The sequence below is a fragment of the Aeromonas sp. 600948 genome (assembly GCF_049174875.1).
GTDB lineage: Bacteria > Pseudomonadota > Gammaproteobacteria > Enterobacterales > Aeromonadaceae > Aeromonas > Aeromonas veronii_A.
In genome coordinates, this window is record NZ_JAAKTY010000007.1 from 1 (window position 1) to 113816 (window position 113816).

Here is a 113816-nt window from a genome sequence, read left to right on the forward strand (position 1 = left end):
GCTACTACCAGGATCGCGCCGTCCATCTGGGCAGCACCGGTGATCATGTTTTTAACGTAGTCGGCGTGACCCGGGCAATCTACGTGGGCGTAGTGACGGGTAGCGGTGTCGTATTCTACGTGGGAGGTGTTGATGGTGATACCACGCTCACGCTCTTCCGGTGCCTTGTCGATCTGGTCGAAGGCGAAAGCTTTACCACCGAAGTGCTTGGCCAGCACGTTGGTGATAGCTGCAGTCAGGGTGGTTTTACCGTGGTCAACGTGGCCGATGGTACCCACGTTAACGTGCGGTTTATTACGCTCAAATTTTTCTTTAGACATGATCGTCCCTCTAAACTAACGCTGAGTACGCGGTGGCAAGCTAACCACAGAACAGTTTATATGATGGATTTGAATCTGGTGGGAAAGAGAGAGGTACTGATGGCTGGTTCGCTTGCCGAACTCACCCTAGGGTGCGGCTCTGCTAACGCCTGAGCCATATCAGCATCTTGGAGCGGGCAGCGGGAATCGAACCCGCATCATCAGCTTGGAAGGCTGAGGTAATAGCCATTATACGATGCCCGCATTTCTCTAACCCAAAGAACTCAAACCGCAGAGAAATATGGTGGAGGGAGAAGGATTCGAACCTTCGAAGGCAGAGCCGTCAGATTTACAGTCTGATCCCTTTGGCCGCTCGGGAACCCCTCCAGACGCCAGATTGTCACAACGGTAATTCTGCTTGCACCCGTTGTGTTTATCGCTTTTGCACCGCAAATAGACGACAGACAGTCAAGCGTCGCGCATTTTATTGTAAGGTTTTGGGGGATGCAACCATTGAACCCGGCAAAATATGCTTTATTGCTGGGAAGTTTGCAAAAAAGCGGGGGCAAACAAGCCAATCCTGCTGCGTCCCTTGTCGCTCCCCCACCCTTGGTGTATGGTCGCCGTGCCCAAGAAACAGTGATGACACCATGACGACAGAGCATAACCCCTATCTGCAATTCACCCGCGAACAATGGGCGTTATTGCGCGATTCGGTCCCCCTGACCCTGACCGAACACGATCTGCAGACCCTGCGCGGGATCAACGAGAAGGTGTCATTGCGGGAAGTGGAAGAGATCTATCTGCCTCTCTCCCGCCTGCTCAATCTCTATGTCAAAGCCAAACAGCGTCGCAGCCGGGTGCTGGAGCAGTTTCTCGGCCAGTCCCGCGGCAAGGGCACTTATATTATCAGCATTGCCGGCAGCGTGGCGGGGGGCAAAAGCACCACGGCCCGTATTCTGCAGGCCCTGTTGGAGCGCTGGCCGGAACATCCACGGGTGGAGCTGGTCACCACCGACGGCTTCCTCTATCCCAACAAGGTACTGGAAGAGCGCGGCCTGATGCGCCGCAAGGGGTTCCCGGAATCCTACGACATCCGCCATCTGGTGGAGTTTGTCGCCAACATCCGCGCTGGTCACGAGAAGGTCGAAGCGCCGGTTTACTCCCACCTTATCTACGACATCATTCCCGATGAGAAGAAGGTGGTGGAGCAGCCGGACATCCTGATCCTGGAAGGGCTCAATGTGCTGCAAAGCGGCATGGATTACCCTCAGGAGCCCCATCGGGTCTTCGTGTCGGACTTCGTCGACTTCTCCATCTATGTGGATGCCGATGCCGAACTGCTGCGCACCTGGTATATCGAACGCTTCCTGAAATTCCGCAGCGGCGCCTTCTCGGATCCCGACTCCTACTTCCATAACTACGCCAAGCTGGCGGAGAGTGAGGCGACCCAGATCGCCAGCAACATCTGGCAAGATATCAACTATCTGAATTTGCAAGAAAATATCTTGCCAACGCGTGAGCGAGCCAACCTGATCATGACCAAGGGCCATGAGCACGCCATCGAGCAGATCAAACTGCGCAAATGATGACGGCGGTTGCCGGATAACGAAGAGGGGGCCCGCGGGCCCCCTCTTCTTGTTTGGCATCATGAGCGGCCTTGCTGACCCTCAGTCGCCCCGGCGCAGGGAGAGCTCGCCCCCCAGATAGTATTTGATCCCTTCACCTGTCTCCAGTCGCAGGGCGCCGCGATCGTCGATGCCACGAGCGATGCCGCGGATCTCCTGATCCCCCATCAGCAGGCGCACAGGGCGACCGGCAAAGTGATCGAGCCGGTTCCACTCATCGACAAAGCTTGCCAGCCCCTGCTGCTCAAAGGTGTGCAGCGCCCGCTGCAGATGGACGATCATCCGGGCCGCCAACTGATTGCGATCCACCAGTTCCGGATTGATGTGACGCAGCTCAGCCCAGGCCTGATCAATCTTCTCACCTTCGCGGGCAGGCATCGCCAGATTGAGACCAATGCCGATCACCAGATGACAACTGGCCCCGGCGCTACCGCTCATCTCCACCAGTATTCCCGCCAGCTTGCGGCCCTGATAGTAGAGGTCGTTCGGCCACTTGAGCTCGACGCCTTGATAGCCAAGGGACTCCAGCGCTTCAACCACTGCCACGCCGACCGCCAGACTCAGCCCCATGGCCGCCGCCATGCCTTGTTCGAGTCGCCAGTACATGCTGAGGATCAGCTGGCAACCAAACGGCGAAATCCAGGGTTTGCCACGACGACCGCGCCCGGCTGTCTGACACTCGGCCAGACAGCTCTCGCCAGAGCGCAGCTCATTGACCCGATCCAGCAGGTGTTGATTGGTCGAGCCAATGACCGGAAAACAGTGCACCGGTGCCATCGGGGCCAGTGCCTGCAAGGTAGCCTGATCATAGAGCGCCATCGGCACCGCCAACCGGTAGCCCTTGCCGGTCAGGCTAAAGAGATCCAACCCCAGCTCCTTGAGCGCCGCCATGTGTTTGCTCACCGCCGCCCGGCTGATGCCGAGCTGCTCACCCAGCTGTTCGCCGGAGTGAAACTGGCCGTCGCTAAGCAGGGTGATCAGGGTCTGTCTGATGGGAGTCAACGTCATGAGAGCACCTCGTCGAGCCAGGTTTCACCATGCGCCCCCATAAAGCGCACCTCGTGCTCCAACACCACGCCAAACGTCTGCTCCACGCTGTCGCGGACATGAGCCGCCAGCGCGATCAGCTCCATGGCACTGGCGCCCCCTAGATTGACCAGTACCAGCGCCTGCTCCTGATGGACGGCGGCGCGGCCGATGGCGAAACCTTTCAGACCGCACTGATCGATGAGCCAGCCCGCAGCCAGCTTGGCCTGCCCTTCTCCGGCCGGATAGCAGGGCATCTGCGGGTAGCGCACCTTGAGCGACTCCGCCAGCGCGGCAGGCACCACCGGATTTTTGAAGAAGCTACCGGCATTGCCGAGCACGGCGGGATCCGGCAGTTTGGCCATGCGGGTGGCACAGACGGTATCGAAGATGACCTGCGCCGAAGGCGCGTCACCGAGCGCCGCCAGTGGGCCATAGCCCAGCACCGGTTGCCACCCCTTGGGCAGTTTGAGCCCGACGGCAGTGATCAGGTGGGAATCCTGATACTCGTGTTTGAAGATACTGTCGCGATAACCGAAGCGGCACTCTGCCGCCGCGATCCGTTCTATCTCGCCACTCTGCCAGTTGAACGCCTCGACATAGGCGCAGAAGTCGGCCAGCTCAACGCCATAGGCACCGATATTCTGCACCGGCGCTGCACCGACTGTGCCGGGAATGAGCGCCAGATTCTCCAGCCCGAACCAGCCCTGTTGCAAGGTATGGCGCACCAGCTGATGCCAATCTTCACCGGCCGCAACATGGAGCAACCAGTGATCGCCACCATCTTCAGCGGTAATCCCCTTGAGCCGGTTGAGCACCACCAGACCGAGAAAATCGGTGGTGAAGAGCATGTTGCTGCCGCCGCCCAGATTGAGGCGCGGCAGCTGGTTGAACTGCGGATCGGCACGCAGGGTCGCCAGATCGGCAACCTGCTCCACCTCGGCCAGCCAGAGGCAATACGCATCGAGGGCAAGGGTGTTGAGCTTCAACAAGGAGGCGTTGGCATTCAGTTTCATCGGTCTATCCCGGCTTGGTGCAAGGGCGCAGTCTACCTCAAGTTGCCCCATGACGAAAAACCCGAGCCCTTTTCGGGGGAATAGCAGTGGTTTAGAGTAGGCGACTTCAACTGCTGAGGAATAACTCATGAACAACCAGTTTGCCGTCATCGGCCTGGGCCTGTTTGGCAGCGCGCTGTGCGAAGAGCTGCAACGGCAAGATGCCGAAGTACTGGCCATCGATATCGACGAGAGCAAGACCCGGCAAATCGCCGCCCTCTGCAATCACGTTATCGTGGCCGACGCCACCGATGAGGCCACCGTGGCCGAGCTGGGACTGGCCAATTTCGATATCGTCTTCGTTGCCATCGGTGACAACCTGGAGACCAGCATCCTCACCACCCTCGTCTTGAAAGAGGCGGGCGTGAAGAAGGTGTGGGTCAAGGCGCGCGACAAGTTCCACGCCAAGATCCTGCAGAAAGTGGGCGCCGACAAGGTGATCAACCCGGAGTGGGACATGGGCCGCCGGGTCGCCCAGAGCATGCTGGACAACCGGCTGTTCGACTATCTGGAGCTGGGCCACGACATGGTGCTGACCGAGTTCGTGATTGGCCTACAACAGAACGGCCGGGAACTAGGCGACTTCCATCTGCTGCAACAGAGCGATTTCCAGCTGCTCGCCATCAAGCGTGGTGATGTGCTGCACAACGTGCTGACCGGCAAGATGGAGCTGCAACTGGGCGACATCCTGATCCTGGCGGGCAACAAGCACGCCATCGACCACTGGCTCGAAACCCTATGATCAACTGGCGCAGCAGCTACGCCTTCGCCCTCCATCGGGAGCAGGACTCTCGCTGGAGCGAAGCCCGGCTGATCCTCGGCAGCTTTCTGATCATTCTGCTGATTGGCACCATCTTTCTGGTGCAACCCTCCAGCCACAATGGCGAGGTCACCTTCGTCAACGCCCTGTTTACCGCCACCTCGGCCATCAGCGTGACAGGTCTTGGCGTGGTGGATACCGGCACCGCCTTTACCCTGCAGGGGCAGATTTTCCTGCTGATGCTGATGGAGATCGGCGGTCTGGGCCAGATGACCATGACCCTGCTGCTGATCGCCATCTTCAGCAAACGGGTCGGCCTACGCCAGCAGGTACTGGCCAAGGAGGCGCTGGGACAGGAAGGCTCGGTCAACATCATTCAGCTGGTCAAACGGATCGTGCTGTTCGCCTTTATCGCCCAATTGATCGGTACCGGCATCATGGCGATCCGCTGGGTGCCCGAGATGGGTTGGGTGCACGGCCTCTATGTCAGCTTCTTCCACGCAGTATCGGCCTTCAACAACGCCGGGTTTTCGCTGTTTGCCAACAACCTGATGGACTATAGGGACGACCCCATCATCAGCCTGACCATCGCCGGTCTGCTGATCCTGGGGGGGATCGGCTTTACCGTCATCGTCGATCTGGTGCGCAACCGCCGCTGGCGCAAGCTGAAGCTGCACAGCAAGCTGATGCTGCTGATGACCCCGGCGCTGCTGCTGGCCGGTACCCTGATGTTCTGGCTGCTGGAACACAACAACCCGGGCACCCTCGGCAAGGCCGGTATCGGTGGCCAGCTGCTGGCTGCCTTCTTCCAGTCTGCCAGCGCCCGTACCGCCGGTTTCAATACCATAGATATCGGGCTGATGACCCCAGCGGCGTTGCTGTTCCTGATGATGCTGATGTTTATCGGTGCCGGTGCCACCTCCACCGGTGGCGGTATCAAAGTCACCACCTTCGCGGTCGTGCTGCTGGCGACCAAGGCGTTTCTGACCAAGCGGCCCCATGTCACCGCTTTTGGCCGCACCCTGTCGCCCCAGATCGTGACCCGCTCGCTGGCCATCATCATCGTCAGCACCATGGTGCTGATGCTGGCGATGTTCCTGCTGATGGTGACCGAGGATCTGCCGTTCGACAAAATCATGTTCGAGACCATCTCGGCATTTGCCACCGTCGGCCTCTCCACCGGCATCACCGCCTCCCTGAGCGAGCCGGGCAAGCTGATCCTGGTGCTGGTGATGATCTGCGGCCGTCTCGGCCCCCTGACCCTGGCCTTTATGCTGGCCCGCCCGGTCGAGACCCGCATCCGTTATCCGGAAGAGAACGTCTATACCGGCTGACCAGCCATGAACACGGGGCAGCCACTGGCTGCCCCGTTTTTTTATTCGGCTTGTTGCTGCGCCTTGAGCCAGCGCCCCGGGCTCACCCCCAGCTCCCGCTCGAATGCCCGACCAAAGGCAACACTGCTGCTGTATCCCGCACCCAGCGCCACCTGCACCATGGGCTCCCCCGCCAGCAGTTGCTGGCAGGCGCACGCCATGCGCCAGCGGGTCAGATAACCAAGCGGCGCTTGACCGACCCGCTCCTGAAACCTCGCGGCAAAGCGGGCCCGCGACATGCCGGCCTCCCGCGCCAGCGTGGCCACCGTCCAGGGTTCATCCCCACGCTGATGCATCACCGAGATCGCCTTGGCCAACTGGGGATCGGAAATACCTGCCAGCATCCCCTGCTGACACACCCCTTGCTCGACCAGATGACGCAGCAGCAGGATCAACAGTACCTCCAGCAAGCGGGAGATCAGCGGATCCTGCCCGTAGCGGGGGTGAAACGCCTCGTCAAACAGCTGACTCAGCACCGGCGTCAGGACAGGCAACTCACGTAGCGGCAGCACCAGCGAGCCCGGTAATGCCAGTTGCAACGGCGATGATCCCCCCTTGCCGAATACGACATTGGCGCACACCAAATCACAACCCCCCAGAGTTCTGGGTTCAAGCTTGTGAGGACGTCCCCGAGGGAACAGGATCAGAGTCGGCTCCTCGAGCAGCAAGCTGGCTCCCCCCTCTTCACGCAGCATGACGGCACCGCTGCGCAGCAGATGAAGATGTCCGCCACTCGGGTAATCATCACTGGAGGAGTTCTGGCACAGGTTGCCGGCGAAGAAGATCTTGGCTTCGGGGGAGGCATGAACCAACAGGGCAGAGAGCGGATCCATATTTGAGACTAATAGTATTTATTTGCAGACGATGAGTGATAAACCGTATCACGAATGACGGCACACTGTCTCCCGTACCTTCACTACCACAGGAGAAGATCATGAGCCGTATCCAACCCGTATCCCAACCGCAACCCGCAGCTGCCCAGACCCTGGCCACCCTGCAACGCAATCTGGGTATGGTGCCCAACCTCTACGCTACCCTGGCCCACTCGCCAGCCCTGCTCAATGGCTTCCTGGCCTTTGCCGAGGCGCTTGGCAAGGGGCGTCTCACTGCCCCACAACGGGAGTTGCTGGCACTGGCCATAGGTCAAGCCAACGCCTGCCAATACTGTTTGTCTGCCCACACACTGCTCGCGGGCAAGGCCGGATTCTCGGCCCAGGAGATCCGGGCTGCCCGGCTCGGCCAGGCCTCGGCTCCCCTTGATCACGCCCTGCTGCAACTGGCAACAGCGCTGGTCAGTCAGCGCGGGGTGATCAGTGACGAGCAGCTTGCTAGCGCCCGTGCCGCAGGCGTAGATGACGAGCTGCTGCTGGAGGTGCTCGGCCAGGTGGTGGTCAATACCCTGACCAACTATGGCAACCACCTGGCGGCGACCGAGATCGACTTCCCGCCCGTCACTCTGACCCCTTAAACAAGGAGCCCCCATGCAGCAACATGACAAAGGCTTTCTGGTCGCTCTGGCGGGCGTGGTATTGACCCTGCTCTGGATCGGCGTCTTCAAGTTTACCCCGACAGAGGCAGCCGCCATCAAACCACTGGTAGCCAGCCACCCCTTGATGAGCTGGCTCTATGGCCCCCTGTCGGAACAGAGCGTATCGAACCTGATCGGGGTGGTCGAGATAGTGATCGCCATCGGGCTGGTCGTGGGTCTGTGGCAACCTCGCATCGGTTACTGGTGCAGCATGGGGGCTATCGTCACCTTCCTGGCGACGCTGAGCTTCCTGCTGACTCTGACAGGTGTCTGGAAGATGGTTGACGGCGTGCCAGTCACCGAGTTCTTCCTGTTCAAGGACCTGGTGTTTCTCGGTGTGGTTCTGCACTACCAGCACAGGATCCGTGCCAGCTTGTCCACTCAGGCAGCCTGACAACAATGCCTTTGGCGCCCAGGATGGGCGCCTTTTTTCGTTATGCAGCACTGGTCTGGCGCTTGCTGGTCGTCTTGCGCGGTCGGGGCCCGCCAGTCTTGCGCTTGGTAAAACGCCGCTTGCCGGCCCTCGGTGCCTCCTTGGGCAGGGCGCTGAAGCTGGCGCCGGAGTCCTGCCGCGCCCCCTCGATCAGACCGTTGAGCTGCTCGGTGAGCGGCCCCATAAACTGCTGATAGCTGCCGTGGCGCTCGGCGATCTGGCCGAGGCTCTGCTCCCACAGCGCCGTCATATCCGGCGTGGTGGCCGTCGCAGGCAGCGCCTGTACCAGCGCCCGCCCGGTCGGGGTCGCCTTGATGCTCTTGCCCTGACGCACCAGAAAGCGACGCTTGAACAGCAGGTCGATGATACCCGCCCGGGTCGCTTCTGTGCCGAGGCCATCGGTGTCGCGCAGGGTCTTGCGGATCTCGGGATCCTGCACATAACGAGCGATGCCGGTCATAGCCGCCAGCAGGGTGGCATCGGTGAACGACTTGGGCGGCTGGGTCATCTTCTCCTGCAGTTCGCCCCGCTCGCACAGCAGTTGCTCTCCCTCTTTCAGGGCAGGCAGCGTGCCCGCCTTCTCTTCGTCGTCATCCTCCTCCACTCCGAGCAGCGCCTTCCAGCCCGCCTTGAGGATTCGCCGCGCCTTGGCCTGAAACAGGCCACCGGCGATGCGCAGCAGCACCTTGCTGTCGTTGTATTCGAACGGGGGATAGAACTGTAGCAGATACTGGCGGGCAATCAGGCCATAGAGCTTCGCCTCGTCGGCCCCCAGTGTGGCGGGGTTGCCCTGCTTCTCGGTGGGGATGATGGCGTGGTGGGCATCCACCTTGCTATCGTTCCACGCCTTACTGCGGATCTTGCCATCAGCCTCGCTCACCGCCTTGGCCAGTGCAGGCGCTGTAGCGGCGATGGCACCGCGCACCTGCTCGGCCCGCTTGAAGTGGTCGGTCGGCAGATAGCGGCTGTCGGAACGCGGATAGGTGATGAGCTTGTGACGCTCGTAGAGGCTCTGGCAGATATCGAGCACCCGCTTGGCATCCATACCGAACCGTTTGGCGGCATCGATCTGCAGGCTGGAGAGGTTGTAGGGCAGCGGCGCCGCCTGCTTGCGGGCATGCTCCTCCACCGATTCGACCTGTGCCGGTTGGCCGTTAATCCGACTCACCACCTTGTCGGCCAGCGCCCGGTTGAGCACCCGCCCCTCCTCATCTTGCCACGGCAGGCAGGCTTCCGATGGCAGCCACTTGGCGGTGAAGCGCTCGTTGCTATCGGTCAGCAGATGGGCCAGCACCTCGTAGAAGGGTTTGGGGACGAAGGCCTCGATCTCGAGATCCCGCCGCACCACCAGCCCCAGCAGCGGGGTCTGCACCCGACCGACCGAGAGCAGCTCGCTACAACCGGCCTTGCGGCCGAGCAGGGTATAGACGCGGGTCATGTTGATGCCGTAGAGCCAGTCGGCCCGACTGCGGGCCAGCGCCGAGACCGCCAGCGGTACGAATTCCTTGTTGTCCCTCAGCTTCTCGAGAGCGCGGCGCACCGCTGGCGGGTTGAGATCGCTGATGAGGCAACGCTGCACCGGCTTGGTTTTCGGGTAGCCGAGAAAGTCGATCACCTCGTCCACCAGCAACTGCCCTTCCCGGTCCGGGTCACCGGCATTAACCACGCAGTCCGCCTGCTTGATCAGTCGCTTGATGACGGTGAGCTGGGCTTTGGTCTTGGGCTTGGCCACCAGCTGCCACTGGGCGGGGATGATGGGGAGATGCTCCATCCGCCACTGCTTGAAGGCGGCGTCATAGGCATCGGGCTCGGCCTGCTCCAGCAGATGGCCGATACACCAGGTGACCACATCACCCTGGGCGGTTTCGATAAAACCGTCGCCCTTCTTGTGGGGCTTGGGCAGGGCATCGGCAATGGCACGGCCCAGCGTGGGCTTCTCGGCGATAAAGAGTCGCATCGGTGGCTACCTGCAATACTGTATATGCAGACAGTATACAACTGCCACCGCGAAAGCCCAACTGCCCCTACTCGTCGAACGGGTGATCGTGGATGGCGGCAAACAGCCGCGCCTGATTGAGCAGCGGCGCATAGTGGAAGGCATTTTCGCCATCTTCCGCCAGCAGGTAGTCGGTCAGCTGTTCGCGCACCGCCTCTTGCAGGGTCTCCAGCTTCCACGGTTTGGCAAGGTAGTAGTGCAAACCGCCGCGGTTGACCGCATCGACGGTGGCCTCCAGCCCCGCTTGTCCGGTCAGCAGCAATTTGCGGCTGGCCCGGGTGGAGGCTCGCCGGTTCAGCTCCACCAGAAAATCGACTCCCAGGGTTCCCGGCATGATGTGGTCACAGAGGATCAGCGCCAGCTTGTTGCCGTCGTGCTCCCACTCCTCCACCACCGCTCGCGCCTCATCGACGCTCTCGGCGGCTTCCAGTTCGAAGTGGGAGCGGAACGGGGCGAGATCGTGGATCACCGCATCCAGCACCTCCCGCTCATCGTCCACACACAGGATCAGATAGTGTTTGTTCATTGCTCCTCCTTGGCGACATGGTTTGGCACGCCGCGCGATTGATGCTGGCGACGGCTCAGGCCGCATGCTCCTTGTTGTGATGAGGTTCGCCCCCGTAACCGGCCTGCCCCATGCCGTCCAGCGGTAGACAGACCCGCATCCGGGTGTAACGGCCCGGTTCGGAGGCCACCTCGATCCGGCCGTGGTGCTGCTGAACTATCTGCAACGAGACACTCAGACCAATCCCGAGGCCGAAATGGCCCTCCCGCTTGGTGGTGAAGTTGAGATCGAAGATCCGCTGCCACAGCTCGGGCTCGATGCCGCAACCACTATCCTCTATCTCCACCATGACCCACTCGGGATCCAGCAACCCGGTGCGAATGGTGAGTCGCCCCGGGCCGCTCATGGCATCCAGACTGTTGGCGATCAGGTTGGTCCACACCTGCTGCAGGGCGATGGGGTGACAGCGCACCAGCGGCAGCGGCTGGTACTCCTTGCAGAGATCATGATGCTTGAGGCGGTTTTCGATAATCATCAAGGTATCTTCCAGCCCCTCGTGCAGGTCCACCAGCGAGGGTTCATCCCTGTCCTGCCGGGCATACTGCTTGAGGCTCTTGACCAGATCGCCGATGCGACGGGCGCACACCTCGATATTGCGCAGGAAGCTGCCGGTCTGCTGGAACAGCTCCAGCCGGGAGAGCAGCGCCTCCCGCTCGTCGGCAGTGCGGCTGGCAAACCAGCGTTGCCAGTTCAGCTCGTCATCCAGATTCATCTGCACCGCCAGCCGCGCCTGCTGGCGATCGCCAAAGCGCCCTTCAGCCTGCCGGGTCTTGTCACGGATCTCGCTGGTCGAGACCGGCTGGGAAGAGAGCGCCTGACAGAGGGTCTGGTTGCCCAGCCCCTTGATGGGTGCTGGCAGCTCGAGATTGACCAGATCGGGGATGGCGGCCCGCAGAGTCTCGCTGCCACGAATAATGGCCGCCACCGGGTTGTTCAGCTCGTGGGCAACACCAGCCACCAGCTGGCCTAGCATCGCCATCTTTTCGCTCTCCACCAGCTGGGCGTAGGCGGCATCGAGGGAGTTGAGGGTCTGTTGCAACCGCATCTCGGTACGGATGCTGTTTTGCAGACGGCGGTTGAAGTGGCGCAGCAGCAGGTTGGTAAAGGAGGGGAGCAGTTCGCTGCGCGCCTGCATCACCCGGGAGAATTGCAGCTTGTCGAGCTTGATCACCTCGGCACCGGTCAGGGTCACGCCGGTGGTGAAGGCGGGTTCGCCGGTGACGAAGGACATGCCCCCCACCAGCGAGCCGGTACGGTAGTGCACCACCTCCTGATCGATCCCCTGCTCGTCCCGCTTGCGCAGCACCACCTCCCCCTTGGCGATAAACCAGAGGAAGCTGTTGGGCTCCCCCTCGCGGGTCAGCACATGGCCCGGGCTGTAGTGGCGGCAGACCCGCTCCTCGTCATTGCCCTCGAAAAACTGGTAGAGGCCGTCGATCACCACCCGGGAGAGTTCTTCATCGCTGCAGTGGGTGTAATCCATAAAGCCCTGCCGATAGGCTGCCAACTGGCGATCGACGTGGGCTCGCAGCAGCTTCTGGTTGTCGAGCACGGCGGCATAGCTCAGCAGATCCGCCTCGGGACGCTGCAATACAAAGTGGCTCGCCTGCTCGATCACCGCCCGGCGCAGGCTGCCATCGCGCCAGGGGCGTTGCAGGTAGTAGTCGAGACGACCGAGGTTCACCGCCTCGATGATCGATTTCATCTCGGGCTGGCTGCCCAGCAGGATCTTGCGGCACGCCTCATGACGGCTGCCGAGGCGGATCAGAAAATCGGCCCCTCGCCCATCCCCCAGCTCGCTGTCACACACCACTACGGCGGGTGGCTGCCCCTTGCGATCCAGCTCGTCCAAGGCCAGCTCAGCCGACCCCTGACCGACTACCACCACCAGCGCGAAATGGCCGAGCAGCGGAGCCAACTCCTGTTCGAATTCGGCCAGCAGTTGCACGTTGGCGGCGACACACAGCAGTGAGAAAGGGCTCATCAGCGACACTCCGTTGAGGCTCACTGCTCACTATATCAGCGAATCTTGTGGGGTTTTGCGAGGGGGCTAACAGCTGTCGCGGAAAGTGCACAAATAGATAAAACAGAAAACAACTGAATTTAATTCGATAAATGTGTCAATGGCGAAATAAAAGGCAAAATGTGACAACAATCAAAAATATAAACCATGATGAAGGTCAACGCCTTATCCCTATCATTACTACTACTATTGGACTAGTACTATGTAGGTAATTATTGACCGTAGGAAAACGCCGCCATGATTGGAAAACTGATAAGAAAAACCTGGTTCTGGCTCCTGCTGCTCGGGGCCCTGCTGGGTGTCGCGGCACTGGGTGTCACCGTGACCGTGCTGCACAAGACCAGCTCCACCGAATTCTGCGTCTCCTGCCACTCCATGCAGACTCCGCTCGCCGAATATCAGGGCAGTGTCCACTTCCAGAACACCAAGGGGATCCGCGCCGAGTGCGCCGACTGCCACATCCCGGGCGACCCCACCTCCTACCTGTGGACCAAGATCCGCGCCGTGAAGGATATCTATCACGAGGCGATCGGCACGCTGGATACCCCGGAAAAGTATGAAGCCCACAAGCTGCGGATGGCCCAATCCGTCTGGGACGAGCTGAAAGCCAACGACTCCGCCACCTGCCGCAGCTGCCACAGCTACGAGGCGATGGACATTCTGGCCCAGCGCCCCAATGCCCGTGCCGAGCACCCGGTCGCCATCAAGGAGGGTCAGACCTGTATCGACTGCCACCGCGGTGTCGCCCACATCATGCCTGACATGAGCGGCCTGGCTGCCGCCGGTGCCAGCGAGCTGGCGCAGGCTGCGGCCCAGACCCCGGCCAACGTCACCACCCGTTACGCCATCGCCACCACCCCGCTGTTCCTTGATGCTGCAGCCAAGACCGACGAAGGTACCCTGATGCCCTCCACCAAGGTGGAAGTGCTGGCCAACGAAAACGGCCGCGCCAAGGTGCAGATCGAAGGCTGGCAACAGGATGGTGTGAGCGAAGTGTTCTACGCCGCACCGGGCAAACGGATCCTCAGCGTACTGGTCGGCGATGCCGCCAAGAAAGCGCTGGTCACCGGCCAGAGTGAAACCGACAGCGCCACCAACCTCACCTGGCATCAGGTCAAGCTGACCGCCTGGGTCGACCAGAGTCAGCTTATCGGCGATCAGGGTAAGCTGTGGCAATACGCCTCCACCCTGATGTCCAACAACTGTACCGGCTGCCACGGCCTCACCGCGCTGGATCACTTCAATGCCAACCAGTGGATCGGCGTCATCAAGGGGATGGAATCTCGCACCTCCCTGACCCCGGAACAGGCTCGCATGTTGACCCAGTATGTCCAGAAACACGCCAGTGACATGAGCGCGGCCCACTAAGGCTGGCACAGAGGAAAACCGTTATGACTTTTTTCAATGACAAGAAGACCAATCTGTCCCGCCGCAACCTGCTCAAGGGGCTCGGCGCCTGCGCAGCCCTGCCCCTGCTCGGCGGCATTTTTCCCAAGAGTGCGCTGGCGCAAGCCATCAGCACCGCATTGAGTCAGTTCCCGACCCTGGTGCCCGCCCAGAAGGGCATTCTAACCGGCGCCCACTGGGGTGCCTTCGAGGCGATAGTCGAGGATGGCCGCATGGTGCGCGTCCAGCCGGTGGCCGATGATCCGGCGCCGAACGACCTTATCGACATGGCGCCGTTCCAGGTGCACGCCAAGAACCGCATCAAATACCCCATGGTGCGCAAAAGCTGGCTGGAGCATGGCCCGGGCGCCAAGCCGGAGCTGCGCGGTGCCGACGAATGGGTACGAGTGAGCTGGGACAAGGCGATCGAACTGGTGGCCGGCGAGATCCAGCGGGTTCAGAGTGACTTCGGCCCGCAGGCGATCCACGCCGGTTCCTACGGCTGGAAGAGTGTCGGCATGTTCCACAACAGCCGCACCCTGCTGCACCGCCTGATGAACCTCTCCGGCGGCTTCACCGGTTATGCCGGTGACTACTCCACCGGCGCGGCTCAGGTGATCATGTCCCACGTGATGGGCTCCATCGAGGTGTACGAACAGCAGACCGCCTGGCCCAACGTGGTGGAGAACGCCGAACTGGTGGTGCTGTGGGGGGTCAATGCTCAGGTCACCCTGAAGAACAGCTGGAACATGCCGGATCATGAAGGTCAGGCCGGCTTCAAGGCGCTGAAAGAGAAAGGCACCCGCGTCATCAGCATCGATCCGGTCTACAACGAGACCGCCAAGCTGGTCGGCGCCGAGTGGATTGCCCCGAACGCCTACACCGATGTGGCCATGATGCTGGGGGTGGCTCACACCCTCTATAGCGAGAAGAAGCACGATCAGGCCTTCCTCGATCGCTACACCGTCGGCTTCGACAAGTTCCTGAACTACCTGCTCGGCAAGGATGACGGTCAGCCGAAGAGCGCCGAGTGGGCGAGCACTGTCTGCGGCGTCGATGCCAAGGTGATCCGCCAGCTGGCCCTCGATATGGCCGCCAAGCGCACCATGATCATGGCCGGTTGGGGTATGCAGCGTCAGCAGCACGGTGAACAGCCGAACTGGATGCTGGTCACTCTGGCCTCCATGTTGGGCCAGATCGGCCTGCCGGGCGGCGGCTACGGCTTCAGCTACCACTACTCCTCCGGTGGCAGCCCCACCGCCAAAGGCGGCATTCTGGCGGGGATCTCCGCCGGCAACGCACCGAAGAACAGCCCGGCCCCGATCCCGGTGGCCCGCATCGCCGACTGCCTCGCCAATCCGAGCAAGACCATCGACTTCAACGGCCGCAAGGTGACCTATCCGGACATCAAGCTGGTCTACGTGGCGGGCGGCAACCCCTTCCACCACCATCAGGACACCAACAACCTGCTGCAGGCGTGGCGCAAGCCGCAGACCGTGATCGTCCACGAGCCCTACTGGACGGCGACTGCCAAGCACGCCGATATCGTGCTGCCGGTCACCACCAGCTACGAGCGCAACGATCTGGAGATGGGTGGCGACTACTCCCAGCGCTATGTGTTCCCGATGCACCAGTGCGTGCCGCCCCAGCACGAGTCCCGCAACGACTTCGATATCTTCAGCGCCATCGCCGCCAAGCTGGGCGTGCAGGAGCAGTACACCGAAGGGAAGGACGAGATGCTGTGGCTCAAGCAGATGTACGACGGCATGGCGGCGCAGGCCCGCGGTGCCCGCGTGGCGCTGCCGCCGTTCAACATGTTCTGGGAGTCCAACAACTACATCCGCTTCCCGATCCCCGAGGCCAACCGCCAGTGGATCCGTCACGCCGATTTTCGCGAGAATCCGCTGCTCAACCCGCTCGGCACCCCGTCCGGCAAGATCGAGATCTTCTCCAACACGGTGGCGGGGATGGGTTACGCCGACTGCGCCGGCCATCCCAAGTGGTATGAGCCCAAGGAGTGGGTGAAGAGCGAGGTGGCGGCGCGCTATCCGCTGTCGCTCAACACCTCCCACCCGACCCAGCGGCTGCACTCCCAGCTCGACAACACTCCGCTGCGGGACAAGTTCGCCATCGCAGACCGCGAAGCGATCATGATCCATCCCGCCGACGCCAAGGTTCGTGGTATCGCCCAGGGGGATCTGGTGCGCGCCTTCAACGAGCGCGGCCAGATCCTGGTGGGCGCCCTGCTCTCCGAAGATGTGCGCCAAGGGGTGGTGCGGATCTGTGAAGGGGCCTGGTACGACCCGGCCAAGCCGGGCGAAGCGGGTAGCATCTGCAAGAACGGCAACGTCAACTGCCTCACCTTTGACGAAGGCTCGTCCAGTCTGGCGCAGGGCAACTGCGGCCACATGGCCCAGCTGCAGATCGAGAAGTACACAGGCCCGGTACTGGCCAACACCGCCCACGCGGTACCGGCCAACGGCTAAGGCGATTGCCACCCAATAAAAACGGCGCCATCAAGGCGCCGTTTCTTTATCTGTCTGCCAAAGAGCACACATAGTCCGGACGGATTTAAAAATCCCCCTCTTCCATATACTCCTGCGCGCACTCCACCAGCTGCGGCCACAGCTCTTCCGGCACCCAGGCGTCCGGGTCATCTTCATCCCCGTCGTACTGGCTCCAGAAATAGCGGCGCAGGCCGGAGGCAAACTCGTCGCTGATCTCGGCCAGCTCCGAGAGCGGCCCCAACCAGGCGATGCGGCGCAGCCCAGAGGCGAGATCGTTGATGGCATCCATCAGGGTGCGATCGTCGAAGCTCTGCTCCACCAGCAGGGTGAAGCGCTCGCGCGCCTGCTCGGTCTGCTCCTCGTCCAGTTCGCCCACATCGGCCAGCAGGTCGACAAAATCTTCCAGCAGATAGGCAATCAGGCCATCCCGATCTTCAAACCACTGGATCTGGGCGCCCTTGACCCCCAGTACAGAGGCATCGAATGAATCGTCAAGATGGCACAGGGCCCACGGATCGTCGGTCATGGTTCTCTTCCTCAGGCTAAAACAAATGCCATATCTTATGCCTAGCTCTCGACCCTTGCCACCTTGGGCAACGAGAGGGAGGCGGCCAGCCCGCCCAGTTCGGCGCGGCCCATAATAAAGCTGCCGCGATAGGCTTCCGCCAGATCGGAGACGATGTTGAGACCGAGACCGGAACCCGGCACCTTCTCGTCGAGCCGCACCCCGCGCAGCACCGCCTTGGCGATCTGATCCTCGCTCATGCCGGGGCCGTCATCCTCGATACGCAGGGTGATCCAGCCCCCCAGCTCGGCGCTGGAGATACGCAGCTCGCTGGCGGACCATTTGAAGGCGTTCTCCAGCAAATTGCCCACCATCTCGTCGAAGTCCTGCTCCTCCACCCCGACCGCCAGATTGGCGGGCACTTGCAGATCCACCGTCTTGCCCGGATAGAGGCGGGAGAAGGCGCGGCAGATATACTCCACCCGCGCCCGCACCGGGGTCGACACCCCGAGGATCTTGGCGGCGCCGGTCACCCGCGCCTTACCGAGGTGATAGTCGATATGGCGCTGGATCTGGTCGAGCTGCTCGCCGATGGCGGCCTGATCCTCCGGCGGCAACTGGGCAACCTGATTGCGCATGATGCTGAGCGGCGTCTTGAGGGCGTGAGCCAGATTGCCGGTGTGGGCACGGGCACGCTGCAGCAGCTCGCCGTAGTGGTGCAGCAGCCGGTTGATATCCTCAACCAGCGGCTGGATCTCCAGCGGATAGCGCAGCCGGAATCCCTCCTGATGACCCTCGTGAACCCGCCCCAGTTCACGGCGCAGCAGATGCAGCGGCCGCAAACCATAGACGATCTGGAACATGAAGCCGAGCACCAGACCGGCGGCGGCAAAGCCGAGACCGAGGAACAGGCTGATGCGAGTTTTCTTCAGGGTCTGGATCAGGGTGCTGCTGTCCTTGGCCATCACCAGGGTAAAGACCCGATCCGAACCGGGCAACAGCACGGTGCGGGTCATGATCAGCAGCGGCTCCTTGTTGGGGCCCTTGCCAAAAAAGAGGTCAGGATCGCCAAAGGCAGACTTGAGGCCACGGCTCACCAGATGGGTGTCCCACAGGGATCGGGAGCGGCCCACCACATTTTCCCCCAGTTCCAACTGCCAGTAGTAGCCGGAGTAAGGTTGGCTGAAACGGGGATCGGCCATCGGTTCGATCACCACAGGCAGACCACTCTTCTCCACCTCCAGCCGGGAGAGCAGATCGTAGAGTTGCAGGCGCAAGCCGTCAGCCTCTGCCTCCTGCCAGTAGTTGCGCATCATGGTCTGCAGGCTGAAGCCGGTGGCGAACAGGAACAGCCCGCACCACACCAGCGCAATGGCAAGCAGCCGCCCCCGCAGGGTTCGGACCAGCCTCATTCGTTGATCCGGTATCCGAGACCACGCACTGTCTCAATCAAGTCGGGATGGGTCTTCTTGCGGATCCGGCCGATGAACACCTCTACTGTGTTGGAGTCACGGTCGAAATCCTGAGCGTAGATGTGATCGATCAGCTCGCTGCGCGACACCACCTTGCCCCGATGCTGCATCAGGTAACCCAGCACCCGGAACTCGTGGGCGGTCAGCTTGATGGGGGTCCCTTCGTACCACACCTGGGAAGCCGCCATATCGAGCCGTACCCCGCCAATCTCCAGAACGGAGCTGGCGTTGCCTGCCGCCCGGCGCACCAGCGCATGCACCCGCGCCACCAGCTCGGCCACCTGGAACGGCTTGGTGAGGTAGTCATCGGCACCGGCATTGAGCCCCTCGATCTTCTCGTGCAGTTGGCCACGGGCGGTCAGTACCAGCACCGGGGTATCGATTCCCTTGCTGCGCCACTCCTTCAACACGCTCAGGCCATCGCGCCCAGGCAAGCCGAGGTCGAGAATGATGGCATCGTAAGGTTCGGTCTCTCCGAGAAAACCGGCCTCGTTGCCATCATGGCAGAGGTCGGTGACAAAGCCGGAGAGGCGCAGCTGTTCAGCCAGCTGGCCAGCCAGAATTTTTTCGTCTTCAACAATCAGAATTCGCATGAACAGGCTTCCACACAGGGGTTATTCATCATCCTCGACCGGGGGCTTTGGCGGCTCGAACAGCCGCTCCAGATGGTGGCCCTTGGCCCACACCAGCTCAAGGTTGTCGGCCCGATAGGCTACCTTGATCACGCTGTTTTCCCGATCGATGACTCGCAGTTCATAGAGCCAGATACCATCCTCTTCCCCCAGATCCACCCGCAACACCCGCACCGGCAATCTGGCCGCCACCTCCATCATTTCATGGAAGGGCCGAACCCGTCCCTCATGGACAGCTTGCTGCAGCTGGGCTTCATCAGGCATGACCGCCTGTGCCAGCACCGGCAGCAATAACCCGAGCAGAGGGAGCGCTCTATTCATGGATGATTTATCTCCAAAAACCTAACATAATGGCGTTTATAGTCTGCCAGCCATGAATCCGGAATGAATATGATCCCGCGCAGTTTCCTGCTTATCCTTTGCCTGTTGAGTGCCACAAGCTGGGCGGCCCAGAGCCGTCTCGACATGGCCGGTCTGGTCAAACTGTTGCTGGCGCAAGGGTATCACGACATTCGGGAAGTGGAGCTGGAAGGGGACAAATTCGAGGTCAAAACCCTCAATCGCCAGGATCAGAAGGTGCATCTCATCGTCGATGCCTACACCGGCGAGATCAAACAACGAGAGGCCGATTAGGCCTCTTTTGCATTCCAGCGTCCCCGCATGGGGCGCAGCAGCTTCTCCCGTCTCGGCCAGAGCAGGGCGCAGGCCAGCAGCAGGTAGATGAGAGGCTCCCCCCAACCGCTCTTGAGCGACCACCAGTAGTGCACCGGCACCAGCAGGGCGATGGCATAGACCCAGTTGTGCAGCTTCTGCCATGCAGCGCCCATGCTGCGCTGCAATGCGGGCAGCGAAGTGATGCTGAGGGCGGCCAGCAGCAGCAGGGCCACCATCCCCACCACTATGTAGCTGCGCTTGACCAGCTCGCCGCCAATCAGCCCCCAGTCAAACTGCAGATCCAGCCCCAGCCACGCCATGAAGTGGAGCAGCGCCCAGGCAAAACACCAGAGCCCGAGGGGGCGGCGCAGCTTGATGAGCTGCCCCTGCCGCCAGCGCTTGGCCAGCGGCGACACCAGCAGGGTGAGCAGCAGCAGGTTGAGCGCCCCCTTGCCGAGGTAGTGGATAAGCTCTGGCACCGGATCGCCCCCCAGCAGACCTGCCGGAATGGCAAACCACAGCCAGAGCAGGAAGCCGAGAGCGCCCAGATGCACCAGTGCCCGCAAGCCGTTGATATGGGCCGGTTTCAATCTCAGTACCATTGGCGCAGATCCATCCCCTGATAGAGCGAGGCGACTTCGTCACCATAGCCGTTGAACATCAGGGTCGGCTGACGCTTGGCGCCAAACACCCCGCCCTCGCCGACAAAGCGCTCGCTGGCCTGACTCCAGCGCGGATGATCCACCTGCGGATTGACGTTGGCGTAGAAGCCATATTCGTTGGGAGCCAGCAGATTCCAGGTGGTCGGCGGCATCTCCTCCACCAGCCGGATCGAGACGATGCTCTTGATGCTCTTGAAGCCGTACTTCCACGGCACTACCAAGCGGATCGGCGCGCCATTCTGGGCGGGCAGGGTCTTGCCGTAGAGCCCCATCGCAAGGAAAGAGAGAGGGTGCATCGCCTCGTCGATACGCAGCCCTTCGACGTAGGGATACTCGATGCCGCCCCCCAACCTGGAGGCCTGCCCCGGCAGCTGTTTCGGATCAAACAGGGTTTCGAAGGCAACAAACTTGGCGCGACTGGTGGGCTCGGCACGGCGGATAATCTCCGCCAGCGAGATGCCGTTCCAGGGCAGTACCATGGACCAGGCTTCGACACAGCGCAGTCGGTAGATCCGCTCCTCCAACTCGCTCTTGTTGATGAGGTCCCACACATCGAGGGTAAAGGGCTTGGCCACCTCCCCCTCCACCTTGAGGGTCCAGGGTTCGGGCTTGAGGTAATGGCCGTTGCGAGCCGGGTCGGACTTGTCGGTGCCGAGCTCATAGAAGTTGTTGTAACTGGTTGCCTTCTCTTCCGGTGTCAGCACCATATTGGCCGGGCGCTCGGCAGGCTTGCTGTTGAGCGGCCTGGTGGCTAACAGGGGAGCATCCTCTTTGCCGCGCAGCAGGTCGAGCACTCCGGCCTGAGTGGGAAACGCCAGGGTGGCCGCGCCCAGACCCAGCCCCTTGAGAATAAGGCGGCGGTCCTGATAAACAGCTTCCGGGGTGACATCCTGTTCGGTGAGGGGGTGGGCGGTACGACGCTTGATCAACATGAAAAACTCCCGGGGCTGAGTGAGGCACTACGGATAAGACCCGCCCCGGCAGATTTTTATTTCACACAAATTTACATCATGTGGTGCAGGGGCAGTGCCTTGGCCATGGTGCCGACCAGAAACAGGACTACGAACACCAGCAGGGGAACGATCACATTTGGCGCCATCAGACTCACTCCATGAGCAGGACAGGGCCTCTAACTATGGCCGACTGTCAGGCCGGTCACCAATGAATTTTTTTCGCGAGCGCAAGCGTATTCCTGAGTTGAAAAGGGTGATGAAGATCACACACAATTCTGCCCCCGCTTGCCGCCCCGATTGCCGGGGGTAGGCTGCCCATTTTGCGAAGCCAACTGAAGAGTCGCCCCATGAGCCCACTGATCGCCATCGCCATCACTACTGGAATTCTCTCCGCCGTCTGGGGCTGGGTTGCCGTCGCGTTCGGCCTTATCTCCTGGGTCGGCTTTCTCGGCTGCACCAGCTATTTCGCGTCAAGCGGCGGCTACAAGGCGCTGCTGCAGACCATCTTCTGCAACACCAGCGGCATGCTGTGGGCACTGCTGCTGATCCATGGCGACAGTCTGTGGGGAGCGGGTGTGGCGGGTTATGTGATGACGGGGGTGGTCGCCACCCTGATGTGCGTACAGGCCAAGCAGCAGTGGCTCGGCTACATTCCCGGCACCTTTGCCGGTTGCTGTGCCACCTTCGGGGCGGCTGGCGAGTGGCGGCTGATCCTGCCCTCCCTCATCATTGGCGCCTTGTTCGGTTACCTGATGAAGGCGAGCGGCCTCTGGCTCTCCCATAAAACTCAAAAAGCCGATGCCGCTCCGGCGGTGGTTGATCCCGCCTGATTTATCCCTTCGATTTGAAGTTTGCTGCTTCGATACCGTGCCGATTCAATAACTTGTAAAAATCGGTGCGGTTTCTACCCGCCAGGTTGGCCGCCAGAGTCACGTTGCCCTCGGTAGTGCGCAGCAAACGGATCAGATATTCCTTCTCGAATTCGGCACGAGCCTCATTGAAGGAAGGGATGCCACCACCGCCGCCGCTCAGGGCGGACTCCACCATGGAGACCCCGATCACCGGGCTGCAACAGAGGCTGGCGAGTTGCTCCACCAGATTGCAGAGCTGACGCACGTTACCGGGCCAGGCAGCTGCGGCCAACATCGCCAGCGCCTCCGGCGAGAAGCCCATCGCGGCGCAGTCGCTGTGGCGGCAGCGATAATCATCCAGCGCCTGTCTGGCCAGCAGCGGAATGTCTTCACTGCGGGCACTGAGAGACGGTAAGGTGATATTGGCGACGTTGAGACGATAGAAGAGATCTTCCCGAAAGCGTCCCTCCTCCATCGCCTTGACCAGATCCTGATGGCTGGAGCTGAGCACACGCACCTCCGGCGTGCCCTGGCCATACTCCTCCATCACCTGCAGCAGCTTGGCCTGCAAGGATTCCGACAGGCTGCCAATTTCGTCGAGAAACAGGGTCGCCCCCTTGGCCTGCTCGAACAGCCCGGACTGACCATCTTCACCAAACAGTTGCAGATCGAGGGAAGCCCAGGGAATGGCGGCGCAGTTGATGGTATGGAGCGGCTTGTCGCGGCGCTGGCTGGCCTGGTGCAGCGCCTGCGCCATCGCCCCCTTGCCGGAGCCTGACGGCCCCATGATCAGTACCGGCACCTCCATGGTGGCGATGCTGTGAGCCTGGATCAGTAACTGTTCCAACTGGGGATTGCGGGTCAGGATCAGTGACTGCCACTCCTGCTGCTGTTTCGGCCGGGTCAGGCTGAGAGCATGCTCTATGGTGGCCAGCAGCTCATCCTTGTCAATGGGCTTGGTCAAAAAGCTGAAGACGCCGGAGCGGGTCGCCTGAATGGCATCCGGGATGGTGCCGTGGGCGGTCATGATGATCACCGGCAGCCCCAGCCACTGGGCCTGGATCCGCTCGAACAGCGCCAGACCGTCCATGCCCCCCATCCGCAGATCGCTCAGCACCAGATCGGCCCGCTGCTGGCGCAGCCGGTCGAGGGCTCCCTCCGCACTGTCGGCAGTATCCACCTCATAACCCTGACTGCGCAGCCGCATGCTCATCAGTTTGAGCAGGCTGACGTCATCATCCACCAGCAAGATCCGGCTCATGGTATTACCTCACGATGCTCGTTGAGCTTGCGCTGGTTGAGCTGGTCATCGATGGCGGTCAGCTGTTCGATCTGGCGACGCAACCGCTGGATCTCCTGACTCTGATCATCGCGTCGGCTGTCGCGAGCCAGCAGCTGTTCGCCGAGGGCAATCCAGCTGCGCAAAAATGCCTGCGCATCGAGACCCAGCTCGGGCAGCATCTGCTTCAGGCGCGCCAGCCCGGCGGTACGATTGGCCACCGATTCGGCCGGGTGGGAATCCACCATCGCCAGACTGACCCGGCTCTCCAGATCATCCGCCCCTTTCAGGCGTTGACGCTCCTGCATCCGCTGCTGGGGGTGACTGGCCAGCAACCAGTCGGAGTATTGCAGACGTACCTGCATCTCCTTGTTGGCAAACTCCATCCGCTTGGCAAAAGCGATATCGGTGGAGTTCTGCTGTTCGTGCTGTGGCAGCAGGGCGCAACCCGCGAGCAACCCCATCATCAGGGCTGGAAATACGCGCTGTATCTTCATAGTTCTCTTTTCAACGTCAACCTGAAGCAGACATCCGCCTGTTCATCTCTTACCAGAACCAACTCACCTCCGAGACTATGGGCAGACTCCCGTGCGATAGAGAGGCCCATACCAGAGCCTTTCAATACACCTTGTCGCACTGTACTGCCTTGTTCGAAGGGTTCAAAAATACGTTGCTGATCGGCAGCGGGGATCTCTGGCCCCTCGTTGGCTACCTCCAGCCAGCTTGTCTGTTCATCCTGCCCTGCCCTGATCCAGATATTGCCCCCGCTGGCGCCGTAACTGACAGCGTTGGAGAAGAGGTTATCGAGGATCAGTCTCAACCGGTAGGGCTCCGCCCACAGGGTAACCGGCCCGGTCGGCAAGTGTACACGGATCTGCTTGGACTCCAATGCCAACCGGTACTCGATGGTGAGTTCTGACAGCATGGGCAGCAGGGGGACAGATTCCAGCTCAAATGCCTCCTGCTGGGTGAGTCGATTGAAGTCGAGCAACCGCTCGATCAGGGTTTGCAAACGGCGACTGCTCTCGTCCAGCATCTGGCAGATCTCCAGCTGATCCGGCGTCAACGGCCCGACCAGCTGCTCGCAGAGCAGATCCGACCCCTCCCGCAGCACCGCTAGCGGGGTCTTGAGCTCGTGGGAAACATGACGCAGAAACTGGTACTTTTGCTGCTCCAGCTCCTTGAGCTTGTCGTAAAGCCAGAGGATCCGCTCCCCCAGCAACACCAGCTCGGCGGGGCCATCTACCGGCCTTGGATCCGGCTCGACCCCCGCCCCCAGGCTCAAGATGCGCGACTCAATCTGTCGTACCGGATGGATGATCAGGTAGGTGAAGATAAAGACCATCAGCAGGCTGAGCGCCGCTACAGCGCCGCTCACCCACCAGAGCTCCCTGGTCAGTCCGGCGATGGTGAGTCGCACCCGATCCATGTGTTCGTCAACCCGGCTGCGGGTGACCATCTCAAGCTGCTTGTTGGCATCGTTAAACAGCTCTAGCTTGTCCCCCGCCACCGCAGCCTGGGCCAGCGCGGCATCCTGCAAGCTGTCGAGCCAAGCCAGCCCCTGATCGAGCCCCCTGTAGAGCTGACCGTCGGAGATAGAGCTGCGATGTTCTGCCAGCAACACCCGATACCCGTCGAGTTGCTGCTGGTAGCTGGTGAGGCTGCGGCGATCACCCAGCACCGCGAAGCGGCGCAAGGTGCGTTCGATATCGATGGCCTGCGCCGTCAGTAGGGTGGCGCGGCGGGTATCCTTGACCGCCCGCTCCATCTCGTCGCTGGTGAGTTGGCTGAGGTGGGCAAGGGAGGTGCTGTTGTGCCAGATCATGCCGCCCAGCGGCATCAATACCAGCACGAATCCCATCAATACCACCTGCAGCAGGGAGCGTGGGCGAACCTTGGTCATCATCTCTTCTCTTGCGTTCTCACCGGTGCGCCAGCATAGCTGCACCGCCCAGAAAAACAAAACCGGCCAACAGGCCGGTTTGGATTATCTGGATTGTGGTGATTCACGCCAACGCGACAGAGGCCAGACAGATAATCATGATCAGCGCCAGCGCACCCGAAGCGGTCAACAGCGCCCATTTCAGCTCCACACTCATGCAAACCTCCTTTCTGCCAATCAGTGCCGGATCACAATAGATAAGACAATGTTAAGCCATAGTTAATCCGATAACCGTGAGCTGCGTATACATTTCAGATGAGCCCAACCCCGGGAAGGTCAGCATGTTCTATCTGTGTAGCATTGGTTCCAATATTGACCCGCATATCCATGTCAGCCGCGCGCTGGCCGAGCTGTTTGAGAACGTCGGTCCCCTTCGGCTGAGTTCGGTGATCCGCACCAAGCCGGTGGGAATGCACTCCAGCCACGACTTTCTCAACTGCCTGCTGGTGGTGGAGAGCCCGCTCGATACCGCCCGCCTCAAGCAGCACTTTGTCGCCCTCGAGGTGGCTCACGGCCGTGATCGCAGCGATCCGCTCTGCAAGGTGCACGACCGGCCACTCGACATCGATATTCTGGCCAGCAACAGGAGCGGTGACTTTGCCTCGGCAGAGGTCGATTCCTATCTGGCGGAGCTGCTGGCAGAGCTATACGGCCATGGCGAGGTGCATGACCCCAAGGTGGCGCTGCAAGTGACGCTCCCCGCCCAGTCGGGCAAGCTCAAACCCGGCAAGGGCTTGCTGACCCGGCAGGTCGGGCTGGGGCCGCTGGTGCTCGGCAACCCCTCAGAGGTTGGCCAGAGCACGCCCGCCATCTACCTTGATGCTGGCACCCGTCATATAACTGTTCCCCACCAGTAGCTGCACCGCCTGCCAGATGGGCTCAAGTCCACCCTCCCGCGCCAGCGGCGTTTTCGCCAACACCTGCTGGCGCCAGCTCTCGTCATGTTCATCGAGAAACAGGATCGGCCCTGGCTCTATGGTGTTGACCCGAACCGTGGGCGCCAGCTCGCGGGCAAAGCTCATGGCCAGCGAATGGGCTCCCGCCTTGGTGGCCACATAGCTGGCAAAACGGGGGGCCGGGGCATGGATATAGATATCGGTGATGTGAATGATGCTGGCGTTGGGGTTGCTGGCAAGCTGAGGGGCCAGCGCCCGGTTAAGCTGGAAGGGGGCCGCCATGTGTACCCGGTAGAACTGCTCGAACTGGGCCAGTTGCGCCGCCGGATCAGTTGCCTGAGGTTCGAAAGCAGAGGCGTTGTGGATCACCAGCGCCAGATCCTGATGGGCAGCCAGCACACCGATCAGCTTGCCAACGTCCTCTTCCCGGCCAAAATCCGCCTGCACCAGTTCGACCCCCAATGCAGCCAGCGTGGCCAGCTCCGGCCGCTCGCTGCGATAGCTGCCCGTCACCTGCCAACCCGCTGCCACCAGCTGTTCACAGAGATAAAATCCGAGTCGACGGCCACAGCCCGTTACCAATGCACGCATATGATCTCCTTTCCCTTTCATGGTCTTGCATGAACGAAGCCCGCCTGCCAGCGGATCACCGCCGATGGCCGGTGCCTATCAATCTCTGCGGCACAAGCCATTGGTCGCGGGCCACCCACCCGCGTCATAGTGGCGGCATCCCCCTCTTGCGGAGTCACCACCATGCTGAAAGTACACCACCACATGGGTCGCCTGACCCACTCCCTCACTGCCGGACTCGGCCTGGCCGAGGCGCTGGATCGCCTGCATCAATCGGGTCTTGGCGGCCTGCCGGTGCTGGATGAGCAAAAACGGCTTATCGGCTTTCTTTCCGAACAAGATTGCATCCCCAGCCTGCTCACCGGCAGCTACCACTGCGATACCCGCACCCGGGTGGAGGATCTGATGAACCGCTCGCCCCTCTCGGTCGGGCCGGATGAGAGCATTCTGGATCTGGCTCGCCAGATGGCCGATGCCAAGCCCAAGATCTACCCGGTGCTGCAACAGGGCAAGGTGATCGGCATCATCAGCCGCCGTCAGGTGATGCAGGCCCTCAACCAGCAGATGAAGGTGTGCCAGCAGACCTAGATCTGGTAACGCCCCTTGTCACCGATATCGAAGTGCAGGGGCATCCGCCACTTGGCCAGCGCCAGCAAGGTCAACAGGGCCCCGCATACCAGCGCCACCAGTGCGGCGGCCCACTCCACCCGCAACCACTCCAGCAGCCATAACGCCGGCAGCAAAATGGGCACCAGTTTGATGCCGGGAATCGAGAAGCAAAACTGCTCCTTGAACGCCAGCCCGGAGAGGGTCGCCAAGGCCGCTCCCAGCACCAGCGCATCCGGCGCCCCCACCGCAGCCAGGGCCAACGCGCCCCACCCAAACCCCTGCAGAATCAGGCGAATCCGCTTGTCGTAGATATGCAGCGAGAAGCCGCATATTGCGCTTGCCACTGCCAGCGACACCAACCATTGTGCCGACGGGAGCAGTGCCATCCCGCTCAGCAGCGCCGCACCGCGGCAAAGCAGCAACAGGGCAGCCGCACTCAAGCCAAGGCGGTAGAGCGAGACGGTCAACTTGTCGATCCCGTCCAGCGGGCTCTCGATTTCAGGATTTGCCATAAACAGTCGCTTCTAACGGATCAGGTGCCATCCAATATACTGGAATCAGGTCTTGGAATATCTTCAAACGGGCTCAGGAGACGTAGTTTGCGTGTGATCCCCCTGTTTTGGTTGCTGTTTCCACTCGGATTGCCCGCCAAAGAGCTGGTGATCTGCGGCACCATGGAGCCCCCGCTCAAGTTTCTCGATGCCGATCAGAAACCCCGCGGGCTCGATATAGACATCGTCACCGCCATCTTCGACAAGCTGGAGACGCCCTTTCGGATCGAGCTGGCCGACTCCGGTGCCCGCCTCACCCGCAACGCCGAAACAGGCGCCTGCGATCTGGTGATGACCCACTCCTACAAGGCAGAGCGGGAGAGTTATCTCATCTATCCCCAACAGGCCCATCTTCGCCACAGCTGGCACTTCTTCGTGCGCAAGGCAGACCTGATGAAGATCCGCTACGAAACGCTGGCCGATCTCAAACCCTGGCGCATCGGCGTGACCAGGGATTTCTCCTATACCCCTGAACTGGCAGCGGCCATGACCGACCCGGCCTATCAGTTTCAGGAGATCACCATGAACCAGCTGCAACTGCGTAAACTGCTGGCCGGACGGATCGATACCGTGCCCATGCCGCTGGTCACCGCCTTCACCCAGATCAAGGAGGAGGGGCTGACGGGCAAGGTCGATTACCTGCCAAAACCGCTCAAGAGCAGCCCCTACTTCAACACCTGGGCCCGCGCACGAGCGGATGCACAGACCCCCGCCCTGATGGCGGCCTACGATGCCGAACTGCTGCGCATGAAGCGCAACGGCAGCCTCAAGGCCCTCTACGACAAGTACGCCATCCCCTATATCGAACCCTGATCAAGGGGTCAGGGTTTCGCACGGGAGATGGATCTCTATGCCCTCCCCCTTATGCACTCCGACTCAAGGTTTCACGTCCCGCAGGATCGGATTCTGCAGCGAAATCAGGGTTTCAGTGGATTGGATCTCGTCGATGGTCTGGATCTTGTTGATCAGCACTATCTGCAGCTCGTCGATGGAGCGGGTCATCACCTTCATGAAGATGCTGTAGTGGCCGGTGGTGTAGTAGGCCTCCACCACCTCGTCCAGCGCCTGCAGCTTGGCCAGTGCCGAGGGGTAATCCTTGGCGCTCTTCAGATTGATCCCGATAAAGCAGCAGACGTCGTAACCCAGCTTCTTGGGGTTAACCTGCACCCGTGTCCCCTCGATGATCCCCGCCTGTTTCATCTTCTCCACCCGCACATGGATGGTGCCCGGGCTGACCGCCAGTTGTTTCGCAAGTTCTGCGTAAGGGATCCGCGCATTCTCCATCAGAGCGGTGAGGATGGCCTGATCGAGATTATCGATTCGGTAATTTTCCGGCATTTTTTTGCACTCCCGTTGACGATACCTCATTAAATGACGGCTTATTTTGAAGAAAAAAATACACAAAGCCTATTTCTATTATCGAATATTGAATTTAGTTGGCATTCCGTTGAAGAATCACCACATCCAACGGGGTTTGAAACAGGAATTCAGCATGAAACAGCACTACATTCGCAGCCAACAGCAGATCAGCTTCGTCAAAGAGATGTTCTCCCGCCAACTCGCCCAACAACTGGGTTTGATGGAGGTGCAAGCCCCCATTCTGAGCCGGGTCGGTGATGGCACTCAGGACAACCTCTCTGGCCACGAGAATGCAGTGCAGGTCAAAGTGAAGACCCTGCCGGAGCACAGCTACGAAGTGGTCCATTCACTGGCCAAATGGAAGCGCCAGACCCTGGGTCGCTTCGGCTTCGGCCCGGGCGAAGGGATCTACACCCACATGAAGGCGCTGCGTCCGGACGAGGATCGCCTCACCCCCATCCACTCGGTCTACGTGGATCAGTGGGACTGGGAGAAGGTGATGCCGAGCGAGCGCCGCGATCTCGCCTATCTGCAAGAAACCGTGCGCGGCATCTGGGCCGCCATCAAGGCTACCGAGCGCGCGGTCTGCGCCGAGCATGAGCTGACCCCCTTCCTGCCGGCCGAGATCCAGTTCCTGCACAGCGAAGAGCTGCTGGCCCGTTACCCGGACCTCGATGCCAAGGGGCGCGAGCGTGCCATCGCCAAAGAGCTGGGCGCCGTGTTCCTGATCGGCATCGGCGGTGCCCTCTCCCACGGCGAACGCCACGATGTACGCGCCCCGGACTATGACGACTGGAGCAGCCACAGCGAGCTGGGTCTGGCAGGCCTGAACGGTGACATTCTGGTGTGGAACCCGGTACTGCAAGACAGCTTCGAGATCTCCTCCATGGGGATCCGGGTCGATGCCGAGGCACTGCGCCGCCAACTGGCCATCACAGGCGACGAGGATCGCCTGCAGTACGACTGGCATCAGGATCTGCTGGCAGCACGGATGCCGCAAACCATCGGCGGCGGCATCGGCCAATCCCGTCTGGCCATGCTGCTGCTGCAAAAAGAGCATATCGGCCAAGTCCAGGTCGGCGTCTGGCCGGCCGAGATGAAAGCCGCCGTGCAAGGCATGCTGTAACGAATGAAAGCCATGCCGGCGTCATCGCCGCCGGCATGGCAACAGGCAGGTGGCCGTCGGGGTTGAGCGAGCGCATCCCCGGCAGGCTGTAAGAGGCGAGGCCAGCAGTGGCCGCGCTTCGCAATCGGGGGCTTGCCCCTGCGACCCGCTCAACCCACGCAAGGTCGCGTCACTACATTCCTCCCGGCAATCTTCGGATTGCCGTTTTTTTTTTACGCCGAAAAACTGTGCTCAAAACCAGCCCCGATCTGGCACTGGTGCGGCAACTCCGCCTTTCTGCTGCCGGTGCAGTGACAGGCAAACAACCGCTCCACCGCCTCTTCCTGCAGATAGGCACCGAGCACCTCCGCCCGCTCTGGGCCGGAAAACTTCAGGTGCAGGCCGCCGATGACGGCGTGGATCCGCTCGTCGCCACACACCTCCTTGGCCCGCTCGATGATGTTCTCGACCCCGGCGTGGCCGCAGCCGATAAAGACGATGAGTCCCTGCTCACTCTTGTAGGCCAGCGCCGAGTCGTCGCTGATCAGATCTTTCTCTACCCGTCCGCCCCGCACTATGTAACCAAGCAAGGAAGGTGCAGCCCGGTCACGCCGCATGATGCTACTGAGAAACACCAGACGATCCGAAAGCCACACCGGCTCGGCCGAGCAATGGGGGAGCAAACCTCTGGCCGGCAGCGACTCCCGAGCCAGCGCCCCCGACAGGCGATAGAGGTTGCGTCGCCAGAAGGGCAGCGACAGGAAGTAGCCCCGCTCGCAAAACACGTCCGGACAGGCGATGAGCGGGATGGGTCTTGGATAGACGGGCAGCGAGCCGACCCCGCCCACATGGTCATAATGACCGTGGGAGAGCACCACATGGGTGAGCGAGGCGAGATCGATCCCCATCACGGCGGCGTTGTGGCACAGCGCCCGGCCACGGCCGCTATCAAACAGCACCCTGAGGCCGTCACACTCCAGCAGCAGCGCCAACCCTCGCTCGGGCAGACAGCCTGGCAGATGAACGTCGTCATCCACCAGCACGGAAAACTTCAGCATCTCGCTTCCCCTGAAAACAAAACGCAGGCACAAGGCCTGCGTTTTTCATCGACAATCCCGTTACTGGGTCATGGTGAGGCCGTTGCTGTCGGCCCCCAGCACCAGTTTTTTGCCCGGCACGATGCGGCCGGAGAGCAGGGCCTGCGCCAGCGGGTTCTCAACCTTCTGCTGGATCGCCCGTTTGAGAGGCCGCGCCCCGTAGACGGGGTCGAACCCGGCATGCACCAGCTTCTCGAGCAGCGCTTCGCTCACCTCCACCTCGTAACCCTGAGCCTCCAGTCGGCCCATCAGGCTCTTGAGCTGGATGCGGGCGATGGACTTGATGTGATCCTCGCCAAGCGGATGGAACACCACGGTCTCGTCGATCCGGTTGATAAATTCCGGCCGGAAACTGCGGGTCAGCACATCCATCAGCATGGCCTTCATCTCGTCGTAATCCTTCTCTGAGTGGTGCTCCTGAATCAGATCCGACCCGAGGTTGGAGGTCATGATCACCACCGAGTTACGGAAATCGACGGTCCGACCCTGACCATCTGTCAGACGGCCATCATCGAGCACCTGCAACAGGATGTTGAACACATCCGGATGCGCCTTCTCCACCTCGTCCAGCAGGATCACCGAGTAGGGACGACGGCGCACCGCCTCGGTCAGATAACCACCCTCTTCATAACCCACGTATCCGGGAGGCGCCCCCACCAGACGGGCCACACTGTGTTTCTCCATGAACTCGGACATATCGATCCGCACCATGGCATCCTGGGTATCGAACAGGAACTCGGCCAGTGCCTTGCACAGCTCGGTCTTGCCCACCCCGGTGGGCCCCAGGAACAGGAAGGAGCCGATGGGGCGATTCGGATCTGAGAGCCCGGCACGGGAGCGACGAATGGCGTTGGAAACCGCATCGACCGCCTCCTCCTGACCAATCACCCGGCTGTGCAACTGATCTTCCATCCGCAGCAGCTTGTCGCGCTCTCCTTCCAGCATGCGGGCGACCGGAATACCGGTCCAGCGCGCCAGGACGTCTGCAATCTCCACGTCGGTGACCCGGTTGCGCAGCAGACTGGTCTCCTGCATCTCGGCCTGAGTGGCGAGATCCAGCTGTTTCTCCAGCTCCGGAATGCGGCCGTACTGCAGCTCGGACATCCGACCCAGGTCGCCTGCGCGGCGCGCCACGTCGAGATCCTGACGGGCCTGCTCCAGCGCAGCCTTGATATGCTGGGTACCGGCGAGGGCGGCTTTCTCGGCCTTCCACACTTCGTCCAGCTCGTTGTATTCCCGATCTTTTTCGCCAATCTCCTGATTGATCAGCTCCAGACGCTTGCGGCTGGCGTCGTCGTCCTCCTTCATCAGCGCCTGCTGCTCCAGCTTGAGCTGGATGATGCGCCGCTCGAGGCGATCGAGCGCCTCCGGCTTGGAGTCGATCTGCAACCGGATGCTGGCTGCCGCCTCGTCGATAAGGTCGATGGCCTTGTCCGGCAACTGACGATCCGCAATGTAGCGGTGCGACAACTGGGCCGCCGCCACGATGGCGGGGTCGGTGATCTGCACATGGTGGTGCAGCTCGTAACGCTCTTTCAGGCCGCGCAGGATGGCGATGGTATCTTCGACTGTCGGCTCTTCCACCAGCACCTTCTGGAAACGGCGCTCCAGCGCGGCATCCTTCTCGATAAACTGGCGATACTCGTCCAGGGTGGTGGCACCGACGCAGTGCAGCTCGCCCCGTGCCAGCGCAGGCTTGAGCATGTTGCCCGCATCCATGGCCCCTTCGCCCTTGCCGGCGCCGACCATGGTGTGCAGCTCGTCGATGAAGAGGATGACGTTGCCCTCCTCCTTGGCGAGATCGCTCAGCACGGCCTTGAGCCGCTCCTCGAACTCGCCGCGATATTTGGCACCGGCCACCAGCGCCCCCATGTCCAGCGACAGCACCCGCTTGTTCTTGAGCCCCTCCGGCACCTCGCCGTTGATGATGCGCTGGGCCAGACCTTCGACGATGGCGGTTTTACCGACACCGGGTGCCCCGATCAGCACGGGGTTGTTCTTGGTACGGCGTTGCAGCACCTGAATGGTGCGGCGGATCTCGTCATCCCGGCCGATCACCGGGTCGAGCTTGCCGAGTTCGGCCCGCTCGGTCAGATCGATGGTGTATTTCTCCAGCGCCTGGCGGTTCTCCTCGGCGTTGGCATCCTCCACCTTCTTGCCACCACGCACCTTGTCGATGGCCGCTTCGAGTTTCTCTTTGGTCAGCCCCTGAGCGCGCAGCAGCTCGCCCAGCGTACCCTTGTCGTCGAGGGCCGCCAGCACGAACAGTTCGGATGAGATGAACTGATCCTTGCGCTGCTGGGCCAGCTTGTCGCAGACGTTGAGCAGACGGCCGAGGCCGTTGGAAAGCTGTACATCCCCTTCCACACCGCTGACGCGCGGCAGGCGATCCAGCTCCTCGCCGAGGCGGGAGCGCAGGGCATTGATATCCATCCCGGTCAGGGTGAGCAACGGACGGATAGAGCCGCCATCCTGATTGACCAGTGCGGTCATCAGGTGAACGGGTTCGATGAATTGGTGGTCACGACCCAGTGCCAAAGACTGGGCATCGGAAATAGCAATCTGGAATTTGCTGGTAAGGCGATCGAGGCGCATTGCACTCCCCCTTCAAACAGGCAGACGCCGCTTGCGCGGCAAACAACATAACTTTCTGAGATGAAAGATGAGGCCCGTACGGGCTATTTCAAGGGCTGTGACTGGTTATTTTTTCTGCAAAGCGGGGAGGGGACAGGATCACCGCCTCTCTCATACGGATCTGTTCTTGAAAGAGACGGGCTATTACTTGGCGGGTGATTGCTTAGCGGGCCAACCAGATGAGGGAGGCCATCCGGCCGGTCTGGCCATCGCGACGATAAGAGTAGAACTGCTCGCTGTCGCTGAAGGTGCAGTATTCGCCGCCATAGACGGCGGTAACGCCAGCGCGGGCGAGGCGCAGCCTAGCCAGTTGGTAGATATCCGCCAGCCATTTGCCGTCGTTGGTGGAAGGCACGAAAGCCGCGACCGCTTCAGCCTGCTCAGCCATAAAGGCTTCGCGCACCTCTCCCCCCACTTCAAATGCAGTGGGGCCAATGGCCGGGCCCATCCAGGCCAGGATCTCGCCCGGCTCGCAGACCATGGCGGCGATACTCGCCTCCAGCACGCCCTCTTTCAGTCCACGCCAGCCAGCATGGGCGGCGGCCACCACTGTGCCTGCCCGATCGCAGAACAGCACCGGCAGACAGTCGGCGGTCATCACGATGCAGGCCTGATCCGCCTCATGGGCGCAGGCGGCATCGGCATCCGGCGCCTGCTCATAATGGCTGCTGACTGGATGAACCACGGTGCCGTGCACCTGATTGAGCCAGTTAAGGGGCCCCGGGATGGCGGCCGCCTGCTGCAGCCGGGCCCGATTGGCCTCGACTCGCACCGGTTCATCCCCCACATGGGCGCCCAGATTGAGACCGGCAAAGACCCCTTCGCTGACGCCACCGTCACGGGTGGTCGAAAGCGCCCGGACGCGCGCTGGCGCAGGCCAGTCGGGTTCAATCCATTTCATTGCTCACTCCTTCACGCTCTATCGTTCAAATGGAAACGGGGCTCTTGGCTGCAACCAGTCAAGACGCCCCGTTTCAAGGTTCTGTGTGCTACGCGCTGTATCGGCGGGTTACGGCAGAAGTTGTCGCAATACCGCCAGATTCATCACCCTTTCCAGACCAGCTCGTCCAGGTTGGCGAGGGCTATTCAGGAGTGCAGTGCCTCAATCAAGCCACTATTTCCAGACCAATTCATCCGGATTGGCGAGGGTGTCGGCACGCAGCACCTCCATCAGCGCCACCATGTCTTGCGGCGTGGGGGAGTGCCACTGCATCACTTCACCCGTGATGGGATGAGCCAGCTGCAGCATGGTGGCGTGCAGCGCCTGACGATGGAAGTTGCGCAGCGCCTCGGTCAGCTCGGGGGTCGCGTTGCGCAGCGGGCGCAGACGGCCACCGTAGGCGGGATCCCCCACCAGCGGGTGTTTGATGTGCGCCATGTGGACACGGATCTGGTGGGTACGGCCGGTTTCCAGACGCAGACGCAGACGGGTGTGGCCACGGAACTTCTCGTGCACCCGGTAGTGGGTCACAGAGGGGCGGCCATTGGGCACCACGGCCATATGGGTACGCTGGGTCGGGTGACGGCCTATGGGCGCATCAACCGTACCACCTGCGGTCATGTGACCGATGGCGATCGCTTCGTACTCACGGGTGATCTGGCGCGCCTGCAACGCTTCCACCAGATGGGTCTGGGCGGGTACGGTTTTGGCAACCACCATCAAACCAGTGGTGTCTTTATCCAGACGGTGCACGATACCGGCGCGGGGCACCTCGGCAATGCCGGGGTAGCGGTGCAGCAGGGCGTTGAGGATGGTGCCATCCGGCGTACCTGCGCCCGGGTGAACCACCAGACCGGCCGGTTTGTCGATCACCAGAATGTGTTCATCTTCATAAACAATGTTGAGCTCGATATCCTGGGCATCCCAGCGAGTATCATCTTCCAGCTCGACATTCACATGCACCTGCTGCCCGGCCAGAATCTTCTCGCGCGGGGTGTTGGCAACCTGACCGTCCAGGGTCACTCTGTCCTGTAAAATCCACTCCTTGATGCGGGTGCGGGAGTAGTCTGGAAACAATTCGGCCAGGGCCTGGTCGAGTCGCTGCCCGAATTGGTGATCCTGGAATTCGCCTGTCAGTTCAATATGCTGGCTCATGTATGGTCTCTTGAGCGGGGGGTATCAATTCGAAATAATCCGGGTATTCTAGCTTTTCTTTTAGCCAAGCATAACGGATACTTTGCCAATTTCGTGGAAATGGACCGGATGTTGTTGATGGGAAAGAAGTCTCACCTGCTGATGTCGCTCGCCTTGGTCGCTACCTTGATCACAGGCTGTTCCAGCACCAAACCCAAGGTACCCGACGAACCGCCGGAGACCCTGTACCAGAAAGCACGCCTCAAACTGGACGTTGGCAATTACGTGCAAGCCACTGAATTGCTGGAGGCTTTGGACTCTCGCTATCCGTTCGGTGCCTACTCCAACCAGGTGCAGCTTGACCTCATCTATGCCTACTACAAGCAGGATGATACCGCTCAGGCGATCGCCAATATCGACCGTTTTATCCGCCTCAATCCGGCGCATAAAAATATCGATTACGTCTTCTATATGCGCGGCCTGACCAACATGGCGGCGGATTACAACTTCTTCCAGAGCCTGTTCGGTATCGGTCGGGACGACAAAGACCCTGCTTATGCCCGTCAGGCATTCCAGGACTTCAAGACCCTGCTGCAGAACTACCCCAACAGTGTCTATGCCGCCGATGCCCGCGCCCGCATGATTGGCCTGAAGAATCGTCTGGCCCGATATGACCTGAGCGTGGCCGAGTATTACGTGAAGCGTGATGCACTGGTCGCAGCCGCCAACCGGGCCAAGCTGATTGTCGAAACCTACCCCGACACAGCCGAAACCGAGAAGGCACTGGAGATCATGGTCGAGTCTTACGACGCCCTGAAGATGCCGCAGCTGGCCAAGCATGCCCGCGAAGTGCTGGCCAAGAACTACCCGGAGAACCGCCTCGGCCGTGGCTGAGTGATACGGATAAACCGGTAATAAAAAAACCGATGCCAAGGCATCGGTTTTTTTATCTTTGCAATCCACCAATCCGGCTGGGTGAAGTTCCTGCAACCCATAGCGGTCGCGGCCCCTCACACCCCATCTATCCCATTCATTAGCCACCTGCGAGATGGCCGCATCGTGAAGTTCGCTTATCACCAAGGGTTGCAAACCCGCTGTCAGCCCGACGCTAGGCCGGGAAGAGCGGAACCGTCACCACACGGCCATATTGCCTCATACAGTGCCCCTGAATGGGAATAGATGGCTTAATGGCACCGTAATCCTGTCACCAGAGTCAGTAGTTGCCCCTTGTCCGAGCGCAGAGCGGTCTGGGCCAGCAACTGATAGGGAATCCCCTCCAGCAGCTTGACCCTCTCCCCGGCCGTACCATTGACCAACACGGCATCAAACCGGGCATCACGACAGGCAACCACATCCCTCACTTTCTCCCTGTCCAGATTCATTACCTGCATCTGCTCATAGGCAGAGAGCAGACCAAGCTCCGTCTCCCCCAATTGCCAGCCGGCGATGCGATCCCGCTTCTCGAGCGGTATTCCCTCAAGCAACCGGGCCATCTTTCCCGATACTCCCTTGGCGGCATCGATCAAGGGGTAAACCAGTGTAAAGGTGAGCAGAAACATGATGGCCACCGAGCTGGCAACATGAGTAGCGCCATGCACCTCCTTGCGCCGCAACAACAGCGCCAGCGCAATCACGAAGAGCATACTGGCGGGGATATAACGCCACCCCAGCTTGCTGGCGACCTGTAGCACGTCTGCCGGAACATGACTGGCCACCGGTAGTGAAGGGCCCAGCAGAGGTAGCCCTATGACCACGACACAGAACAGCAGCATGAAACAGAGCCATCCCCGACCATAGCGAGCCGTCCATCCCGGCCAGTTCAGGCTGACCTGACCCAGCATGATGGCAAATACCGGCAACAACGGAAAAAGATAGAGGGTGCGCTTGGTGGATGAGAGGGTTAACAGCAAAAGGGTGCCCACTGCCCAGCACAACAGAAATAACCTCTCACGACTCCAGCGTCGCTGTTTGATGGTTTGCCAACCCCAATAGAAAATGAATGGCAACCAGGGGTTGGTATATTCAGCCATCCCCCATAAATAATAAAGATATGCCCCTTTCTTGATGTGGCCGAGTTCGGTCGAGGTGCCTGTCAGGCGGCCTACCTGATTCTGCCAGAACCACTCATTCCATAAAGCATCGCCATCGAGATGATTAATTAATTCACGAATCCACGCTGCCACTGGCAATATAAAACAGAGCAGCATCAGCAGATGCTGCCAGATAAATCCTGGCAGTTTTTTGTCGATGGCGGCACATCTTGCAGCGAAGAAGAATAGCGGGAACCAGCCAAAAAAAACTGTCAGTGGCCCAATAGGACCTTTTGCCATAAAACAGCCCGCCAACCCTATTCCGGCCAGTATCGCCATCCACCGACGGCTTACAAGGTAATATTCTGAAAATGCCCAAAGGGTAAATATGACAAAGAAGGCAAGCGCACTGTCCGTTCTAATCCAGTGCGTGTTGATGATAAATCCTTCCATGGTGCCCAGTGCGATCACCGACCAGATCGCGGCCGATCTATTGCCAAGCAGGCGATAGGCCAGCAGGCCGGTAAAGAGCAGCATACCCGCCGCCCAGACCACGCCCGCCAACCGCAGGCTATTGGTCACCCCCAGCCAGGATTCAAACCCATCAAGAAACGGCAGAGCGGCCATATAGAAGAGCGGCGGCTTCTCGATAAAGCTGTGCCCGCCAAGGGTCGGTACCACCCAATCGCCATTGCGGTACATCTCGAGTGCAATGGCTGCCTCACGCGGCTCGTCAGGGGTCCAGAGCTGATGGTCAAACTGGCCAAACAGCAGCACCAGCGTAACCAGCAGCAACATCCAGCAGAGCGTGCGCTCCGAAATATCAGCACTCTGCATGGCTCATACCTTCTGTAATGGTCTCCCCACGCCCGATGGCATAGTAGGAAAAGCCCAGCCCCTTCATCTTGAGCGGATCGTAGAGATTGCGACCATCGACGATGAGGGGGTGCGCCAGCATCTTCCTGATCTGGGCAAAATCGGGCGCCTTGAACTCGTTCCACTCGGTACAGATGACCAACGCATCCGCCCCCGCCAGCGCTGCCTCCCTGGTCCCCATCAGCGACAGCTCGGGCTGGCAACCATAGATACGCTGTGCCTCCTTCATCGCCACCGGATCGAAGGCCTGCACCCGGGCCCCCTCCTGCCAGAGCGCCTCCATCAACACCCGGCTCGGCGCTTCGCGCATGTCATCCGTATTGGGCTTGAAGGCGAGTCCCCAGATGGCGATGGTCTTGCCCGCCAGCGACTCGCCTCGCTCGTGAAAGTGGCAGGCCAGGGTGTCGAAGAGCTTGAACTTCTGCCGCTCGTTGACCCGCTCCACCGCACGAATAAGCGGCGTGTCGTAGTCGAGGGCCGCTGCAGTCGCCAGAAATGCCCTCACATCCTTGGGGAAACAGGATCCGCCATAACCACAACCGGGATAGATAAACTGGTAGCCGATGCGCTGGTCGGCACCAATCCCCTGCCGCACCAGCTCGATATCGGCACCGACCCGCTCGGCCAGCCCGGCCATCTCGTTGATAAAGCTGATCTTGGTGGCCAGCATGCAGTTGGCGGCGTACTTGGTCAGCTCGGCACTGCGAACATCCATAAACAGAATGCGGTCGTGATTGCGATTAAATGGCTCATACAACTCGCGCATCACGGCTCTGGAACGCTCCTTGCTGGTGCCGATAACAATGCGATCCGGGCGCTGGCAATCCCTGACGGCCGCCCCCTCTTTCAGAAATTCCGGATTGGAGACCACATCGAATTCAAACTGCTTGCCAAGTTCGGCCTGCTGCTCCCTGACCCAGTAAAACACCTTGTCTGCCGTACCAACCGGCACGGTGGATTTGTTGACGATGATCACCTCATCTGCGCGATGCTGGGCAATCGATCTCGCCACCGCCCTGACGGCGCTCAGATCGGCCGAACCATCCTCATCAGGGGGCGTACCGACGGCGATAAATTGCACGTCACCATGGGTAACCGCCATGGGAATATCCGTGGTGAATGTCAGCGAGCCATTTTGCAATGTCTGGTGTAATAACACATCCAGTCCCGGCTCATATATTGGTAATTCGCCATGGGATAGTTTATTTATTTTATCTGCATCGAGATCGATACAAACAACCTGGTGCCCTACATCTGCCAATACAATTGCCTGTACCAGTCCGACATAGCCACTGCCAAACACTGTGATATTCATAACGATTTTTCCATAATGCGTAATGATGGAAACTTTACATCCTTTACTCAATTGCACTACGGGCAATTTGTAACAAGCAATGTCAATTCTGAATGACACCCAACCTGTTGAGCAATAGCAGATGATTTAGGTGGCGACAGTCAAAAAAGTGGCTAAACACCAACCTAAAATAAAGCCAAGCGATTTTTTGTTACGAGATATTTCCATATTAAGCCACGCCATCAAAACGGCAGCAATTGTTACCAAGTGTTGCTGTGCGCTTGAATAAAAACTCGTTATTCAGCTACTTTCAAAATATATCGAGCAATCTCGACACTTTCCCCAAGCATATTTCCAGTGAAAATCAGCAATGCAGATTTTCATCGTCATTTTATTTTTTGCGACATTAAGACCGGAGTCGTATGAAAGACTTTCTGCCATTCTCAAAGCCTGCCATGGGCGAGGCCGAGATCCTTGCCGTCAGCGAGGTGTTGCAATCGGGATGGATCACCACGGGCCCGAAAAATCATGAGCTGGAGCAGCGTTTCTGCGAGACCTTTGGCTGCCAGCATGCGGTCGCGCTTTGCTCCGCGACCGCGGGCATGCATGTCACCCTGATGGCGCTGGGGATTGGCCCGGGTGACCAGGTGATCACGCCCTCCCAGACCTGGGTCTCCACCATCAACATCATCACCCTGCTGGGGGCCACCCCGGTCTTTGTCGATGTGGACAAGGATACTCTGATGGTCAGCGCCGACCAGATAGCGCCGCTCATCACCCCCAACACCCGGGCCATCATCCCGGTCCACTACGCAGGGGCACCGGTCGACCTCGACCCCATCCTCGCCCTGGGTCGCCAGCACGATATTCCAGTCATCGAAGATGCCGCCCATGCAGTCGGCACCCGCTATCGCGCGCGCTGGGTCGGGGAAACCGGCACCGCCATCTTCTCTTTCCACGCCATCAAAAATCTTACCTGTGCCGAGGGAGGAATGCTGGTGACCGATGACCAGGCGCTGGCCGACAAGGCTCGCATGCTGAAATTTCACGGCCTGGGAGTCGATGCCTTCGACCGCATGACGCAGGGACGCAAGCCGCAGGCGGAGGTGATCATGCCGGGCTTCAAATACAACCTGGCCGACATCAACGCCGCCATCGCCCTGGTGCAGCTGGCCCGCCTGCCCGAGCTCAATGCCAAGCGGGTCGAACTGGTGTCTCGCTACCATGAACGTCTGGCCAACCTGCCGCTGGCACCGCTGGCCATCCCCACCTACCCCCATCTGCATGCCTGGCACCTCTTCATGGTGCGGGTCGACCCCGAGCAGTGCGGCCTCGATCGCGATCAGCTGATGCAGGCGCTGCAGGAGCGAGGCATCGGCAGTGGCCTGCATTTTCGCGCCGCCCACACCCAGAAGTACTACCGGGAGCGCTATCCGGATCTTTCGCTACCCAACACAGAGTGGAACTCGTCACGGCTCTGCACCCTGCCCCTCTTCCCCGACATGACGCTCTCCGACGTGGATCGGGTTGTGGCAGCCCTGACCGACATACTGGAGTAACAATACGTGAACCATAACGACATCAAACGGGTCTCAGTCATCATCCCCGTCTACAACGAGGAGGCGAGCCTGCCGGAACTGCTGCAACGGGTGACCGACACCTGCGAGCAGCTGAGCCAGGATTACGAAGTGATCCTGATCGACGACGGCAGCAACGACCGATCCGCCACCATCATCAGCGAAGCCGCCAATCGCGAAGGGAGCAAGCTGGTCGCCGTGCTGCTCAACCGCAACTATGGCCAGCATGCCGCCATCATGGCCGGCTTCGAGACGGCAACAGGGGATCTGGTGATCACCCTGGATGCCGATCTGCAGAACCCGCCGGAAGAGATCCCGCGGCTGGTCGCCACCGCTATGGAAGGGTATGACGTGGTCGGCACCATCCGCCGCAACCGGCAGGATTCATGGTTTCGCAAGACAGCCTCACGCTTTATCAACAAGTCGGTACAGCGGGCCACCGGCGTCCAGATGAGCGACTACGGCTGCATGCTGCGTGCCTATCGCCGCCACATCATCGACGCCATGCTCTGCTGTCAGGAGCGCAGCACCTTCATCCCCATCCTGGCCAACAGCTTTGCCCGCCGCACCACCGAGCTGGAGGTGGGCCACGCCGAGCGGGCCCACGGCGAATCCAAATATGGCCTGATGCACCTTATCAACCTGATGTTCGACCTGGTCACCTGCATGACCACGGCCCCGCTGCGCCTGCTCAGCATCGTTGGCAGCCTGGTGGCGGGGATCGGCTTCACCTTCTCGATCCTGCTGCTGCTGCTGCGTCTGTTACTGGGCGCCGACTGGGCAGCAGATGGCGTCTTCACCCTGTTTGCCATTCTCTTCACCTTTGTCGGCGTACAGCTGATCGGGATGGGGCTGCTGGGTGAGTACATAGGCCGCATGTATACCGATGTGCGCGCCCGCCCCCGCTACTTCATTCACCAAATCGTTCGCTCCACACCAGATGCTTCGCAACAGGAAACTCAATCATGAACGTTGTCGTCTTTGCCTATCACGATATCGGCTGCACCGGTATCGAGTCACTGCTTCAGGCCGGTTATCAGATCCAGGCGGTCTTCACCCACGCCGATGATCCGGGCGAGAACCGCTTCTTCGGTTCGGTGGCCCAGCTCTGCGCCGAACATGACCTGCCGGTCTACTCTCCCGAAGACGTGAACCACCCGCTCTGGGTCGAGCGTATCCGCGAACTGGCGCCCGAGGCCATCTTCTCCTTCTACTACCGCAACCTGCTCAAGCAGGAACTCCTCGATATCCCGACCGTCGGGGCCTTCAATCTGCATGGATCCCTGCTGCCTGCCTATCGTGGCCGGGCGCCCATCAACTGGTGTCTGGTCAACGGCGAACGCGAAACCGGCATGACCCTGCACCGGATGACAGCCCGTGCCGATGCCGGCGATATCCTTGCCCAACAGGCAGTAACCATTGCCCACGATGACACCGCGCTGACCCTGCATGGCAAGATGCGCCAGGCAGCCCGCGCCCTGCTGGAAGGGGAGCTGGTCAAACTCAAGCGCGGTGACGCCACCTTCACCCCGCAGGACGAGAGCAAGGCAAGCTACTATGGTCGCCGCACCCCGGCCGATGGCGAACTGCACTGGGATAAGCCCGCCAGGGATCTCTATAATCTGGTACGTGCCGTTACCCAGCCCTACCCGGGAGCCTTCAGCTTCGCCGGTGATCGCAAGCTGACGGTCTGGCAGGCAAAGCCGCTGGCGATCCAGAGCGACCAGCAGCCGGGCACCATTCTCTCCCACGACCCGCTGCGGGTGGCCTGTGGTGAAGGGGTGCTGGAGATCCTGGCCGGTCAGGTCGAAGGGGGGCTCTATGTACGCGGCGCCCAACTTGCCCGCGAGCTGGGGCTGATGGAAGGGATGAAGATCGGCGACAAGGCGAGCAAGGCCATGCGCAAGGCACGGCTGACCCGGGTGTTGATCCTCGGCGTCAACGGCTTTATCGGCAACCACCTCACCGAGCGCCTGCTCAAGGATGGCGGCTACGAGGTCTATGGCCTCGACATCGGCTCCAGCGCAGTGGAACGCTTCATCGGCCACCCCCACTTCCACTTCGTGGAGGGGGACATCAGCATCCACACCGAGTGGATCGAGTACCACATCAAGAAGTGCGACGTGATCCTGCCGCTGGTGGCCATCGCCACCCCCATCGAGTACACCCGCAACCCGCTGCGGGTGTTCGAACTCGACTTTGAAGAGAACCTCAAGATCGTCCGCTACTGCGTCAAGTACCACAAGCGCATCATCTTCCCCTCCACCTCCGAGGTGTACGGGATGTGCGACGACCACAGCTTCGACGAAGATGAATCCCGCCTCATCGTCGGCCCCATCAACAAACAGCGCTGGATCTACTCGGTCTCCAAGCAGCTGCTGGATAGGGTGATCTGGGCCTACGGCAAAAAAGAGGGGCTCAACTTCACACTGTTCCGTCCCTTCAACTGGATGGGCCCACGCCTCGACAGCCTGGACTCTGCCCGCATCGGCAGTTCCCGCGCCATCACCCAACTGATCCTCAATCTGGTGGACGGCACCCCGATCCAGCTGGTGGATGGCGGCGCCCAGAAACGCTGCTTCACCGATATCGAGGATGGCATTGAAGCCCTGTTCCGCATCGTCGAAAACAGTGGCAATCGCTGCAACGGCCAGATCATCAACATCGGCAACCCGGATAACGAGGCGAGCATTCGCGAGATGGCCGAGGTGCTGCTCGCCAAGTTCGAGGCCCACCCGTTGCGCCACCACTTCCCGCCATTTGCCGGCTTCAATCTGGTGGAGAGCAAGTCCTTCTACGGCGACGGCTATCAGGATGTCTCCCACCGCCGCCCGAGCATCCGTAATGCCCGCAAGCTGATCGACTGGGAACCGACCATCGAGATGGAAGAGACCATCGGCAAGACGCTGGACTTCTTCCTGCAGGGGGCGGTCACGACGGGAGTCGAGCATGACTGAAGTGGGTCTGCGGATCGACGTCGATACCTTCAGGGGAACCCGTGACGGGGTTCCCCGCCTGCTGCAACTGCTCGACAAGCATCAGGTGAAGGGGAGTTTCTTCTTCTCGGTCGGTCCGGACAACATGGGGCGCCACCTGTGGCGCCTGCTAAAACCCCGCTTCCTGCTCAAGATGCTGCGTTCCAACGCCGCATCCCTCTATGGGCTCGATATCCTGCTGGCTGGCACCGCCTGGCCCGGCAAGTCCATCGGCAGAGAGCTGGGTTCCCTGATGCGCGACACCGATAAGGCGCACCATGAGGTGGGGCTGCATGCCTGGGATCACCACGGCTGGCAGGCCAATATCGGTCGCTGGGACGAAGCCGAACTGATCCGCCAGACCCGGCTCGGAGTCGATGCCCTGAGCGAGATCCTGGGGCGCGAAGTGGATTGCTCCGCCGCCGCCGGCTGGCGAGCCGATCCCCTCACCACCCAGGCCAAGGAGCAGTTCGGCTTTCGCTACAACAGTGACTGCCGCGGCTGCGGCCTGTTCCGTCCCATTCTGGAGGATGGTCGGCCCGGCACCCCGCAGATCCCGGTCAACCTGCCCACCTTTGACGAGGTGATTGGCAGCCAGGTGACGGCCGAGCGCTTCAACCACTTCCTGCTGGAGCAGCTGACTGCGGCACCGCAACCGGGCCCCCATGTCTACACCATCCACGCCGAGGTGGAGGGGATCGTCATGGCCGAGCAGTTCGATCTCCTGCTCGATGAAGCCAGGTCGCGCGGCATCCACTTCATCCCCCTTGGCAACCTGCTTCCCCCCGACCCAGCCCTCTTGCCGACCAGCCATCTGCTGCGCGGCTCCCTGCCAGGACGCGAAGGGTGGCTCGGTTGCAAGATGACGCCATGAACCCGCTCGCCAGATTGCAACAGAGAATCTCATGAAGATGACCCGATGGGCCCTGCCCCTTTTCTTCCTCGCCTTTTACCTGCTGCCACTCAACCAGCGGATGCTGTGGAGCCCGGACGAAAACCGTTACGCCGAGATCAGCCGGGAGATGATCACCACGGGTGACTGGGTGGTGCCCCACTTCCTTGGCCTGCGCTACTTCGAGAAACCCATCGCCGGTTACTGGTTCAACAGCCTCAGCCAGCTGCTGTTTGGCGAGAGCAACTTTGCGGTCCGCTTCGCCTCGGCCGCAGCCACCGGCCTGAGCGCCCTGCTGATCTTCTGGTTCGCTCTGCAGCTGTGGCAGTGCCGGCGTACAGCGTGGTTCGCCAGCCTGATCTATCTCTCGACCCTGATCGTCTACGGCATCGGCACCTACAGCGTGCTGGATGCCATGGTCACCCTCTGGCTCAATGCCGCCATGGTGAGCTTCTACCTCATCCGGCAAGAAGGGCCGCCCGGTCGCAGAGTGGCAGGCTATCTGCTGTTCGGCCTCGCCTGCGGCATGGGCTTTCTCACCAAAGGCTTTATCGCACTGGCGGTACCCGTGGTAGCCATCATGCCCTACGCCATCTATCAGCGCCGCCTGCGCGAGCTGGTATGTTTCGGGCCGCTGGCCATCCTTAGCGCGGCTCTGCTGGTCGCCCCCTGGGCCATCGCCGTACACCTGCGCGAGCCGGACTACTGGCACTACTTCTTCTGGATTGAGCACATCCAGCGCTTCGCCTCGGAAGATGCGCAGCACAAGGCGCCATTCTGGTACTACCTGCCGATGGGGCTGCTCGGCACCCTGCCCTGGCTCGGCCTGCTGCCGGGGGCACTGAAGCAAGGATGGCAAGCGCGCAAGAACAGCCCGGAAACCCTCTATCTGTTGACCTGGGTGGTGTTGCCGCTGCTCTTCTTCAGCATTGCCAAAGGCAAGCTGCTCACCTATATCCTGCCCTGTTTCGCCCCGCTGGCCATGCTGATGGCCACCAGCGCCGTGGACAAAATCAAGGAAGGTAAAGAGCGGGCCTTCAAACTCAACGCCTGGCTGAACGGCCTGTTCGGCCTCATCGGACTGGTAGTGCTGACCGTGCTGGCTTTATCCCGCGACCAAGCCATCTACGGTGAAGAGGATCACGGGGCACTGTCGGTGGCCATGGCCATCTTTATCGGCTGGTCCCTGCTCGGACTCATCCAGTTGCAGGCGGTCAGTCGCCGCTGGGTCCTGAGCGCGCTCTGCCCCATGATACTGGCCATCGGCCTGCCCTGGGCGCTGCCGCAATCACTGATCGACTCAAAGCTGCCAGAGCGTTTCATCGAGACCAATCAGGCCGTGCTGCAGGGTTCAGAGACTCTGCTGGCCAGCGATCCGGGACTGGCATCCGCTCTCGCCCGGAGCACACGGCGCGGCGAGATCATGCTGTTCGACGACAAAGGAGAGCTAGCTTACGGCCTGGGCTATCCGGATGCCAAGGGCCGCTATGTTGCCCGTGCAGAGTTCCCGAGATGGTTGGCACAAGCGCGCGAGAAGGGGCAAGTTGCCCTGCTGATGAAGACCGATCACGACGGAGAGACCGGCCCTCTGCCCCCTGCCGACGAGACCCTCGTCAGCCACCGGCTGACCCTGCTCATCTACCATGGAGTACGCTGATGGATATAGTGCTGCTATTACTGGTGTGCCTGCTGACCAGCAGCGGCCAGATGCTGCAAAAGCAGGCCGTTATCTGCTGGCAGCGTAACCCCTGTAACCACCTGCAAAAGCTGCGTTCCCCCTGGCTTGTTGCCAGCGTGGCAGCACTTGGCAGTGGCATGCTGCTCTGGATTTATCTGTTGCAACGACTGCCGCTGAGCATGGCCTACCCCATGCTCAGCATTAATCTGGTGCTGGTGCTGCTCGGCTCACGCCTCTTTTTCCACGAGCCGGTGAGCAGCCACAACTGGCTGGGGGCTGCCACCATCATCGTCGGCGCCCTGCTGCTGGGAGGCCTGCGATGAAGGGCTATCTCTACGTGTTAGGCAGCATAGTGCTGGTGACGGTGGCGCAGCTCTGCATGAAGTGGGGAGCGATCAGCCTCCCTGCATGGCAGGCCGATCCCGCCGTGATGCTGGCTCACCCCCTGCCACTCCTCACCATCGTCATCGGCATCCTCTGCTACGGGCTATCGCTGCTCTGCTGGCTGGCCGCGCTGCACTCCACACCGCTCAATATCGCCTACCCACTGCTCAGCACCAGTTACGGGCTGGTCTATCTGCTGGCGGTGAGCATGCCGGTCTTTGCCGAACCGCTGGTGGCAAGCAAGGCGGCAGGTGTTGCGCTTATCTTCTTCGGCGCCGTGCTGGTCGGCAGCAAACCGGCGACAGGCAAGCCGGAGCGGCAAGATCCCCCTGCCAATCCCTGAGGCAGCTTTAAACAAAAAGAAGAGGCGGCACTCTGTGCCGCCTCTTCTCATTTTCCGCCTGACCAGCGCCTGTTACTTCGCGACGTTGCCCGCCACGTTCAGGGCATCCCAGGTGCGGGAGAAGGGGGGCGCGTAGGCAAAGTCCAGCATGCCTAGCTGCTCGGTGGTCACCCCCATGGTGATGGCAACCGCCAGCGCGTCGATGCGGTGTACCGCCCCCTTGCGACCGAGGATCTGGCCCCCCAGCAGCCGCTTGCTGCCCGCCTCGTAGACCAGCTTGACGTGAATGTCGGACTGACCCGGGCAGTAGTTGGTGTGGCACTTGTCCTTGATCACCACGGTGCGATAGTCGATCCCCATCGCCCTGGCTTCCTGCTCGGAGAGGCCGGTACGGCCCGCCTCCAGCCCCAGCACCTTGAGCGCGGCAGAACCGAGGGTGCCCGGGAATTCCTGCTCGGCACCCGCCAGGTTCTCGCCCACCATGCGCCCCAGCTTGTTGGCGATGGTGGCGAGCGGCACATAGACCTGCTGCTGCTTCACGGCGTGCCAGACGCTGGCACAGTCGCCGGCCGACCAAACATTGGCCAGCGAGCTGCGCCCCTGCCGGTCCACCTTGATGGCGCCGTTGCCGAGCCGCTCGATGCCGGTATTAGCCAGAAACTCGGTGTTGGGCTTCACCCCGGTGCAGACCACCACGATATCGGCCTCGTACTCGCCCTGGCTGGTGCGCACGCCGGTCACCCGACCATCCCCCAGCAGCGCTTCAACTCGATCACCCAGATGGAGAGAGACCCCCTGCTCGCGCAGTTCGGTTTCGATGTGCTGGGTGATCTCGCCATCAAACGCGTCGGGGATGACCCGATCCGCCAGCTCGATAAGACGCACCTCTTTGCCTTGATGGACCAGCGCCTCGACCACCTCCAGCCCGATAAAGCCGGAGCCAATCACCACGGCGCGGCGATTGTTCTTGTCTTGCACCGCCGCCTTCAGCGCCAACCCGTCGGCCATCCGGCGCAGACCGAATACCCCTTGCTGCTGCAGACCGGGGATGGGGGGCATCACTTCGCGGGCACCGGTGGCAATCATCAGGCGATCGTAGCGATCGGTGAAGGTGTCGCCGTTGTGCTCCACCACCAGAGTCTGGGCAGCCGCATCGACGCTCAGCACCCGATGGCCAATCTTGACCTCGATCCCCTTGGCGGCGAACTGCTCCGGGGTGAACTCGGCCATGTAACCGGGCTCCTGAAACTCGTCACCGACGAAGTAAGGCAGGCCGCAGGCACCGAAAGAGATCACTTCGGAGGCCTCATACACCACGATGTCGGCATCTTTGGCCAGACGGCGCGCCTTGGCGGCCGCACTCATACCGGCGGCTTCGCCACCGATGATCAGAATTCTCATTGTTTTTCCTCTCAATGGCGCAGGGAGGGCATGCCCTCCCTGCGGTCTATGACGGGAAAGAGTCGCCCCTTTCCACGGGCAGATCAACCGACAGCAAATCAGACGGTGGACTCTTCGCCGTCCAGACTCACTTCGTGATCGCTGTTGAACACATGCATGTCGGTCTCGCCCATCAGGCGGCTGGTGACCGTCCCTGCGGTGATGGAACCGGAAACGTTGAGCGCGGTACGGCCCATGTCGATCAGCGGCTCGATGGAGATGAGCAGACCGGCCAGCGCCACCGGGAAGTCCAGCGCGGAGAGCACGATCAGCGCGGCAAAGGTGGCGCCACCGCCAATCCCGGCCACCCCGAAGGAGCTGACTGTGATGATGGCGATCAGGGTCATGATAAAGCCGGGATCCATCGGGTTAACCCCGACGGTCGGCGCAATCATCACGGCCAGCATGGCCGGATAGATACCGGCACAGCCGTTCTGGCCGATGGTGGAACCGAAGGAGGCGGCGAAGTTGGCGATCCCCTCCGGAATACCCAGCGACTTGGTCTGGGTCTGCACGTTCATCGGGATGGAGCCCGCACTGGTGCGCGAGGTGAAGGCAAACGCCAGCACCGGCGTGATCTTCTTGAGGAAGCGCAGCGGGTTGATGCCGACCATGCTCACCAGCAGCAGGTGCACGACAAACATGATGGCGATGGCGCCGTAAGAGGCCATCACAAAGCTGAGCAGGTTGAGAATATCTGCATAGTTGGAGCCGGAGACCACCTTGGTCATCAGCGCCAGTACGCCAAACGGGGTCAGGCGCAGCACCAGAGTCACCATTCGCATTACGATGGCATGAGCCACAGCCACGAAGTGGCTGAAGCTGGCGAAGATCTCCGGCTTCTTGCGGGCGATGCCGGTAGCGGAGAGGCCGATGAAGATGGAGAAGATCACCACAGCGATGGTGGAGGTCTTGCGCGCCCCGGTCATGTCGAGGAAGGGGTTGGCGGGAATGAACTCCAGCATCATCTTGGCGAACGACATGCTCTCGACGCTGCCAAGGGTGGTCTGCAGCGCGGCGCCACGAGCGCTCTCGGCGGCACCGGAGGTGAGCCCTTCAGCAGTCAGGCCAAACAGGTTGGACATCAGGATGCCCGCCCCGGCGGCGATGGCGGTGGTGAAGATCAGCACGCCGATGGTCATGGCGCTGATCTTGCCCAGCGCAGTGCCGCCATTGAGCTTCAAGATAGCGCTGATGATGGAGACCATGATGAGCGGGATGATGATCATCTGCAGCAGCTTCACATAGCCGCTACCCACGATATCCAGATAGTCGATGGTCTGAACAATGACGGACGAACCAGCACCGTAAAGCAGTTGCAACGCGGCGCCGAACAGAATACCGAGCCCCAGACCGGCAAATACCCGGCGGGTGAAGCTCACATGTTTTTCCTGTAACCGGTAGAGAAAGAACAGCAAGATGGCGGCGATGGCCAGATTGCCGATAACGCTAAATGTCATGGTATGACTCCCCAAAAAGCGGGCTTGGGCCCGAGAAACAAGAGCAAGCGCCATGCTTGCCCTGGCAACCGTGTCAGACGGTCTGCGCCGTCGTGACAAGAACAAGGGGGTCTATCGCCCCCTTGTCACAGATTCACTGCTTCTGCTGTTTCGCTCGCATGATGTTGATGATTTCGATGTCGGTATCCAGCATCCCCTCTTTGGAGAGGCGGCCCAGATTGGCGATGGTCTGGTCCACATCGTCGGAGACGATCCCCTCGCTCTGGGGGACATGCAGGTTGTTGATAGCCATCAGCGAAGACTTAACCGCCGCCGAGGTGGAGGTAGAGACCTTCATGGAGCAGGCGCTGCCCGCGCCGTCGCAGATGATGCCGGAGACATCGCCAATCATGTTGTTGATGCAGTGGCTGATCTGCTGATACTGGCCGCCCAGCAGCCAGGTGATGGCCGCGCCGGAGCCCATGGCGGCTGTACTGGCGGCGCAGAGGGCCGACAGCTTGTTCTGGTAAGTCTTGATGTAGATGGCCACCAGATGGCTCATCACCAGCGCCCGGGTCAGCTGCTCGTCACTCGCCTTGAGGAAGCGGGCAGCCGCGACCACAGGCATGGTGGCGGCAATGCCCTGATTGCCGGAACCGGAGTTGGACATGGCGGGCAGCATGGCGCCATCCATCCGCGCATCGGAAGCGGCGGAAGAGAGGCGCATCGCCAGGGTCATCAGGTCATCGGAGAGCAGCTTGCGCTCCACCTGTTCGGTGAGGATCTTGCCGATCTTCAGGCCGTAACCCTGCAACCCTTCGTCCGCCAGCGCCTGATTCATGGTGGCGGCCTCGCGGATAAAGTCGATCTCCGCCAGCGGCACTTCCAATGCAAAATCGACGATCTCCCGCAGGGTCATGGTCGGTTTGGCGGATTTGGCTGGCTGGATCTGCACGCCGGGGGCACTGGCCTGCTCCATCAGCACCTCGCCATCCTTCTCCATCAGGATGATGCGGGTGTGGTCGGTACAGATCACCACCCGGGCACTGTGCCCTTCAACTTCAGCCAGCACCTCGGCGTAGAGCACGTCCGGCACATCCTTCACATCCACCTTGATCACCGGCAGCAGCGCCTTGGCCGCTTCCACCTGTTCTGGTGTGAGGGTCTTGAGCACCTCCAGCCCGGCATCGGGATTGCCGCCGGTGATGCCGACCGCAGCGGCCACCGGCAGACCGATCATGCCGGTGCCCGGTACTCCGACCCCCATGCCGTTCTTGAACAGATTGCCACTGACCCAGACGCTGATGCGAGTCGGGGTCTCCCCCAGCAACTTGCGGCAGTTGGCCGCTGCCAGCGCCACCGACATCGGCTCGGTACAGCCCAGGGCCGGCACCACTTCACGCTTGAGCAGGGTAATAAAGTCGGTCCATTGTGGTTTCATCTGTGCATTCTCATCTTGGTGGCGCAATGCCTGTCATCGCCACAGGCAACAGCATGGCAAAAAAGGGTGACACGGGATCAACATCAAGCAGGAGCGCGTCGCCAAGGCGTCGCGAGAGAGGTGGCCGTCTGATGACTGCCCCATGCAAATCAACTTAATTTGATTCTAATATCAATAAAATCAAATTAAGTTGCGCAACATCGCTTTTTTAGCGCCATTATGCCCGTCTTTTAACAAAGCGCGACAATTTGTGATGCAACGCACAGACGATGGAGTCACCTAGAGATGATAGCGGGCCAGCAGCTGCTGGTAGGCCGGGGTCTGCTTGAACTGTTTCAAGGCGGCCGAGAAGCGCCTCGCCAACTGGTCATGGCCGGGCTTGTGGGTAAATCCGAGAAAGTTGCGGTTATCGTCGGTCAGCAGGCGGCGACCATTGAACACCTGATCCTGCAGCCCCTGGGTACGCAGCAGATAACGACCAACTTGTTCATTGAGCACGACACCATCCAGTCGGCCGGCCATCATCAGATGCAACTGCTTGACCATCTTGCCATCGCCCGTCATGGCGACCCTGATCACCCCTTCATCGGCCAGAAAATCGGGGCTGTAGGCATAGTCGGCCTGAATGCCGATCCGCAACCCCTTGAGGTCGGATAATTGCTCGAATTTCACCGGACGATCCACCGGATAGAAGAGCACTTCGCCACTACGAGAGAGCGGCTCTTCGGGATAGTGGAGCCACTCTTGGCGATCCTTGTTATAGAAGACGTCGAGTACCGCATCCCCCTGCCCGAGGCGGGCCTGTTGCAACACCCGCTTCCATGGCAGCACCTTCACCTCGGTGCGATAGCCGAGCTGCTGCAGCACGGTGCGAGCCAGCTCGAGATCTGCGCCCACCAGCTCCCCCTTGTCGCTGTGCATCACATAGGGGGGCCACAGTTCTGTCAATATGGTCAGGGTCGGCTTGTCATGAGCCATAGCCATGCCACCGACGAGAAGAGATGCCAGCAGCCAGCCGTACCACCCGATCCTTCGCCAACCCTGACACCACATCATGGAGATCCCTCATGGTCCGTATGGATTGAGGATATACAAGGGATGGGCAATAAAAAAGGAGGCCGAAGCCTCCTTGATATCCACTCTCTGAATGGCACTTACAGTGCTTTCAGGATTGCCTCGACGCTGGCCTTGGCATCGCCAAACAGCATCTGGGTATTTTCCTTGAAGAACAGCGGGTTCTGGACACCGGCGTAGCCAGTGTTCATGGAGCGCTTGAAGCCGATGACATTCTGCGCTTTCCACACTTCCAGCACCGGCATACCGGCGATCGGGCTGCCCGGATCTTCCATCGCGGCCGGGTTGACGGTGTCGTTGGCACCGATCACCAGCACGGTGTCGGTATCGGCGAAGTCCTCGTTGATCTCGTCCATTTCCAGCACGATGTCATACGGGACTTTCGCTTCCGCCAGCAGCACGTTCATGTGGCCAGGCAGACGACCGGCAACCGGGTGGATACCGAAGCGCACCTTGACGCCGCGGTCACGCAGCTTCTGGGTGATCTCGGCAACCGGATACTGAGCCTGTGCCACCGCCATACCGTAGCCCGGGGTGATGATGACGGAGCTGGAGTTCTTCAGCAGGTCAGCCACTTCCTCGGCGCTGGTTTCGCGGTATTCGCCCATCTCCTGATCAGCCGTGGAGGCCACGCCATCGGAGCCGAAGCCACCGGCGATCACGGAGATGAAGGAGCGGTTCATCGCCTTACACATGATGTAGGAGAGGATCGCACCGGAGGAACCCACCAGGGCACCGGTGACGATCAGCAGGTCATTGGAGAGCATGAAGCCCGCCGCCGCCGCCGCCCAACCGGAGTAGGAGTTCAGCATGGAGACCACCACCGGCATGTCTGCGCCACCGATGGAGGCAACCAGATGCCAGCCGAAGGCGAAGGCGATCAAGGTCATCACCAGCAGGGCGAAGGTAGAGCCGCCCGCGTTGACGAAGTAGACCATCAGCGCCAGAGAAGCGACCACGGCCAGCAGGTTCAGCTTGTGGCGGTGCGGCAGCATCAGCGGCTTGGAGGAGATGAGACCACGCAGTTTGCCGAAGGCAACCACGGAACCGGTGAAGGTCACGGCACCGATGAAGACGCCCAGGAAGATCTCGACCAAATGGATGTTCAGCATGGCGCCGGTCAGGTGCTCGACCTGAGCAACGCTGTTGGCCTGCTCGAACGCCGCACGGGCGGCTGCCAGGGTGGCATCCAGGTTGGAACCGACGGAGACGACCACCTCAGCAGGTGCAGAGGGGTGCAGATCGATGAAGCTGTTGAAGCCCACCAGCACTGCCGCCATACCCACGAAGCTGTGCAGCACGGCCACCAGCTCGGGCATCTCGGTCATCTCGACCTTGAGTGCCAGACGCACGCCGATGGCACCGCCAATCACCATGGCCAGGATGATCCAGTGAACACCGCTGGTCTCCGGGTTGAATACGGTAGCGAGCAGGGCGATAGCCATACCCGCGATACCGAACAGGTTGCCATGCTTGGCCGTTTCTTGCTTCGACAGTCCCGCGAGACTGAGGATGAAGAGCACGGCGGCAACGATATAGGATGCTGTTACCAGTCCTTGAGACACGTTAAACCCCCTTAATCCTTACGGAACATCTTCAGCATGCGCTGAGTGACGGTGAAGCCGCCGAAGATGTTGATACTGGCAATCAGCACGGCGACGAACGCCAGCGCGGTGACCAGGGTCGACCCTTGCCCGATCTGCAGCAGGGCACCGACCACGATAATGCCGGAGATGGCATTGGTGACCGACATCAGCGGCGTATGCAGGGCGTGCGATACGTTCCACACCACGTAGTAACCGACCACACAGGCCAGGATGAATACGGTGAAGTGGGAGAGGAAGGCTGCCGGGGCAACGGAGGCGATCCAGCCGAAGGCGGCGATGCCGAGGGCACCGAACACGAACTTCTTGTTGGAAGGCTTGGCCTCTTCCTTCTTGGCTGCCGGTTTGGCGGCGGCCGGTTTCTGCGGGGCAGCAGAGACGGAGATGGCGGGCGGCGGGAAGGTCACTTCACCGGCCTGGATCACCGTCATGTTGCGCTGAACCACATCTTCGAAGTCGATGGCAACGTTGCCGTCCTTCTCCTTGCACATCAGCTTCATCAGGTTGACCAGGTTGGTACCGTAGAGCTGGGAGGATTGGGCAGGCAGACGGCCCGGCAGATCGGTGTAACCGATCACCTTGACGCCGTTGTCGGTGACATGCAGCTCACCCGGCACTGTGTATTCACAGTTGCCGCCAGCCTGAGCGGCCATGTCCACGATGACGGAGCCCGGCTTCATGCTGTCGACCATCTCTTTGGTGATCAGCTTGGGAGCCGGCTTGCCCGGGATCAGAGCGGTGGTGATGATGATGTCCACCTCTTTGGCCTGCTGGGCGAACAGCTCCATCTCGGCCTTGATGAACTCATCGGACATGACTTTGGCGTAACCATCGCTGGATGCACCATCTTCGCCACCGAAGTCCAGCTTGAGGAATTCCCCACCCATGGATTCGATCTGCTCGGCCACTTCCAGACGGGTGTCGAAGGCACGCACGATGGCACCGAGGGAACCGGCCGTACCGATGGCAGCCAGACCGGCCACACCGGCACCGATCACCAGTACCTTGGCAGGCGGCACTTTACCGGCTGCGGTGATTTGACCGGTGAAGAAGCGACCGAACTGGTGCGCAGCTTCAACCACAGCGCGATAGCCACCGATGTTGGCCATGGAAGAGAGGGCATCGAGGGACTGGGCACGGGAGATCCGCGGCACCATATCCATCGCCATCACATTGATGTTGCGCTCGGACAGCTTCTTGACCAGCTCAGGGTTCTGGGCAGGCCAGATGAAGCTCACCAGAGTGGCGCCATCTTTAATTTGTGCGATCTCGGCATCGGTCGGCGCATTGACCTTGAAGATAAGGTCGGCTTGCCAGACATTCGGCACCACGCTGGCACCGGCAGCCTCGAAGGCGGCATCATCGAAGCTGGCCGACAGGCCTGCGCCGGTCTCGATGGCGACCTCGAAGCCGAGCTTTTTCAGCTGCTCGACGGTAGCCGGGGTCGCTGCGACCCGGGTCTCACCGGCGAGACTCTCTCTCGGTATTCCAATCTGCATGACTATTCCCTGATGGTTAATAAACAATCGCTGCCCAGTGTCTCACTTCTGACGAAACAAGACATGACCAAAGTGCAGGTCCAGGGCTCTTTGTTATGAAAATCAGTAGGCTTTACCTCAACCTCCTGTCATGGTCAGGCCCCCGCTTTTCAGGCGCGAAGGTGATTAGTATCAAATTTTGGAGTTTTATTACAACCGCAGTCCCGACGGCACTCGTACAGAATTCAGCCCATCCCTGGCTACGATTAAAAAAAACAAACCAAATTAGAGGCTTATACCAGTAAAAACGGCTGAAAAAAGTGATCCAACCAGTCAAAAAAAATGTTTTACCGGCCCTCTATCTTAGCGTTTTTTGTTCTTACGAAATCCGCTTTCGTCTCACTTCTCGCAGCGAAACGCCGAAAAGTAACATTTTCCCAACAAAAGCGGGGTCGCTCAGCCGCCAGATGGCGGGAGAGGGCCCCGGCAATTCAATCGTTTCGCCCGTTTGGCACTGATTGGCGGCCCTTACCAGGCCGCTTCATAAATATGCTGGCTCTGCACCAGATCGATATCGCCGTGCTCGCCGATGGCAGTCATACCGTGCTCCCCCAGCTTGCCGATCAGGGTGTCGATACCCAGATCTTTCAGACCGTAGTCGCGCAGTCGGGTCTTGACCCCCATCCGCTCGAAGAAGTCGCGGGTCGCGGCGATGGCATCGTCGATGCGTTCCGCTTCGCTGCCGCTGTTCAGACCCCACACCCGCTCTGCGTATTGCAGCAGCTTGGCATGCTTCTGTTTGCGCTTGGCCTGCAGCAGGGCAGGCAGCACCACCGCCAGAGTCTGGGCATGGTCAAGGCCGTGCAGAGCGGTCAGCTCGTGACCCAGCATGTGGGTGGCCCAGTCCTGCGGCACACCGGCACCAATCAGGCCGTTCAGCGCCATGGTGGCACTCCACATGATGTTGGCGCGCACCTCATAGTTGTGCGGTTCGGCCAGCGCCTTGGGGCCCTCTTCAATCAGGGTCAGCAGCAAGCCTTCGGCGAAGCGATCCTGCACCTTGGCGTTGACCGGATAGGTGAGGTACTGCTCCACGATGTGGACAAAAGCATCCACCACCCCGTTCGCCACCTGACGCTCGGGCAGGGTGTAGGTGAGCACCGGATCCAGCACGGCGAAGCGCGGCATCACGAACGGCGAGAAGAAGTGCACCTTGTCGCCACTGCTGCGACGGGTGATGACGGCGCCCATGTTCATTTCGGAACCGGTCGCCGGCAGGGTCAGCACGGAACCAAGCGGGATGGCGGAGCGCACTTCGCTGCCGACGGTCTCGAGAATGTGCCAGGGATCCTTGGCCAGATCGTAGTGCGCGGCAGCAGCGATAAACTTGGTGCCATCGAGCACGGAACCACCACCAACGGCGAGCAGGAAGTCGACCCGCTCGGCACGGGCCAGCTCCACGGCGCCCATCAGGGTCTCGTAGGCCGGGTTCGGCTCGATGCCGCCAAATTCAAACAGGGTCATGCCAGCCAGCTCGTTACGGATCTGCTCCAACAAGCCGCTGCGTACCACGCTGCCACCACCGTAGGTGATCATGACGCGGGCATCGCTCGGAAGCTGCTCGCGCAGCTGGGCGATCTGCCCTTGGCCGAACAGGATTTTGGTCGGGGTATGGAGAGTAAAGTTGTTCATCGACATTGCCTTCTTCTGATAGTCAGGGCGGCCTGGCCGCGAAATCGTGATTGCATTTTTCTCCAGAACAACACTACCATCAAGACAACATCCTGCTTGATTCTTGCCTATTTCTACAAAGCAGCGAAAACCGGAACTGTCGAATCAAAGAGCACCCATGCAAAACCGTTACAGCGACCTCGCCGCCAGATTGACCCGCCACGTCACCGCACCCGGCATCACCCCATCACCGGTGAAACAGGTCAACCTCATCTATACCACCGAGCACCATGGCCGCACCCCGGTGCTCTACCAACCGCGGATGATCGTTATCCTGCAGGGACACAAGGTGGGTTATCTGGCGGATCAGGTGTTTCGCTACGACCCCAACCACTATCTGCTGATGACCCTGCCGCTGCCCTGCGAGTGCGAGTGCTTCGCCTCCCCCGAGCAGCCGCTTATCGGTTTTACCATCGAGATCGATCTGGTAACCCTGCAAGAGCTGTTGCTGGAGCTGGGCGATGCCCTGCCCGCCCCCGCGCCACAAAAGAGCGGTGTCCACTCGGTCCCCCTGTCGGAAACCATGTTTTGCGCCGCCGAGCGACTGATCGAGCTGATGGATAACCCGTTGCACGCCAGGGTGCTGGGGCCGCAGACGGTGCGGGAGATGCTGTTCCACGCTCTCACCGAGGTGGGCGGCCCGGCGCTGCAGGCGCTCGCCAATCGCCACAACCATGTGGGCCAAATCGCCCGGGTGCTGCGTATGATAGAGTCCCGTTATGCCGACAACCTCACCATGGAGGAGCTGGCGCGGGAGGTGAACATGAGCGTCTCCGCCTTTCACCACCACTTCAAGGCGGTCACCGCTACCTCGCCGCTGCAATACATCAAGTCGTTTCGCCTGCACAAGGCGCGAATGATGATGCTGCACGACGGCATCAAGGCGGGTACCGCGGCGGCCAGAGTCGGTTACGAGAGCAACTCCCAGTTCAGTCGGGAGTACAAGCGCTTCTTCGGCAGCACGCCGACGGATCAGGCCTCCCGCTTCCGGGATGGCCAGCTGCGCATCATCGAGGGATAACGAGAGAGGGATTACCTATGCGTTCACTGCTTTGTCTGTTTACCGTCTGGCTGCTGACGGCCTGCACCGGGATTGCCGATGGCATCCGCCCCGTTACCGGCTTCCAGCTCGATCGTTATCTCGGTACCTGGTACGAAATCGCCCGCCTCGACCACAGCTTCGAGCGGGGGCTGGAGCAGGTGAGCGCCACCTACAGCCTGCGGGACGATGGCGGCGTCAAGGTGCTCAACCGCGGCAAGCAGAGCGATGGCAGCTGGCGCGAAGCCGAGGGCAAGGCCTACTTCGTCGGCAACCCTGACGAGGCGCGGCTCAAGGTGAGTTTCTTCGGCCCCTTCTACGGCGGCTACAACGTCATCGACCTCGACCCCGATTACCAGCTCTCGCTGGTGACCAGCTACAACCACGACTACCTCTGGATCCTCTCCCGCTCACCCAACCCGCCCAAGGCGAAGGTGGATGCGCTGGTCGCCAAGGCGAAGTCGCTGGGCTTTGCCACCGACCAGCTGATTTGGGTCAAGCAGACCCCCTGAGACAGCACCGGTGGCGATGCCATCGCCACCGGTTCTCTCCGCCTTTCCCTCTCGAGTTCCTCAACCCTGCTCCGCACAACCACCGCCATACCCAGCCATTCGCTGACGGTTGCCAGATAGACATTGCGCAACAATCCCCATCACCCATCACCCATCAATGGAAGAGAATAGCGATCATATTGTCAGCCCAATATTTATTGTCGCCAGGCTCCCCAAAATAATCTGAATGAATGATTAGGGGGCAACAAAATAGCCTGGACGGTGCAGGACTCACCATTTACCAACGAACGATAAACCGACAAAAAGCCCCAACAAGAAACCAATCGAATCCCTTTTTGGGGATTTTTTGTTGCCATCGCAGTAACCAGATGATAAACAGCTCGGCCACCCCAAAATGCATATAAATATTCACTTTAACGAGGTGATTAATTGGAATTTATTAAATTAAGCGGAATTCTTATTATTTTATTGGGATTTTATTTCAAACTCGACACTCTGGCCGTCGTACTGGTGGCCGCCGTCACCACGGCGCTGGTCTCCGGCCTATCCATGACCGATTGCCTCTCCCTGCTGGGTGAAGCCTTCGTCTCCAACCGCATGGTGACGCTGTTTCTGCTGACCCTGCCGATGATCGGCATCTGTGAACGCTACGGCCTCAAACAGCAGGCAGTCACCCTGATCGAGCGGATCAAGAAACTCACCCCGGGCAAGTTCATGACCCTCTATATGTTTATCCGCGAACTGGCCGGCCTCTTCTCGGTGCGGGTTCAGGGTCACACCCAGTTTATTCGTCCGCTGGTCAACCCTATGACTCAGGCTGCAGCTACCAAGGTGCACGGCAAATTAAGCGAAGAGGATGAGGAATATGTCAAGGCGCGGGTTTCCGCCACCGAAAACTACGGCAACTTCTTTGCCCAGAATACCTTCGTCGCCTCAGCCGGGGTATTGCTGATCGTCGGTACATTTGAATCTCTTGGATATAGCGTCTCTGCCGTCGATATTGCCAAGGCATCCATGCCAATAGCCATTATTGCCCTGCTGATGGTGGCTATTTCCAGTATGTGGTTTGACCGCCAGATGGCCAAGACATATACCGTGAGCAGCGACAAGGAGGGGCAACAATAATGGCGACTCTCATCCCCAACATGCTCGAATTCTTTTATGTGCTGATCGGCGTCATCCTGTTCAGCAGCGCCTGGCGCGTCCTGCGTGACCCCAGCCACCCGGCCAAGATCGGCACCGCCCTGTTCTGGACCATCCTGGGTGTGCTGTTCGCCTTCGGCAGCTATATCCCCAATGTCATCAATGGCGTGCTGATCCTCGCCATGGGGGCCATCACCCTGCTCAAGCAGGTGAAGATCGGCAAGCTGGAGCAGGCGAGCGAGGAGGAGTCCCAGCGCCACGCCAACCGCATCGGCAACCGGATCTTCCTCCCCTGCATCCTGCTGGCCGTGCTGGCGGTGGTGATCGCCCAGTTCACCCCCCTTGGCGGTCAGGTCGGTATCGGTCTGGCGGCGGTCATCGCCTTCGTCATCACGGTACTGCTGACCCGGGCCACCCCCTCCACCGTAGTGGGTGACTCCGACCGGATGATCCAGCAGGTCGGCATCACCGGCATTCTGCCGCAACTGCTGGCTGCGCTCGGGGTGATCTTCAACACATCCGGCGTCGGCGATGTCATCTCCCACGGGATCTCAACCGTAGTGCCGGTCGGCAGCCCCTTCGTCGGGGTGGTGGCCTACTGCCTCGGCATGATGGTCTTCACCATGATCATGGGCAACGCCTATGCCGCCTTCACCGTCATCACCGCCGGCATCGGCATCCCCTTCGTCATCGCCCAAGGCGGTGACCCGGTGGTAGCCGGTGCGCTGGCGATGACCGCCGGCTTCTGCGGCACCCTGATGACCCCCATGGCCGCCAACTTCAACGCCCTGCCCGCCGCCCTGCTGGAGATGAAGGATCTCAACAAGGTGATCAAGGTGCAGGTGCCGATGGCGCTGACGCTGGTGCTGATCCATATCGCCCTCATGTATTTCTGGGCATTCTGACCATTCGGGAGAAGATGATGAAAGTACTGATTACCGGTTTTGACCCCTTCGGCGGCGAGCCCATCAACCCGGCATGGGAGGCGGTCAAACGCCTGCCGGAAACCATTCTGGACGCCACAGTGATCAAGGCGCAGATCCCCACCGTCTTTGGCAAGTCAGCCACCCTGCTGGCAGAGCTGATGCGCCAGTACCAGCCCAACGTGGTGATCAACGTCGGTCAGGCGGGCGGCCGCTTCGCCATTACCCCGGAGCGGGTCGCCATCAACATCGACGATGCCCGCATCCCCGACAACGAGCAGCAGCAGCCCATCGACGAAGTGATTCAGGCCGATGGCGCACCGGCCTACTTCTCCCGTCTGCCCCTCAAGGGAATGGTGCAGCGCATCAAGGAGAACGGCATTCCGGCGGCGGTCTCCAACACTGCCGGCACCTTCGTCTGCAACCACATCATGTACCAGCTGCACTACCTGATCGAGAAAGAGTTCCCGGCGGTGCGCGGCGGCTTTATCCACGTTCCCTACATCACCGAGCAGGTAGCGGACAAGGTGAACCAGCCCTGCCTCGCCATGAGCGAGATTACCCGCGCGCTGGCGCTGGCCATCGAGGCGGTGGTGCTGCAGCAGGATGGCGATATCAAGGTCGTGGGCGGCGAGATCTCATGAGCCTTTGCCAGCCACACCCGCTGTTCGTCTATGGCAGCCTGATGGACGGGCTGTTCAACTACCGCCGCTATCTGGCTCACCACGTGAGCCAGACGCCCCGGCGCGCCCGGGTGCGCGGCGCTCTCTATCACCTGCAGCACAAGGGCTACCCCGCCCTGTTGCAGGGGGATGACTGGGTCTATGGCGAGCTGTTTGTGCTGGACGACTTCCCTGCCGCCATCGCGGCGCTCGACGAGATGGAGAACTTCCACGGCGAGGATGATCCCCAGAGCGAATATCTGCGCCAGCTCATCGAGGTGGAGATCTTCGACCCGGTGCAGGGGCGTTATGTCGGCCAGCAGCAGGCCTACCACTACCGCTACGTGGTGCAGCACGATCCCAAATGGCAGCAGGGCAAGCACTACCTGCCCGACGGCAACTGGCGTGCCTTCCATCTGGCGCAGCTGGAGAGCGCCGCCTGACGGTCAGCGACAATAACAAAAGGCAGCCCGCGGGCTGCCCTTTTCATGGAAGATGGCCTGAGGATCATAGCCGGAAACGGCCGATCTCCTGTTCCAGCCGCTCGGTCAGCGCCTTCAGCTCTGCCGCCTGCGCCGCCTCCTGATTGGCCTGCTCGGCCAGCGCCTGCGAGACGTGGCGGATATTCTCGGTATTGCGGCTGATCTCGCTGGTCACCGAGGTCTGCTCTTCGGCCGCCGCCGCGATCTGGGTCGCCATGTCGCTGATGGAGCCGATCGCCTCGTTGATCCGCGCCAGACTCTGGTTGGCGGACTCCGCATCCTCGACGCTGGTGCCCGCCAGCTGGCGGCTGGTCTCCATACCACCCACGGCGCGGCGGGTGGTCTGCTGCAGGGTCTCGATCATCTGCTGGATCTCGTCGGTGGAGTCATGGGTGCGGCGCGACAGCACCCGCACCTCGTCCGCCACCACCGCGAAGCCACGGCCCTGCTCACCGGCCCGCGCCGCCTCGATGGCGGCGTTGAGCGCCAGCAGGTTGGTCTGCTCGGCAATGCCGCTGATGGTGGCCAGAATGCCGCTGATCTTCTGGGCATGGGCATCCAGCTCGTTGATGATCTGGCTGGCATCAGCCACCTCATCCGCGAGCCCGGTAATGCTGCGCTGGCTCTGACCGACCTGCGACTGACCCGCGACCGCCAGCTTGACCGCCTCGCCGGAGGTGGTAGCGGCAAACTCGGCGTTGCCGGCGATCTCCTGCGTAGCGGAGGCCATCTCGGTCACCGCGGTCGCCACCATCACGATCTCGTCCTGCTGCTGACGCACCCGCTGGCTGCGGGAGTGGGCGCCGGCCGCCTGAGCACGGGACTGGGCCGCCAGCTCGACGGTGACATCGCGCAACCGGCTGACAATCCCGTGCAACCGGGCCACGAACTGGTTGAAGTTGCGTGCCAGCTGACCCACCTCATCCTGACTGCGGGTGTCGATATGGACGGTGAGATCCCCCTCGCCGTGAGCGATGTCGTGCAGCGCACCGGCCACCCGGCCCAGATCGGCAAACAGATACTTGAACATGGCGGTGAGCAGGGCGCTGAACACCAGCATCAGCAGCAGCGTCAGCCCCACCAGCTGCCACAGCAGGGAGGCGAGCGGCGCCTCCAGCACGTCGCGGTACATCACCATGGCCAGCAGCCAGTCGGTGCCCGGCACCGGCTGTACCGCCAGCAGCACGTCGCGCCCGTCGAGGGTAGCTGCGTGCAGTTCGTTGTTCTCGCGGCCCCACTGCTGGAAGGTGGCCGCCGACAGATCGGGGGAGAGCTCGCCAATCTGCTTGAGCGCCAGCTCCTTGTTGGGGTGACCGACGATGAGGCCGCTGCTGTCGAGCAGCATGGCGTAGCCCTCACCCTGCACCTTCATCGCCAGTACTTCATCGATCAGCTTGTCGAGCGCCAGGTTGGCCCCCACGGCGCCGACCAGCTCGCCCTGATGGCGCACCGGCTCGGAGAGAGTAACCACCAGCTTCTGCATGGTGACGCTGACATAGGGGGCAGTGACGATCAGCTGCCCCGCCTTCACCGCATCCTGATACCAGGGGCGCTCGCGCGGGTCATAGTTGCCGGTGTTGAGGGAGGGATCCTGCCGGGTCATCACCCCCTGCGCGGAGCCAAAATAGGTGAGGCCGAAGCCGCCGGAGGTGTAGGCCTGCTTCAGGTGCGGCACCAGCTCGGCTTGGGGGTTATCGCTGATCAGGTTGACCAGCGCATGGACGGTGTTCTTGCGATCCGTCATCCATTCGCCGATGGCGACCGAGTAGGCGTGGCCATAGTTGACCGCCTCGCTCTGGATGGCGCTCATGGTGCGGGATTTTAGGGTGTGAAAGGCAACGATGCCGAGCAGTGATGCCATCAGCAGCACTACGCCAAGACTGGTGGCCAGCAGCTTGCCGCGCAGAGAGAGGGTCATGACGACGAATCCTTGTTGTTGTGTCAGGCAGGGAAAACCCTGATGTATCAAAGGCTATCGGCCGCAATATGAACAGACTTTAGTGAATCTGTATATTTTCCCATCTATCAACAACAGAACGCGCTATTCGTGTGAACCAGATCGCTATTCCATGCTACTGACTCTTGTAACAACAAAGCAGCAGGCCGCCCTAAGGCGGCCTGTTACTTACCCCTGATATGCACCGGCGGAGTAGGTCAGCTCATAGCTGTGGCTGTAGATCTCGACGATATTGCCGAAGGGATCTTCCATGTAGACCATGCGGTAGGGCTTCTCGCCCGGGTAGTACTCGCGCACCGGCATCCGCTGCTTGCCGCCCGCCGCGACGATGCGCGCCGCCAGCCCCTCGACATCCGGATCCTGCACGCTGAAGTGGAACACTCCGGTCTTCCAGAATTCGAAGTTGTTCTCACGGCGCTCGCTGTTGGGAAACTCGAACAGCTCGATGCCGATCTTGTCGCCGGTGGAGAGGTGGGCGATGCGGAAGGAGCCCCAACCCGGGCCAAACACGTCGTTGCACATCACGCCGATGGCGGAGTCATCCTCGGTGATGGTGGTCGCCGGCATGATGAGATACCAGCCCATCACCTTGGTATAGAACTCGACCGCTTTGTCGAGGTCAGTCACCGTGATGCCGATGTGGGAGAAGTTGCGTGGGTAAGTCATAAGTCACCTTGAAATTGTGTGTGGGAAACAGGTGACATGATAGGAAGGAGAGCCATAATGAAAAACAAGGTCAAACTAATGGAAGGCATAAATTAAATTTATGGTTAATCCACTCTGGCTCCACACCCTGGTGGTGGTGCATGAAACCGGCAGTTTTACCCGTGCCGCCGATCGGCTGGATCTCACTCAGGCCGCCGTCAGTCAGCATATCTCGCGCCTCGAGGCCGAATTTGGCCCCCTGCTGCTGCGCAAGCCCCGTCAGCTGGAGCTCACCCCGCGCGGGCTGGTGCTGCTCGACTTCGCCCGCCAGCAGGAGCAGGCCGCCGAACAGCTGCGGGCACGCCTCTCGGACGACGACCCTCACCACGGCGCCATCACCCTGTCCACCCCGGGTAGCATTGGTCTGCTGCTCTATCCCCTGCTGCTCGACCAGCAACAAGAGCACCCCGGACTCACCATCCAGCACCGCTTTGCCCCCACCCCCGACATAGTGCAGGCGGTACTGGCGGGGCGCAGCGATCTGGGACTGGTGGATCAGCCGCCTGAACACCTCAGCATCGCCGCCGAGCCCTTCGCCCGCGAACCCCTCTGTCTGGTGGTGCCCAACGATGGCAAGGAGCCGAGCTGGCAGTACCTCTGTCAGCTCGGCTTTATCGACCACCCGGATGGCCGCAGCATGGCACAACGCCTGTTGGGACGACGCTACCCCGGCCAGCGCGTTGACGAGATCCCGCAGCGCGGCTTTACCAACCAGATCGGCCTGATCCTGGAGCCGGTCGCCCGCGGCCTCGGCTTTACCGTGCTGCCCCGCTTCGCCGTCACCGCCTTTGCCCAACAGGAGAAAATCCGGGTGATCCAGAGCAGTATTGAGGTGATCGACACCCTCTGGCTGATCTACCGCGCCGAGTGGCCGCTCCCCGCCCGCCACCAGCGGCTGGTCACCGTCCTGAAACAGCGGGTTGCTGCACATTGAACGCTCTTGCGGCAGACATAGAGATCAATGTGGCCACAGTCACCGAGAGCTAGCGGCAAGAAGGAGAAGAGAAAGGAGAGAGGGATAAATTGGCGAACGCCGGAAATGCGAAAGGCCAGCTCAATGAGCTGGCCTTTCTGAAAATGGCAGGGGCGGCAGGACTCGAACCCGCAACCATCGGTTTTGGAGACCGCTGTTCTACCAATTGGAACTACGCCCCTGCAACAAACGAGGCGTAGTATACAAAGCGGGTTTCAAAGGTAAAGGCTTTTTTCACACTTTTAATGCGATTGCACAAATCCCGAACAAGTCGCGCCGATTTGTGCAGCAACGAGGGGTAACTTGCTGTATTTCCAGACTCAGCGGGGTAGGAATGGGGCATAAATGGGGGTAGGGTGAAATCAGGTACCGGGAGGCCACTTATGCTCAATTACCGACTGCTCCAACAACTTGCGCCCCTCAACTTCAGGGACGAACGCAAAACAGAGTCCCTGCCCGACTACCTGGCCCGGGTCGCCCCGCTGGTGCCCTTCATCCCCGAAAATGTGCTTTCCCAGTGGATTTACCGTCATTGGCGCGGTTTTGAGTCCAACTGGAGCTTTATCGATCTCGCCAGCCATCAGTTCACCTGTGAAAGCTGGCCCACCGCGCAACTGGTGGATCAGGTGGACTCCCGCCATATGGAGGTGATCGAGCGCTGGGGGGAGATGCTGCGCAGCAATCGCTATGTGCGCCGCTCCTGGCTCGGCGAGAAGATGCTGAGCGACGGCACCTGGCCCGAACCTGTCATCGTGCTGGTGCCGGAAGAGGGTTCCAGCTACCCGAACGGTCATCCCCTGCCCCGCCCCTACTGCCTGCTGGAAGGGCACCACAGACTCGGTTATTTGCGCGCCATGGCCCGCGATGGGGAATCGCTGCAAGAGACGCACAAGCTGTGGATTTGTCGTCATGTTTCCGCCACTTAAACGTTTTTCATGCTGAAATTGGCATCGGAAATAAAATTTTGACAATTAAAAAAGCGGCCCTATAATCTGTCCGGTTTTGAAAAAGGTCGGGACGAAACGATGCAGTTTTTGATTCAGAAAACAGCCTTGCAGACGGGTGGTGCGCACCAGAGCGGCCCCGTTGTTTCCGGTTCCCACCCCAACGATCCCCAGTTATTTTTAAAAAAAGCCCCTGTTTCAGGGGCTTTTTTTTGTGCCCGAAAAACCTCCAATGATGTCAAAGGGAATGCAGACGATGACCAATCCACTCTATAAGAAACATGTCATCTCCATTTCGGACCTGACCCGGTCAGAAATGGAACTGGTAGTCTCAACCGCACAACGGTTGAAGGCTGAACCTGACACCAGCCTGTTGAAAGACAAGCTGGTTGCCAGCTGCTTCTTCGAAGCCTCCACCCGCACCCGCCTCTCGTTCGAGACCGCGGTACAGCGCCTTGGCGGCAACATCATCGGCTTCGCCGACGGTGGCAACACCAGCGCCAAGAAGGGCGAGACGCTGGCTGACTCCATCAAGATCATCGGCTCCTACTCCGATGCGGTGGTGATGCGCCACCCGAAAGAGGGCGCGGCCCGTCTGGCCTCCGAGTTCTCCCGCGTGCCGGTCATCAACGGCGGCGACGGCTCCAACCAGCATCCGAGCCAGACCCTGCTCGACCTGTTCACCATCCATGAGACCCAGGGCCGTCTGGACAACCTCAACGTCGCCTTCGTCGGTGACCTGAAATATGGCCGCACCGTGCACTCGCTGGCCCAGGCCCTCAGCCTGTTCAACTGCCGCTTCTTCTTCATCTCCCCGGAAGCGCTGGCGATGCCGGACTACATCTGCGAAGAGCTGGAAGAGAAGGGCATCCAGTTCAGCGTCCACCAGACCATGGAAGAGGTGATGCCGGAGCTGGACATCCTCTACATGACCCGCGTCCAGAAAGAGCGCTTCGACGAGACTGAATACAAGCACATGGCCGCCAAGTTCATTCTGGAGCTGGCGACTCTGGAAGGTGCCAAGCCCACCATGAAGATCCTGCATCCCCTGCCCCGCGTCGACGAGATCGATGTAGCGGTCGACAAGACTCCCCACGCTTGCTACTTCCAGCAGGCGGAGAACGGGGTCTATGCACGCCAGGCGCTGCTGGCACTGGTACTGAACGAAACTGTCTGAGCTTAGGGGAATATCATGTCTGACAAGAACCAACTGCAAGTCGAAGCCATCCGTCACGGCTCCGTCATCGATCACATCCCCGCTGGCCAGGGCATCAAGATCCTCAAGCTGTTCCAGCTGGTCGAAACCCAGGAGCGGATCACCGTCGGCTTCAACCTGAAATCCGGTGCGCTGGGCAAGAAGGATCTCATCAAGATTGAGAACACCCGTCTGACCGAACAGCAGGCCAACCAGCTGGCGCTGTTCGCCCCGAAAGCGACCGTCAACATCATCGAAGACTTCAATGTGGTGAAGAAGCACCAGCTGGAGCTGCCGGAGTTCATCGCCGGGGTGTTCCACTGCCCCAACTCCAACTGCATCTCCCATAACGAGCCGGTTGACAGCTACTTCCGGGTGCGCGAAGTGAAAGGCGTGGTACGGATGAAGTGCAAATATTGCGAGAAGTCCTTCACTCAGGACATCGTCAGCGAGCGTTACTGATATCTGATTGGGCCCCGCGGGGCCCATTTTTGAACCCTGTCACATCACCGAATTTCCAGTCAGCTATAATTTGCCATCGCAAGATGGTAATGCCCGCTCATTCCCTGCATATAGGCTGATTATCAGTGTTTTTACCTGATAACTGACTGCTATGGCAGATATCGCGCGTTTACCTCCGGTCATCATCAAAGGAATTCGCCGTGGTCAAAACCCTCAGTCGTCCCGTTGCCCAAGAGCCCGATCTGGCCCAGCTGGATGCCTGTCGCCAGATCATCGGTCAGCACTGCTACAGCACCCAGGAAGAGATCCGCCGCGAGCTGTCGGAGCGCGGCTTTGCCGACATCAGCCAGTCCACCATCTCCCGCCTGCTGCGCCGCCTCGGCGTGGCCAAGGCCCAAAATGCCAACGGCAAGAAGGTCTACACCCTGGTCGACGAGCAGCTGGAACCCGCCGGCAGCACCCGCTCGATCCACGACATGGTGCGCGAAGTGGTACACAACCAGCAGATGGTGCTGATCCACACCACTCCGGGAGCCGCCACCGTGGTGGCTCGCCTGCTGGATCGCAACGCCAATCCCGAGATCATGGGCGCCGTCGCGGGCAATGACGTTGTGCTGGTCGCGCCGCGCCATATCAGCCGCACCCGTCAGGCCCACGCCGCCGTGGTGCGCACCCTGGCGCAGGCCCGCTAACCCCTTCCATCGAATGCATCGAGGCGACCTGCGGGTCGCCTTTTTGTTGCCTGCGACTTTGTGTCCATCACTTCTTGCGCCCATAAAAAACGGGAGCCCGCAGGCTCCCGCTTCATCTTGCATGTCATCCCTCAGGAGAGCACGGCACCCAGGCTCAGGCAGACCACGATCAGCACGGTCAGGATACCGAGCAGCGGAGCCACCCATTTCAGCCAGCGCACATAAGGCACCTTGGCGATGGCCAGACCACCCATGACCACGGCGGAGGTCGGGGTCACCAGGTTCACCAGACCGGAGGCAGACTGGTAAGCAGTCACCACCAGATCGCGGCCCACGTTGGCGAAGTCGGCCAGCGGCGCCATGATCGGCATGGTCAGTACAGCCAGACCGGAGGAGGACGGCACCAGGAAGGAGAGCACCACTTCCAGCACGAACATCACGTTGATAAAGACGATAGTGGAGAGGCCGGTCACGATCCCTTCTGCACTGTGCAAAATGGTGTGAGTGATCATGCCGTTATCCATTACCACCACGATACCGCGGGCGATACCGATGATCAGCGCCACACCCAGCAGGTCGCGGGCACCATCGATAAAGTTGGAGGTCAGCTCCTCTTCGCTCATGCGGGAGATAAGACCAACGATGATGGCGGCAGCCAGGAACACGCCGGAGATCTGCGCCATCCACCAGCCCAGCACGGCCACACCGTAGATCATCACGGCAAAGGCGGCGACGAAGATACCCAGCACGATTTTACGGGTCAGGGTGAACTCCAGCATCTGGTCGCTCTTGTTGCCAAGGAAGTGGGCACGGTTCTCTTCCCACTTGTCAGCTACCAGGGATTTGCTCGGATCGCTGCGCACCATCTTGGCGTAACGCATGACGTAGGCAACGCAGAGCAGCCAACCGGCGACCAGCATGGCGACGCGCAGCCAGATACCGTCGGTGAAGGAGATACCGGCCGCATTGGCGGCAATCACGGTCGCAAACGGGTTGATGGTGGAACCCAGAGTACCGATACCGGCCCCCAGCAATACGGTTGCAGCCGCCACCACAGGGTCGAAGCGTGCGGCCATCATCACCGGCACCAGCAGGGTGTAGAAAGGCAGCGACTCTTCGGCCATCCCGTAGATGGTGCCACCTGCGGCAAACAGCGCCATCAGGATCGGGATCATCCACTCTTCACGGCCGCGCAGGCGGTCGGTCACACGTTCAATACCGGCATCAATGGCACCGGTCTTGGTCACAATGCCAAGAAAACCACCGATGATCAGGATAAAGAGGGAGACGTCGATGGCGCCTGCCTCATAGGTGTCGTGGTTATAGAGGCCATCGATAGGTGCCAGCAGCACATCGACGATCCCCTGGGGATTCCCCTCCACCAGTTTGTAGGTACCCGCCACCGGCACTTCTTTGCCGAGGGCTTCGTTCATGGTCATCTCGTATTTGCCGGCCGGCACTATCCAGCTCAGGGCGGCCACCAGGGCGATCAGCACAAACAGTATCGTGTAGGCTGACGGGAACTTGAATTTGGTCATGGTCCAGCTTCCTTCTGTGGGTGTGGTATCCATGCAGGCTGCGGGTTGTAGGGTTAGAGGTATTATGCCGCTGTCACATGGTCGAAAAGCCGGGGGTCGCCCCCCGGCACCACTACTGCGACCTTAGTCGCCCAGCGTAGCAACCATCACTGCCTTGATGGTGTGCATCCGGTTTTCGGCCTCGTCGAACACGATGCTGTGCTCGGATTCGAACACGTCCTCGGTCACTTCCAGGCCTTTCATGCCATATTTGTCAGCCACTTCCTTGCCCATGGTGGTCTCGTCGTTGTGGAACGCCGGCAGGCAGTGCATGAACTTCACATCCGGGTTCTTGGTGGCGTTGATGACATCCATGTTGACCTGATACGGAGTCATCAGTTTGACGCGCTGATCCCAGGCTTCTTTCGCTTCACCCATGGATACCCAGACGTCGGTGTAGAGGAAGTCAGCACCCAGCACACCCTCTTTCACATCTTCGGTCAGGGTGATGCGTGCGCCGGTCTCTTCGGCGATCAGGCGGCACTTGGCAACCAACTCCTCTTCCGGCCAGAAGGCTTTCGGCGCAACCAGGCGGATATCCATGCCCATTTTGGCGGCGCCGACCATCAGGGAGTTGCCCATGTTGTTGCGGGCATCACCCAGGTAGGCGAACTTGATTTGATCCAGACGCTTGCCCTTGCCGTGCTCCAGCATGGTCATGAAGTCGGCCAGGATCTGGGTCGGGTGGAATTCGTTGGTCAGGCCGTTCCAGACCGGGACACCGGCGTAGGCGCCCAGCTCTTCCACGATCTCCTGACCGTAGCCGCGGTATTCGATACCGTCATACATGCGACCCAGTACACGGGCGGTGTCCTTCATGGACTCCTTGTGACCGATTTGGGAACCGCTTGGGCCAAGGTAGGAGACTTGCGCGCCCTGGTCGAAGGCCGCCACTTCAAACGCACAGCGGGTACGGGTGGAGGTCTTCTCGAAAATCAGGGCGATGTTCTTGCCGACCAGATGCTTGCGCTCGTAGCCACCGTATTTGGCTTTTTTCAGGTCGATGGCCAGGTCGATCATGTATTGGATTTCGCGCGGGGTGAAGTCCAGCAGTTTCAGGAAGTTACGGTTACGCAGATTAAAAGCCATGATGAGTTCTCTCTATATATGTTTCAGACCAGTTCGGGCAGTAGTGTTGACTACGCATTCTCAGTACAGATATCGGTAATTACGCATGTACGGTGCGGGTGGCGACGATATTGGTGCCGGCTTCACCCTTGAGGATGGCAAGACCATCTTCCAGCGAGCCGATGCCGACCATGCCGCCGGTCGCTTTGACAAATTCACAAGAGGCTTCGACTTTCGGCCCCATGGAGCCGGCATCGAACTTGACCCCGGCCAGCTCGTTCGGGCTGGTGACTCGCAGCGGACGCTGGGTCGGTTTGCCCCAATCCAGATAGACGGCATCGGCATCGGTCAGGATCAGCAGGGCGTCGGCCTTGATCTGCTTGGCCAGATAGGCGGCAGACATGTCCTTGTCGATGACGGCTTCGATACCGGTCAGGCTCTGGCCATCCCAGGTCACCGGGATGCCGCCACCACCGGTACAGATGATGAGGTGGCCCTGGGCAATCAGAGTTTCGATGGCGTCGCCTTCAACGATGCGCTGGGGCAGCGGGGACGGCACTACACGGCGGAAGAACTTGCCGTCAGCCTTGACCACCCAGTGCTTCTCTTCTGCCAGGGTGCGGGCTTCAGCCTCTTCATAGACGGGGCCGATAAATTTGGTCGGATTGGCAAATGCCGGATCCTCGGGATCGACCTGCACTTGGGTCAGCAGCGCGGTGACGTTGCGGCTCGGCATCAGGTTTTTCAGCTCCTGGATCAGCATGTAGCCGATCATGCCCTGAGACTCGGCACCCAGCACATCCAGCGGATAGGGGGATACCTTGGTGTAGGCGCTGTTTTGCAGGGCCAGCAGGCCGACTTGCGGGCCGTTGCCATGCACCAGCACCACGTTGTACTCCTGAGCAATCAGGGCGATGGTCTTGGCGGCCGTTGCGATATTCTTGCGCTGGATATCCGCTTCCAGTGGCTCACCACGACGGAGCAGTGCATTGCCACCCAGAGCGACGACGACAGTTGGTTTTTTCATAGTGGTTAATCTCGAGTTTGGTTCTGTGTGGCGCCAGCTTCTGCCGGCGCCACGCCGTCTCATCAGATGCTGTCGCGTTCCATCGGGCAGCTCATGCAGCGGGCGCCGCCGCGGCCACGGCCCAGTTCATCACCCGGGATGGAGAGAACTGTGATACCGGCTTTGTCATATTTCTCGTTGGTGTAGGTATTGCGCTCGTAACCCACCACCACGCCGGGACGCACGGTCAGCACGTTGTTGGCGTCGTTCCACTGCTCGCGTTCGGCTTCGAAGCTGTCACCACCAGTGGTGATGATCTTCAGCTGATCCACGCCCAGCGCTTTCTCGATGGCGGTGACGAAGTAACCCTCTTCCTTGATGTTCATGCCGGTGGCGCCGCCCGGAGTCAGGCTCCAGCACTGCACATCCTTGCGGATCACTTCCGGATAGACGGAGAAGGTGTCGATGTCCATGTGGGTCATCACGGTATCCAGGTGCATGCAGCTGCGGTGTTTCGGCAGCTCCATGGCGATGACCTGCTTGGCCTGACCGTGTTTGAACAGGCTGCGAGCCAGATGCTCGACACCTTGCGGGGTGGTTCGCTCGGACATGCCGATCAGCACGGCACCGCGGCCGATAACCAGTACGTCGCCACCCTCGATAGTGGAGTTGTCGTAGTCACGCTCCTCGTCACCGAAGTACTTGATGAAGTCCTGGCCGGCAAACATCGGGTGCCAGCGGTAGATAGCCTTCACGTGGTTGGTCTCGCGGCGACGGGCCGGCTTGGCCATCGGGTTGATGGAGACGCCACCGTAAACCCAGCAGGAGGTGTCACGAGTGAAGAGGTGGTTGGGCAGCGGCTCGATGATGAAATCGGTCGGAGCGTGCATGCCCACTACCATGTTGACACCGCTGTAGGGCATCTCGGAGTAAGTCAGGCCGCCGGAGAGAATGCGGGCCAGTTCGCGGTGCGGCATGTCAGCCAGGAAGCAGCGCACGTCGTTGGCAAAAGAAGAGCCGAGGCGGTAGTCGGAGACCTGATGTTGCAACAGCCAGGTTTTGGCTTCCGGCACATCCAGGGTTTCGGCCAGCAGATTGGTCAGCAGGAAAACTTCGACATTCTGATCGCGCAGTACCTGAGCGAATTTGTCGTGCTCCTGACCGGCGCGTTCAACAGACAGGACGTCATCGAACAGCAGATCCTGGCAGTTGGAAGGAGTCAGACGCTTCAGACTGAGGTTGGGGCGGTGCAACATGACACGGCGCAATTGGCCAACTTCAGAACCTACATAAAATTTGCTCATGATTATATTCCGTCTAGCAATGGTCCCTGCGAGTGATTGAATAGATTCCTTCTATTCATGCTCGTGGCTAAGGCGGGATATTCTTTATGTAGGGTAATCGGCTTGTGTTCTATCCTGCCCTTGCCTTTCGAGACCGAGGTTAGCCCTGCGAATCACGACAAACTTAGACATTGATCACATTCACTTTGAACTGAATATATTCACCTTTCAATCTATGACTCCAGTAGCAATTTACGCATTTTCCTCCCAGCAAACCCTGAATCTTCATGCAAAACCACCCCGATATATTTCAGGTTGATTCAACTTTTATTCATGCCAACTCACTGGAAAGATTAAAAGAAAAAACAAAAAAACATTAAAAAACAATGAAATGGGCGACAACTAAAATAATATCTGAATATTACTACCTGTGTATTGAATACATCGCCGTAACGAGAGGAACGCGGGAGAAATAAATACTCACATCGACCACATTCACTGCATAAATCTTTTCTTGTTCCAGATCATGGCATTGATGCCAACCCCATCAGGCCCAGCCTCATAAGTCACCACCTCTTTTTGCGGTTCAACTTAATATGCACAAAGTCCGCATCAAGGTGGGCAGCCATCCTCATCGGTCACCACAACGCCTTTTGATACTTTTTTCATTAATTGAATTTATTCACCTCACCTTGCGCTGGCGCCAACCTCGACTTAACTCAGAAAGTGATCCGGATCACACAGGAATGGCACTACCAAGGAGTTGTTATGAAGATGAAACCCATGCTGTTGCTCGCGACTTTGCTGCTCTCTGCGCTCCCCACCCTCAGTCAGGCTGAAGGAGCCCCTGCCATACCCATGGTGGTATGCCATGTCGACAAGACCCCCCAGATGCTGGTGCCCGACTATGTCTGCCGCTGGCATGGCGGCAGTGTTCACTATTAACCTGCAGAACGAGAGGAGCATCACTCCTCTCGCCTTGTGATGAGCCAACCCCCTCCTATACTGAAATCAACGGTTTTCTCATGGATAGGGGAACGTCATGATCTTGTTGGTCGGTGGGGAGAAGGGTGGCAGTGGCAAGAGCTGCCTGGCGCAAAATCTGGCGGTCTACCTCAGATCCCAATTTCAGGGAGAGGTGTTACTGGTCGACTGCGACCCGCAACGCACTACCTCGGACTGGATTCAGGAACGCAATGACAACCCGGATCTGCCACAAATCAACTGCGTTCAGCTCTATGGCAATATTCGCAACGATCTGCTTAGCCTGAAAAATCGCTATGACTACGTCATCGTCGATTGCGGCGGGCAAGACAACCGGGCACTGCGCTCCACCATGGCTGTCGCCACCCACGCCCTGATCCCCTTGCGCCCGAAACGCCGCGACCTCAAGACCCTACCCCACATGGAAGATCTCATAACCACCTGCAAGATGGTCAATCCGACCCTCAATGCAGCCGTTGTATTGACCCAATGTCCATCTTTGCCCAATCAGGTAAAGCGGATTCTCGAGGCCAAAGAGGTATGTGCCTCGTTCGGAGTCGACGTACTGAATTCCATCACCTATGGCCGCAACGTCTACGACGATAGTGAGGAAAAGGGATTATCGGTGATGGAGATAGAACCGGATGGCAAATCTGCCGAAGAGATCCGGGCCATCGCCAAAGAGTTCCTGAAAGTGGGGGTATGAGATGGGCTTGGCGGACCTGAAGAAAAAGCATCAGCTGCATCACCAGAAGAAGTTCACTGTCGATGAATTTATCGAAGATGCTGAGTTCTACGCCAAGGGTAAACCCAAGGTTGTCAGCCTTGAGTTGAGTCTGCATAGGGATGAAGCCTTGTCGGCACTGGCCTTTATCGAGAGTGGTGAGCATCTGAAGCCCAGCTTTAAAAAAGCGACCTTCTCCATGAGTACAGTGGCCATCGATGAGCTGGGTAATCTGACCCAACAAGACGGCATGAACAAGTCCCTGCTACTGCGCCTCTTTACCCACTACTTCTCTTCGCTCACCCCTGAAGAGCGCCAAACCATCTATGAGCGCCTCAACCAGCACCTATAAATACCCCATTCACTGCTCTTTTCCTGCCGTCACACCCACATTGGGTGATCACCATCAGAGCACAGAATCTGTTTCCAAAGTAACCAAAATCCCGTGTAAGAGATCTGCCATTGCACATGTAAGCAAACAGCCTAAAAGATCCTCGAGATAATCGGAAAATAGGATCTTAAAACGTGAAGGCGATTAACTTAAGCAGCTGTTTATAAATGAATAAATCGAAGCACACCACTTTCGAAACAGCTAATAGAAAAAACGTTTTCCATTCTGACGTTGTAGCCGGTTAGAAAATCCTTATAGTTACTCATGCACGGACGCAATGAAGTCGGTCAGGAAGACTGGCTGCCAGGGTTGGGCAAATGGACTCGCCACAGGATGTGGTAAAGGACACCTCCCGGGACGGAGAAAGTGCGACGGGACAGGATGACTCGTCAGGCCAAGATGGCTAAAGGACACCCCAAAGGATTGGGAAGGGGAAACCTAAAGGAAGAGGTAAACAGTCAGGGATTGCAGGGAGCAACTTCGTTCAAGGATCTGAGCGATACGACTACCGGGGGCGACGCAAGTCGCCCCCATCTTTTTATCTGCATTTCACCGTCCCCTTGCTTGGCTCTCAATTGCTTGCCTCAGCGCAGAGACTTCTTACCAGAACCTTTCCGACCCGCTGCTTAAGCAAAAATACATATGAAAAGGGCGCCACGATGGCGCCCTTTTCTGTTTTCTAATCGGCAAACAAGCTTATATCACGCGAGAGAACTGTTGCTGGCGCGCCTTGTTGCGCAAGTACACGTCGAAACACATGCAGATATTGCGGATCAGCAGCTGCCCCGTGGAGGAGACCTCCAGACCATCCTCCGTCATACGCACCAATCCATCGTTGATGAAGGTCTGCAGCAGCTTGAGATCGTCGGCAAAATACTCTCTGAAATTGAGACCGTGCGCCTGCTCGACAGACGCAAAGTTCAGACGGAAATCACAGATAAGCCGCTTGATCACCTCACGGCGGATCAGGTCATCCTGATTGAGCGAGCAGCCTTTCCACTGGGCATGACCCAGCTCTGCAACCTGTGCGTAATACGCCTTGAGCTCTTTCTGGTTCTGGGAATAGGCATCACCGATCATGCTGATGGAGGAGACACCCAACCCCAGCAGATCGCAATCACCTTGAGTGGTATAACCCTGGAAGTTGCGGTGCAGCTTGCCCTCGCGCTGCGCCACTGCCAGCTCGTCATCGGGTTTGGCAAAATGGTCCATGCCGATGAACTGGTAACCCTGGCCAGTGAGGAAGGCAATGGTGTCCTGCAGCATGGCCAGCTTCTCCTGCGGCGCAGGCATATCAACCTCTTTCAACTTGCGCTGGGCAGCAAAGCGACTCGGCAGATGGGCATAGTTGAAGATGGAGAGGCGCGCCGGATCCGTCTTGAGCACTTCTTCCAGCGTATGGTGGAAGCTGACACGATCCTGATGCGGCAGGCCATAGATAAGGTCGAGGTTGGTCGAGCGGAAGCCTAGTTCACGGGCCCGTTCCAACATGGCTTTAATAAAGTCGTTGTCCTGCTCGCGGTTGACTGCGACCTGTACATCCTTGTTGAAGTCCTGCACCCCAAGGCTGATGCGGTTGAAGCCGACATCTCGCAGCACATCCAGCATGGTAATGGCAATCTCGCGCGGATCGACCTCGATGCTGAACTCCCCCTCTTCGGCGAAATGGAAGTGCTCACGCAGCATGGCCATCAGACGGCGCGTTTGCGCTTCATCCAGATAGGTGGGTGTACCGCCACCCCAGTGCAGCTGGGTGACCAGACGATGCTTGAAGAACGGGGCTTGCGCCTTGATCTCCTGCTCCAGGTAGTCGAGGTACTCGTCAGCCTTGTGCTGATGACGGGTAATGACCTTGTTGCAGCCGCAGTAGTAGCAGAGCTTGTGACAGAAAGGGATATGCACGTAGAGCGACAGATTGCGCTCGGGATACTGGCCAGCAGCGTGGACAAAATCCGGATAGCCGAAGCTCTCGTTGAACTCCAGCGCAGTGGGATAAGAGGTGTATCGCGGGCCACTGTAGTTATATTTTTCGATCAGGGCCTGATCCCACACAATCTGTTCTGCTTGCACGCTCGCTTCCTCTCTTGTTGTTATTGTTGGCTCACCGACCTAACTGAAAATCCTTCAGCTGGGCCACATCCTTGAGGATCTGAGCCTCCAGCTCGGCCTCGTAGCCGCTGCGTTCGAGATCCATCTTCATCACTTCATTGCGCTTGAGGGCACGTCTGGCCTCATGAGTCGGCATATCTTTCACCTTCTCATACAGCCCGTACAGACCCGGGAACTCGGCAACAAACGCCCGTCCCCCCTTGATCTGCAACGCATCCAGCAGATTGGTCAGCCGAATGGCGCCTTCGGAGTAATCACACTGCCCCTCCTGCACCGCATGAGCAATGACCCGCACGCTCTCCAAAATTCGTTCATTGCGAGCGGTAATCGCCTGCCACTGCATCGCTTGCTGTCGTCTCAGCCTGGCCAGCAGCATGCCTGCATAGATGGCCAATCCTGACAAAATCAGGCCGCCCAACAGGGCGGCCAGCATCCATCCACTCATCACTTTTTCTTCGACTCAGGCTTGGGTTCCGGCTTGAAATCGACCTGGTTGAAACGGTCCCACAACTCCTCTTCGGAGGCTGGTTTCTGCTCGTCGAACTCGGCGTCATCGCCATCATCAAACGGCAGCTCGTCATCTTCATCATCGTCGTTGTCGATGATGCCCAGCTCATCCATCAGCTCCTGATAACGGTCGACACGCTGATCAACCCAGGCCTGCTCGGCCGCTTCCAGGGTTTCACCGGCATCAAGACGATCCAGCAGATCATTCAAGCGGTCATCGTTTTCGATGGACGCCAGCTCCTGCTCGGGCGTCATCACCAGCGTCTTCTCTTTCACCGCCTTGGGGGCTGTCGGCTTCTTCTGTTTGTCATCCACCACCAGTACCACCGGCTTGCGGGAACCGATACGCGGATCTTTGGACTGGCTGTTGCCAGACTTGCTCTTCGGCTGTTCAACTTGCTGACGAGAACCAGCCTTCAGGCCCTTGCGCTTGGCAGCCCGTTTACGCTCACGGCCTTCCTGAGCACTGACATCAGATTCTTTGCGCTTGCCAGTAGGCTTGCGAGTGGGTTGTTTGGCAGACATGAATGGCTAACTCCGAAAATAACTGGTTTGACCCGTACCCGGGATGATCTAACCCGGTGGGATACGATGCGAGGAACAGTAAGGCTGGAACAAGAGCAGGATCCCGCACCAATCCGACCCAATCAGGCCACTGAACACCGCAGGATCGGTATCCTCTGGGCATGTTGCTGGTATTTTGACACAGAATGGCTAATCGGGTTAATGACCCAAAAGAAAAAAGGCAGCCGAAGCTGCCTTGATATGTTCATGCGTGCGCCATCCTGAATGGCAAAACAGTCTGTTTCGTCCTCTCCATGACAACTTGTCGCCGCATCATATCGTTGTGTGGTCATCCTGACCTTATATTGGTCGTTCCTGAATGTGCGTGTACCTGTTTGACCCGTCTCGACCGCATCCTGCCATCGTGCCGGGGAGTCTGCATCCCGCAACCCCATCCCGCTCCGGAGATGGTCACCATCCTGATCCTTCAATCCTTTGCCAGCTCATCCGAGCCCATGGCATCCCGCCACGCCAGCCATCCTCTGCTCACAACACCCTGTCGTGAAACCGCCACCCAATCCGTGGGTGAATCCATTAAGCCTACTGTACCAACTCTATAAAGCGGCTCAATCCACTCAAAACATTCTCAACATGTCGAAAAATATCAATATTTATATAATTCATTGATAAATAATGATTATTTAATATTTTATGCAATTTTATGAGCCTTGGCCTGCCTTGAGAATGGGAGATCTCTTACAGAACGGGGGGATTAAACCGAGAATTATCTGAAAGCCATAAAAACAACGGGGAGCCCAGGCTCCCCGTTTCAACTCAAATCGACCGTATCGACTATATCAGTGCAGACCCGCCACATATTTGGAGAGGGCTTCGATATCCTGATCAGTCAGTTTCTTGGCAACGTCCCGCATCATGCCATTCGGATCGTTGTCACGCGTCCCGGCACGGAATGCGGTGAGCTGAGCCTTGATATAGGCAGGATGCTGGCCGGACAGGTTGGGATACTTCGCCTGTTCGACACCCGAGCCACGGGGACCATGGCAAGCCGTACAAGCTGCCAGACCGCGACTCATGTCACCACCCATATAGAGTGCCTTGCCCGCTTCGACCACGTCGTCAGGGACAGCGATAGGGGTAACCTTCAGGCTGGAGAAATAAGCCGCCAGGTCATCCATGTCCTGTTCCGACAAAGGTAACGCCATCGGCCCCATCACTGGCGCAACCCGGCCAATTTGACCAGAAGCGGCAGCCTTCAGTTCAACTAACTGTTTTTTGATATATGATGCGTGCTGACCAGCAATTTTGGGGTACATATCAACCAGGCTGTTTCCGTCCGGTCCATGACAAGCCGCACAAACGGCAGCCTTGGTCTGTCCCGCAGCGGCATCGCCCTTGGCTTGTGCCATCCCCGTTACGCCAACCATCAGAGCAAGAGTAATGACTAGGTTCTTCATGGCGTTCCAACTTTTCGTTATTAGGCTTCCAGATCCCATGCCGCTGAAGGCATGTTAAAATAAACGCGTTTAAGCGACGCTATTTTACACCATTTTACAAAAAAGTAACTCTATAACCCTCTATCTCCATGGGGAATTTACGTTGGATACACAAACTCTGAATTTCAATAAGGTGCATTTTGTGACCAGCGCACCCGACATCCGTCACCTGCCAAATGATGGGGGTGTCGAGATCGCGTTTGCCGGCCGTTCCAACGCCGGTAAGTCATCTGCATTGAACACCTTAACCAAACACAAGAACTTGGCGCGCACCAGTAAGACACCCGGTCGTACCCAGCTGATCAACCTGTTTGAGCTGGAACCGGGCAAGCGTCTGGTCGACTTGCCGGGTTATGGTTATGCGCAAGTTCCGCTGGAAATGAAGCTCAAGTGGCAAAAGTCACTGGCAGAGTATCTGCAGCGCCGTGAGTCATTGAAAGGTCTGGTGATCCTGATGGACATCCGCCACCCGCTCAAAGATACCGACATGAACATGCTGGAGTGGAGCTCGCACCGTCAGTTGCCCGTCATGCTGCTGCTGACCAAGGCTGACAAATTGAGCCCAGGCCCACGCAACAACCAAGTGATCAAGGTGCGCCAGGCCGTTGCCAACCTCGGTTCCCAGATCCAGGTCGAAGCGTTCTCCTCCCTCACCAATATCGGTGTGGAAAAGCTGGCGAAAACCCTGACCGAATGGTACGTCAGTGGTGACGATACCGACCTGCTGAACGCTGACGAACAGCAACCTGCCGAGGAGTAATCTACTCCTCGCTCTCCTTGCAATTGGCGGAGCACTCCTCCGCTGATTGAAAGGGTTTCAGATTGCCGCTTTCACCTGCCTCACGACAAACACCCCGCATTCGCCTCCCCGGCTATATCCATTACTGCTTACAGTTCATATAGATAGGTAGTTGATTCACGCAAGAAATTAACATCTAAAGACGTTGAGAGCGTTTTCAAATTCGTTCTTTCAAAACGAACAATAATTACAAAAATAGACAAAAATGAAATTTAATTACAAGATCTAACCAAAAGGGATAAAAATGAGGCCGGACGACAGTGATGCCATCCAGCCTGAAATAATAAGTTCAAAAAATTGGGAAGAAGCTGAATCTTGAGTACCAGACGACAGGTATTCCTCAAGAAGCAGCCTCATTCTATCAAATGCATCGCCAATTTAAAGCATTTACTCTAAATGGCGCGCATAAAAAAACACCCCGACGAGAACCTCATCGGGGCAGCTATTCAGCCACATTCAATTACGTGAAATAAAAGGTCTGAAAGATAGAACATCTTACCTCTGTACCCTACGCAGACAACTGTACAGCAAAGCAGCAGAAAGTGAAAGTAATTTATGTAATTTAGTTTCACAGCTTATAGATTAAGAAAAAATCTTTTATTTTCATGCAGATAAAAAAATCCCCAGTACGAATACCGGGGAGTTATAAAGGTGACTAGCTAGCACTTCCTCAACTATCTAGTTAGTCAGCGTCATTTCAAAGTAGTTCCGCTACAAAACAAAAAAACTTTGAAAAATCAGAGATAGATAGCGCCATCTTCAGCAAACTCTTGTTCTTCAATGAGTTTTTCAGCCATGTCTTCAATATCAAAACGTACACTTTCGAAGGCTCTGACGATGTCATCCTCCCTCGTCAGCGCCAGACCTGTCATTCTCTCCAGCCGCCGCTGACTGATGTAACAATCTATCAGCGCCCCCATCTGCTGAGCAGGAAAACGCACCCGCTGTTCGTCAGCCTGCCACTCCATCAGGTCAGGAAACAGAATACCCTGGTTCATATGACCCCCAAGTTACGCTTCAACTCTCTCAATACCTGTTTAGTCCCGGGACGAATTCCGCGCCACACGGTAAACGCTTCGGCGGCCTGTTCCACCAGCATGCCGATTCCATCCATGGTTTGACGGGCCCCATGCTGTTTGGCCCAACTGATAAACGCCGTATCCGAGGCGCCATACATCATGTCGTAGATGGCAATATCAGTGTGGATCAGGGCGGGGGCCAACGGCGGCAGCTCCCCTTGCAGGCTGGCGGAGGTAGAGTTGATGACGAGATCGAATGACCCTGCCAACTGCTCATAGGTCTGGGCAGTCACAGGCCCCAGATCGCAGAATTCGGCTGCCAACTGTTGCGCTTTTGCGTGGGTGCGGTTGGCGATCACCAGCTCGCTCGGCAACTCGGCCAGCAGCGGCGCCAATGCACCGCGAGCCGCGCCACCGGCACCCAGCAGCAGGATCCGGCTATCCGCCAGCGTCACACCATGGGACTTGAGATCGGCGACCAGACCGGCGCCATCGGTATTATCCCCCAGCAACACGCCATCATCGGTCAGCTTGATGGTATTGACCGCGCCCGCCAGCTTGGCCCTTGGGCTCAAGCGATCGACCAGAGTAAATGCCTGCTCCTTGAAGGGAACGGTGACATTACATCCCTTGCCCCCTTGGTCAAAGAAGGTGCGCAGGGCGTGGGCAAACTCGTCGACGGCGGGTTCAGCCAGCCCATACTCCAGCTCTTGCTGGGTTTGTCTGGCAAACAGGGTGTGAATGAAGGGGGACTTGCTGTGGCGCACCGGGTGGCCAAAAACCAGATAACGATCCATCAAAGAGTTCCATCAGAGGGCAATATTCCGATTTAACGGGTTTTCACTCTCGGGAACAAGCCGAATAACGGCCAGTAAAAAGGGACCATCATGGTCCCTCGGGTCACAGCCATTCTCGCGGCGTGAGGTAATCGGTGTAGAGCAAGGCTTCAGGAGTGCCCGCCTCCGGCTGCCAGTCATACTCCCAACGTGCCAGCGGTGGCATCGACATCAGGATCGACTCGGTACGTCCGCCGGTCTGCAACCCGAACAGGGTGCCTCGGTCATACACCAGATTGAACTCCACATAACGGCCGCGACGATAGAGCTGGAACTCCCGCTCCCGCTCGCCATAGGGCAGCGCCTTGCGTCGTTCAATGATCGGCAGGTAAGCATCGAGATATCCCCGACCTACCGCCTGCATAAAGGCAAAGCAGTCGGCAAAGGGCCAGCGATTCAGATCGTCGAAGAAGAGGCCGCCCACCCCTCGCGTCTCGTTGCGGTGTTTGAGGAAGAAGTAGCGATCGCACCAGGATTTGAACTCGGGGTAGATCTCATCACCAAATGGCTGGCAGAGATCACGGGAGACCTGATGCCAATGCTGCACATCCTCGGCAAACGGGTAGAAAGGCGTCAAATCGAAGCCACCGCCAAACCACCAAATGGGCTCTTCACCCTCTTTCTCGGCAATGAAGAAACGGACGTTGGCGTGGCTGGTCGGCACATAGGGGTTGTGCGGATGGATCACCAGCGACACGCCCATAGCCTCGAACTTGCGACCGGCCAACTCTGGCCGATGGGCTGTAGCAGAGGCAGGCATGGCATCGCCATAGACATGGGAGAAGTTGACGCCCCCCTGCTCGATCACCGCGCCGTGGCGCAGCACACGGGTGCGACCACCGCCACCGCCTTCACGGCTCCAGGCATCTTCCACAAAGTGTCCGGCACCGTCGGCCATTTCCAGACCACGGCAGATCTCGTCCTGCAACTGCAACAGGAAGGCCTTGACCTGGGCCACATCCGGTTTGCTCATCTTGTCTCCAGTCAGGCAGGATCGTGAACGCCCTGTCCATTTTTATAGTTAAATCAATCCGATGAGCTCACCGCTCAGCGGATTGATAGCAAATCATGACGTATCCGCCTGTTCAGGAGGGGCGAATAATGGCGCCGGTTCGGGCGTCCTTGATCTCGGATGGGTTAGCTTGACCACCCACTTCCCCGGGCAGGATATAGGCTAACTTGCTTGCCAGCCGCTCACCAATATCGGCCACGCGGCGAGCCGGCTCCTCACCGGTCAGGTTGGCGCTGGTAGAGACCAGCGGCTTGCCAAAGGCACGGCACAACGCCTGTACCTGAGGATGAGCCGTCACGCGTACCGCGAGGGTCTCGAACTGCCCGGTCAGCCAGGCTGGCGTCGTCGCACGGGCAGGCATGATCCAGGTAAAAGGACCGGGCCAGCTGGCTTCAACCAGAGCCAGTTGCTCACCGCTAAGCTGACTCAGATCGATGTAATCCTGCAATTGCGCCACGTCGGCAGCAATCAGGATCAACCCTTTCTCTACCGGACGCTGTTTGATGGCCAGCAGTCGCTGCACCGCCACTTCGGAGTCGGGATCACAACCCAGACCAAACACAGCCTCGGTCGCATAGGCAATCACCCCTTCCTGCTGGAGGGCGGCAACCGCCTGTTCAAATTCATTTGGCATAGGAAAAATGCGGCAGCCAGGCTGCCGCCTCGTCACTTAGTAGCAAGTTGAATCCATACGGCGGCGACCACAACAAAGTGACGTTTTGCTGTAGCACAGGAAAAATACGACACATCCGGATCGCCACCCGTTCACTTACTTGAGTTGAGCCTGCAGGGCGGCATCCTTGGCCATCACCTCTTCGGCATTCTTCTGGCGTTCGGCCCGAACCTTGGCTGCCAGTTCATCATCGGCTACTGCCAGCATCTGGGCTGCCAGATAACCTGCGTTCTTGGCACCGGCTTTGCCGATCGCCACAGTCGCCACCGGTACACCACCCGGCATCTGCACGGTGGAGAGCAGCGCATCCAGCCCCTTGAGCGGGCCACCATCGATGGGCACCCCGATCACAGGACGAGTCGTGATGCCGGCTACGGCACCCGCTAGGTGCGCAGCCAGACCGGCAGCACAGATAAAGACCTTGCAGCCACGGGCCTCGGCATCGGTCACATACTGATGGGTCGCAGCCGGCGTGCGGTGCGCGGAGGTGACTTTGACTTCCACTGCGATATCAAATGACTTGAGCACCTCGAGGGTGCTCTGCATCACGGGGAAATCAGAATCAGAGCCCATCAATACGGCAACAAAGGGTTTATTCATGGTGGGAATTTCCTTACTCCAAGTGGGGGGTTGAAGTTCACCGAAAACGTTTCAATCCGGTTGCGGCGGCGGGATTATACCTGCTCACTTTGGTGGCCGCATTTCTTTTGCGGACAGACCCAACGCAGCGTTCCCCTCACTTTTTTCTCGACCATGATGCCCCAACCACACGCGGGACAAGGCATGGGGATCGGCTTGTCGTTCACCACATATTTGCAATGGGGATAGCCATCACAGGAGTAAAATTGCTTGCCATAGCGGGAGGTCCGGCTCACCAGATGACCCTTGCCGCACTCGGGGCAGAGGATCTGGGTATCATCGCTCTCCTGCAGGGATTCGATGTGCTGACAGGCCGGATACTGAGTGCAGCCGACAAACAGACCGTAACGCCCCTTCTTGATCGCCAGCGGCTGTCCGCAATCGGGACAGGCAGAGCCTTCGAGCACCTTTTCGATGTCGCGGCCGGATGGCGTCAGGGAGCGAATGTAATCACAGGCAGGATAGGCAGAACAGCCGAGAAAGGGGCCATGTTTGCCCTGGCGGATCACCAGCTCGGCCCCGCACTGCGGGCACGGCTCGCGCTCGAAGGCATGTTCGTGGGCTGAAAAGAGGTGATGATCGATTTTTGACATGGGCCGCGCCTTGAAATCCAGATGGCCTGAATTCTACCAGCGCGGCACCGGACTGTCAGTGAATGACGCCGTCTGACTCATCAAACACCAGCTCTTCCATCTGCTGGTAGGCATTTTCACTGCCCGGTACGTTGAACAGCACCATCATGACGACCCACTTCAGGTCATCCAGCTCGATATCCGGTTTGTCCAACTCGAGCAGACGCTCGATACAGATCTCGCGGGTTTCGGCATTCAGTACCTGGGCCTGTTCCAGAAATAGCAGGAAGCCGCGGCACTCGGTGCTGAGGCGTGCCAGCTCTTGCGGGGCATAGATACGCATCGAGCCTTGCGCGCTGGCGGCCACATAGACCTCCCGCTCGCTATCATGCAGATTGGCCAGTCGCTCCAACCAGTCGAGCGCCTTGTCGATCTCTTCCTTGTCAAAACCGGCTCGGCTCAACTCGTCGGTGAGTTCATTCTGCTCGACCATCACATCTGCATCGCTGTGGATGTAGGTCTCGAAAAGGTACATCAATACATCAAACATGATTCGCCCTCCTCGCTCTGACGTATCCACCGGCTACCGCCATCACTGCACCGACCAACTCCAGCTCTACCAACCTGCCCAATACCACTTCGACAGGAAGCTGGGTCCGCTCGGCAACGGTATCCACGCTCGTGGTCTCGTAATCTACGTTATCCAACAAATCAGCATAAGGCAATTCGCTATTATGCTGTTGCTCAGATGGTATGGCCGACGGATCTGGCCGTGCGAACCACTCTGGCAACTCTTCCACTATATCGGCCGCACTCAGCACAAGTTTGGCCCCCTGCTGAATTAATCTGTTGCACCCTATCGCCTGGGCGTTTTGCGGGGCGCCGGGTACCGCAAACACTTCGCGCCCCTGCTCCAGTGCATAGCGAGCGGTGATCAGCGAACCACTCTGCTCGGTCGCCTCCACCACCAGAGTTCCCAACGACAGACCACTGATAATACGGTTGCGACGAGGAAAATGTTCAGCCAGCGGCCCTTTATCCGGCGCCAGCTCGGAGATAAGCAAACCACCTTTCTCCAGAATCTGACCTGCCAGTCCCTGATGGCGTTTGGGGTAGAGGCAATCCAGCCCGGAGCCCAACACGGCAAGGGTGATACCACCACAAGCCAGCGCCTGCTGATGGCAAACACCATCGATACCGAGCGCAAGGCCCGAGGTGATGGCGAACCCGCATCTAACCAGTTCGCTACAGAGACGGGACGCGTTATCTTTGCCTGCATAGGTGGGATGACGTGTCCCCACCATCGCCAGCTGGGGTAGCGACAGCGCTTCAAGATCGCCACGGCAGTAGAGCAACAGGGGGGCCGCGGGAATTTCACGCAACAAGGGCGGATAAACAGGGTGATCTTGCGGAATAAGGAGATTGCCAGGTAACGCGGCCCAAGCCAGACTCTGCTCAACAACCGGCGAGGGCCAGCGCAGTTGTTTGATCTGCTCTGACGACAGCCCCATACCGTGCAGCTGTGTTTCATCGCTCTGAAACAGGGCATCAATCGAACCGCCGATCTGCTCCAGCAGCCGAACTGCGGTTACAGGGCCGATTCCGGTAACCGCATTGAGGGTTAACCAGAGCGCCAAGCGCTCATCGGGGTAATTCACGTCAGAAGTGAGTGACCTGATAACCCGAGCTCACCATGTCCTTGCTCTGCATGATGAGGCCATAACTCAGCTTGTCATACACCTTGAACAACATGACGCGGGCAATCGCTTCAGAGGGCAGTGGTGCCTTCTGGTTGCCACTACTGTAGAACACCTTGTCGTAGACAGAGGAGAACTCCTTGTATTTCACTGCACCATTCTTGGTGACCAGCGCAGCCCCCGGACGCCGAACATCGAGCACATCGCCCGCGGAGAGTTGATCCCGAGCGCCTTTGTTAATCAAGACCACATCAAACTTGCCCCCTCCCCTGGCTTTGCTCGGCAAGTCGATGATGTAGCCAGGGGCAATCGCCGGGGCAGCCTTGGGCATGAAAACCGCAGGCATGTTCTCCTGAGGGGGCAGCTCCATAATCTTGTCACCCTGCAATACTTCACGCTGGTTGTGGGTGAGAGTAACTTCGGTCCGATCACCATCCAGCAGCGCTACCGCACGCACCACGCCTGCAAAGATGGCCTCCTGACCCAAAAGCTCACCTGTCTCGCGATCCTTGTAGACCACCCCGGGATGATAGATGCCATACATCTTGCCCGGTATCAGAGCTCCCTGCACATAGAGGGTGTCCCCCTCAAGCATTCCAAGGTGCTTTTCGTCTGAACCCAGCAAATAGGGCAGCATTTTCTGCTGCTGACTGTCGGCCAAAATATGGTCCGTCTGCAAAAAGGGACCTATCTCGCTGAAGGGCAGAGTAGGGATAGGATTTGCCTTGCTCTCATAACGGGTTTTCGGGCCGAGACGGATGACCTGTTTGTCCCCCTGCATCGCTTTGCCCAGCCGGGGCTCACCATTGACCCAGCTCAGGTGCAGCACGTCCCCTGGGTAGATCCAGTGCGGATTGGCAATCTGTGGATTGATGTTCCAGAGCCGGGGCCACAGCCATGGCTCAGAGAGATATTTGCCGGAGATATCCCACAGGGTATCGCCTTTTTGCACTACATAGCTTTCGGGATAACCCGCTTTCAACCTCAGCTGATCGGCCAGAGCAGCTTGGCTCATGGTCACCAGCAGGCAGGTGAGGATGGTTTGCTTCAGATACATAACACTCCCTGTTACCTCTGCGCGCAAAGTGTTGCTGTTTTTTGTCGGCGTAAATGACTAGAATTACGCCAATATTGACTGCATTTATACGAAACTAAAGAAAAAACTATGGCCATTCTAGATGTATTGCGTTTTCCCGATGAGCGTCTGCGTACTATCGCAGCCCCTGTCGAGACCTTTACACCCGAGTTACAACAAATTGTAGATGATATGTTCGAAACCATGTATGCGGAGGAAGGCATTGGCCTAGCCGCAACGCAGGTGGATATTCATCAACGCATCATAGTGATCGATGTCTCTGAAAACCGTGAAGATCCTCTGGTATTGATCAATCCGGAAGTGATCTCCCAGTGTGGCAGCACCGGCATTGAAGAGGGTTGTCTCTCCGTGCCTGGCAGCCGCGCTCTGGTGCCTCGCGCTGAGCAGATCAAGATCCGCGCCCTGGATCGCCACGGCAAACCGTTCGAGCTGGAAGCGGACGACCTGCTCGCCATCTGTATCCAGCACGAGATGGACCACCTGATGGGCAAGTTGTTCGTGGATTACCTGTCCCCGCTCAAGCGCCAGCGCATTCGCCAGAAGCTGGAAAAGATGGCCCGTGAAGATCGCAAAGTCCTCTGAGGATCTGCCCCGTTGAATAAGCTGAAACTGATTTTTGCCGGTACTCCCGACTTCGCCGCCCGTCACCTGGCGGCGTTGTTGTCTTCCGACCACGAGGTCGTTGCCGTTTATACCCAACCCGACAAGCCCGCCGGCCGTGGCCAGAAGCTCACCGCCAGCCCGGTCAAAGAGCTGGCACTGGCCCACAACCTGCCGGTTTACCAGCCCGCTACCCTGCGCAAGGAAGAGGCGCAAGCCGAACTGGCCGCCCTTGGCGCAGACCTGATGGTCGTGGTGGCCTATGGCTTGATCCTGCCCAAGGCGGTACTCGATACCCCGCGTCTGGGCTGCATCAACGTCCATGGCTCCCTGCTGCCCCGCTGGCGTGGCGCGGCACCGATCCAGCGCTCCATCTGGGCGGGCGATGCCGAAACAGGTGTCACCATCATGCAGATGGATGTGGGGCTGGATACCGGCGCCATGATCCGCAAGGTAAGCTGCCCCATCGCCGCCGACGAGACCTCCGCCAGCCTCTATGACAAGCTGGCAGAGCTGGGTCCGCAGGCGCTGGTCGACACCATCGGTGCCATGGCTGCCGGTGAAACCGCTGCCGAGGCGCAAGATGATGCGCTGGCCAACTACGCCGAAAAGCTCTCCAAGGAAGAGGCCCGCATAGACTGGTCGATGGAAGCTGTTGCCATCGAACGCTGTATTCGCTCGTTCAACCCCTGGCCCATCAGCTGGTTTGAAGTAGCTGACCAGACCGTCAAGGTATGGCAAGCCGCCGTCATCGACATCGACCACGGCCAACCCGCCGGCACCCTGCTCAAGGCCGACAAGCAGGGGATCGATATCGCGACCGGCAAAGGGGTACTGCGCCTGCTGACCCTGCAACCGCCCGGCAAGAAGGCGATGTCCGTTTCGGATCTGCTCAACTCTCGCCGCGACTGGTTTGAACCCGGCACGCAATTGAATTGAACTGGATTGAATTGACACAAGCGGGGCCCAGGCCCCGACTTGCGCATCTAAGGTAACTCTATGAAAACACGTGCACAGGCCGCTCTCGTTATTCAACAGGTGCTGGATCAGGGTCAATCCCTCTCCGCTGTTCTGCCTGCTGCCCAGGAGAAGGTCGCGCCTCGCGATCGCGCTCTCCTGCAAGAACTCTGCTACGGCACCCTGCGCTGGCTGCCCCGCCTCGATGCGGCAGTCAACGAGATGATGGACAAGCCGCTCAAGAACAAGAGCCGCATTTTCCACTACCTCATTCTGGTCGGTCTCTATCAGCTCATCTACACCCGCATTCCGGCTCACGCCGCGGTGGCCGAGACCGTCAACGCCGTCAAACTGCTCAAAGGCACCTCACTGCGTGGCCTCATCAACGGCGTACTGCGCAACTTCCAGCGCAGCGCCGAAGTCATTCTGCTGCGCATCGACCGCGTTCCCAGCATTCGCCTCGGTCATCCGGAGTGGCTCACCAAGCGCCTGCGTCAGGCCTATCACGATGAGTGGGAATTCATCATGGAGGCGAACAACCAGCGCCCCCCCATGTGGATCCGCAACAACAGCCAGCGCCAGAGCCGCGATGCCATGCTGGCTCGCATGGCCGAAGCTGGCATCAATGCAGTGGCCGGTGAAGAGGGCGAGGATTGCATCCTGCTGGAGCGTCCTTGCGATGTGACCAAACTGCCCGGCTTTGAAGTGGGTGACTGCTCGGTACAGGATGGAGCAGCACAACAGGCTGCGGCACTGCTCGACCCGCAACCGGGCGAGTGGGTGCTGGATGCCTGCGCGGCCCCCGGTGGCAAGACTGCCCACCTGCTGGAGCGGCAACCCAAACTGGCTGGCGTGGTTGCCGTCGATGCCGATGAAAACCGCCTCAAGCGGGTGCAGGAGAACCTGGATCGCATCGGCCTGACCGCCAAAGTGATCCACGGCGATGCCGCGGCACCGGAACAGTGGTGGCCGGAGGGCCAGTTCGACCGCATTCTGCTGGATGCCCCCTGCTCTGCCACCGGCGTGATCCGCCGCCATCCCGACATCAAGTGGCTACGCCGTGATCAGGACATTCGCGAGCTGGCCGAGTTGCAACGCCGCATTCTCAATGCCCTCTGGGGCAAGCTGAAAAGCGGCGGCACCCTGCTCTACGCTACCTGCTCCGTCCTGCCGGAAGAGAACCGCGACCAGATCCGCGCCTTCCTTGCCGCGACCAAAGATGCCAAATTGGTACCGTTGCACGAACAGGATACCCCGGACTGCCCGGGTCGCCAGTTCCTGCCGGGTGAAGCCGAGATGGATGGCTTCTACTACGCCAAACTGGTCAAGCTCTGAACCTGGCATGACAAACCTCATTCGGGAGAGCTGCCAGCTCCGTTCTGGCGCTCCCCTTTACAGCATCAACGTGAGTAGACGTTCCCTATGAAGATCATCATTTTGGGAGCCGGCCAAGTCGGCGGCACCCTGGCCGAGAACCTGGCCGGGGAGAACAACGACATCACCATCGTCGATACCGACAGTGAGCGCCTGCGCGAACTGCAGGACAAGTTTGACCTGCGGGTGGTCAACGGGCACGGCGCTCACCCCAAGGTGCTGCGCGAAGCGGGGGCTCAGGATGCCGACATGCTGGTCGCCGTCACCAACAGTGACGAGACCAACATGATCGCCTGTCAGGTGGCCTACTCCCTGTTCAACACCCCGAACAAGGTGGCACGGATCCGCTCGCCAGCCTATCTGACCGAGCGGGATCGCCTGTTCCTGCCGGAATCGGTACCGGTTGATCACCTGATCGCGCCGGAGCAGCTGGTGACCGACTATGTGCGTCGCCTGATCGAATACCCGGGCGCCCTGCAAGTGGTTGATTTTGCAGGTGGCCGCGTTGGTCTGGTGGCGGTCAAGGCCTACTACGGTGGCCCGCTGGTGGGTAATGCCCTCTCCACCCTGCGTGAGCACATGCCCAACATCGAGACCCGGGTAGCGGCCATCTTCCGTCAGGGCCGCCCGATCCGTCCGCAAGGCACCACCATCATCGAAGCGGATGACGAGGTCTTCTTCGTCGCCGCCGCGGGCCATATCCGTGCCGTGATGTCTGAGCTGCAGCGCCTCGAGAGCCCCTACCGCCGCATCATGATCGTCGGTGGTGGCAACATCGGCGCAGGCCTCGCCCGTCAGCTGGAGAAGCGCTACAGCGTCAAGCTTATCGAGCGCAACCAGAAGCGGGCGGAGCAGCTCTCCGAACTGCTGGAGAACACCATCGTCTTCTGCGGCGATGCGGCGGATCAGGAGCTGCTGGCCGAGGAGCATATCGATCAAATTGACGTCTTCATCGCCGTGACTAACGAGGATGAGGCCAACATCATGTCGGCGCTGCTCGCCAAGAAGATGGGCGCCAAGAAGACCATGGTGCTGATCCAGCGCGGCGCCTACGTCGATCTGGTGCAGGGTGGCTCCATCGATATCGCCATCTCGCCCCAACAGGCCACCATCTCGGCCCTGCTGACCCATGTGCGCCGGGCCGATATCGCCAACGTCTACAGCCTGCGCCGCGGCGCTGCCGAGGCGATCGAAGCGATTGCCCACGGTGACGAGAACACCTCCAAGGTGGTCGGCAAGACGGTGGGCGAGCTCAAGCTGCCGCCGGGTACCACTATCGGTGCCGTAGTGCGCGGGGATGAGGTGCTGATCGCCCACGATCGTACCAAGATCCAGCAGGATGACCACGTGGTCATGTTCCTGGTGGACAAGAAGTACATCCCGGAAGTGGAGCGGCTGTTCCAGCCAAGCCCCTTCTTCCTGTAACGTCTTCATGCGCACAGGCTGTCAAACCAGACCCGGCTCAGCTCCTCCAAGGGGATGGTCCGGGTCTTTTGTTAATCAACGACCAGGTTATCGAACATGATCAAACTGCGTCCCATTATCTTCACCCTCGGGCTGGTGCTCTCCAAGCTGGCGCTCTTCATGTGGCTGCCCACCTTGCTGGCACTGCTCACCGGGTCAGAGGGATTTGTCGAGTTTCTCAAGTCCGTGCTGATCACCCACGGCGCCGCCCTGCTCTGCCTCCATTACGGCCGCAAGGCGGAGTTTCATCTGGGGGTGCGGGAGATGTTCCTGCTCACCACCTCGGTTTGGGTGGTTGCCTGTATCTTCGGGGCGCTGCCCTTTGTCTTCATCACCCACATCAACTTTACCGACGCCTACTTCGAGACCATGTCGGGGGTGACCACCACGGGCTCTACCGTGCTCTCCGGCCTCGACAACATGGCCCACAGCATCCTGTTGTGGCGATCCATCCTACAGTGGCTGGGGGGGGTCGGCTTTATCGTGATGGCGGTTGCCGTACTGCCCTATCTCAACGTCGGCGGCATGAAGCTGTTCCAGACCGAGAGCTCGGACTGGTCAGACAAAAGCGCCCCGCGTGCCAAGACGGTCGCCAACAACATCGTTGTGGTCTATCTGGTGCTCTCCATGCTCTGCTTCATGGCCTACTGGGCCAGCGGCATGAATATGTTCGAGGCGATCAACCACGCCATGACCACCCTCAGTACCGGCGGCTACTCCACCTCCGATCAATCCATGTCCCACTTCTCCAACTCGGCACACTGGATTGGCACCCTGTTCATGTTCCTCGGCGGCCTGCCCTTTCTACTCTATGTGCAGAGCCTGAACCACAGGGACTACAGCCTGCTCAAGGATGCCCAGGTGCGCGGCTTCTTCTGGCTGGTGGTGTGGGTCACAGTCATCATGACCTTCTATCTGTGGGAGAGAGACCTGTTCGGCTTCTGGGATGCCCTGCGCATCAGCTGCTTCAACATCGTCTCGGTACTCACCACCACCGGCTATGGTCTTGGTGACTTCGGCACCTGGGGGCCGCTCGCCAGCATCGTCTTCATCGTGCTGCTGGCTCTTGGGGCCTGCTCTGGCTCCACTGCGGGCGGCCTCAAGATCTTCCGGGTACAAGTGGCCTTTGCCCTGTTCAAGAAGCAGATGCGCCAACTGATGCACCCTTCCGGCGTATTTCCCCAGAAGTACAACGGCCGGACAGTCAATGACGCCATCATCCGCTCAATGATCTCCTTCGTGCTGGCCTACTTCGCCATCATTCTGATGATAGCCGCACTGCTGGGCGCCATCGGGCTTGACCCCCTGACAGCCATATCCAGCTCCATCACCGCCGTTGCCAACGTCGGCCCGGGCATGGGCCCGGTGGTCGGCCCCAGCACCAACTTTGCCAGCCTGCCGGAATCGGCCAAATGGCTGCTGTCATTCGGCATGCTGCTGGGACGACTGGAGATCCTGACGGTCGCCGTGCTCTTCTTCCCCTCCTTCTGGCGCCAGTAACGCTCACCGTAAGCAAGCAAAAAGCCGCAGCGTTCACCCGCTGCGGCTTTTTTATCTCGTCCATCCCCACGACTTTCCCTCAACGCTCATCAGCCCCATTACCGGTGGCCTGAACGACCTCATCGGCATGGCCAGAGCGGATCACAAGCATAAAAAAACGGACCCAAACCAGAGGTTTGGGTCCGTTTATCAGTGAGCCGTCAGTGGCCGCGAGGGCTGCCGAGACTCAGCACATGGCATTAACCACGGCCAGAGCGCTTACGATCCAGCTCGGTCAGCAATTTCTTGCGGATACGGATGTTCTTCGGAGTCACTTCTACCAGTTCATCGTTATCGATGAACTCGAGAGCCTGTTCCAGAGTCATGCGGATCGGCGGAGTCAGAACCTGAGCTTCGTCGGTACCGGAGGCACGCATGTTGGTCAGCTGTTTGCCTTTCAGGCAGTTAACAGTCAGGTCGTTGGAACGGGAGTGGATACCTATCACCTGACCTTCGTACACTTCGGTCGCGTGACCGATGAACAGACGACCGCGGTCTTGCAGACCGAACAGGGCGTAGGTCAGGGCCTTACCGGTTGCGTTGGAGATCAGCACGCCGTTCTGACGCTCGCCGATGCTGCCACCCTTGTGCGGACCGTAATGGTCGAAGGTGTGGTAGAGCAAACCGGTACCGGAGGTCATGGTCATGAACTCGGTCTGGAAGCCGATCAGGCCACGGCTCGGGATCATGAAGTCCAGGCGGACACGACCCTTGCCATCCGGGGTCATGTTGGTCATTTCGCCTTTACGCAGACCCAGCTGCTCCATCACGGAACCCTGGTGCGCTTCTTCAACGTCCACAGTTACAGTTTCGAACGGTTCTTGCAGTTCGCCGTCAACGGTACGCAGGATTACTTCCGGACGGGATACCGCCAGCTCGTAACCTTCGCGACGCATGTTTTCGATCAGGATGGAGAGGTGCAGTTCACCACGACCGGATACACGGAACTTGTCCGGATCATCAGTCTCTTCCACGCGCAGGGCCACGTTGTGGACCAGCTCCTGGTTCAGACGCTCCAGAATGTTGCGGGAGGTCACGAACTTGCCCTCTTTACCGGCGAACGGTGAAGTGTTGACCTGGAAGGTCATGTTCACGGTCGGCTCGTCAACGGAGAGCGGCGGCAGGGCCTCAACGGCACCGTTGTCACAGATGGTGTCGGAGATTTTCAGCTCGCCCAGACCGGTGATAGCGATGATGTCACCCGCTTGCGCGTCGGCAACTTCAGTACGGGACAGACCCAGGTAACCCAGCACCTGACCGACTTTACCATTACGGGTCTTGCCGTCAGCACCAACGATGGTGACTTGCTGGTTGGTCTTGACGCGACCACGAGTGATGCGGCCGATACCGATAACGCCCACGTAGGAGTTGTAGTCCAGCTGGGAGATCTGCATCTGGAAACCACCTTCGGCATCAGCCTTCGGCGCTTCAACGTTGTCAACGATGGCCTGGAACAGCGGCTCCATGTTTTCGGACTCGACGTCCTGATCCATGGTGGCCCAACCGTTCAGTGCAGAGGCGTAAACAACTTTGAAATCCAGCTGTTCGTCAGTCGCGCCCAGGTTGTCGAACAGGTCGAATACCTGATCCATTACCCAGTCAGGACGAGCACCCGGACGGTCAACCTTGTTGATGACCACGATCGGCTTCAGACCCTGAGCGAACGCTTTCTGGGTCACGAAACGGGTTTGCGGCATCGGGCCGTCTACGGCGTCAACCAGCAGCAGCACGGAGTCAACCATGGACAGTACGCGCTCTACTTCACCACCGAAGTCGGCGTGACCCGGGGTATCAACGATGTTGATGCGGTAGTCATTCCAGCGGATCGCAGTGTTCTTGGCGAGAATGGTGATGCCACGTTCCCGTTCCAGATCATTGGAGTCCATGATCCGTTCCTGGCCTTCCGTGGAGCGGTCCAGGGTGCCGGACTGCTGCAGCAGCTTATCAACCAGAGTCGTTTTGCCGTGGTCAACGTGCGCAATAATCGCAATATTGCGTAAATTCTCTAACATTCTCGCCTCAATCACCGGGTAAAATTGGGCGCTAATTGTACTCTTGCCTTTGTGATCTGCCTAGCAGAATTGCAGTACATTCGCGCATAACAACAGATCTGGATCATAGACCTCTCTGACAAACCCTGCTTAGATGGGCGGTGACCGTATTTCGCGCACCATTACAGTGCACCAAAACGATCCACCATCGCACTAAATTGATGCAACGCGAGTCGAGATCGCCTGATTTTGGGGAGCCTCTTCAGTGAGATTGCCCTGAAATCAAGCTGTCACAAACTTGGCACGATACTGGCTTATGTGAATACGACGACGCATTCACCCAGAGAGTTTTAACACCGGAGGTTACTTAGCATGTCAGCCCAGAACGTTTTGGCCCTGATCCAGGAACACGAAGTCAAGTTTGTTGATCTGCGCTTTACCGACACCAAGGGTAAAGAGCAGCATGTATCCATCCCTGCTCACCAGGTTGATGAAGATTTCTTCGAAGACGGCAAGATGTTCGATGGTTCCTCCATCGGCGGCTGGAAGGGCATCAACGAATCCGACATGGTACTGATGCCGGACGCAGCCTCCGCCAAGCTGGACCCGTTCACCGAAGAGACCACCCTGAACATCGTTTGTGACGTACTGGAGCCTGCCACCATGCAGGGCTACGACCGCGATCCACGCTCCATCGCCAAGCGTGCAGAAGATTTCCTGAAGTCCAGCGGCATCGCTGACACCGTGCTGTTCGGGCCGGAGCCGGAATTCTTCATGTTCGACAACATCACCTTCTCCAACACCATGGGCCACAGCTTCGTGAAAATCGAATCTGAAGAAGCCGCATGGAACTCCGGCACTGCCTATGAGCATGGCAACAAGGGTCACCGTCCGTTCGTGAAAGGCGGTTACTTCCCGGTTGCACCGGTCGACTCCTCCCAGGATATCCGTGCCGCCATGTGTCTGGTGCTGGAAGAGATGGGCCAGGTCGTTGAAGCTCACCACCACGAAGTGGCCACTGCCGGTCAGAACGAAATCGCTACCCGCTTCAACACTCTTACGCTGAAAGCAGATGAAGTACAGGTACTGAAGTACGTGATCCACAACGTGGCCCACGCCTACAACAAGACCGTCACCTTCATGCCGAAACCCATGTTCGGTGACAACGGCTCCGGCATGCACTGCCACCAGTCTCTGGCCAAGAACGGCGTCAACCTGTTCGCCGGGGACCTGTATGGCGGTCTGTCCGAGATGGCGCTGCACTACATTGGCGGTATCATCAAGCACGCCAAGGCCATCAACGCCTTCGCCAACCCGACCACCAACTCCTACAAGCGTCTGGTTCCGGGTTATGAAGCCCCTGTCATGCTGGCCTACTCTGCCCGCAACCGTTCTGCCTCCATCCGTATCCCGGTGGTACCGAGCCCGAAAGCTCGTCGTATCGAAGTGCGCTTCCCGGATCCGGCTGCCAACCCGTACCTGGCCTTCGCTGCCCAGCTGATGGCCGGTCTGGACGGTATCATCAACAAGATCCATCCGGGCGATGCCATGGACAAGAACTTGTACGACCTGCCGCCGGAAGAGGCTGCAGAAGTACCGACCGTTGCCGGCTCTCTGGACGAAGCACTGGCTGCTCTGGATGCTGACCGCGAGTTCCTGACCCGTGGCGGCGTGTTCAGCGATGACTTCATCAACTCCTATCTGGAACTGAAACAGCAGGATGTTGACCGTGTGCGCATGACTCCGCACCCGCTGGAGTTCGAACTGTACTACTCCGTCTAAGTCGCAGCAGACAGCCCATTTAGATTGGGGCAGCTTGCCGAATCGTGACAAAACCCGCCAGATGGCGGGTTTTTTCTCTGATAGGATTAAGCAAGATACCGTCAAGGAGAGATGGATGAACAAGATACATGGCATAGGAGCAATTACCCTCCTGTTACTGACCTCATTCAGTACTCATGCGGCCAAGGTCTACTCTTGGGTCGATGGCAATGGCATTACCCACTACACGGATGCCCCTCCTCCCGGCAAAAACGTAAAGGAGGTGGATCTGCGGGCTGCTCCCCTGCTGGGTAGCGCCCCCAGCTCGGTACAGGTAGACAACTTCAACAGCCTGACTGGCGCCGATGCCAAGAAGGAGCAGGAGGCGGCCAAACTGGTGATCGAGCTGCTCTCCCCTGAACAGGGCAGCACCCTGCGCGACAACACAGGCAATATCGTCTTTCAGGGTCAAATCAGCCCCAAACCGCCAACCCAGTATGATGTGCGCCTGACCCTAGATGGCAAGGCTGCCCCCATCGTCAGCAACAGCCTCTCTATCCGGGTCGAAAATGTCGATCGCGGTGCCCACGAAGCTCAGCTAGAACTGCTCGCCAAAGACGGTACGATCCTTGCTAAATCTACACCAGTCACCTTTTACCTGCATAGAGCGACCGTGACTCCGGCTCCCAAACCCACCCCCAAAGCCGACTAGGGGTGATATAGCGCACCGATGCGGGTAAACTCTATGCACCATATCGGTGCATAACAGGTGTGTAGCACCGTTTTAGGGAGAAACCTGTGCCAACCCGCTCGGACAACGCCAAAACACTCTTGGATAATTTGCTGACCGCCGTGATCCTGATGGATGAGCGGCTCTGCATCCAGTTCGTCAACCCGGCGGCTGAACAGCTGCTCTCCCTCAGTGAACGCAGGCTGATCGGCATCGAACTGCCCCATCTGCTGGAACATATCTCCCTCGATTTGCAGCGGCTCAAGCAGTGCCTCGTGTCAGGGCAAGGCTTTACCGACAGCGAAGTGACTCTGGTGGTAGAGGGAGAACCGCGACTGGTGGAGCTGAGCGCCACCCCGATGGCCGACCACGAACAGCGTCTGCTGGTAGTGGAGCTGCGCAAGATCGACCAGCAGAAGAAGATCAGTCAGGAGCAGCAGCAACATGCCCAGCAGCTGGCGGCCAAGGAGCTGGTGCGCGGCCTGGCACACGAAATCAAGAATCCCCTCGGCGGCCTGCGTGGCGCGGCCCAGCTGCTGCAAAAAGAGCTGCCGGATCCGGCCCTGCGCGAATATACCGGCATCATCATCGAACAGGCTGACAGGCTGCGGGTACTGGTCGATCGGCTGCTCGGCCCCCAGCGCCCCGGCCGTCACCAGATGCACAATGTCCATTCGGTGCTGGAGCAGGTACGCCGACTGGTGGAGCTCGAACTCCCTCCCTCTGTTCGCATCGAGCGGGATTACGATCCCAGCATCCCCGAATTCGAGATGGAGCCGGATCAGCTGCAGCAGGCGTTTCTCAACATAGTGCGCAACGCCGCCGAAGCACTGGGGGATCAGACCGGGCTTATCCGCATCAAGACCCGCACCGCGTTCCAGATCACCATCCACGGCCAGCGTTACCGGCTGGCGGCGGAGATCAAGATCATCGACAACGGCCCCGGCATTCCCGATGCCATTCGCGACACCCTGTTCTACCCGATGATCACCGGCAAGGAGGGGGGAACCGGGCTCGGCCTCTCCATCGCCCAGAACCTGATCGACCAGCACAAGGGGCGGATCGACTGCATCAGCTGGCCGGGTCACACCGAATTCACCATTTTTCTACCGCTTCGCAAGTAAGGGAACCCCATGACCGCCAAAGTGTGGATCGTCGATGACGACAGTTCTATCCGCTGGGTGCTGGAGCGCACTCTCGGCAGCGAAGGCTTCAACTGCGAGAGCTTTGCCGATGGCGAAGCCCTGCTGCACGCCCTTGAGCTGCGCTCGCCCGATGTGATCCTCTCCGATATCCGGATGCCGGGCATCGACGGCCTGAGCCTGCTTGAGCAGATCCACCGCCGTCAGGCCGATCTGCCCATCATCATCATGACCGCCCACTCGGATCTCGACAGCGCGGTCAACGCCTACCAGCGAGGCGCCTTCGAGTACCTGCCCAAGCCGTTCGACATCGACGAAGCCGTGACCCTGGTGCGGCGCGCCGAGAATCACCTCAAGGAGCAGCGCACCAAGCGCAAGTCTCGCCAGCAAGAAGCCACCGCCACTCCCGAAATCATCGGTGAGGCACCGGCGATGCAGGAGGTGTTCCGCGCAATCGGCCGCCTGTCTCGCTCCAGCATCTCGGTGCTGATCAACGGCCAAAGCGGTACCGGCAAGGAGCTGGTCGCCCATGCGCTGCACAAGCACAGCCCGCGCGCCCACAAGAACTTCATCGCCCTCAACATGGCTGCCATTCCGAAAGACCTCATCGAATCGGAACTGTTCGGTCACGAGAAGGGGGCCTTTACCGGCGCCAACAACATCCGCCACGGCCGCTTTGAGCAGGCCGACGGCGGCACCCTGTTTCTCGACGAGATCGGCGACATGCCGATGGATGTGCAGACCCGGCTGCTGCGGGTATTGGCCGACGGCCAGTTCTACCGGGTCGGTGGCCACCAGCCGGTGCAGGTGGATGTACGGATCATCGCCGCCACCCACCAAAATCTGGAGAAGCGGGTCGCCGATGGCGAGTTTCGCGAGGATCTGTTCCACCGCCTCAACGTCATCCGCATCCACATCCCCGCCCTCAAGGAGCGCCGTGAGGATATCCCCCAGCTGGCCCGCCACTTCCTGCTGCGCGCCGCCAAGGAGCTGAACGTCGAGGCCAAGAGCCTGCACCCCGATACCCAGGCCTATATCAGCCGCCTGCCCTGGCCGGGCAACGTGCGCCAGCTGGAGAACGTCTGCCGCTGGCTTACCGTGATGGCCTCGGGGCAAGAAGTGCTGGTCGGCGACCTGCCTGCCGAGCTGCTCACCCCCATCACCCACAACGCCGAACCGGGCCAACCGGCGCTGCCCGGTTGCTGGCAGCAACAGTTGCAAGAGTGGGTGGCCAGCAAGCTGGCGCTGGGAGAGACAGACATCCTGGCCGATGCCATGCCTCAGTTCGAGCGGATCATGCTGGAGACGGCACTGGAACACACCCACGGCCACAAGCAGGAGGCGGCGCGCCTGCTTGGCTGGGGTCGCAACACCCTCACCCGCAAGCTGAAGGAACTCGATCTCTCCTGAGTCCCGGGAAAAAACGATTCCCATCACGCCCTGACAAATCACCGCCTGCCAGAGCCCCGTTTAACCATAAACGGGGTATCTTTTTTGAAAGCCCCGCCTAGAATGGCAGGCTTTCAAACCTGACTCGACGAGGGCGCCCCCATGATTGACAGATCTCTCCCCCTGACCGACCTGCACCGCCATCTGGACGGCAACATCCGCCCGCAAACCATCCTCGAGCTGGGTCGCCAACACAATATCCAGCTGCCCGCATTCGAGCTGGAAGCGCTGCGCCCCCACGTACAGATCATCGAAAACGAGCCGAGTCTGGTTACCTTCCTGAAGAAACTGGACTGGGGTGTGGCCGTGCTGGCTGACTATGACGCCTGCCGCCGGGTCGCCTACGAGAACGTGGAAGATCTGCTGCGCGCCGGTATCGACTATGCCGAACTGCGCTTCAGCCCGGCCTATATGGCGATGGCCCACAAGCTGCACCCGCAGGGCGTGGTGGAAGCCATCATCGACGGCGTGGCCGCTGGCAGCCGCGATTTCGGTATCAAGACCAACCTGATCGGCATCATGAGCCGCACCTTCGGTACCGAGCAGTGCAATCAGGAGCTGGCCGCCTGCTTGGCTCACCGCGACAAGCTGGTCGCCATCGATCTGGCCGGTGACGAACTGGGTTTCCCGGGCGAACTCTTTGTCGACCACTTCCGCAAGGTGCGCGATGCAGGCATGCGCGTCACCGTACACGCCGGTGAAGCCGCTGGCCCCGAGAGCATGTGGCAGGCCATTCGCGAGCTGGGCGCCGAGCGTATCGGCCACGGCGTCAAAGCGATTCAGGATCCGGCCCTGATGGCCTATCTGGCCGAGCACCGCATCGGCATCGAATCCTGCCTCACCTCCAACATCCAGACCACTACGGTGGCGAGCCTGACCGAGCACCCGATCCGCCAGTTCCTGGCCGCCGGTGTGCTGGCCTGCCTCAACACCGACGACCCGGCGGTGGAAGGGATAGACTTGCCGCACGAATATGAGGTGGCCGCTCCGGCCGCTGGCATGACCGCCAGCGAAATCCGCACTGCCCAGCAGAACGGCCTGACCCTGGCCTTCCTGAGCGATAGCGAGAAAGCCGAACTGAGCGCCCGCGCAGCCAGCCGCTGATCCACACAGGCACTGCAAATAAAAACGGCCCACTTCGGTGGGCCGTTTCTATTTGCCTGTTACATGGTCAGACATAAAACCAAAAGCCTCACATGACGAATTCGTCAATGAAAAACCATTATAAACAATGAGTTGAGCAATACTCCAAACACCCTCATTCTAATTGCGTAACCGTGAGGTTACTTCTTACAAAGAGGTTTTTTGATGGATATTACACCAGATATTGTTGGGCACTTCCGCGCTTCGTTTTTCGGTCAATTCGGTAAGGAAGATACATACCCTACCGAGAAAGTTATCTTCGCCTTGCAAGAAGCGAGCTATGAGACAGGGGGTAGCCGTTGGGGGGAATATGGATCGCAGACATTAAAACAACGAGGGATGTTTTATCTCGCAGCTCATATATTGACTCAACCAACCAGTGCAGATCTAAAAACAACCAGCTTTGGCCAGCAATACCAAAAACTCAGAAGACGAGTGGGAATGGGAGCCATCGCCTGTTAACAAAGTTAAATGGCAAAAGGCCCAAACCGGGTTTGGACCTTTTGCGGATGGCGATGCAGGGGAAAACTACTCCCGCTCCTTGTCGCGCTCCAGCGCCCGCTCCACCAGCGGCTCGGGCAGGCTCTTGGTCACCTCCACCCCCAGCTCGCGGAAACGCTCGACCTGCGCAATCAGGTTGCCACGGCCGTTGACCAGCCGTCCCATTGCCTTGTCGTAGCTCTCCTGCGCCTTGTGCAGGCTGCCTCCCATCTGCTGCATCTCCTCCACAAACAGGCGCAGCTTTTCGTAGAGGCGACCGGCCCGCTCGGCAATCTGGCGGGCATTCTGGTTCTGCCGCTCATAGCGCCACAGGTTCTCGATGGTGCGCAGCGCCACCATCAGGTTGGTGGGGCTCACCAGCAGGATGTTGTTGTCGAGACCGTAACGCACCAGCGAGGGATCGGCCTCCATCGCGGTGAGGAAGGCGGGTTCCACCGCCACGAACATCAGCACATAGTCGAGGGTGCGCACTCCGGGCAACTGCTGGTAATCCTTGCGACCCAGCTCGCGGATATGGTTGCGCACCGAGGCGACATGCTCTTTCAGCGCCACAGACTTCTCCAGCTCGTCATCGGCGTTGTACCAGCGTTCGTAGGCGGTCAGCGACACCTTGGCGTCGATGATGATGTCTTTTTCCTGCGGCAGGTGGACAATCACGTCGGGCTGGTAGCGCTTACCCTTCTCCACCTCGATATTGACCTGGGTGTGGTACTCGTGACCCTCGCGCAGACCGCACTCACTGAGGATCCGTGCCAGCACCACTTCCCCCCAGTTGCCCTGCTGCTTGCTGTCCCCCTTGAGGGCGCGGGTCAGCGCCGCCGCCTCCTCGGTCATGCGGGCATTGAGCTCGGCGAGGCGCTCCAGCTCGAACTTGAGGCTGTGGCGCTGAGCCGTCTCTTGGGCGTGAGTCTCGCCTACCTGACGGCGAAAACCCTCGAGCTGCTCCTTGAGTGGCGTGAGCAGCAGATCGAGGCTGTTCTGGTTCAATTCGCGGAAGTTGCCGAAGTTTTGCTCGAAGATCCGGTTGGCAAGGTTCTCGAACTGCTGGCTGAGGCGCTGCTCCGCCTCCTGTTGCAGTTGCAGCTTCTCGGCGGCAGCCAGCCGCTCGCTGCGCAGGGTCGCTTCCGCATCCTTGAGTCGGGCGGTGAGTTTGATGAGCAGGGTCTGCTGCTGATCCAGCTTCTGCTGGCCCTGCATGCGCTCATCCTGCAACTCGTCGAAGCGATCCTGCAACGCTTGATGCCGCTCCTGCGCCAGCATCAGCTCCTGAGCCTGTGCCGTGGCGGCCCGTCGCCCGATCAGCCAGCCAAGCCCGAGGGCCAGCACGGCGGCTGGCAGCAGGATGACCCAGAGCCCGGGCTCGATCATTTACGGCTCCGCTGGCGCAGGAAGAGTTCGAGATAGCGGTTGGCCAGCAGCCAGAGCAGCACGTAGATGAGGTAGGCGGCGAGCACCACCCACTTGTGGCTGTTAACCCCGGTATCGAGCTCGACGAACTCGATGCCCTTGATGCGGCAGTAGCCCCACATCAGCAGGGGAAAGATATAGAGCAGGGACGAACGCCAGAGAAATAGCCACATATGTTTTCATTCAACCACGTAAAAAGACCCGCCTAGCTTACACAAGGGCAACTGCGCTTGCGATCCTGACGGCCGCTATTCTCTGGCCTGCTTCCCGAAACTTCGATAAAATTAACCCCTAATAGGTATAAGGGGCGAGCATGACTCACTATTTCCTCCGTTGGCTGACACAAGGTTGGCAAGCTTCCCGCAAGCCCGCAGTGGTTTGCCATGAAGCGCGCCCGCCATGGGCCATCGAGGAGTCCCAGTACCTCTCCCTCTGCAGCCGCTGTGGCGAGTGTTTCAAGGCCTGCCCGCGCGGTCTGCTCAAACCGGCCACCCAGGAGGAGTACGAGGGGAGCCCCATCGCCGGTACGCCGGTACTCGATCTCGCCTGTGGCCAGTGCAGCTACTGCGGCAGCTGCGCCAGAGCCTGTCCCACCGGCGCCCTCGACCTGCAGCTGGGTCGTCAGGTGCAGACCCGGGTGCAGATTGAAGAGAGCTGTCAGGCACGGCAGGGCTTCTACTGCCTGCTCTGTGAAGATGCTTGCCCCCAGCAGGCGATCAAGGCCACCGCCGACGGCATCAACGTCAATATGGATGCCTGCAATGGCTGCGGTGCCTGCGGCCTAGCCTGTCTGCACGGCGCCATCACCCTGATCCGCCAGCCGGGCAGTCGTTAAAACCACCTGCGTACAAAAGCAAAAGGGGCCATCAGGCCCCTTCTATATCTGTTCTTGTTTTCTACCAGTCAGGCCATCGCCAGAATGGACTCCTGCTCAATGCCCAGCAGGTGACAGAGACGGGTCGGGTCGCGCACCGCATCAGCCAGGGTGTACTCACCCAGCACTTCGAGGAAGGCGTTCATGGCGCGGCGCAAAATGCCCTGAATGCGGCAGCCACCGGAGAGACGGCAGTTCTCGCGCTTGCAATCGACCGGACAGAGCACATGCTCCATGTCCATCACCACATCCCGCAGGTTAATGGAGACCGCTGAACGACCGAGGCGGATACCGCCATGCTTGCCACGTACCGTCTCGATGTACCCCTTGATGCCGAGCTGGTGCACTATCTTGACCACGTGGTTGCGAGAGATGCCGAAGGTATCGGCCACTTCGGTAATGGTCGACAGGCGATCGCCCGGCTGCACCGCCAGGAAGGTCAGGGTACGCAGGGCGTAGTCGGTAAATCGTGTCAGTTGCATGGTCGCACTTGCCTCTTACTACAAGCCAGGAATCAGGACGACAACATTGAGCTAAGAGGCAGGAGACAACCGGTTTGCCTCTGTTCGCCATTGGTTCGCCAGAGGAGGGGCCTGTCTCTTAATCTGAGTTGCGGAGTGACAAGGTTAAGAGCAGCACAACCGGGTGTCGATGAAGATGCACATAAATCGACACTTTCTTTGATTGATCGCAAACTTGCCGGGTTAGCCCGGCGTTTACCTCCATTCTGGCGGCTAAATTTCCCGAAATTCCTCACCGCCGCACCCAACAGACAAGAGGGGAAATCTCCCTTCGAACAGTGAATAAACGGGGCGTCAGTGCGGCTGTTTCAGCCAGTTTTTCAGCGCGACCGATGGGATGGAGCTCTCGGAGGCGACGGCAAACGCCCCCCAGTCCACCGCGCACTGTAGCGCATCCTTGATCGCCATGCCGCGCGCCAGGCCATGGATCAATCCGCCAGCGAAAGCATCCCCTGCTCCCGTGGTATCGACCACCGAGACTGGCCGCGCGGCGACCCTAATCTGCTCGTCGCCATGGATGGCCACCGCCCCCGCCTTCCCTTCGGTCAACACAAGCCATTCAAGCTGCTCACCCGCCAACTGGCGGGCATGTTGCCAGGGGTCACTTACCTCGCCGAGATCGGAGCGGGAGGCCACCAGCACATGGCAGGGACGGCGCGCTTGGCCGCCCTTGGGATACTGGGCCAACACAAAGCTCTTGCCGAGCATCTGGCGCATATAACTGATGATGGCGGTGCCGGGATAGTTCACGTAGAGGCAGTCGATCCCCTCCTGTGGCAGATCACCGGGCAGATCGGGACGACGGGGACGGCGAAGTATGGTGCGCTCGCCGGTGGAGTCCACCAGGATCAGCAACTCGCCGGTCTCGCCGCCAAAGCGCTCCACATGGCTGCAATCCAGCCCGTAACCGGCCGCCTGCTCCAGCAGCCAGTCGCCGGTCTCGTCCAGCCCGATGCGTGAGGCAATGGTCACCTCGTGACCCGCCCACACCAGCCCGATGCCGGTATTGGCGGCACCACCTCCCAGCCTGCGTCCCTGATCCACGTATTGCAGCCGGGCCCCCGCCACCAGCGGTTCGGAGAGGGAGAGCACATGATCACAGTTGAGATTGGCAAGCAGCAGAATACGTGACATAGAGACCTCGGACGATGGAGATAGCCCAAAAGAGACAGGCTGAACCCCGAGTAGAGCCCAGCCTGACTGAAGAGACAACCGTAAGCGATCGGTAATCCGATCGGGATCAATAGATGGGCAGTTCCACCTCGGCCAGCAGCTCGTCGATGCGCGCCTGGGTCGGTTGTTGCATCACGCTCTGGATCACCTCCTTGGTGAGGTGAGGCGAGAAAGAGCTGATGAAGTCATACATGTAGTTCTGCAGCAGAATGCTCTTGCTGAAGCAGATTTGGGCCGGACAGGGCTTGAACAGGTGCTCCAGATTGATGGAGACCAGCCCGGGGCTGTCGGTGTCGTTGGCCACCAGCGAGGAGATGATGCCGATGCCAAAGCCCAGCTCCACATAGCGCTTGATCACTCCGGCATCCATTACCGTCATGTAGTAGCTCGGGGTCAGCCCCGCCGCCTGAAACACCTCATCCTGCACCTGCCGACCGGTGGCACCGCTCTCGTAACTGAGGATGGGGTAGTGGCAGAGCTGCTCCAGGGTCGGCTTCTTCACCTTGGCCAGCGGGTGATCCTGCGGCACCACCAGCGAGAGGGTCCAGAGGTAGGCGGGCAGCGCGATCAGCTCCTTGTCGAAGCCAATTTCGTGGGCAACGATGGAAAAATCGGAGTAACCCTTGCTGATCTGCTCCTTGCTCGCCGACATCACCGGATGGAGGTGGAACGAGATTTTGGGGTACTTCTTGGTGAAGTAGGTAACCGACTTGGGCAGCAGATAGCGGGCGATAGTGTGGGTAGTGTGAATGTTGAGGGTGCCCACGGTCGGATCCAGATACTCACGGGAGATCGCCTTTATCTTGCTCTCGATGTTGAGCATCGCCTCGGCACACTTGATGATCTCCTCGCCCACCGGGGTGATGCGGTGCAGATGCTTGCCACGGCGCTCGAAGATCCGCACTCCCAGCTCGCTCTCCAGCAGGCCGATCTGCTTGCTGACCCCGGGCTGGCTGGTATAGAGCGCATCGGACGCCACCGAGACGTTGAGGTTGTGGTCCCGGATCGCGATCAAGTACTTCAATTGCTGTAGTTTCAAGGCTTCACCCTCTCAAGCTGGTGCGGCGATCACGCCAGACAAACAGGCCGCCACAAAGGGCGGCCAGTGTATCATCCGATCCCGACATCGCAGCGCTTGATCCTTCATTTTGCTACAAAATCTAGCACCCGAAGGGGGTCGCTGACAAACCGGGCTCAGGCTGCGCCGGCCCGCAGCGGCAGGATCCCCAAAAACTGCAGCAACCACTGCATCATGGTGGTCGAATCCACCTCTCCCTCCAGCGAGGAGAGGCTGCTCTGGTAACGCTCGTCGGGTAACAGGCCTCGGCGCCGCTCGATCAGCGCCCGGTTGTACTCCACCGAAAATTCCGGATGTCCCTGAATGGCAACTATGTTGTTCCCCTGCAGGAACATGAAGTTGGGGCAAAAATCGTTGCCCGCCAGCCGGGTCGCTCCGGGGGGCAGCAGGGCCACCTGATCCTGATGACTGGCCAGAATACGGATCTGATCACGAGACGGCGCCATCCAGGGCTCATCAGCCAACATGGGGTGCACCGACACTCCCAGCCCCCACCCCTTGGTAGACTTCACCACCTCGCCCCCCAGCGCCTGGGCGATCACCTGATGACCAAAACAAATCCCGGCCAGCTTGACGTCGGCATCATGGGCCCGACGGATCCAGCCACGCAACGCCTTGATCCAAGGGATATCGCTATAGGCATCGTGGCGCGAGCCGGTGATGAGCCAGGCATCGCACTCGTGCAGATCCTCCGGCAGCTCCCCATCGATGGCTGACCAGACCCGAAACTCCAGCTCGGGTGCCAGCGGCTGAAACCCCCTGATAAACATCTCGGAGTAGACGGGGCCAAAACGATCCGCCAGATCGGGATCCAGCCGGTCACAATCGAGAATTCCCAATCGCATCTGTTGCTCCTTTACAGAAGTGCCCCCGCAGACCAGCGATCTGCGGGGGCAAGAGAATTAAATCATGGTGGTGAGCCCTGGGCTCATCACTTCATGGTTGGCATGGAGAATTCGGCACCACTGCGCAGGCTCTGGGGCCAGCGCGCCGTCACCGTCTTCATCCGGGTATAAAAGCGAACCCCATCCGGCCCGTGCATGTTGAGCGGCCCGAAGATGGAGCGCTTCCAGCCGCCAAAGCTGTGAAACGCCATCGGCACCGGAATGGGAACGTTCACCCCTACCATACCGACCTGTACCCGCGCCGTGAAGTCCCGCGCGGTGTCGCCGTCGCAGGTAAAGATGGCGGTGCCATTGCCGTACTCATGTTCATTGATGAGTCGCAGCGCCGTCTCGTAGTCCGGCACCCGCACGATGGAGAGCACGGGGCCGAAGATCTCCTCGCGATAGATGCGCATCTCGGGGGTCACCTCGTCAAACAGGCAGCCACCGATAAAGTAACCCTCGTCGTGGCTCAGCGTGCGACCATCGACTCGCAGCGCGGCCCCTTCGGCCACCCCCTGATCCACATAACCGCGCACCTTGGCCAGATGCTCCTTGCTGATAAGCGGCCCCATCTCGTTTTCCGGGCTCTGGCCCAGCCCCGGGCCCACCCGCAGCTTCTCAACGAGCGGTTTCAGTTTGGCTACCAAGGCATCGGCGGTCTCGTCACCCACTACCACGGCTACCGAAATGGCCATGCAGCGCTCGCCCGCCGCCCCATAAGCAGCCCCCATCAGAGCTGAGACCGCCTGATCGAGATCAGCATCCGGCATCACCACCATATGGTTCTTGGCGCCGCCCAGCGCCTGCACTCGCTTGCCGTGGGCCGAGGCGGTGGCATAGATGTACTGGGCGATGGGGGTGGAGCCGACAAACGACACGGCGCCGACCCGCGGGTCGGTCAGCAGCACGTCCACCACCTCCTTGTCACCGTTCACCACGTTGAGCACGCCGTCCGGCAGACCGGCCTCCTTGAGCAGCTCGGCCATCCGCAGCGAGAGAGAGGGATCCTTCTCGGAGGGTTTGAGAATGAAGGTGTTGCCGCAGGCAATCGCGACCGGGAACATCCAGAGCGGCACCATGGCCGGGAAGTTGAACGGGGTGATGCCGGCGCAAACCCCGACCGGCTGCATCATGGAGTAGCTGTCTACCCCGCGACCGACGTTGAGGGAGTACTCCCCCTTGAGCAGATGGGGAATGCCGCAGGCAAACTCCACTACCTCCAGCCCGCGGGTCAGCTCACCCTGCGCATCGGAGAAGACTTTGCCGTGCTCGCGGCTGATGAGCTCGGCCAGCTCGTCTCTGTGCTGCTCCATCAACTCTTTGAAGCGGAAAAAGACCCGAGCCCGCACCAGCGGCGGGGTTTGCGACCAGTCGGCAAAGGCACGCTCGGCGATGGCGATCGCCTCCTGACACTCGGCGGCGCTGGAAAGCCCAACGCTCCCCTGCTGCTTGCCGCAGGCTGGGTTGAAGATGGCGCCCTGGCGCTCGCTACGACTCTCCTGCGGCTGGCCGTTGATGAAGTTGCTGACCCTGTATGTCATGTATCCTCCGTGATAATTGATGTGGTGATTGCGCTGAACAAGACAACGCAAGGCCCCGCCAGCGCGGGGCCATCAAATGGGTTAGGGTTGTGCCTGCAGGGCATCCTGCAGCAGGGTGAAGAGATCATCGATCTGGCTGCGCTCGATGATGAGGGGTGGCGACAGGGCGATGATGTCGCCGGTCACCCTGATCAGCGCCCCCTTCTCGAAGCAGCGGACAAACACCTCATAGGCGCGCTTGCCCGGCGCATCCGGCATGGATTCAAGTTCGATACCGGCCACCAGCCCGTAGTTGCGCACATCCTTCACATGCTTGCAGCCCTTCAGCGAATGGGCCGCCTCCTCCCAGTAGCCCGCCAGATCCGCGGCGCGGCTAAGCAGGTTCTCGTTGCGATAGATCTCGAGGGTCGCCAGACCCGCAGCAGCAGCCACCGGATGACCGGAATAGGTGTAGCCGTGGAACAGCTCGATAGCCCCCTTACCTGCCGCCATCATGTCGTCATAAATATGCTTTTGCACCAGCACAGCTCCCATGGGGATAGCGCCGTTGGTGAGCCCCTTGGCGCAGGTGATCATGTCGGGGATGACATCGAACTCCTGCGCGGCGAAGGGAGAGCCAAGGCGACCGAAACCGGTGATCACCTCGTCAAAAATCAGCAGGATGCCGTGTTTGGTGCAGATCTCCCGCAGCCGCTTGAGGTAGCCTTTGGGCGGCATCAGCACGCCGGTACTGCCGGCGATGGGTTCGACGATCACCGCCGCTATGTTGCTGGCATCGTGCAGAAAAACGATCTTCTCCAGCTCGTCGGCCAGCGCCACATCCTCCTCAGGCAACCCTTTGGTGAAGGCATTTTTGGCGATGTTGAGGGTATGGGGCAAATGATCCACCCCGGTCAGCAGGGAGCCAAACCACTTGCGATTGCCAGGAATGCCCCCCACCGAGATGCCGCCAAAGCCAACCCCGTGATAACCCCGCTCGCGACCAATCAGCCGGGTGCGGGTGCCCTGACCGCGAGCCCGCTGCCAGGCCAGTGCGATTTTGAGCGCGGTATCAACCGACTCTGAGCCGGAGTTGGTATAGAAGACATGGCCAAAGCCCTGGGGAGCGATCTCCACCAGCCGGTTGGCCAGCTCGAACGGCAACGGGTGGCCCATCTGGAAAGTGGGGGCGAAATCGAGGTGGGAAATCTGCTGGGAGACCGCCTCGGCAATCTCGCGCCGACCATGGCCCGCGTTGCAACACCAGAGTCCGGCAGTGCCATCCAGTATCTTGCGGCCATCCTCTGAGTGATAATACATCCCCTC

110 protein-coding genes and 3 tRNA genes (1 of these 113 running past the window's edge) are annotated in these 113816 nt (G+C 59.6%); 49 read left to right on the top strand and 64 right to left on the bottom strand.

The features are described 5' to 3' along the window. The 3 genes from G5182_RS07910 to G5182_RS07920 all read right to left on the bottom strand — a co-directional run. Positions 1-320: GTP-binding protein (locus tag G5182_RS07910; protein WP_021139867.1), on the bottom strand; the 320-nt coding region annotated here is incomplete at its 3' end. A 168-nt stretch (positions 321-488) separates the two neighbouring features. Next, positions 489-563, bottom strand: a tRNA-Gly gene (locus G5182_RS07915). A 38-nt stretch (positions 564-601) separates the two neighbouring features. After that, positions 602-686 (bottom strand) — tRNA-Tyr (locus tag G5182_RS07920). Between the two features lie 263 nt (positions 687-949). On the opposite strand from G5182_RS07920, the gene coaA reads away from it, so the two are divergent. Beyond that, on the top strand, positions 950-1888 hold the full coding sequence (gene coaA / locus G5182_RS07925) for a type I pantothenate kinase (RefSeq protein ID WP_005339877.1): 939 nt from the start codon (positions 950-952) through the stop codon (positions 1886-1888). An 81-nt stretch (positions 1889-1969) separates the two neighbouring features. Here coaA and birA read toward each other — a convergent pair whose 3' ends face one another. Both birA and murB read right to left on the bottom strand, forming a co-directional pair. Next, a complete protein-coding gene (gene birA, locus G5182_RS07930) occupies positions 1970-2935 on the bottom strand; it encodes a bifunctional biotin--[acetyl-CoA-carboxylase] ligase/biotin operon repressor BirA (protein ID WP_227341803.1) in 966 nt (321 codons plus the stop codon). After that, positions 2932-3969, bottom strand: coding sequence for a UDP-N-acetylmuramate dehydrogenase (gene murB / locus G5182_RS07935; RefSeq protein WP_159164501.1), 1038 nt, complete (start codon positions 3967-3969; stop codon positions 2932-2934). Before murB ends, birA begins: the two co-directional genes overlap by 4 nt. A gap of 127 nt (positions 3970-4096) precedes the next feature. Here murB and G5182_RS07940 point away from each other — a divergent pair, with 127 nt between their 5' ends. Both G5182_RS07940 and G5182_RS07945 read left to right on the top strand, forming a co-directional pair. After that, positions 4097-4750, top strand: a complete 654-nt coding sequence (locus G5182_RS07940) for a potassium channel family protein (RefSeq protein ID WP_005339863.1) — start codon at positions 4097-4099, stop codon at positions 4748-4750. Next, positions 4747-6102, top strand: coding sequence for a TrkH family potassium uptake protein (locus G5182_RS07945; RefSeq protein ID WP_005356363.1), 1356 nt, complete (start codon positions 4747-4749; stop codon positions 6100-6102). Before G5182_RS07940 ends, G5182_RS07945 begins: the two co-directional genes overlap by 4 nt. Positions 6103-6143: 41 nt before the next feature. On the opposite strand, the gene G5182_RS07950 is transcribed toward G5182_RS07945, so the two are convergent. Further along, the gene (locus tag G5182_RS07950; protein WP_227341802.1) at positions 6144-6974 is read right to left on the bottom strand and encodes an AraC family transcriptional regulator; all 831 of its coding nucleotides are present in this window, start codon (positions 6972-6974) and stop codon (positions 6144-6146) included. A 101-nt stretch (positions 6975-7075) separates the two neighbouring features. Here G5182_RS07950 and G5182_RS07955 point away from each other — a divergent pair, with 101 nt between their 5' ends. Further along, positions 7076-7609 (top strand): carboxymuconolactone decarboxylase family protein, encoded by a 534-nt coding sequence (locus tag G5182_RS07955; RefSeq protein WP_139412137.1) that lies wholly within the window; start codon positions 7076-7078, stop codon positions 7607-7609. Between the two features lie 13 nt (positions 7610-7622). Then, positions 7623-8063, top strand: coding sequence for a DUF417 family protein (locus G5182_RS07960; RefSeq protein ID WP_005357613.1), 441 nt, complete (start codon positions 7623-7625; stop codon positions 8061-8063). Positions 8064-8103: 40 nt separating this feature from the next. Here the strand turns inward: G5182_RS07960 and G5182_RS07965 are convergent, their stop codons facing one another. From G5182_RS07965 to G5182_RS07975, 3 genes are all read right to left on the bottom strand, one after another. After that, complete coding sequence (locus tag G5182_RS07965; RefSeq protein ID WP_421254319.1) at positions 8104-10059, bottom strand: DNA topoisomerase III; 1956 nt, start codon at positions 10057-10059, stop codon at positions 8104-8106. Positions 10060-10126: 67 nt separating this feature from the next. Further along, positions 10127-10624 (bottom strand): response regulator, encoded by a 498-nt coding sequence (locus G5182_RS07970; RefSeq protein ID WP_227341800.1) that lies wholly within the window; start codon positions 10622-10624, stop codon positions 10127-10129. A 55-nt stretch (positions 10625-10679) separates the two neighbouring features. Then, positions 10680-12647, bottom strand: coding sequence for an ATP-binding protein (locus G5182_RS07975; RefSeq protein ID WP_227341799.1), 1968 nt, complete (start codon positions 12645-12647; stop codon positions 10680-10682). A gap of 276 nt (positions 12648-12923) precedes the next feature. Here G5182_RS07975 and G5182_RS07980 point away from each other — a divergent pair, with 276 nt between their 5' ends. Together G5182_RS07980 and torA are read left to right on the top strand one after the other, a co-directional pair. Next, positions 12924-14054, top strand: coding sequence for a NapC/NirT family cytochrome c (locus G5182_RS07980; protein ID WP_005339847.1), 1131 nt, complete (start codon positions 12924-12926; stop codon positions 14052-14054). A gap of 23 nt (positions 14055-14077) precedes the next feature. Next, positions 14078-16558, top strand: coding sequence for a trimethylamine-N-oxide reductase TorA (gene torA / locus G5182_RS07985; RefSeq protein WP_227341798.1), 2481 nt, complete (start codon positions 14078-14080; stop codon positions 16556-16558). A gap of 85 nt (positions 16559-16643) precedes the next feature. On the opposite strand, the gene G5182_RS07990 is transcribed toward torA, so the two are convergent. Genes G5182_RS07990 through G5182_RS08005 form a run of 4 tightly spaced genes read right to left on the bottom strand, consistent with a single transcriptional unit; the run spans position 16644 to position 19509 of the window. Beyond that, positions 16644-17105 (bottom strand): hypothetical protein, encoded by a 462-nt coding sequence (locus G5182_RS07990; RefSeq protein WP_216952238.1) that lies wholly within the window; start codon positions 17103-17105, stop codon positions 16644-16646. Positions 17106-17146: 41 nt separating this feature from the next. Then, positions 17147-18496 (bottom strand): sensor histidine kinase, encoded by a 1350-nt coding sequence (locus tag G5182_RS07995; protein WP_216952239.1) that lies wholly within the window; start codon positions 18494-18496, stop codon positions 17147-17149. Continuing rightward, complete coding sequence (locus G5182_RS08000; protein ID WP_005341873.1) at positions 18493-19149, bottom strand: response regulator transcription factor; 657 nt, start codon at positions 19147-19149, stop codon at positions 18493-18495. Before G5182_RS08000 ends, G5182_RS07995 begins: the two co-directional genes overlap by 4 nt. A gap of 21 nt (positions 19150-19170) precedes the next feature. Further along, positions 19171-19509 carry a PepSY domain-containing protein gene (locus G5182_RS08005; protein WP_227341797.1) on the bottom strand — a complete coding sequence of 113 codons (339 nt, stop codon included), beginning with the start codon at positions 19507-19509 and terminating at the stop codon, positions 19171-19173. A 63-nt stretch (positions 19510-19572) separates the two neighbouring features. On the opposite strand from G5182_RS08005, the gene G5182_RS08010 reads away from it, so the two are divergent. After that, complete coding sequence (locus tag G5182_RS08010; protein ID WP_041202391.1) at positions 19573-19821, top strand: PepSY domain-containing protein; 249 nt, start codon at positions 19573-19575, stop codon at positions 19819-19821. On the opposite strand, the gene msrQ is transcribed toward G5182_RS08010, so the two are convergent. Continuing rightward, the gene (gene msrQ, locus G5182_RS08015) at positions 19818-20444 is read right to left on the bottom strand and encodes a protein-methionine-sulfoxide reductase heme-binding subunit MsrQ (protein WP_227341796.1); all 627 of its coding nucleotides are present in this window, start codon (positions 20442-20444) and stop codon (positions 19818-19820) included. The genes G5182_RS08010 and msrQ overlap by 4 nt on opposite strands. Continuing rightward, positions 20435-21436 carry a protein-methionine-sulfoxide reductase catalytic subunit MsrP gene (gene msrP / locus G5182_RS08020; protein WP_227341795.1) on the bottom strand — a complete coding sequence of 334 codons (1002 nt, stop codon included), beginning with the start codon at positions 21434-21436 and terminating at the stop codon, positions 20435-20437. Before msrP ends, msrQ begins: the two co-directional genes overlap by 10 nt. 368 nt (positions 21437-21804) lie before the next feature. On the opposite strand from msrP, the gene G5182_RS08025 reads away from it, so the two are divergent. Next, the gene (locus tag G5182_RS08025) at positions 21805-22287 is read left to right on the top strand and encodes a DUF1097 domain-containing protein (protein WP_201937441.1); all 483 of its coding nucleotides are present in this window, start codon (positions 21805-21807) and stop codon (positions 22285-22287) included. Position 22288: 1 nt separating this feature from the next. Here the strand turns inward: G5182_RS08025 and G5182_RS08030 are convergent, their stop codons facing one another. The 4 genes from G5182_RS08030 to G5182_RS08045 all read right to left on the bottom strand — a co-directional run bounded on the left by G5182_RS08030 (position 22289) and on the right by G5182_RS08045 (position 25686). After that, on the bottom strand, positions 22289-23569 hold the full coding sequence (locus G5182_RS08030) for a sigma 54-interacting transcriptional regulator (RefSeq protein WP_216952241.1): 1281 nt from the start codon (positions 23567-23569) through the stop codon (positions 22289-22291). Further along, a complete protein-coding gene (locus G5182_RS08035) occupies positions 23566-24084 on the bottom strand; it encodes a hypothetical protein (RefSeq protein WP_227341794.1) in 519 nt (172 codons plus the stop codon). Before G5182_RS08035 ends, G5182_RS08030 begins: the two co-directional genes overlap by 4 nt. Then, a complete protein-coding gene (locus G5182_RS08040; RefSeq protein ID WP_227342967.1) occupies positions 24081-25490 on the bottom strand; it encodes a sensor histidine kinase in 1410 nt (469 codons plus the stop codon). The genes G5182_RS08035 and G5182_RS08040 overlap by 4 nt, the downstream gene beginning before the upstream one ends. 103 nt (positions 25491-25593) lie before the next feature. Further along, on the bottom strand, positions 25594-25686 hold the full coding sequence (locus tag G5182_RS08045; protein WP_216952243.1) for a YnhF family membrane protein: 93 nt from the start codon (positions 25684-25686) through the stop codon (positions 25594-25596). A gap of 124 nt (positions 25687-25810) precedes the next feature. Between G5182_RS08045 and G5182_RS08050 the strand changes: the two genes are divergently transcribed. Next, complete coding sequence (locus tag G5182_RS08050; protein WP_421254320.1) at positions 25811-26386, top strand: 2-amino-4-hydroxy-6-hydroxymethyldihydropteridine diphosphokinase; 576 nt, start codon at positions 25811-25813, stop codon at positions 26384-26386. On the opposite strand, the gene G5182_RS08055 is transcribed toward G5182_RS08050, so the two are convergent. Further along, entirely contained in the window at positions 26312-27016 is a 705-nt protein-coding gene (locus tag G5182_RS08055) for an SDR family oxidoreductase (RefSeq protein ID WP_227341792.1), read from the bottom strand. The two genes, G5182_RS08050 and G5182_RS08055, sit on opposite strands and share 75 nt — an antisense overlap. 162 nt (positions 27017-27178) lie before the next feature. On the opposite strand from G5182_RS08055, the gene G5182_RS08060 reads away from it, so the two are divergent. Then, a complete protein-coding gene (locus G5182_RS08060; RefSeq protein ID WP_005356342.1) occupies positions 27179-27583 on the top strand; it encodes a CBS domain-containing protein in 405 nt (134 codons plus the stop codon). Here the strand turns inward: G5182_RS08060 and G5182_RS08065 are convergent. Continuing rightward, positions 27580-28116 (bottom strand): DUF2301 domain-containing membrane protein, encoded by a 537-nt coding sequence (locus G5182_RS08065; RefSeq protein WP_227341791.1) that lies wholly within the window; start codon positions 28114-28116, stop codon positions 27580-27582. The two genes, G5182_RS08060 and G5182_RS08065, sit on opposite strands and share 4 nt — an antisense overlap. An 87-nt stretch (positions 28117-28203) precedes the next feature. Here G5182_RS08065 and G5182_RS08070 point away from each other — a divergent pair, with 87 nt between their 5' ends. Continuing rightward, positions 28204-28968, top strand: a complete 765-nt coding sequence (locus tag G5182_RS08070; protein WP_227341790.1) for a substrate-binding periplasmic protein — start codon at positions 28204-28206, stop codon at positions 28966-28968. A gap of 63 nt (positions 28969-29031) precedes the next feature. Here the strand turns inward: G5182_RS08070 and asnC are convergent, their stop codons facing one another. Then, entirely contained in the window at positions 29032-29493 is a 462-nt protein-coding gene (gene asnC / locus G5182_RS08075; RefSeq protein WP_005339783.1) for a transcriptional regulator AsnC, read from the bottom strand. A gap of 154 nt (positions 29494-29647) precedes the next feature. On the opposite strand from asnC, the gene asnA reads away from it, so the two are divergent. After that, positions 29648-30640, top strand: coding sequence for an aspartate--ammonia ligase (gene asnA, locus G5182_RS08080; protein WP_058058982.1), 993 nt, complete (start codon positions 29648-29650; stop codon positions 30638-30640). Between the two features lie 212 nt (positions 30641-30852). Here asnA and G5182_RS08085 read toward each other — a convergent pair whose 3' ends face one another. From G5182_RS08085 to rluD, 4 genes are all read right to left on the bottom strand, one after another. Further along, entirely contained in the window at positions 30853-31677 is an 825-nt protein-coding gene (locus G5182_RS08085) for an MBL fold metallo-hydrolase (protein WP_227341789.1), read from the bottom strand. Between the two features lie 60 nt (positions 31678-31737). Further along, complete coding sequence (gene clpB / locus G5182_RS08090) at positions 31738-34311, bottom strand: ATP-dependent chaperone ClpB (protein ID WP_227341788.1); 2574 nt, start codon at positions 34309-34311, stop codon at positions 31738-31740. A gap of 202 nt (positions 34312-34513) precedes the next feature. After that, positions 34514-35251, bottom strand: coding sequence for a peptidoglycan editing factor PgeF (pgeF, locus tag G5182_RS08095; protein WP_227341787.1), 738 nt, complete (start codon positions 35249-35251; stop codon positions 34514-34516). 213 nt (positions 35252-35464) lie between these two features. After that, on the bottom strand, positions 35465-36445 hold the full coding sequence (rluD, locus tag G5182_RS08100; protein ID WP_227341786.1) for a 23S rRNA pseudouridine(1911/1915/1917) synthase RluD: 981 nt from the start codon (positions 36443-36445) through the stop codon (positions 35465-35467). Between the two features lie 117 nt (positions 36446-36562). Here rluD and G5182_RS08105 point away from each other — a divergent pair, with 117 nt between their 5' ends. Beyond that, positions 36563-37318 carry an outer membrane protein assembly factor BamD gene (locus G5182_RS08105; RefSeq protein ID WP_005339769.1) on the top strand — a complete coding sequence of 252 codons (756 nt, stop codon included), beginning with the start codon at positions 36563-36565 and terminating at the stop codon, positions 37316-37318. A 290-nt stretch (positions 37319-37608) separates the two neighbouring features. Here the strand turns inward: G5182_RS08105 and G5182_RS08110 are convergent, their stop codons facing one another. Together G5182_RS08110 and G5182_RS08115 are read right to left on the bottom strand one after the other, a co-directional pair. Beyond that, positions 37609-39291, bottom strand: coding sequence for an ArnT family glycosyltransferase (locus tag G5182_RS08110; RefSeq protein WP_227341785.1), 1683 nt, complete (start codon positions 39289-39291; stop codon positions 37609-37611). Further along, a complete protein-coding gene (locus G5182_RS08115; protein WP_227341784.1) occupies positions 39278-40645 on the bottom strand; it encodes a UDP-glucose dehydrogenase family protein in 1368 nt (455 codons plus the stop codon). The genes G5182_RS08110 and G5182_RS08115 overlap by 14 nt, the downstream gene beginning before the upstream one ends. 401 nt (positions 40646-41046) lie before the next feature. On the opposite strand from G5182_RS08115, the gene arnB reads away from it, so the two are divergent. The 7 genes from arnB to arnF are packed head-to-tail and all read left to right on the top strand — an operon-like array spanning position 41047 to position 48473. Continuing rightward, positions 41047-42183 carry a UDP-4-amino-4-deoxy-L-arabinose aminotransferase gene (gene arnB, locus G5182_RS08120; protein WP_227341783.1) on the top strand — a complete coding sequence of 379 codons (1137 nt, stop codon included), beginning with the start codon at positions 41047-41049 and terminating at the stop codon, positions 42181-42183. Positions 42184-42189: 6 nt separating this feature from the next. Beyond that, the gene (gene arnC / locus G5182_RS08125; RefSeq protein ID WP_227341782.1) at positions 42190-43170 is read left to right on the top strand and encodes an undecaprenyl-phosphate 4-deoxy-4-formamido-L-arabinose transferase; all 981 of its coding nucleotides are present in this window, start codon (positions 42190-42192) and stop codon (positions 43168-43170) included. Next, positions 43167-45158 (top strand): bifunctional UDP-4-amino-4-deoxy-L-arabinose formyltransferase/UDP-glucuronic acid oxidase ArnA, encoded by a 1992-nt coding sequence (gene arnA, locus G5182_RS08130; protein WP_421172617.1) that lies wholly within the window; start codon positions 43167-43169, stop codon positions 45156-45158. Before arnC ends, arnA begins: the two co-directional genes overlap by 4 nt. Continuing rightward, positions 45151-46050: a 4-deoxy-4-formamido-L-arabinose-phosphoundecaprenol deformylase gene (arnD, locus tag G5182_RS08135; RefSeq protein ID WP_227341780.1), complete on the top strand. Its 900-nt coding sequence runs from the start codon at positions 45151-45153 to the stop codon at positions 46048-46050. Before arnA ends, arnD begins: the two co-directional genes overlap by 8 nt. 31 nt (positions 46051-46081) lie before the next feature. Continuing rightward, a complete protein-coding gene (arnT, locus tag G5182_RS08140; RefSeq protein ID WP_227341779.1) occupies positions 46082-47725 on the top strand; it encodes a lipid IV(A) 4-amino-4-deoxy-L-arabinosyltransferase in 1644 nt (547 codons plus the stop codon). Continuing rightward, positions 47725-48069 carry an EamA family transporter gene (locus G5182_RS08145; protein ID WP_216952259.1) on the top strand — a complete coding sequence of 115 codons (345 nt, stop codon included), beginning with the start codon at positions 47725-47727 and terminating at the stop codon, positions 48067-48069. The genes arnT and G5182_RS08145 overlap by 1 nt, the downstream gene beginning before the upstream one ends. After that, a complete protein-coding gene (arnF, locus tag G5182_RS08150; RefSeq protein ID WP_216952260.1) occupies positions 48066-48473 on the top strand; it encodes a 4-amino-4-deoxy-L-arabinose-phosphoundecaprenol flippase subunit ArnF in 408 nt (135 codons plus the stop codon). Before G5182_RS08145 ends, arnF begins: the two co-directional genes overlap by 4 nt. Positions 48474-48545: 72 nt before the next feature. On the opposite strand, the gene G5182_RS08155 is transcribed toward arnF, so the two are convergent. The 7 genes from G5182_RS08155 to yqhD all read right to left on the bottom strand — a co-directional run bounded on the left by G5182_RS08155 (position 48546) and on the right by yqhD (position 58641). After that, entirely contained in the window at positions 48546-49874 is a 1329-nt protein-coding gene (locus G5182_RS08155; RefSeq protein ID WP_227341778.1) for a CoA-disulfide reductase, read from the bottom strand. A gap of 98 nt (positions 49875-49972) precedes the next feature. Continuing rightward, positions 49973-51373, bottom strand: a complete 1401-nt coding sequence (locus tag G5182_RS08160) for an L-cystine transporter (RefSeq protein ID WP_005339766.1) — start codon at positions 51371-51373, stop codon at positions 49973-49975. Positions 51374-51506: 133 nt separating this feature from the next. Beyond that, the gene (locus tag G5182_RS08165; RefSeq protein ID WP_227341777.1) at positions 51507-52793 is read right to left on the bottom strand and encodes a serine dehydratase subunit alpha family protein; all 1287 of its coding nucleotides are present in this window, start codon (positions 52791-52793) and stop codon (positions 51507-51509) included. 279 nt (positions 52794-53072) lie between these two features. Beyond that, a complete protein-coding gene (locus G5182_RS08170) occupies positions 53073-53849 on the bottom strand; it encodes a substrate-binding periplasmic protein (protein ID WP_047440371.1) in 777 nt (258 codons plus the stop codon). A gap of 98 nt (positions 53850-53947) precedes the next feature. Beyond that, entirely contained in the window at positions 53948-55432 is a 1485-nt protein-coding gene (pntB, locus tag G5182_RS08175) for a Re/Si-specific NAD(P)(+) transhydrogenase subunit beta (RefSeq protein WP_069526987.1), read from the bottom strand. 11 nt (positions 55433-55443) lie between these two features. Continuing rightward, positions 55444-56970 (bottom strand): Re/Si-specific NAD(P)(+) transhydrogenase subunit alpha, encoded by a 1527-nt coding sequence (gene pntA / locus G5182_RS08180; protein WP_005357557.1) that lies wholly within the window; start codon positions 56968-56970, stop codon positions 55444-55446. Positions 56971-57477: 507 nt separating this feature from the next. Next, a complete protein-coding gene (gene yqhD, locus G5182_RS08185; RefSeq protein ID WP_005339752.1) occupies positions 57478-58641 on the bottom strand; it encodes an alcohol dehydrogenase in 1164 nt (387 codons plus the stop codon). A 157-nt stretch (positions 58642-58798) separates the two neighbouring features. On the opposite strand from yqhD, the gene G5182_RS08190 reads away from it, so the two are divergent. The 6 genes from G5182_RS08190 to G5182_RS08215 all read left to right on the top strand — a co-directional run bounded on the left by G5182_RS08190 (position 58799) and on the right by G5182_RS08215 (position 63402). Continuing rightward, the gene (locus tag G5182_RS08190) at positions 58799-59701 is read left to right on the top strand and encodes an AraC family transcriptional regulator (protein ID WP_227341775.1); all 903 of its coding nucleotides are present in this window, start codon (positions 58799-58801) and stop codon (positions 59699-59701) included. A 17-nt stretch (positions 59702-59718) separates the two neighbouring features. Continuing rightward, positions 59719-60231 (top strand): lipocalin family protein, encoded by a 513-nt coding sequence (locus G5182_RS08195; RefSeq protein ID WP_227341774.1) that lies wholly within the window; start codon positions 59719-59721, stop codon positions 60229-60231. A gap of 429 nt (positions 60232-60660) precedes the next feature. Then, positions 60661-61356, top strand: a complete 696-nt coding sequence (locus G5182_RS08200) for a DUF969 domain-containing protein (RefSeq protein WP_421254321.1) — start codon at positions 60661-60663, stop codon at positions 61354-61356. Then, positions 61356-62279 carry a DUF979 domain-containing protein gene (locus tag G5182_RS08205; protein ID WP_421212409.1) on the top strand — a complete coding sequence of 308 codons (924 nt, stop codon included), beginning with the start codon at positions 61356-61358 and terminating at the stop codon, positions 62277-62279. The genes G5182_RS08200 and G5182_RS08205 overlap by 1 nt, the downstream gene beginning before the upstream one ends. Before the next feature lie 14 nt (positions 62280-62293). Beyond that, the gene (pcp, locus tag G5182_RS08210; RefSeq protein ID WP_421212410.1) at positions 62294-62941 is read left to right on the top strand and encodes a pyroglutamyl-peptidase I; all 648 of its coding nucleotides are present in this window, start codon (positions 62294-62296) and stop codon (positions 62939-62941) included. Beyond that, entirely contained in the window at positions 62938-63402 is a 465-nt protein-coding gene (locus G5182_RS08215; protein WP_421249601.1) for a gamma-glutamylcyclotransferase family protein, read from the top strand. Before pcp ends, G5182_RS08215 begins: the two co-directional genes overlap by 4 nt. A 64-nt stretch (positions 63403-63466) precedes the next feature. Here G5182_RS08215 and G5182_RS08220 read toward each other — a convergent pair whose 3' ends face one another. Beyond that, positions 63467-65359, bottom strand: coding sequence for a methyl-accepting chemotaxis protein (locus G5182_RS08220; RefSeq protein ID WP_421254322.1), 1893 nt, complete (start codon positions 65357-65359; stop codon positions 63467-63469). Between the two features lie 207 nt (positions 65360-65566). Next, positions 65567-66064, bottom strand: a complete 498-nt coding sequence (locus G5182_RS08225; protein ID WP_005339743.1) for a lactoylglutathione lyase family protein — start codon at positions 66062-66064, stop codon at positions 65567-65569. A gap of 100 nt (positions 66065-66164) precedes the next feature. On the opposite strand from G5182_RS08225, the gene G5182_RS08230 reads away from it, so the two are divergent. Further along, on the top strand, positions 66165-67037 hold the full coding sequence (locus G5182_RS08230; protein WP_421249603.1) for a LysR family transcriptional regulator: 873 nt from the start codon (positions 66165-66167) through the stop codon (positions 67035-67037). 144 nt (positions 67038-67181) lie between these two features. Here the strand turns inward: G5182_RS08230 and G5182_RS08235 are convergent. Beyond that, positions 67182-67258, bottom strand: a tRNA-Trp gene (locus G5182_RS08235). A gap of 201 nt (positions 67259-67459) precedes the next feature. On the opposite strand from G5182_RS08235, the gene G5182_RS08240 reads away from it, so the two are divergent. The 5 genes from G5182_RS08240 (at position 67460) to G5182_RS08260 (ending at position 70369) form a co-directional block, all read left to right on the top strand. Next, entirely contained in the window at positions 67460-68002 is a 543-nt protein-coding gene (locus tag G5182_RS08240; RefSeq protein WP_227341769.1) for a hypothetical protein, read from the top strand. 99 nt (positions 68003-68101) lie between these two features. Next, a complete protein-coding gene (locus G5182_RS08245; protein WP_013724188.1) occupies positions 68102-68296 on the top strand; it encodes a hypothetical protein in 195 nt (64 codons plus the stop codon). Continuing rightward, a complete protein-coding gene (gene pyrB, locus G5182_RS08250; RefSeq protein ID WP_005339735.1) occupies positions 68277-69197 on the top strand; it encodes an aspartate carbamoyltransferase in 921 nt (306 codons plus the stop codon). Before G5182_RS08245 ends, pyrB begins: the two co-directional genes overlap by 20 nt. Before the next feature lie 15 nt (positions 69198-69212). After that, a complete protein-coding gene (gene pyrI / locus G5182_RS08255; protein ID WP_005339730.1) occupies positions 69213-69677 on the top strand; it encodes an aspartate carbamoyltransferase regulatory subunit in 465 nt (154 codons plus the stop codon). A gap of 200 nt (positions 69678-69877) precedes the next feature. After that, a complete protein-coding gene (locus G5182_RS08260; RefSeq protein WP_005339728.1) occupies positions 69878-70369 on the top strand; it encodes an arginine repressor in 492 nt (163 codons plus the stop codon). A gap of 131 nt (positions 70370-70500) precedes the next feature. On the opposite strand, the gene G5182_RS08265 is transcribed toward G5182_RS08260, so the two are convergent. The 4 genes from G5182_RS08265 to arcA all read right to left on the bottom strand — a co-directional run bounded on the left by G5182_RS08265 (position 70501) and on the right by arcA (position 75324). After that, positions 70501-71907 carry a YfcC family protein gene (locus G5182_RS08265; protein WP_005339725.1) on the bottom strand — a complete coding sequence of 469 codons (1407 nt, stop codon included), beginning with the start codon at positions 71905-71907 and terminating at the stop codon, positions 70501-70503. Between the two features lie 123 nt (positions 71908-72030). Continuing rightward, the gene (gene argF / locus G5182_RS08270; protein WP_005339721.1) at positions 72031-73035 is read right to left on the bottom strand and encodes an ornithine carbamoyltransferase; all 1005 of its coding nucleotides are present in this window, start codon (positions 73033-73035) and stop codon (positions 72031-72033) included. 79 nt (positions 73036-73114) lie between these two features. Continuing rightward, the gene (arcC, locus tag G5182_RS08275; RefSeq protein WP_421252042.1) at positions 73115-74041 is read right to left on the bottom strand and encodes a carbamate kinase; all 927 of its coding nucleotides are present in this window, start codon (positions 74039-74041) and stop codon (positions 73115-73117) included. A gap of 62 nt (positions 74042-74103) precedes the next feature. Then, positions 74104-75324, bottom strand: a complete 1221-nt coding sequence (gene arcA, locus G5182_RS08280) for an arginine deiminase (protein WP_005339718.1) — start codon at positions 75322-75324, stop codon at positions 74104-74106. Between the two features lie 747 nt (positions 75325-76071). Between arcA and G5182_RS08285 the strand changes: the two genes are divergently transcribed. The 3 genes from G5182_RS08285 to G5182_RS08295 all read left to right on the top strand — a co-directional run bounded on the left by G5182_RS08285 (position 76072) and on the right by G5182_RS08295 (position 77363). Beyond that, on the top strand, positions 76072-76248 hold the full coding sequence (locus G5182_RS08285) for a hypothetical protein (RefSeq protein ID WP_216952272.1): 177 nt from the start codon (positions 76072-76074) through the stop codon (positions 76246-76248). Between the two features lie 97 nt (positions 76249-76345). Further along, positions 76346-76993 (top strand): AAA family ATPase, encoded by a 648-nt coding sequence (locus G5182_RS08290; protein ID WP_216952274.1) that lies wholly within the window; start codon positions 76346-76348, stop codon positions 76991-76993. Between the two features lies 1 nt (position 76994). Then, positions 76995-77363, top strand: coding sequence for a CopG family transcriptional regulator (locus tag G5182_RS08295; RefSeq protein ID WP_216952276.1), 369 nt, complete (start codon positions 76995-76997; stop codon positions 77361-77363). 735 nt (positions 77364-78098) lie between these two features. Here the strand turns inward: G5182_RS08295 and hemN are convergent. The 4 genes from hemN to G5182_RS08315 all read right to left on the bottom strand — a co-directional run bounded on the left by hemN (position 78099) and on the right by G5182_RS08315 (position 81997). Continuing rightward, a complete protein-coding gene (gene hemN, locus G5182_RS08300) occupies positions 78099-79472 on the bottom strand; it encodes an oxygen-independent coproporphyrinogen III oxidase (RefSeq protein ID WP_216979906.1) in 1374 nt (457 codons plus the stop codon). A gap of 31 nt (positions 79473-79503) precedes the next feature. Further along, entirely contained in the window at positions 79504-79944 is a 441-nt protein-coding gene (locus G5182_RS08305; RefSeq protein WP_005339712.1) for a DUF2489 domain-containing protein, read from the bottom strand. Positions 79945-79955: 11 nt separating this feature from the next. Then, positions 79956-80543 (bottom strand): Der GTPase-activating protein YihI, encoded by a 588-nt coding sequence (yihI, locus tag G5182_RS08310; protein ID WP_227341768.1) that lies wholly within the window; start codon positions 80541-80543, stop codon positions 79956-79958. Between the two features lie 836 nt (positions 80544-81379). Then, positions 81380-81997, bottom strand: a complete 618-nt coding sequence (locus G5182_RS08315) for a c-type cytochrome (RefSeq protein WP_005339710.1) — start codon at positions 81995-81997, stop codon at positions 81380-81382. A 142-nt stretch (positions 81998-82139) separates the two neighbouring features. Between G5182_RS08315 and yihA the strand changes: the two genes are divergently transcribed. Beyond that, complete coding sequence (yihA, locus tag G5182_RS08320) at positions 82140-82796, top strand: ribosome biogenesis GTP-binding protein YihA/YsxC (protein WP_064337553.1); 657 nt, start codon at positions 82140-82142, stop codon at positions 82794-82796. A gap of 776 nt (positions 82797-83572) precedes the next feature. Here yihA and G5182_RS08325 read toward each other — a convergent pair. From G5182_RS08325 to G5182_RS08365, 9 genes are all read right to left on the bottom strand, one after another. Continuing rightward, positions 83573-83833, bottom strand: coding sequence for a DUF1488 domain-containing protein (locus tag G5182_RS08325; protein ID WP_019445781.1), 261 nt, complete (start codon positions 83831-83833; stop codon positions 83573-83575). Further along, a complete protein-coding gene (gene aroE, locus G5182_RS08330; RefSeq protein WP_227341767.1) occupies positions 83830-84651 on the bottom strand; it encodes a shikimate dehydrogenase in 822 nt (273 codons plus the stop codon). Before aroE ends, G5182_RS08325 begins: the two co-directional genes overlap by 4 nt. A 103-nt stretch (positions 84652-84754) precedes the next feature. Beyond that, entirely contained in the window at positions 84755-85663 is a 909-nt protein-coding gene (hemF, locus tag G5182_RS08335) for an oxygen-dependent coproporphyrinogen oxidase (protein WP_043823181.1), read from the bottom strand. A 112-nt stretch (positions 85664-85775) separates the two neighbouring features. Beyond that, the gene (locus G5182_RS08340) at positions 85776-86336 is read right to left on the bottom strand and encodes an L-threonylcarbamoyladenylate synthase (protein ID WP_227341766.1); all 561 of its coding nucleotides are present in this window, start codon (positions 86334-86336) and stop codon (positions 85776-85778) included. 135 nt (positions 86337-86471) lie between these two features. Next, positions 86472-86975: a 5-(carboxyamino)imidazole ribonucleotide mutase gene (purE, locus tag G5182_RS08345; RefSeq protein WP_005341951.1), complete on the bottom strand. Its 504-nt coding sequence runs from the start codon at positions 86973-86975 to the stop codon at positions 86472-86474. Between the two features lie 74 nt (positions 86976-87049). Continuing rightward, complete coding sequence (locus G5182_RS08350) at positions 87050-87607, bottom strand: type I DNA topoisomerase (protein ID WP_042054851.1); 558 nt, start codon at positions 87605-87607, stop codon at positions 87050-87052. A 55-nt stretch (positions 87608-87662) separates the two neighbouring features. Continuing rightward, positions 87663-88136: a DUF494 family protein gene (locus tag G5182_RS08355; RefSeq protein ID WP_227341765.1), complete on the bottom strand. Its 474-nt coding sequence runs from the start codon at positions 88134-88136 to the stop codon at positions 87663-87665. Beyond that, positions 88129-89244, bottom strand: coding sequence for a DNA-processing protein DprA (gene dprA, locus G5182_RS08360; protein ID WP_227341764.1), 1116 nt, complete (start codon positions 89242-89244; stop codon positions 88129-88131). Before dprA ends, G5182_RS08355 begins: the two co-directional genes overlap by 8 nt. 1 nt (position 89245) lies before the next feature. Continuing rightward, positions 89246-90340: a LysM peptidoglycan-binding domain-containing protein gene (locus G5182_RS08365; protein ID WP_227341763.1), complete on the bottom strand. Its 1095-nt coding sequence runs from the start codon at positions 90338-90340 to the stop codon at positions 89246-89248. Between the two features lie 108 nt (positions 90341-90448). Between G5182_RS08365 and def the strand changes: the two genes are divergently transcribed. From def to G5182_RS08390, 5 genes are all read left to right on the top strand, one after another. Then, a complete protein-coding gene (gene def / locus G5182_RS08370) occupies positions 90449-90961 on the top strand; it encodes a peptide deformylase (RefSeq protein ID WP_216952294.1) in 513 nt (170 codons plus the stop codon). Between the two features lie 12 nt (positions 90962-90973). Then, on the top strand, positions 90974-91918 hold the full coding sequence (gene fmt, locus G5182_RS08375; protein WP_368227063.1) for a methionyl-tRNA formyltransferase: 945 nt from the start codon (positions 90974-90976) through the stop codon (positions 91916-91918). Positions 91919-91978: 60 nt separating this feature from the next. Continuing rightward, entirely contained in the window at positions 91979-93271 is a 1293-nt protein-coding gene (gene rsmB / locus G5182_RS08380; protein ID WP_005341964.1) for a 16S rRNA (cytosine(967)-C(5))-methyltransferase RsmB, read from the top strand. Between the two features lie 87 nt (positions 93272-93358). Continuing rightward, complete coding sequence (trkA, locus tag G5182_RS08385) at positions 93359-94735, top strand: Trk system potassium transporter TrkA (protein ID WP_005339689.1); 1377 nt, start codon at positions 93359-93361, stop codon at positions 94733-94735. A 96-nt stretch (positions 94736-94831) separates the two neighbouring features. Then, the gene (locus G5182_RS08390) at positions 94832-96274 is read left to right on the top strand and encodes a TrkH family potassium uptake protein (RefSeq protein WP_216952300.1); all 1443 of its coding nucleotides are present in this window, start codon (positions 94832-94834) and stop codon (positions 96272-96274) included. Between the two features lie 239 nt (positions 96275-96513). Here the strand turns inward: G5182_RS08390 and typA are convergent, their stop codons facing one another. After that, on the bottom strand, positions 96514-98325 hold the full coding sequence (typA, locus tag G5182_RS08395; RefSeq protein ID WP_106844305.1) for a translational GTPase TypA: 1812 nt from the start codon (positions 98323-98325) through the stop codon (positions 96514-96516). Positions 98326-98676: 351 nt separating this feature from the next. Here typA and glnA point away from each other — a divergent pair, with 351 nt between their 5' ends. From glnA to G5182_RS08425, 6 genes are all read left to right on the top strand, one after another. After that, positions 98677-100086: a glutamate--ammonia ligase gene (gene glnA, locus G5182_RS08400; protein ID WP_005339672.1), complete on the top strand. Its 1410-nt coding sequence runs from the start codon at positions 98677-98679 to the stop codon at positions 100084-100086. A gap of 115 nt (positions 100087-100201) precedes the next feature. Beyond that, positions 100202-100777, top strand: coding sequence for a DUF4124 domain-containing protein (locus G5182_RS08405; RefSeq protein ID WP_421252044.1), 576 nt, complete (start codon positions 100202-100204; stop codon positions 100775-100777). A gap of 86 nt (positions 100778-100863) precedes the next feature. Next, complete coding sequence (gene glnL / locus G5182_RS08410) at positions 100864-101919, top strand: nitrogen regulation protein NR(II) (protein ID WP_005356202.1); 1056 nt, start codon at positions 100864-100866, stop codon at positions 101917-101919. 9 nt (positions 101920-101928) lie between these two features. Further along, complete coding sequence (gene glnG, locus G5182_RS08415; RefSeq protein WP_227341761.1) at positions 101929-103347, top strand: nitrogen regulation protein NR(I); 1419 nt, start codon at positions 101929-101931, stop codon at positions 103345-103347. A gap of 141 nt (positions 103348-103488) precedes the next feature. After that, positions 103489-104490 carry an adenosine deaminase gene (add, locus tag G5182_RS08420; RefSeq protein WP_227341760.1) on the top strand — a complete coding sequence of 334 codons (1002 nt, stop codon included), beginning with the start codon at positions 103489-103491 and terminating at the stop codon, positions 104488-104490. 204 nt (positions 104491-104694) lie between these two features. Then, positions 104695-104991: a DUF4054 domain-containing protein gene (locus G5182_RS08425; RefSeq protein WP_019445770.1), complete on the top strand. Its 297-nt coding sequence runs from the start codon at positions 104695-104697 to the stop codon at positions 104989-104991. A 66-nt stretch (positions 104992-105057) separates the two neighbouring features. On the opposite strand, the gene rmuC is transcribed toward G5182_RS08425, so the two are convergent. Together rmuC and G5182_RS08435 are read right to left on the bottom strand one after the other, a co-directional pair. After that, the gene (rmuC, locus tag G5182_RS08430) at positions 105058-106398 is read right to left on the bottom strand and encodes a DNA recombination protein RmuC (RefSeq protein WP_421254323.1); all 1341 of its coding nucleotides are present in this window, start codon (positions 106396-106398) and stop codon (positions 105058-105060) included. Then, the gene (locus G5182_RS08435; protein WP_033114762.1) at positions 106395-106610 is read right to left on the bottom strand and encodes a hypothetical protein; all 216 of its coding nucleotides are present in this window, start codon (positions 106608-106610) and stop codon (positions 106395-106397) included. The genes rmuC and G5182_RS08435 overlap by 4 nt, the downstream gene beginning before the upstream one ends. A gap of 140 nt (positions 106611-106750) precedes the next feature. Here G5182_RS08435 and G5182_RS08440 point away from each other — a divergent pair, with 140 nt between their 5' ends. Beyond that, the gene (locus G5182_RS08440; RefSeq protein WP_216947716.1) at positions 106751-107272 is read left to right on the top strand and encodes a ferredoxin-type protein NapF; all 522 of its coding nucleotides are present in this window, start codon (positions 106751-106753) and stop codon (positions 107270-107272) included. A gap of 68 nt (positions 107273-107340) precedes the next feature. Here the strand turns inward: G5182_RS08440 and G5182_RS08445 are convergent, their stop codons facing one another. The 6 genes from G5182_RS08445 to G5182_RS08470 form a co-directional block, all read right to left on the bottom strand. Further along, positions 107341-107793, bottom strand: a complete 453-nt coding sequence (locus G5182_RS08445; RefSeq protein ID WP_005341983.1) for an Rrf2 family transcriptional regulator — start codon at positions 107791-107793, stop codon at positions 107341-107343. 333 nt (positions 107794-108126) lie between these two features. Beyond that, positions 108127-108966, bottom strand: coding sequence for a PfkB family carbohydrate kinase (locus G5182_RS08450; protein ID WP_216979891.1), 840 nt, complete (start codon positions 108964-108966; stop codon positions 108127-108129). 106 nt (positions 108967-109072) lie between these two features. Then, on the bottom strand, positions 109073-110044 hold the full coding sequence (locus G5182_RS08455) for a LysR substrate-binding domain-containing protein (RefSeq protein ID WP_421254324.1): 972 nt from the start codon (positions 110042-110044) through the stop codon (positions 109073-109075). Positions 110045-110199: 155 nt separating this feature from the next. Beyond that, a complete protein-coding gene (locus G5182_RS08460) occupies positions 110200-110928 on the bottom strand; it encodes a glutamine amidotransferase-related protein (RefSeq protein WP_216952309.1) in 729 nt (242 codons plus the stop codon). Between the two features lie 86 nt (positions 110929-111014). Beyond that, positions 111015-112511 (bottom strand): CoA-acylating methylmalonate-semialdehyde dehydrogenase, encoded by a 1497-nt coding sequence (locus G5182_RS08465; RefSeq protein ID WP_421236321.1) that lies wholly within the window; start codon positions 112509-112511, stop codon positions 111015-111017. Positions 112512-112592: 81 nt separating this feature from the next. Then, positions 112593-113816: the 3' portion of an aspartate aminotransferase family protein gene (locus tag G5182_RS08470; RefSeq protein WP_216952313.1), read on the bottom strand. Its footprint extends 108 nt past the window's final position; only the last 1224 of its 1332 coding nucleotides appear in the window; the start codon falls outside the window, past its right edge; its stop codon occupies positions 112593-112595.

Bases quoted from the DNA above. Each gene is read 5' to 3' on its own strand.
- arcC (WP_421252042.1), bottom strand. From the start codon at position 74,041: ATGAAAAAACCAACTGTCGTCGTCGCTCTGGGTGGCAATGCACTGCTC.
- G5182_RS07960 (WP_005357613.1), top strand. From the start codon at position 7,623: ATGCAGCAACATGACAAAGGCTTTCTGGTCGCTCTGGCGGGCGTGGTA.
- rsmB (WP_005341964.1), top strand. From the start codon at position 91,979: ATGAAAACACGTGCACAGGCCGCTCTCGTTATTCAACAGGTGCTGGAT.
- G5182_RS08110 (WP_227341785.1), bottom strand. From the start codon at position 39,291: ATGCAGAGTGCTGATATTTCGGAGCGCACGCTCTGCTGGATGTTGCTG.
- G5182_RS08065 (WP_227341791.1), bottom strand. From the start codon at position 28,116: ATGGCAAATCCTGAAATCGAGAGCCCGCTGGACGGGATCGACAAGTTG.
- yqhD (WP_005339752.1), bottom strand. From the start codon at position 58,641: ATGAACAACTTTACTCTCCATACCCCGACCAAAATCCTGTTCGGCCAA.
- G5182_RS08225 (WP_005339743.1), bottom strand. From the start codon at position 66,064: ATGACTTACCCACGCAACTTCTCCCACATCGGCATCACGGTGACTGAC.
- arcA (WP_005339718.1), bottom strand. From the start codon at position 75,324: ATGAGCAAATTTTATGTAGGTTCTGAAGTTGGCCAATTGCGCCGTGTC.
- pyrI (WP_005339730.1), top strand. From the start codon at position 69,213: ATGTCTGACAAGAACCAACTGCAAGTCGAAGCCATCCGTCACGGCTCC.
- G5182_RS07955 (WP_139412137.1), top strand. From the start codon at position 7,076: ATGAGCCGTATCCAACCCGTATCCCAACCGCAACCCGCAGCTGCCCAG.
- G5182_RS07970 (WP_227341800.1), bottom strand. From the start codon at position 10,624: ATGAACAAACACTATCTGATCCTGTGTGTGGACGATGAGCGGGAGGTG.
- purE (WP_005341951.1), bottom strand. From the start codon at position 86,975: ATGAATAAACCCTTTGTTGCCGTATTGATGGGCTCTGATTCTGATTTC.
- asnA (WP_058058982.1), top strand. From the start codon at position 29,648: ATGAAACAGCACTACATTCGCAGCCAACAGCAGATCAGCTTCGTCAAA.
- G5182_RS07995 (WP_216952239.1), bottom strand. From the start codon at position 18,496: ATGAGGCTGGTCCGAACCCTGCGGGGGCGGCTGCTTGCCATTGCGCTG.
- rmuC (WP_421254323.1), bottom strand. From the start codon at position 106,398: ATGATCGAGCCCGGGCTCTGGGTCATCCTGCTGCCAGCCGCCGTGCTG.
- G5182_RS08215 (WP_421249601.1), top strand. From the start codon at position 62,938: ATGAGCCTTTGCCAGCCACACCCGCTGTTCGTCTATGGCAGCCTGATG.
- msrP (WP_227341795.1), bottom strand. From the start codon at position 21,436: ATGTTGATCAAGCGTCGTACCGCCCACCCCCTCACCGAACAGGATGTC.
- add (WP_227341760.1), top strand. From the start codon at position 103,489: ATGATTGACAGATCTCTCCCCCTGACCGACCTGCACCGCCATCTGGAC.
- G5182_RS08355 (WP_227341765.1), bottom strand. From the start codon at position 88,136: ATGTTTGATGTATTGATGTACCTTTTCGAGACCTACATCCACAGCGAT.
- G5182_RS08405 (WP_421252044.1), top strand. From the start codon at position 100,202: ATGAACAAGATACATGGCATAGGAGCAATTACCCTCCTGTTACTGACC.
- arnB (WP_227341783.1), top strand. From the start codon at position 41,047: ATGAAAGACTTTCTGCCATTCTCAAAGCCTGCCATGGGCGAGGCCGAG.
- G5182_RS07980 (WP_005339847.1), top strand. From the start codon at position 12,924: ATGATTGGAAAACTGATAAGAAAAACCTGGTTCTGGCTCCTGCTGCTC.
- arnA (WP_421172617.1), top strand. From the start codon at position 43,167: ATGAACGTTGTCGTCTTTGCCTATCACGATATCGGCTGCACCGGTATC.
- G5182_RS08030 (WP_216952241.1), bottom strand. From the start codon at position 23,569: ATGAGCCGGATCTTGCTGGTGGATGATGACGTCAGCCTGCTCAAACTG.
- G5182_RS08220 (WP_421254322.1), bottom strand. From the start codon at position 65,359: ATGACCCTCTCTCTGCGCGGCAAGCTGCTGGCCACCAGTCTTGGCGTA.
- arnT (WP_227341779.1), top strand. From the start codon at position 46,082: ATGAAGATGACCCGATGGGCCCTGCCCCTTTTCTTCCTCGCCTTTTAC.
- G5182_RS08290 (WP_216952274.1), top strand. From the start codon at position 76,346: ATGATCTTGTTGGTCGGTGGGGAGAAGGGTGGCAGTGGCAAGAGCTGC.
- G5182_RS08205 (WP_421212409.1), top strand. From the start codon at position 61,356: ATGGCGACTCTCATCCCCAACATGCTCGAATTCTTTTATGTGCTGATC.
- G5182_RS08445 (WP_005341983.1), bottom strand. From the start codon at position 107,793: ATGCAACTGACACGATTTACCGACTACGCCCTGCGTACCCTGACCTTC.
- G5182_RS08365 (WP_227341763.1), bottom strand. From the start codon at position 90,340: ATGTATCTGAAGCAAACCATCCTCACCTGCCTGCTGGTGACCATGAGC.
- G5182_RS08035 (WP_227341794.1), bottom strand. From the start codon at position 24,084: ATGAAGATACAGCGCGTATTTCCAGCCCTGATGATGGGGTTGCTCGCG.
- G5182_RS08440 (WP_216947716.1), top strand. From the start codon at position 106,751: ATGACTCACTATTTCCTCCGTTGGCTGACACAAGGTTGGCAAGCTTCC.
- G5182_RS08085 (WP_227341789.1), bottom strand. From the start codon at position 31,677: ATGCTGAAGTTTTCCGTGCTGGTGGATGACGACGTTCATCTGCCAGGC.
- G5182_RS08155 (WP_227341778.1), bottom strand. From the start codon at position 49,874: ATGAGAATTCTGATCATCGGTGGCGAAGCCGCCGGTATGAGTGCGGCC.
- G5182_RS08060 (WP_005356342.1), top strand. From the start codon at position 27,179: ATGCTGAAAGTACACCACCACATGGGTCGCCTGACCCACTCCCTCACT.
- G5182_RS08390 (WP_216952300.1), top strand. From the start codon at position 94,832: ATGATCAAACTGCGTCCCATTATCTTCACCCTCGGGCTGGTGCTCTCC.
- G5182_RS08040 (WP_227342967.1), bottom strand. From the start codon at position 25,490: ATGACCAAGGTTCGCCCACGCTCCCTGCTGCAGGTGGTATTGATGGGA.
- torA (WP_227341798.1), top strand. From the start codon at position 14,078: ATGACTTTTTTCAATGACAAGAAGACCAATCTGTCCCGCCGCAACCTG.
- G5182_RS07950 (WP_227341802.1), bottom strand. From the start codon at position 6,974: ATGGATCCGCTCTCTGCCCTGTTGGTTCATGCCTCCCCCGAAGCCAAG.
- def (WP_216952294.1), top strand. From the start codon at position 90,449: ATGGCCATTCTAGATGTATTGCGTTTTCCCGATGAGCGTCTGCGTACT.
- G5182_RS08340 (WP_227341766.1), bottom strand. From the start codon at position 86,336: ATGCCAAATGAATTTGAACAGGCGGTTGCCGCCCTCCAGCAGGAAGGG.
- G5182_RS08285 (WP_216952272.1), top strand. From the start codon at position 76,072: ATGAAGATGAAACCCATGCTGTTGCTCGCGACTTTGCTGCTCTCTGCG.
- G5182_RS08170 (WP_047440371.1), bottom strand. From the start codon at position 53,849: ATGATGTGGTGTCAGGGTTGGCGAAGGATCGGGTGGTACGGCTGGCTG.
- G5182_RS08435 (WP_033114762.1), bottom strand. From the start codon at position 106,610: ATGTGGCTATTTCTCTGGCGTTCGTCCCTGCTCTATATCTTTCCCCTG.
- G5182_RS07940 (WP_005339863.1), top strand. From the start codon at position 4,097: ATGAACAACCAGTTTGCCGTCATCGGCCTGGGCCTGTTTGGCAGCGCG.
- msrQ (WP_227341796.1), bottom strand. From the start codon at position 20,444: ATGGTACTGAGATTGAAACCGGCCCATATCAACGGCTTGCGGGCACTG.
- G5182_RS08055 (WP_227341792.1), bottom strand. From the start codon at position 27,016: ATGCGTGCATTGGTAACGGGCTGTGGCCGTCGACTCGGATTTTATCTC.
- G5182_RS08010 (WP_041202391.1), top strand. From the start codon at position 19,573: ATGAATATGATCCCGCGCAGTTTCCTGCTTATCCTTTGCCTGTTGAGT.
- arnF (WP_216952260.1), top strand. From the start codon at position 48,066: ATGAAGGGCTATCTCTACGTGTTAGGCAGCATAGTGCTGGTGACGGTG.
- G5182_RS08190 (WP_227341775.1), top strand. From the start codon at position 58,799: ATGCAAAACCGTTACAGCGACCTCGCCGCCAGATTGACCCGCCACGTC.
- G5182_RS08005 (WP_227341797.1), bottom strand. From the start codon at position 19,509: ATGAATAGAGCGCTCCCTCTGCTCGGGTTATTGCTGCCGGTGCTGGCA.
- G5182_RS08460 (WP_216952309.1), bottom strand. From the start codon at position 110,928: ATGCGATTGGGAATTCTCGATTGTGACCGGCTGGATCCCGATCTGGCG.
- G5182_RS08295 (WP_216952276.1), top strand. From the start codon at position 76,995: ATGGGCTTGGCGGACCTGAAGAAAAAGCATCAGCTGCATCACCAGAAG.
- G5182_RS08230 (WP_421249603.1), top strand. From the start codon at position 66,165: ATGGTTAATCCACTCTGGCTCCACACCCTGGTGGTGGTGCATGAAACC.
- G5182_RS08305 (WP_005339712.1), bottom strand. From the start codon at position 79,944: ATGCTGGCCGCCCTGTTGGGCGGCCTGATTTTGTCAGGATTGGCCATC.
- coaA (WP_005339877.1), top strand. From the start codon at position 950: ATGACGACAGAGCATAACCCCTATCTGCAATTCACCCGCGAACAATGG.
- G5182_RS08045 (WP_216952243.1), bottom strand. From the start codon at position 25,686: ATGAGTGTGGAGCTGAAATGGGCGCTGTTGACCGCTTCGGGTGCGCTG.
- G5182_RS08145 (WP_216952259.1), top strand. From the start codon at position 47,725: ATGGATATAGTGCTGCTATTACTGGTGTGCCTGCTGACCAGCAGCGGC.
- glnG (WP_227341761.1), top strand. From the start codon at position 101,929: ATGACCGCCAAAGTGTGGATCGTCGATGACGACAGTTCTATCCGCTGG.
- clpB (WP_227341788.1), bottom strand. From the start codon at position 34,311: ATGCGCCTCGATCGCCTTACCAGCAAATTCCAGATTGCTATTTCCGAT.
- G5182_RS08240 (WP_227341769.1), top strand. From the start codon at position 67,460: ATGCTCAATTACCGACTGCTCCAACAACTTGCGCCCCTCAACTTCAGG.
- G5182_RS08325 (WP_019445781.1), bottom strand. From the start codon at position 83,833: ATGAACCAGGGTATTCTGTTTCCTGACCTGATGGAGTGGCAGGCTGAC.
- G5182_RS08465 (WP_421236321.1), bottom strand. From the start codon at position 112,511: ATGACATACAGGGTCAGCAACTTCATCAACGGCCAGCCGCAGGAGAGT.
- asnC (WP_005339783.1), bottom strand. From the start codon at position 29,493: ATGCCGGAAAATTACCGAATCGATAATCTCGATCAGGCCATCCTCACC.
- trkA (WP_005339689.1), top strand. From the start codon at position 93,359: ATGAAGATCATCATTTTGGGAGCCGGCCAAGTCGGCGGCACCCTGGCC.
- G5182_RS07990 (WP_216952238.1), bottom strand. From the start codon at position 17,105: ATGACCGACGATCCGTGGGCCCTGTGCCATCTTGACGATTCATTCGAT.
- G5182_RS08025 (WP_201937441.1), top strand. From the start codon at position 21,805: ATGAGCCCACTGATCGCCATCGCCATCACTACTGGAATTCTCTCCGCC.
- G5182_RS08000 (WP_005341873.1), bottom strand. From the start codon at position 19,149: ATGCGAATTCTGATTGTTGAAGACGAAAAAATTCTGGCTGGCCAGCTG.
- glnA (WP_005339672.1), top strand. From the start codon at position 98,677: ATGTCAGCCCAGAACGTTTTGGCCCTGATCCAGGAACACGAAGTCAAG.
- aroE (WP_227341767.1), bottom strand. From the start codon at position 84,651: ATGGATCGTTATCTGGTTTTTGGCCACCCGGTGCGCCACAGCAAGTCC.
- pyrB (WP_005339735.1), top strand. From the start codon at position 68,277: ATGACCAATCCACTCTATAAGAAACATGTCATCTCCATTTCGGACCTG.
- G5182_RS08450 (WP_216979891.1), bottom strand. From the start codon at position 108,966: ATGTCACGTATTCTGCTGCTTGCCAATCTCAACTGTGATCATGTGCTC.
- argF (WP_005339721.1), bottom strand. From the start codon at position 73,035: ATGGCTTTTAATCTGCGTAACCGTAACTTCCTGAAACTGCTGGACTTC.
- pcp (WP_421212410.1), top strand. From the start codon at position 62,294: ATGATGAAAGTACTGATTACCGGTTTTGACCCCTTCGGCGGCGAGCCC.
- birA (WP_227341803.1), bottom strand. From the start codon at position 2,935: ATGACGTTGACTCCCATCAGACAGACCCTGATCACCCTGCTTAGCGAC.
- yihI (WP_227341768.1), bottom strand. From the start codon at position 80,543: ATGTCTGCCAAACAACCCACTCGCAAGCCTACTGGCAAGCGCAAAGAA.
- hemF (WP_043823181.1), bottom strand. From the start codon at position 85,663: ATGAGCAAACCGGATGTGGCCCAGGTCAAGGCCTTCCTGTTGCAGTTG.
- typA (WP_106844305.1), bottom strand. From the start codon at position 98,325: ATGTTAGAGAATTTACGCAATATTGCGATTATTGCGCACGTTGACCAC.
- G5182_RS07965 (WP_421254319.1), bottom strand. From the start codon at position 10,059: ATGCGACTCTTTATCGCCGAGAAGCCCACGCTGGGCCGTGCCATTGCC.
- G5182_RS08050 (WP_421254320.1), top strand. From the start codon at position 25,811: ATGTTCTATCTGTGTAGCATTGGTTCCAATATTGACCCGCATATCCAT.
- G5182_RS08245 (WP_013724188.1), top strand. From the start codon at position 68,102: ATGCAGTTTTTGATTCAGAAAACAGCCTTGCAGACGGGTGGTGCGCAC.
- G5182_RS07945 (WP_005356363.1), top strand. From the start codon at position 4,747: ATGATCAACTGGCGCAGCAGCTACGCCTTCGCCCTCCATCGGGAGCAG.
- G5182_RS08350 (WP_042054851.1), bottom strand. From the start codon at position 87,607: ATGTCAAAAATCGATCATCACCTCTTTTCAGCCCACGAACATGCCTTC.
- pntA (WP_005357557.1), bottom strand. From the start codon at position 56,970: ATGCAGATTGGAATACCGAGAGAGAGTCTCGCCGGTGAGACCCGGGTC.
- pgeF (WP_227341787.1), bottom strand. From the start codon at position 35,251: ATGAAATGGATTGAACCCGACTGGCCTGCGCCAGCGCGCGTCCGGGCG.
- murB (WP_159164501.1), bottom strand. From the start codon at position 3,969: ATGAAACTGAATGCCAACGCCTCCTTGTTGAAGCTCAACACCCTTGCC.
- G5182_RS08160 (WP_005339766.1), bottom strand. From the start codon at position 51,373: ATGACATTTAGCGTTATCGGCAATCTGGCCATCGCCGCCATCTTGCTG.
- G5182_RS08425 (WP_019445770.1), top strand. From the start codon at position 104,695: ATGGATATTACACCAGATATTGTTGGGCACTTCCGCGCTTCGTTTTTC.
- G5182_RS08195 (WP_227341774.1), top strand. From the start codon at position 59,719: ATGCGTTCACTGCTTTGTCTGTTTACCGTCTGGCTGCTGACGGCCTGC.
- G5182_RS08265 (WP_005339725.1), bottom strand. From the start codon at position 71,907: ATGACCAAATTCAAGTTCCCGTCAGCCTACACGATACTGTTTGTGCTG.
- G5182_RS08105 (WP_005339769.1), top strand. From the start codon at position 36,563: ATGGGAAAGAAGTCTCACCTGCTGATGTCGCTCGCCTTGGTCGCTACC.
- G5182_RS08165 (WP_227341777.1), bottom strand. From the start codon at position 52,793: ATGAAACCACAATGGACCGACTTTATTACCCTGCTCAAGCGTGAAGTG.
- arnD (WP_227341780.1), top strand. From the start codon at position 45,151: ATGACTGAAGTGGGTCTGCGGATCGACGTCGATACCTTCAGGGGAACC.
- rluD (WP_227341786.1), bottom strand. From the start codon at position 36,445: ATGAGCCAGCATATTGAACTGACAGGCGAATTCCAGGATCACCAATTC.
- G5182_RS07975 (WP_227341799.1), bottom strand. From the start codon at position 12,647: ATGAGCCCTTTCTCACTGCTGTGTGTCGCCGCCAACGTGCAACTGCTG.
- G5182_RS08115 (WP_227341784.1), bottom strand. From the start codon at position 40,645: ATGAATATCACAGTGTTTGGCAGTGGCTATGTCGGACTGGTACAGGCA.
- G5182_RS08315 (WP_005339710.1), bottom strand. From the start codon at position 81,997: ATGAAGAACCTAGTCATTACTCTTGCTCTGATGGTTGGCGTAACGGGG.